The organism is Streptomyces sp. NPDC088246 (assembly GCF_044741025.1).
In the GTDB taxonomy this organism is placed as follows: domain Bacteria; phylum Actinomycetota; class Actinomycetes; order Streptomycetales; family Streptomycetaceae; genus Streptomyces.
Window position 1 is genome coordinate 162458 of the sequence record NZ_JBIURV010000004.1, and the last position, 112529, is coordinate 274986.

At 70.8% G+C, this 112529-nt stretch carries 105 protein-coding genes and 2 pseudogenes (2 of these 107 running past the window's edge); 55 read left to right on the top strand and 52 right to left on the bottom strand.

Translation table 11 applies throughout. The features are described from left to right. A protein-coding gene (locus ACIPEK_RS08295) for a helicase C-terminal domain-containing protein (protein WP_401992238.1) crosses the window boundary here: on the bottom strand, positions 1-2185 show its 5' portion. 275 nt of this gene lie to the left of the window's left edge; 2185 of the gene's 2460 nt are visible here — the first part of the coding sequence; its start codon is at positions 2183-2185; the stop codon falls past the left edge of the window. 74 nt (positions 2186-2259) lie between these two features. Here ACIPEK_RS08295 and ACIPEK_RS08300 point away from each other — a divergent pair, with 74 nt between their 5' ends. Then, positions 2260-3321 (top strand): hypothetical protein, encoded by a 1062-nt coding sequence (locus ACIPEK_RS08300; RefSeq protein WP_401992241.1) that lies wholly within the window; start codon positions 2260-2262, stop codon positions 3319-3321. Positions 3322-3534: 213 nt separating this feature from the next. On the opposite strand, the gene ACIPEK_RS08305 is transcribed toward ACIPEK_RS08300, so the two are convergent. From ACIPEK_RS08305 to ACIPEK_RS08320, 4 genes are all read right to left on the bottom strand, one after another. Then, positions 3535-4512: an ABC transporter substrate-binding protein gene (locus tag ACIPEK_RS08305; protein WP_401992244.1), complete on the bottom strand. Its 978-nt coding sequence runs from the start codon at positions 4510-4512 to the stop codon at positions 3535-3537. A 226-nt stretch (positions 4513-4738) separates the two neighbouring features. Next, on the bottom strand, positions 4739-5593 hold the full coding sequence (locus tag ACIPEK_RS08310) for an ABC transporter ATP-binding protein (protein WP_401992247.1): 855 nt from the start codon (positions 5591-5593) through the stop codon (positions 4739-4741). Continuing rightward, a complete protein-coding gene (locus ACIPEK_RS08315) occupies positions 5590-6669 on the bottom strand; it encodes a FecCD family ABC transporter permease (RefSeq protein WP_401992250.1) in 1080 nt (359 codons plus the stop codon). Before ACIPEK_RS08315 ends, ACIPEK_RS08310 begins: the two co-directional genes overlap by 4 nt. Continuing rightward, complete coding sequence (locus ACIPEK_RS08320; RefSeq protein WP_401992253.1) at positions 6666-7676, bottom strand: FecCD family ABC transporter permease; 1011 nt, start codon at positions 7674-7676, stop codon at positions 6666-6668. Before ACIPEK_RS08320 ends, ACIPEK_RS08315 begins: the two co-directional genes overlap by 4 nt. A gap of 117 nt (positions 7677-7793) precedes the next feature. Between ACIPEK_RS08320 and ACIPEK_RS08325 the strand changes: the two genes are divergently transcribed. Both ACIPEK_RS08325 and ACIPEK_RS08330 read left to right on the top strand, forming a co-directional pair. Beyond that, complete coding sequence (locus ACIPEK_RS08325; RefSeq protein WP_401992256.1) at positions 7794-8420, top strand: HAD family hydrolase; 627 nt, start codon at positions 7794-7796, stop codon at positions 8418-8420. A 229-nt stretch (positions 8421-8649) separates the two neighbouring features. Next, positions 8650-10611, top strand: coding sequence for a transglycosylase domain-containing protein (locus tag ACIPEK_RS08330; protein ID WP_401992259.1), 1962 nt, complete (start codon positions 8650-8652; stop codon positions 10609-10611). A 284-nt stretch (positions 10612-10895) separates the two neighbouring features. Here the strand turns inward: ACIPEK_RS08330 and ACIPEK_RS08335 are convergent. The 3 genes and pseudogenes from ACIPEK_RS08335 to ACIPEK_RS08345 form a co-directional block, all read right to left on the bottom strand. Next, positions 10896-11333: pseudogene (locus tag ACIPEK_RS08335) on the bottom strand (ATP-binding protein); the annotation flags it as partial. 113 nt (positions 11334-11446) lie between these two features. Further along, entirely contained in the window at positions 11447-11944 is a 498-nt protein-coding gene (locus ACIPEK_RS08340) for a hypothetical protein (RefSeq protein ID WP_401992262.1), read from the bottom strand. Between the two features lie 734 nt (positions 11945-12678). Beyond that, on the bottom strand, positions 12679-12903 hold the full coding sequence (locus ACIPEK_RS08345) for a hypothetical protein (protein ID WP_093899786.1): 225 nt from the start codon (positions 12901-12903) through the stop codon (positions 12679-12681). 210 nt (positions 12904-13113) lie between these two features. On the opposite strand from ACIPEK_RS08345, the gene ACIPEK_RS08350 reads away from it, so the two are divergent. Then, positions 13114-13497 carry a cold-shock protein gene (locus ACIPEK_RS08350; RefSeq protein ID WP_072485776.1) on the top strand — a complete coding sequence of 128 codons (384 nt, stop codon included), beginning with the start codon at positions 13114-13116 and terminating at the stop codon, positions 13495-13497. Here the strand turns inward: ACIPEK_RS08350 and ACIPEK_RS08355 are convergent. From ACIPEK_RS08355 to ACIPEK_RS08370, 4 genes are read right to left on the bottom strand one after another with little or no spacing between them, the layout of a single operon-like run. Beyond that, complete coding sequence (locus ACIPEK_RS08355) at positions 13482-14384, bottom strand: 1,4-dihydroxy-6-naphthoate synthase (protein ID WP_401992265.1); 903 nt, start codon at positions 14382-14384, stop codon at positions 13482-13484. The two genes, ACIPEK_RS08350 and ACIPEK_RS08355, sit on opposite strands and share 16 nt — an antisense overlap. Continuing rightward, entirely contained in the window at positions 14365-15087 is a 723-nt protein-coding gene (locus ACIPEK_RS08360) for a futalosine hydrolase (RefSeq protein ID WP_401992268.1), read from the bottom strand. Before ACIPEK_RS08360 ends, ACIPEK_RS08355 begins: the two co-directional genes overlap by 20 nt. 40 nt (positions 15088-15127) lie before the next feature. Beyond that, entirely contained in the window at positions 15128-15610 is a 483-nt protein-coding gene (locus tag ACIPEK_RS08365; protein ID WP_383070581.1) for a DUF2771 domain-containing protein, read from the bottom strand. A gap of 27 nt (positions 15611-15637) precedes the next feature. Then, entirely contained in the window at positions 15638-17062 is a 1425-nt protein-coding gene (locus tag ACIPEK_RS08370) for an MFS transporter (protein ID WP_401992271.1), read from the bottom strand. Positions 17063-17494: 432 nt separating this feature from the next. Between ACIPEK_RS08370 and ACIPEK_RS08375 the strand changes: the two genes are divergently transcribed. The 4 genes from ACIPEK_RS08375 to ACIPEK_RS08390 all read left to right on the top strand — a co-directional run bounded on the left by ACIPEK_RS08375 (position 17495) and on the right by ACIPEK_RS08390 (position 24285). Next, complete coding sequence (locus ACIPEK_RS08375) at positions 17495-18430, top strand: DUF3027 domain-containing protein (RefSeq protein ID WP_401992274.1); 936 nt, start codon at positions 17495-17497, stop codon at positions 18428-18430. 397 nt (positions 18431-18827) lie between these two features. Next, entirely contained in the window at positions 18828-22034 is a 3207-nt protein-coding gene (locus ACIPEK_RS08380) for a sacsin N-terminal ATP-binding-like domain-containing protein (RefSeq protein ID WP_401992717.1), read from the top strand. A gap of 190 nt (positions 22035-22224) precedes the next feature. Continuing rightward, a complete protein-coding gene (locus tag ACIPEK_RS08385; protein ID WP_401992277.1) occupies positions 22225-23154 on the top strand; it encodes a hypothetical protein in 930 nt (309 codons plus the stop codon). Positions 23155-23400: 246 nt separating this feature from the next. Then, positions 23401-24285 (top strand): DUF5707 domain-containing protein, encoded by an 885-nt coding sequence (locus ACIPEK_RS08390; RefSeq protein WP_401992280.1) that lies wholly within the window; start codon positions 23401-23403, stop codon positions 24283-24285. A gap of 24 nt (positions 24286-24309) precedes the next feature. Here the strand turns inward: ACIPEK_RS08390 and ACIPEK_RS08395 are convergent, their stop codons facing one another. Both ACIPEK_RS08395 and ACIPEK_RS08400 read right to left on the bottom strand, forming a co-directional pair. After that, a complete protein-coding gene (locus ACIPEK_RS08395; RefSeq protein WP_401992283.1) occupies positions 24310-26790 on the bottom strand; it encodes an HAD-IC family P-type ATPase in 2481 nt (826 codons plus the stop codon). Positions 26791-26944: 154 nt separating this feature from the next. Then, positions 26945-27274 (bottom strand): DUF2530 domain-containing protein, encoded by a 330-nt coding sequence (locus ACIPEK_RS08400; RefSeq protein WP_401992286.1) that lies wholly within the window; start codon positions 27272-27274, stop codon positions 26945-26947. A gap of 222 nt (positions 27275-27496) precedes the next feature. On the opposite strand from ACIPEK_RS08400, the gene ACIPEK_RS08405 reads away from it, so the two are divergent. After that, positions 27497-28951 carry an NCS2 family permease gene (locus ACIPEK_RS08405; protein WP_401992289.1) on the top strand — a complete coding sequence of 485 codons (1455 nt, stop codon included), beginning with the start codon at positions 27497-27499 and terminating at the stop codon, positions 28949-28951. Here ACIPEK_RS08405 and ACIPEK_RS08410 read toward each other — a convergent pair. Then, a complete protein-coding gene (locus ACIPEK_RS08410) occupies positions 28944-29159 on the bottom strand; it encodes a ribbon-helix-helix protein, CopG family (protein ID WP_176740457.1) in 216 nt (71 codons plus the stop codon). The two genes, ACIPEK_RS08405 and ACIPEK_RS08410, sit on opposite strands and share 8 nt — an antisense overlap. A gap of 145 nt (positions 29160-29304) precedes the next feature. Here ACIPEK_RS08410 and ACIPEK_RS08415 point away from each other — a divergent pair, with 145 nt between their 5' ends. Beyond that, entirely contained in the window at positions 29305-29745 is a 441-nt protein-coding gene (locus ACIPEK_RS08415) for a MarR family winged helix-turn-helix transcriptional regulator (protein ID WP_093899797.1), read from the top strand. 95 nt (positions 29746-29840) lie between these two features. Beyond that, positions 29841-31175 carry an MFS transporter gene (locus ACIPEK_RS08420; protein ID WP_401992294.1) on the top strand — a complete coding sequence of 445 codons (1335 nt, stop codon included), beginning with the start codon at positions 29841-29843 and terminating at the stop codon, positions 31173-31175. A 78-nt stretch (positions 31176-31253) separates the two neighbouring features. On the opposite strand, the gene ACIPEK_RS08425 is transcribed toward ACIPEK_RS08420, so the two are convergent. After that, the gene (locus tag ACIPEK_RS08425; protein WP_401992297.1) at positions 31254-31838 is read right to left on the bottom strand and encodes a Uma2 family endonuclease; all 585 of its coding nucleotides are present in this window, start codon (positions 31836-31838) and stop codon (positions 31254-31256) included. A 100-nt stretch (positions 31839-31938) separates the two neighbouring features. Here ACIPEK_RS08425 and thpR point away from each other — a divergent pair, with 100 nt between their 5' ends. After that, positions 31939-32511 carry an RNA 2',3'-cyclic phosphodiesterase gene (gene thpR / locus ACIPEK_RS08430; protein WP_401992300.1) on the top strand — a complete coding sequence of 191 codons (573 nt, stop codon included), beginning with the start codon at positions 31939-31941 and terminating at the stop codon, positions 32509-32511. 230 nt (positions 32512-32741) lie between these two features. On the opposite strand, the gene ACIPEK_RS08435 is transcribed toward thpR, so the two are convergent. Further along, a complete protein-coding gene (locus ACIPEK_RS08435) occupies positions 32742-33518 on the bottom strand; it encodes an alpha/beta fold hydrolase (protein WP_401992303.1) in 777 nt (258 codons plus the stop codon). Positions 33519-33590: 72 nt separating this feature from the next. Here ACIPEK_RS08435 and ACIPEK_RS08440 point away from each other — a divergent pair, with 72 nt between their 5' ends. Next, positions 33591-34121, top strand: a complete 531-nt coding sequence (locus ACIPEK_RS08440) for a PadR family transcriptional regulator (protein WP_401992306.1) — start codon at positions 33591-33593, stop codon at positions 34119-34121. Positions 34122-34218: 97 nt separating this feature from the next. On the opposite strand, the gene ACIPEK_RS08445 is transcribed toward ACIPEK_RS08440, so the two are convergent. The 3 genes from ACIPEK_RS08445 to pip all read right to left on the bottom strand — a co-directional run bounded on the left by ACIPEK_RS08445 (position 34219) and on the right by pip (position 38799). Next, complete coding sequence (locus ACIPEK_RS08445) at positions 34219-35214, bottom strand: aldo/keto reductase (protein WP_401992309.1); 996 nt, start codon at positions 35212-35214, stop codon at positions 34219-34221. A gap of 125 nt (positions 35215-35339) precedes the next feature. After that, positions 35340-37625 (bottom strand): N-acetylmuramoyl-L-alanine amidase, encoded by a 2286-nt coding sequence (locus ACIPEK_RS08450; RefSeq protein ID WP_401992312.1) that lies wholly within the window; start codon positions 37623-37625, stop codon positions 35340-35342. Positions 37626-37821: 196 nt separating this feature from the next. After that, positions 37822-38799: a prolyl aminopeptidase gene (gene pip / locus ACIPEK_RS08455; RefSeq protein WP_401992315.1), complete on the bottom strand. Its 978-nt coding sequence runs from the start codon at positions 38797-38799 to the stop codon at positions 37822-37824. A gap of 66 nt (positions 38800-38865) precedes the next feature. Between pip and ACIPEK_RS08460 the strand changes: the two genes are divergently transcribed. The 4 genes from ACIPEK_RS08460 (at position 38866) to ACIPEK_RS08475 (ending at position 41584) form a co-directional block, all read left to right on the top strand. After that, positions 38866-39351: a hypothetical protein gene (locus ACIPEK_RS08460; protein ID WP_401992318.1), complete on the top strand. Its 486-nt coding sequence runs from the start codon at positions 38866-38868 to the stop codon at positions 39349-39351. 76 nt (positions 39352-39427) lie between these two features. Continuing rightward, complete coding sequence (locus tag ACIPEK_RS08465; RefSeq protein ID WP_401992321.1) at positions 39428-39886, top strand: MarR family winged helix-turn-helix transcriptional regulator; 459 nt, start codon at positions 39428-39430, stop codon at positions 39884-39886. Continuing rightward, positions 39883-40761: an ABC transporter ATP-binding protein gene (locus tag ACIPEK_RS08470; protein ID WP_401992324.1), complete on the top strand. Its 879-nt coding sequence runs from the start codon at positions 39883-39885 to the stop codon at positions 40759-40761. The genes ACIPEK_RS08465 and ACIPEK_RS08470 overlap by 4 nt, the downstream gene beginning before the upstream one ends. Further along, a complete protein-coding gene (locus tag ACIPEK_RS08475) occupies positions 40721-41584 on the top strand; it encodes an ABC transporter permease (RefSeq protein ID WP_401992327.1) in 864 nt (287 codons plus the stop codon). Before ACIPEK_RS08470 ends, ACIPEK_RS08475 begins: the two co-directional genes overlap by 41 nt. A 106-nt stretch (positions 41585-41690) precedes the next feature. On the opposite strand, the gene ACIPEK_RS08480 is transcribed toward ACIPEK_RS08475, so the two are convergent. After that, positions 41691-41882: a hypothetical protein gene (locus ACIPEK_RS08480; RefSeq protein ID WP_401992330.1), complete on the bottom strand. Its 192-nt coding sequence runs from the start codon at positions 41880-41882 to the stop codon at positions 41691-41693. A gap of 12 nt (positions 41883-41894) precedes the next feature. Here ACIPEK_RS08480 and ACIPEK_RS08485 point away from each other — a divergent pair, with 12 nt between their 5' ends. Then, positions 41895-42572: a GAP family protein gene (locus ACIPEK_RS08485; protein ID WP_401992333.1), complete on the top strand. Its 678-nt coding sequence runs from the start codon at positions 41895-41897 to the stop codon at positions 42570-42572. A gap of 35 nt (positions 42573-42607) precedes the next feature. Here the strand turns inward: ACIPEK_RS08485 and ACIPEK_RS08490 are convergent, their stop codons facing one another. The 4 genes from ACIPEK_RS08490 to ACIPEK_RS08505 are packed head-to-tail and all read right to left on the bottom strand — an operon-like array spanning position 42608 to position 46032. Next, positions 42608-43675: a tetratricopeptide repeat protein gene (locus ACIPEK_RS08490; RefSeq protein ID WP_401992336.1), complete on the bottom strand. Its 1068-nt coding sequence runs from the start codon at positions 43673-43675 to the stop codon at positions 42608-42610. Continuing rightward, positions 43672-44976, bottom strand: coding sequence for an ATP-binding protein (locus ACIPEK_RS08495; RefSeq protein ID WP_401992339.1), 1305 nt, complete (start codon positions 44974-44976; stop codon positions 43672-43674). Before ACIPEK_RS08495 ends, ACIPEK_RS08490 begins: the two co-directional genes overlap by 4 nt. A gap of 43 nt (positions 44977-45019) precedes the next feature. Next, positions 45020-45259, bottom strand: coding sequence for a DUF397 domain-containing protein (locus ACIPEK_RS08500; RefSeq protein WP_401992342.1), 240 nt, complete (start codon positions 45257-45259; stop codon positions 45020-45022). Beyond that, the gene (locus tag ACIPEK_RS08505; protein ID WP_401992345.1) at positions 45256-46032 is read right to left on the bottom strand and encodes a helix-turn-helix domain-containing protein; all 777 of its coding nucleotides are present in this window, start codon (positions 46030-46032) and stop codon (positions 45256-45258) included. The genes ACIPEK_RS08500 and ACIPEK_RS08505 overlap by 4 nt, the downstream gene beginning before the upstream one ends. Before the next feature lie 118 nt (positions 46033-46150). Between ACIPEK_RS08505 and ACIPEK_RS08510 the strand changes: the two genes are divergently transcribed. Continuing rightward, positions 46151-46570 (top strand): hypothetical protein, encoded by a 420-nt coding sequence (locus ACIPEK_RS08510; RefSeq protein WP_401992348.1) that lies wholly within the window; start codon positions 46151-46153, stop codon positions 46568-46570. 167 nt (positions 46571-46737) lie between these two features. On the opposite strand, the gene ACIPEK_RS08515 is transcribed toward ACIPEK_RS08510, so the two are convergent. Then, a complete protein-coding gene (locus tag ACIPEK_RS08515) occupies positions 46738-46992 on the bottom strand; it encodes a type II toxin-antitoxin system Phd/YefM family antitoxin (protein WP_401992351.1) in 255 nt (84 codons plus the stop codon). 216 nt (positions 46993-47208) lie between these two features. Here ACIPEK_RS08515 and ACIPEK_RS08520 point away from each other — a divergent pair, with 216 nt between their 5' ends. Then, positions 47209-48213 carry a hypothetical protein gene (locus ACIPEK_RS08520; protein ID WP_401992354.1) on the top strand — a complete coding sequence of 335 codons (1005 nt, stop codon included), beginning with the start codon at positions 47209-47211 and terminating at the stop codon, positions 48211-48213. Between the two features lie 247 nt (positions 48214-48460). Here the strand turns inward: ACIPEK_RS08520 and ACIPEK_RS08525 are convergent, their stop codons facing one another. Then, positions 48461-49918 (bottom strand): MFS transporter, encoded by a 1458-nt coding sequence (locus ACIPEK_RS08525; protein ID WP_401992357.1) that lies wholly within the window; start codon positions 49916-49918, stop codon positions 48461-48463. Positions 49919-50083: 165 nt separating this feature from the next. Here ACIPEK_RS08525 and ACIPEK_RS08530 point away from each other — a divergent pair, with 165 nt between their 5' ends. Continuing rightward, on the top strand, positions 50084-50539 hold the full coding sequence (locus ACIPEK_RS08530) for a MarR family winged helix-turn-helix transcriptional regulator (RefSeq protein ID WP_401992360.1): 456 nt from the start codon (positions 50084-50086) through the stop codon (positions 50537-50539). A 34-nt stretch (positions 50540-50573) separates the two neighbouring features. On the opposite strand, the pseudogene ACIPEK_RS08535 reads toward ACIPEK_RS08530, so the two are convergent. Continuing rightward, positions 50574-50745: pseudogene (locus tag ACIPEK_RS08535) on the bottom strand (GNAT family N-acetyltransferase); the annotation flags it as partial. A gap of 88 nt (positions 50746-50833) precedes the next feature. On the opposite strand from ACIPEK_RS08535, the gene ACIPEK_RS08540 reads away from it, so the two are divergent. The 4 genes from ACIPEK_RS08540 to ACIPEK_RS08555 all read left to right on the top strand — a co-directional run bounded on the left by ACIPEK_RS08540 (position 50834) and on the right by ACIPEK_RS08555 (position 54291). Then, complete coding sequence (locus tag ACIPEK_RS08540) at positions 50834-51649, top strand: hypothetical protein (protein WP_401992363.1); 816 nt, start codon at positions 50834-50836, stop codon at positions 51647-51649. 27 nt (positions 51650-51676) lie between these two features. Continuing rightward, a complete protein-coding gene (locus ACIPEK_RS08545) occupies positions 51677-52852 on the top strand; it encodes a sensor histidine kinase (protein ID WP_401992366.1) in 1176 nt (391 codons plus the stop codon). Further along, on the top strand, positions 52849-53580 hold the full coding sequence (locus ACIPEK_RS08550) for a response regulator transcription factor (RefSeq protein WP_327273715.1): 732 nt from the start codon (positions 52849-52851) through the stop codon (positions 53578-53580). The genes ACIPEK_RS08545 and ACIPEK_RS08550 overlap by 4 nt, the downstream gene beginning before the upstream one ends. Before the next feature lie 126 nt (positions 53581-53706). Next, entirely contained in the window at positions 53707-54291 is a 585-nt protein-coding gene (locus tag ACIPEK_RS08555; RefSeq protein ID WP_401992372.1) for a cysteine hydrolase family protein, read from the top strand. Positions 54292-54325: 34 nt separating this feature from the next. Here ACIPEK_RS08555 and ACIPEK_RS08560 read toward each other — a convergent pair whose 3' ends face one another. After that, complete coding sequence (locus ACIPEK_RS08560; RefSeq protein ID WP_401992375.1) at positions 54326-55069, bottom strand: class I SAM-dependent methyltransferase; 744 nt, start codon at positions 55067-55069, stop codon at positions 54326-54328. Positions 55070-55506: 437 nt separating this feature from the next. On the opposite strand from ACIPEK_RS08560, the gene ACIPEK_RS08565 reads away from it, so the two are divergent. Both ACIPEK_RS08565 and ACIPEK_RS08570 read left to right on the top strand, forming a co-directional pair. After that, positions 55507-56145 carry a TetR/AcrR family transcriptional regulator gene (locus tag ACIPEK_RS08565; protein ID WP_383070518.1) on the top strand — a complete coding sequence of 213 codons (639 nt, stop codon included), beginning with the start codon at positions 55507-55509 and terminating at the stop codon, positions 56143-56145. A gap of 35 nt (positions 56146-56180) precedes the next feature. Then, on the top strand, positions 56181-56807 hold the full coding sequence (locus tag ACIPEK_RS08570) for a helix-turn-helix domain-containing protein (RefSeq protein ID WP_401992378.1): 627 nt from the start codon (positions 56181-56183) through the stop codon (positions 56805-56807). 167 nt (positions 56808-56974) lie between these two features. Here ACIPEK_RS08570 and ACIPEK_RS08575 read toward each other — a convergent pair whose 3' ends face one another. Then, on the bottom strand, positions 56975-57661 hold the full coding sequence (locus ACIPEK_RS08575; RefSeq protein ID WP_401992381.1) for a GDSL-type esterase/lipase family protein: 687 nt from the start codon (positions 57659-57661) through the stop codon (positions 56975-56977). A 58-nt stretch (positions 57662-57719) separates the two neighbouring features. Between ACIPEK_RS08575 and ACIPEK_RS08580 the strand changes: the two genes are divergently transcribed. Further along, positions 57720-58709, top strand: a complete 990-nt coding sequence (locus tag ACIPEK_RS08580; protein ID WP_401992384.1) for a WD40 repeat domain-containing protein — start codon at positions 57720-57722, stop codon at positions 58707-58709. 41 nt (positions 58710-58750) lie between these two features. Here ACIPEK_RS08580 and ACIPEK_RS08585 read toward each other — a convergent pair whose 3' ends face one another. Then, positions 58751-59545, bottom strand: coding sequence for a TetR/AcrR family transcriptional regulator (locus ACIPEK_RS08585; RefSeq protein WP_401992387.1), 795 nt, complete (start codon positions 59543-59545; stop codon positions 58751-58753). 94 nt (positions 59546-59639) lie between these two features. On the opposite strand from ACIPEK_RS08585, the gene ACIPEK_RS08590 reads away from it, so the two are divergent. From ACIPEK_RS08590 to ACIPEK_RS08605, 4 genes are all read left to right on the top strand, one after another. Then, positions 59640-60617 carry an ATP-binding cassette domain-containing protein gene (locus tag ACIPEK_RS08590; protein WP_401992390.1) on the top strand — a complete coding sequence of 326 codons (978 nt, stop codon included), beginning with the start codon at positions 59640-59642 and terminating at the stop codon, positions 60615-60617. After that, the gene (locus ACIPEK_RS08595; RefSeq protein ID WP_401992393.1) at positions 60614-61441 is read left to right on the top strand and encodes an ABC transporter permease; all 828 of its coding nucleotides are present in this window, start codon (positions 60614-60616) and stop codon (positions 61439-61441) included. The genes ACIPEK_RS08590 and ACIPEK_RS08595 overlap by 4 nt, the downstream gene beginning before the upstream one ends. 36 nt (positions 61442-61477) lie before the next feature. Beyond that, complete coding sequence (locus ACIPEK_RS08600; RefSeq protein WP_401992396.1) at positions 61478-61996, top strand: GNAT family N-acetyltransferase; 519 nt, start codon at positions 61478-61480, stop codon at positions 61994-61996. Positions 61997-62077: 81 nt separating this feature from the next. Continuing rightward, the gene (locus tag ACIPEK_RS08605) at positions 62078-62485 is read left to right on the top strand and encodes a DUF4259 domain-containing protein (protein WP_401992399.1); all 408 of its coding nucleotides are present in this window, start codon (positions 62078-62080) and stop codon (positions 62483-62485) included. Here ACIPEK_RS08605 and ACIPEK_RS08610 read toward each other — a convergent pair whose 3' ends face one another. The 8 genes from ACIPEK_RS08610 to ACIPEK_RS08645 form a co-directional block, all read right to left on the bottom strand. After that, positions 62486-63097: a Uma2 family endonuclease gene (locus ACIPEK_RS08610; RefSeq protein WP_401992402.1), complete on the bottom strand. Its 612-nt coding sequence runs from the start codon at positions 63095-63097 to the stop codon at positions 62486-62488. A gap of 162 nt (positions 63098-63259) precedes the next feature. Further along, positions 63260-64378, bottom strand: a complete 1119-nt coding sequence (gene serC / locus ACIPEK_RS08615; RefSeq protein WP_383070496.1) for a phosphoserine transaminase — start codon at positions 64376-64378, stop codon at positions 63260-63262. A gap of 93 nt (positions 64379-64471) precedes the next feature. After that, a complete protein-coding gene (locus tag ACIPEK_RS08620) occupies positions 64472-65680 on the bottom strand; it encodes a cytochrome P450 (protein ID WP_401992405.1) in 1209 nt (402 codons plus the stop codon). Beyond that, complete coding sequence (locus tag ACIPEK_RS08625) at positions 65677-66969, bottom strand: cytochrome P450 (RefSeq protein ID WP_401992408.1); 1293 nt, start codon at positions 66967-66969, stop codon at positions 65677-65679. The genes ACIPEK_RS08620 and ACIPEK_RS08625 overlap by 4 nt, the downstream gene beginning before the upstream one ends. Further along, the gene (locus tag ACIPEK_RS08630; protein ID WP_383070490.1) at positions 66966-67616 is read right to left on the bottom strand and encodes an ATP/GTP-binding protein; all 651 of its coding nucleotides are present in this window, start codon (positions 67614-67616) and stop codon (positions 66966-66968) included. Before ACIPEK_RS08630 ends, ACIPEK_RS08625 begins: the two co-directional genes overlap by 4 nt. Then, positions 67597-67959, bottom strand: coding sequence for a DUF742 domain-containing protein (locus tag ACIPEK_RS08635; protein ID WP_383070488.1), 363 nt, complete (start codon positions 67957-67959; stop codon positions 67597-67599). The genes ACIPEK_RS08630 and ACIPEK_RS08635 overlap by 20 nt, the downstream gene beginning before the upstream one ends. Continuing rightward, positions 67956-68402, bottom strand: a complete 447-nt coding sequence (locus ACIPEK_RS08640) for a roadblock/LC7 domain-containing protein (RefSeq protein ID WP_401992413.1) — start codon at positions 68400-68402, stop codon at positions 67956-67958. Before ACIPEK_RS08640 ends, ACIPEK_RS08635 begins: the two co-directional genes overlap by 4 nt. Continuing rightward, positions 68399-69850 (bottom strand): sensor histidine kinase, encoded by a 1452-nt coding sequence (locus tag ACIPEK_RS08645; RefSeq protein WP_401992416.1) that lies wholly within the window; start codon positions 69848-69850, stop codon positions 68399-68401. The genes ACIPEK_RS08640 and ACIPEK_RS08645 overlap by 4 nt, the downstream gene beginning before the upstream one ends. Positions 69851-70141: 291 nt before the next feature. On the opposite strand from ACIPEK_RS08645, the gene ACIPEK_RS08650 reads away from it, so the two are divergent. From ACIPEK_RS08650 to ACIPEK_RS08660, 3 genes are all read left to right on the top strand, one after another. Then, positions 70142-73066 carry an FAD-binding and (Fe-S)-binding domain-containing protein gene (locus ACIPEK_RS08650; RefSeq protein WP_401992423.1) on the top strand — a complete coding sequence of 975 codons (2925 nt, stop codon included), beginning with the start codon at positions 70142-70144 and terminating at the stop codon, positions 73064-73066. A gap of 339 nt (positions 73067-73405) precedes the next feature. After that, positions 73406-74353, top strand: a complete 948-nt coding sequence (locus tag ACIPEK_RS08655) for a MarR family transcriptional regulator (RefSeq protein WP_401992426.1) — start codon at positions 73406-73408, stop codon at positions 74351-74353. Positions 74354-74532: 179 nt separating this feature from the next. Further along, on the top strand, positions 74533-76584 hold the full coding sequence (locus ACIPEK_RS08660) for a PA14 domain-containing protein (protein WP_401992429.1): 2052 nt from the start codon (positions 74533-74535) through the stop codon (positions 76582-76584). Between the two features lie 101 nt (positions 76585-76685). Here the strand turns inward: ACIPEK_RS08660 and ACIPEK_RS08665 are convergent, their stop codons facing one another. Next, entirely contained in the window at positions 76686-77279 is a 594-nt protein-coding gene (locus tag ACIPEK_RS08665) for a hypothetical protein (RefSeq protein ID WP_401992432.1), read from the bottom strand. Positions 77280-77368: 89 nt separating this feature from the next. Then, positions 77369-78298, bottom strand: coding sequence for a LysR family transcriptional regulator (locus tag ACIPEK_RS08670; protein ID WP_401992435.1), 930 nt, complete (start codon positions 78296-78298; stop codon positions 77369-77371). Positions 78299-78448: 150 nt separating this feature from the next. Between ACIPEK_RS08670 and ACIPEK_RS08675 the strand changes: the two genes are divergently transcribed. After that, positions 78449-79426 (top strand): EamA family transporter, encoded by a 978-nt coding sequence (locus ACIPEK_RS08675; protein WP_401992438.1) that lies wholly within the window; start codon positions 78449-78451, stop codon positions 79424-79426. Between the two features lie 16 nt (positions 79427-79442). Here ACIPEK_RS08675 and ACIPEK_RS08680 read toward each other — a convergent pair whose 3' ends face one another. Beyond that, positions 79443-80318: a nuclear transport factor 2 family protein gene (locus tag ACIPEK_RS08680; RefSeq protein ID WP_401992441.1), complete on the bottom strand. Its 876-nt coding sequence runs from the start codon at positions 80316-80318 to the stop codon at positions 79443-79445. A 63-nt stretch (positions 80319-80381) separates the two neighbouring features. On the opposite strand from ACIPEK_RS08680, the gene ACIPEK_RS08685 reads away from it, so the two are divergent. From ACIPEK_RS08685 to ACIPEK_RS08725, 9 genes are all read left to right on the top strand, one after another. Then, positions 80382-81362 carry a helix-turn-helix transcriptional regulator gene (locus ACIPEK_RS08685; RefSeq protein ID WP_401992444.1) on the top strand — a complete coding sequence of 327 codons (981 nt, stop codon included), beginning with the start codon at positions 80382-80384 and terminating at the stop codon, positions 81360-81362. A gap of 216 nt (positions 81363-81578) precedes the next feature. Then, positions 81579-82373 (top strand): TIGR03084 family metal-binding protein, encoded by a 795-nt coding sequence (locus ACIPEK_RS08690; protein WP_401992447.1) that lies wholly within the window; start codon positions 81579-81581, stop codon positions 82371-82373. After that, positions 82370-84106: an acyclic terpene utilization AtuA family protein gene (locus ACIPEK_RS08695; RefSeq protein ID WP_401992450.1), complete on the top strand. Its 1737-nt coding sequence runs from the start codon at positions 82370-82372 to the stop codon at positions 84104-84106. The genes ACIPEK_RS08690 and ACIPEK_RS08695 overlap by 4 nt, the downstream gene beginning before the upstream one ends. Then, positions 84103-85719, top strand: a complete 1617-nt coding sequence (locus ACIPEK_RS08700; protein ID WP_401992453.1) for an acyl-CoA carboxylase subunit beta — start codon at positions 84103-84105, stop codon at positions 85717-85719. Before ACIPEK_RS08695 ends, ACIPEK_RS08700 begins: the two co-directional genes overlap by 4 nt. 8 nt (positions 85720-85727) lie before the next feature. Then, a complete protein-coding gene (locus tag ACIPEK_RS08705; RefSeq protein WP_401992456.1) occupies positions 85728-87680 on the top strand; it encodes an acetyl/propionyl/methylcrotonyl-CoA carboxylase subunit alpha in 1953 nt (650 codons plus the stop codon). Beyond that, entirely contained in the window at positions 87677-88840 is a 1164-nt protein-coding gene (locus ACIPEK_RS08710; RefSeq protein WP_401992459.1) for an acyl-CoA dehydrogenase family protein, read from the top strand. The genes ACIPEK_RS08705 and ACIPEK_RS08710 overlap by 4 nt, the downstream gene beginning before the upstream one ends. 86 nt (positions 88841-88926) lie before the next feature. Further along, positions 88927-89673: an enoyl-CoA hydratase family protein gene (locus ACIPEK_RS08715; RefSeq protein WP_401992462.1), complete on the top strand. Its 747-nt coding sequence runs from the start codon at positions 88927-88929 to the stop codon at positions 89671-89673. After that, complete coding sequence (locus ACIPEK_RS08720; RefSeq protein WP_383070458.1) at positions 89661-90254, top strand: TetR/AcrR family transcriptional regulator; 594 nt, start codon at positions 89661-89663, stop codon at positions 90252-90254. Before ACIPEK_RS08715 ends, ACIPEK_RS08720 begins: the two co-directional genes overlap by 13 nt. 13 nt (positions 90255-90267) lie before the next feature. Next, a complete protein-coding gene (locus ACIPEK_RS08725; protein WP_401992465.1) occupies positions 90268-90852 on the top strand; it encodes a hypothetical protein in 585 nt (194 codons plus the stop codon). Positions 90853-90942: 90 nt separating this feature from the next. On the opposite strand, the gene ACIPEK_RS08730 is transcribed toward ACIPEK_RS08725, so the two are convergent. After that, on the bottom strand, positions 90943-92052 hold the full coding sequence (locus tag ACIPEK_RS08730) for a citrate synthase 2 (protein WP_401992468.1): 1110 nt from the start codon (positions 92050-92052) through the stop codon (positions 90943-90945). Positions 92053-92274: 222 nt separating this feature from the next. Here ACIPEK_RS08730 and pdxH point away from each other — a divergent pair, with 222 nt between their 5' ends. Continuing rightward, entirely contained in the window at positions 92275-92901 is a 627-nt protein-coding gene (gene pdxH, locus ACIPEK_RS08735) for a pyridoxamine 5'-phosphate oxidase (protein ID WP_401992720.1), read from the top strand. Positions 92902-93270: 369 nt separating this feature from the next. Further along, positions 93271-94626 carry a PAS domain-containing protein gene (locus ACIPEK_RS08740; RefSeq protein WP_401992471.1) on the top strand — a complete coding sequence of 452 codons (1356 nt, stop codon included), beginning with the start codon at positions 93271-93273 and terminating at the stop codon, positions 94624-94626. A 142-nt stretch (positions 94627-94768) separates the two neighbouring features. Here the strand turns inward: ACIPEK_RS08740 and ACIPEK_RS08745 are convergent, their stop codons facing one another. From ACIPEK_RS08745 to ACIPEK_RS08760, 4 genes are read right to left on the bottom strand one after another with little or no spacing between them, the layout of a single operon-like run. Next, positions 94769-96004: an ABC transporter permease gene (locus ACIPEK_RS08745; protein WP_401992474.1), complete on the bottom strand. Its 1236-nt coding sequence runs from the start codon at positions 96002-96004 to the stop codon at positions 94769-94771. Then, a complete protein-coding gene (locus tag ACIPEK_RS08750; protein ID WP_401992477.1) occupies positions 96001-96762 on the bottom strand; it encodes an ABC transporter ATP-binding protein in 762 nt (253 codons plus the stop codon). The genes ACIPEK_RS08745 and ACIPEK_RS08750 overlap by 4 nt, the downstream gene beginning before the upstream one ends. Next, positions 96759-97799, bottom strand: a complete 1041-nt coding sequence (locus ACIPEK_RS08755; RefSeq protein WP_401992723.1) for a peptidoglycan-binding protein — start codon at positions 97797-97799, stop codon at positions 96759-96761. Before ACIPEK_RS08755 ends, ACIPEK_RS08750 begins: the two co-directional genes overlap by 4 nt. A gap of 14 nt (positions 97800-97813) precedes the next feature. Then, positions 97814-98353 (bottom strand): hypothetical protein, encoded by a 540-nt coding sequence (locus ACIPEK_RS08760; RefSeq protein ID WP_401992480.1) that lies wholly within the window; start codon positions 98351-98353, stop codon positions 97814-97816. 127 nt (positions 98354-98480) lie between these two features. On the opposite strand from ACIPEK_RS08760, the gene ACIPEK_RS08765 reads away from it, so the two are divergent. Both ACIPEK_RS08765 and ACIPEK_RS08770 read left to right on the top strand, forming a co-directional pair. Continuing rightward, positions 98481-99269, top strand: coding sequence for a response regulator transcription factor (locus ACIPEK_RS08765; protein WP_401992483.1), 789 nt, complete (start codon positions 98481-98483; stop codon positions 99267-99269). Then, positions 99266-100447, top strand: a complete 1182-nt coding sequence (locus ACIPEK_RS08770; RefSeq protein ID WP_401992486.1) for a sensor histidine kinase — start codon at positions 99266-99268, stop codon at positions 100445-100447. The genes ACIPEK_RS08765 and ACIPEK_RS08770 overlap by 4 nt, the downstream gene beginning before the upstream one ends. Before the next feature lie 25 nt (positions 100448-100472). Here the strand turns inward: ACIPEK_RS08770 and ACIPEK_RS08775 are convergent, their stop codons facing one another. Next, positions 100473-101228, bottom strand: a complete 756-nt coding sequence (locus ACIPEK_RS08775) for an SIS domain-containing protein (RefSeq protein WP_401992489.1) — start codon at positions 101226-101228, stop codon at positions 100473-100475. A 210-nt stretch (positions 101229-101438) separates the two neighbouring features. On the opposite strand from ACIPEK_RS08775, the gene ACIPEK_RS08780 reads away from it, so the two are divergent. Both ACIPEK_RS08780 and ACIPEK_RS08785 read left to right on the top strand, forming a co-directional pair. Next, positions 101439-102131 (top strand): metal-dependent transcriptional regulator, encoded by a 693-nt coding sequence (locus ACIPEK_RS08780; RefSeq protein ID WP_093899867.1) that lies wholly within the window; start codon positions 101439-101441, stop codon positions 102129-102131. Between the two features lie 674 nt (positions 102132-102805). Then, the gene (locus ACIPEK_RS08785) at positions 102806-103699 is read left to right on the top strand and encodes an alpha/beta fold hydrolase (protein ID WP_401992726.1); all 894 of its coding nucleotides are present in this window, start codon (positions 102806-102808) and stop codon (positions 103697-103699) included. Positions 103700-103740: 41 nt separating this feature from the next. On the opposite strand, the gene ACIPEK_RS08790 is transcribed toward ACIPEK_RS08785, so the two are convergent. Genes ACIPEK_RS08790 through ACIPEK_RS08800 form a run of 3 tightly spaced genes read right to left on the bottom strand, consistent with a single transcriptional unit; the run spans position 103741 to position 106930 of the window. After that, positions 103741-105393: a transporter gene (locus tag ACIPEK_RS08790; RefSeq protein ID WP_401992492.1), complete on the bottom strand. Its 1653-nt coding sequence runs from the start codon at positions 105391-105393 to the stop codon at positions 103741-103743. Further along, positions 105390-106220 carry an ABC transporter ATP-binding protein gene (locus ACIPEK_RS08795; RefSeq protein ID WP_401992495.1) on the bottom strand — a complete coding sequence of 277 codons (831 nt, stop codon included), beginning with the start codon at positions 106218-106220 and terminating at the stop codon, positions 105390-105392. Before ACIPEK_RS08795 ends, ACIPEK_RS08790 begins: the two co-directional genes overlap by 4 nt. Before the next feature lie 53 nt (positions 106221-106273). After that, positions 106274-106930, bottom strand: a complete 657-nt coding sequence (locus tag ACIPEK_RS08800) for a bifunctional DNA primase/polymerase (RefSeq protein WP_401992498.1) — start codon at positions 106928-106930, stop codon at positions 106274-106276. A 331-nt stretch (positions 106931-107261) separates the two neighbouring features. On the opposite strand from ACIPEK_RS08800, the gene ACIPEK_RS08805 reads away from it, so the two are divergent. Together ACIPEK_RS08805 and ACIPEK_RS08810 are read left to right on the top strand one after the other, a co-directional pair. Then, positions 107262-108644 (top strand): transcriptional regulator, encoded by a 1383-nt coding sequence (locus tag ACIPEK_RS08805; RefSeq protein ID WP_401992501.1) that lies wholly within the window; start codon positions 107262-107264, stop codon positions 108642-108644. A gap of 172 nt (positions 108645-108816) precedes the next feature. After that, on the top strand, positions 108817-110316 hold the full coding sequence (locus ACIPEK_RS08810) for a hypothetical protein (RefSeq protein WP_401992504.1): 1500 nt from the start codon (positions 108817-108819) through the stop codon (positions 110314-110316). A gap of 69 nt (positions 110317-110385) precedes the next feature. Here ACIPEK_RS08810 and ACIPEK_RS08815 read toward each other — a convergent pair whose 3' ends face one another. After that, positions 110386-111666, bottom strand: a complete 1281-nt coding sequence (locus tag ACIPEK_RS08815) for an ABC transporter substrate-binding protein (protein WP_401992507.1) — start codon at positions 111664-111666, stop codon at positions 110386-110388. 174 nt (positions 111667-111840) lie between these two features. On the opposite strand from ACIPEK_RS08815, the gene ACIPEK_RS08820 reads away from it, so the two are divergent. Together ACIPEK_RS08820 and purU are read left to right on the top strand one after the other, a co-directional pair. After that, the gene (locus tag ACIPEK_RS08820) at positions 111841-112287 is read left to right on the top strand and encodes a hypothetical protein (protein WP_093899874.1); all 447 of its coding nucleotides are present in this window, start codon (positions 111841-111843) and stop codon (positions 112285-112287) included. Between the two features lie 28 nt (positions 112288-112315). After that, positions 112316-112529 carry the beginning of a formyltetrahydrofolate deformylase gene (gene purU / locus ACIPEK_RS08825; protein ID WP_401992510.1) on the top strand. The gene runs 665 nt beyond the window's last position, so 214 of the gene's 879 nt are visible here — the first part of the coding sequence; its start codon is at positions 112316-112318; its stop codon lies beyond the right edge, outside the window.

Genomic DNA, 112529 nt, shown 5'->3' on the forward strand with positions numbered 1-112529 from the left:
CCTTGCGGACCACCGTGGCGGCCGTGTCCCCGGCGCGGATCGCCCTCACCGCCGCGCCGAGCAGGGTGGAGTCCGGGACCGGAGGGCCCTCGGGCACGGGGACGGGGGCCGTGCGGGGCGGGGTGCGGCGGGCGCCCGCGCGGGTGATCAGCACGTCGCCCTCGGCGGACTCGGCGGCCGGCGCGTACCCCATCTCGCGCAGCCCGTCGAGCAGGGAGGCGGGGTCGATCTGGGCGGCCAGGGCCGTCGGTGCGAGGCGGCGCAGGCGCAGGGTGGCCGAGCGCCTGTCGGCGAGGATCTCGTTCAGTACGGCCTCGTCGTCGCAGCGCACGTACGAGGAGGCGGCGCCGATCCGCAGATGGCCGTGGCGGCGGGCGACGTCGTCGATGAGGTAGCTGAGCGGCTGCGGCACCGGCGTACGGCTGTGGGCGGCGAGGAACGCGTGCAGATCGGCCGCGGACTGTCCGGCGTCCAGGGCGCGGCGTACGGACCCGGGGGTGAACCGGTAGACCGTCGCGCCGCCCTTCGACTCGATGTCCGCGAGGGCGGAGAGCATGTCGGCCAGGGGGCGCTCCAGCGGGCCGGGGGCGACGGCCGTCAGGTCGGCCTGGAGCAGGACGTGGTCCAGCGGCTCCGGGATGAGGGGCGCGAGCAGCGCGGCGGCCTCGGTCGGCCCGGAGTCGAGCAGGGCGCGGGTGTGCGCGGCGAGCGCGCCGCGGCCGGTGATGCCGAGGAGCTCGGATTCGTTGAGTGTCCACAGGGCGATCCGGGACCGCAGGTCGGTGGTGTCCCCGGCGGAGGCGGAGGCGCCGCGCAGGGGGCGTTCCCAGCGCAGCCGGGCGAGCACTGTCTCCGGGTCGGGGGCGGTGCCCGGTTGCAGGGCGGCGAGGAGGGCCAGGACCCGGTGGCGTACCTCGGGGCCGGCGGAGCGGTCGAGGTCGGGGCCGAGGGCGGACAGGGCCCGGCCCTTGGCGTCCTGGCCGCCGACCAGGCCCGGGGTACGGGTGACGGCGAGCCAGGTGGTGGCGAGGTGCACCCAGCGGTCCTGGGCCGGGAGTTCGGCCCAGTCGTCGTACGCGGGAGTCGGCGCGTACCGTTCGTCGGCCTCTCCGTCGGAGGCCAGCAGCCCGGCCGCGTAGGTGAGTTCGACCCAGAACGCGGCGACGGGTTCGGAGACGTCGAGGGCGGTGGCGGTCTTCTTCAGCTCGCGGACACTGAGCCCGCCGGCCCGCAGTATCGCGGGGCCGCCGCCGTTCCAGCTCTTCAGCAGCTCTTCGACGGTGTTCACCGCCAGGAACGCCTGGCCGGCCGCCGCGCTGTCCACAGCCTGTGGATCACGGTTCGCGACCGCCTCCACAGCGGGCGGCTGCGGTTCCGGCACGCGGTGGGCGCGCCCGGCCCGCAGATGCAGGGCGGCCTCGCGGGGCAGCACCACGGTGCGGGTCGACACGGGCAGCAGCAGCCCGCGATCGCGCAGCCATTTCACCGGCGGGGTGGGGTTCGGCGTCACTTCCCCGTACGGCGGCCCCCACACCAGCCGGTCCAGTACGGACAGGGCCTCGGCGGGAGCGGTGTCCAGCAGCTCGCCCATCCTGGCCCGGTCGGTGAAGAGCGCGGACAGGGACGTCACGGCGGAGACCGGGTCATGGGTGGCGGGCAGTCCGGCGGTCGCCAGGATGTCCTGGAGGCGGCCCGGCGACATTCCGGCGGTCGCCTCCGCGACGGTCGGGCCCAGACCGGTGGGGGAGGGGTGCTGCGGGGACGGCGCGAGGAGTTCGCGGGCGGTGCGCACCAGCCGCAGCCGGTCGTCCTCGCCCCAGATGAGGGCCTGTTCGCGCAGGGTGGTCAGGGCGGCGGGCAGCGCGTCCCCGATCGCCGCGTCCGCGTCGCCGCGGTGCTCGCCGTCGTCCCGGCCGTCGCCGGTGAGGAGGCCGAGCAGCGTCTCGTACGGGGCGGGGTCGGGGGCCACTGCGAGCGCCTCGGCGGTCTGCAGGGCGAACCGGTCGAGGTGTTCCAGGGCGCGTACGACGGAGGCGCGCGTGCCGGCTCTCGTCGCGAGCTGAGTGATGTCGCCCGGTACGGGGGTGAGGAGATCGGGGCGGGCACGCAGCAGCCCCGCCAACGACTCGTCGTCCCGGGCGCGGAGAGCTTCGGCGAGCGTCCGCGGTGGTGTGGTCATCCCCATCCGTCCCACGGTAGTCGCTCCGGACAGGCCCGAGGGCGCTACCGTCGGTGCAGGCGCCAGAGGGGAACCATCGCGTGGGGATCGAGAGCGAGCAGCTCGTCTACGACTATCTGAGCCGGGTCGGGGACCTGGCACAGCAGCAACAGCTGTCCTCGAGCGCCCGGATGAGGCTCGTTTCGACCCTCCGGGGCGAGATCGACCGGCAGCGCGGAACGCAGTCCGCGGACACCCCGGCGGCGGTCCGCCGCATCATCGGGAGGCTCGGCACACCGGACGAACTGGTCGCGGCTGCGGCCGCGTCGGCGGACGGGACGGTGGAGCTGCCCCAGCGGCCGGAACCTGCCGCGGGGGCAGCGCGCGGCATCCCCCGTCCGCGCAAGCGGATGCTCCGGAAAGACAGTTCCGGCAAGGGCGCGTCGCAGGCGCCGGACGGGGAATCGGAGTACGACGGCGATCCCGCGGACTCCGCGGCCCCGGAAGCGGCGGCCGGTCGGGTGCCTTCGCCGCCGCACATGGCCGGTACGGACGAACTGGGGCCGTCCGGGAGCGAGCCCGACTGGTGGCGGATCGAGCCGGAGCCGTTCGGTGACGGGGTCGATGTGCCGGGGTTCGTCGGCGGCGTCGAGATCCCGGACATGATGAAGCGGCCGCCGGCCCGGGACGCCGTTCCGCGCCCGCGCACGGGCGACTCGGCCGACGGCGGTCCGGCCGAGGACGTCGGCACCGACGAGGCCGCGCCGCGACGCCGACGGCTCCCGGGCCTCCGCCGCCGTGCCCCGCGCGAGTCGAGGGCCCGGGGTTTCTCCCACCCCTTTTTGCTGCTTGCCGCCGGGCTGCTGGTCGTGGGCGCGGTGATGGGCTCCTGGCTGGCCCTGGCGGGTGGCTGGCTGCTCGCGTACAGCTCGCGCAAGTTGTCCCGCGCGGAGGCGAAATGGGCCGCGATGGGGCTGCCTGGCGCGGTCGTGGCGGGCGCGCTCGTCTGGCTCTGGGGCCGGACGGAGGGCCGCTGGGGTGAGCCGATCCCGCAGGACGGGATGGCGGAGGCGCTGAGCGGGGTGTGGCCGGTGGTGGTGCGCACGGCCGCGGTGGCGTCGGCGGTGTTCCTGGTGTGGCGGGCGCGGAAGCGGGTGGGGTAGGCGGTGGGCCTGTCCGGCGGGTGTCTGGGCTCGGGCGAGAACGCGCAACGGTTCGCCCTCGAACACCGGACGGGCTGGGTTTCCGGGAAGCCGCAGATGCGGGTCTCCCCGGCTGCCCGTTCCGCCCTCAAACGCCGGACGGGTTGAAAGACGCCCTCAAACGCCGGGCGGGCTCGATTTTGCCGCCGGCCGGCGTGCCCGCCCCGCCCCGCCCTACTTCGTCAGATCCGTCTGGAACTCGTCGAGGATCTTGTCCGCGGCCGTGTAGCCGATGCCCGCGATCCACAGGCGGTCGTCGACCTTGAAGACCTTTCCGTCCTTGGACGCCGTCAGCCCCTTCCACAGGCCGCTGTTCATCGTCCTGGTCGCCCCCGCCTTCTCCGGGTCGCCGTACGTCGACGTGAAGATGACATCCGCGTCCGCGAGGTCGATCTTCTCGGGGGACACGTCGTACGAGAAGCCGTCCTTGGCCTTGTCGGTGATCGAGGGGCGGCCCATGCCGAGGTCGGCGAGGATCGAGCCGATGTAGTTCTGCTTGCCGTAGATGCGGATGTCGGCGCCCTCGACGAAGCGGACGAAGTTGACGTCCGTGGCGGCCGCCTTCTCCTTGCCGCCGATCGCCTCGGTCACGTCCGCGACATGGGCGTCGTACCCGGCGACGGCCTTCTTCGCCTCGGCCTGCTTGCCGAGCGCCTCCGCGTGCGTCCGGAAGTTCTCCTTCCAGGCGGTCCCGGTGGACTCCGTCATCACGGTGGGGGCGATCGCACTGAGCTGTTCGTAACGGTCACCGTCACGGACCTTGCTGGTGAGGATCAGGTCCGGCTTCAGCGAGGCGACGGTCTCCAGGTTGGGGTTGGCGATCTCGCCGACGTCCTTGATGTCCTTCGTCCGGTTCTCGGGCAGGTAGGAGGGGAAGCCGTCCTCCGTGGCCGAGTGCGTCGCGCCGACCGGCTGCACGCCGAGGGTGAGTGCGGAGTCCAGCTCACCGGTGTCGAGGACCACGACGCGTCGGGGGTTCACAGGGACCTCGACGTCACCCATGGCCGTCTTGACGGTGTGGGTCTTGGCGCTGCCGGCACCGGAGTTGCTGTCGCCGCCGGAGTCGGAGGAGCCACAGGCGGAGAGCGCGAGCGCGCCGGCCAGGGTGAGGGCGCCGAGGGTGACGCCGCGGCGGCGGGTGAAGGTGGTCATGGAGTGCCCTTCGTCGGGGTCGGGGTGGTTGGCCACGGGTGTGCCGGCGGCCGACCGCTGCGGGGCAACGGGTCGCCAGGGGCGATGGGGTCCCGGGCCCCGTGGGAGCTCCACCGTTCGAACGCGGCGCAGGAGCCGGGAGTCCGGGGAAGGAGCGTGGCCCGCAGCGCCGGGCGACCGTCCTGGCGGGCGCCCACCCGGGCCTGCCGGTAACCGGGGCGCGGGTTCATGACGCCGGCGTGGCCTGCCAGGGAGCCCCCGGCACCACGAGCGGCGAACCCGTCACCGGGTCCGGGACGATCACCGCGTCCAGGCCGAAGACCTCGCGCACGAGACCGGCGGTGACGATGTCGTTCGGGTGGCCCTCGGCGACGATCCGGCCCGCCTTCATGGCGACCAGGTGGTCCGCGTACCGGGCGGCCTGGTTGAGGTCGTGGAGCACGGTGACGACGGTCCGGCCGCGGGTGCCGTCCGCCGCCGGTGCGGTGAGCCGGCGCACCAGGTCCAGGACCTCCACCTGGTGCGCGATGTCGAGGTACGTGGTCGGCTCGTCGAGCAGCAGCAGATCCGTCTCCTGGGCGAGCGCCATCGCGATCCAGACCCGCTGGCGCTGCCCGCCGGACAGCTCGTCCACCGACCGGTCGCCCAGCGCGGTGACGTCCGTACGCTCCATCGCGTCCGTCACCGCCCGCTCGTCCTCGTCCGACCACTGCTGCCACCAGTGCTGATGCGGCTGCCGGCCGCGGGCGACGAGGTCACAGACGGTGATCGCCTCGGGGGCCACAGGGGTCTGCGGCAGCAGCCCGATCGACTGGGCGATCTTCCGCGTGGGGATCTTCGACAGCTCGGTGCCGTCGAGGAGCACGGCCCCGCCGCGCGGCTTGAGGAGCCGGCCGAGCGCGCGCAGCGTGGTCGACTTGCCGCAGGCGTTCGGGCCGACGATGACGGTGACCTGTCCGTCGGGAACGGCGAGGTCCAGCTCGTGGACGACGGTGCGGTCCTCGTACGCGAGAGTCAGCTCCCGCACCGTGAGCCGGCTGGTCGCGGTCGCCGTGGCGTCGGACGTACGGGTCGAGCTCATGCAGTGCCTCCACTACGGCCGCGACCGCCGCCGTGGCCGCGGATGATCAGCCAGATCAGATACGGGGCGCCGACCGCCGCCGTCAGAACGCCCACCGGCAGCTCGGTGGGCGAGAAGAGCCTGCGCGCCAGCAGATCCGCGAAGACGACGATCAGCGCGCCGAGCAGCGCCGAGCAGAACAGCGGAATCTGCGCGGTACGGGTCATCCGGCGGGCGATCTGCGGGGCGAGCAGCGCCACGAAGTCGACCGGGCCGGCCGTCCCGGTCGCCACGGATGCCAGGACCACACCGAGTGCGACGAGCCCCAGCCGTACCCGTCCCAGACGCACCCCGAGGGCAGTCGCGGTGTCGTCGTCCATCGAGACGGTGCGCTGGGCGCGGGCGGCCCACAGGACGGCCGGCAGCAGGATCAGCAGCGTCCAGCCGATCGGCGCGGCCTCGGACCAGCCGCGGCCGTTGAGTGAGCCGGTCATCCAGATCTGCGCCTGCTGGGCGACCAGATAGTCGCCCTTCGTCAGGAACAGCGTGGTGACCGACCGCAGCGCGATGGCGAAGCCGATGCCGATGAGGACGAAGCGGGTGGCGTGCAGCCCGCCGCGCCAGGCGAAGACGTACACGAGCGCCGCCGCGGCCACCCCGCCGATGACGGACAGATACGGCAGCACGGTGTACGAGGTGACGCCGAAGGTCATCGCGCCGACCGTGAGCGCGCTCGCCCCCTGGCTGATGCCGATGATGTCGGGGCTGGCCAGCGGATTGCGGGCAACGGTCTGGATCAGCGCACCGGCGATCCCGAACGCCGCACCGACCAGCAGTCCCACGACCATCCGCGGCAGCCGCAGCGTGCCGACGACCAGCTCGTCGGGGGACGGCTGCCCCAGGATCACCTTCATGACCTCGCCGGGCGCGACGAAGCTCTCGCCGACGCAGAGGTACGCGACACAGACGCAGGCCAGCAGGACGACGAGGACGGTGGCGACGACGGCCGCCCGCCGGTGCAGCAGGAACCGGCCCCGCGCCCCGATCCGTACGACGTGGTACCCGGCGGGCCGCACCCGGACAGTGGTGTCGCTCATGCGGGCACCGCCTTCCGGCGTACCAGGGTGACCAGGAAGGGAACGCCGATCAGCGCCGTCATCACGCCCGCCGGGACCTCGCTCGGCGGGAAGAGGATGCGGCCGATGACATCGGAGACGAGCAGCATGACGGGTCCGATCAGTGCCGCCATCGGCAGTACCCAGCGGTGGTCGCTGCCGATGATCGCGCGGGCGATGTGCGGGACGGCGAGTCCGATGAACGCGATCGGGCCGGCCGCCGCGACACCGACACCGGTCAGCACGGTGGCCCCGATGCCGCCGACGATCCGTACCGTCGCGACCTTCTGCCCGAGCCCCTTCGCCACGTCCTCGCCGAGCGCCAGCGCATCGAGCCCGCGGGCGACGGACAGCACGAGCACGGTCCCGACCAGCATGAACGGCCAGATCTGCTGGGCCACATCGGCCTCGCGCCCGGCGATGGAGCCGACCTGCCAGAAGCGGAACTCGTCCAGCGCGGATGCCTTGGTCGTCAGCACGCCCATGGTCACCGACACCAGCAGCGCGTTGATCGCGGCGCCGCCGAGGGCGAGCTTCACGGGGGTGGCGCCCCCGCGTCCGCTGGAGGCGATGGCGTACACGGCGACGGAGGCGATCGCCGCCCCCGCGAACGCGAACCACACGTATCCCGTCAGGGTGTGGATCCCGGCATACGCGATGGCCAGCACCACGCCCACCGAGGCGCCCTGGCTGATGCCGAGGATGCCGGGGTCGGCGATGGGGTTACGGGTGATGCCCTGGAGCACCGTGCCCGCGAGGGCCAGCGCCGCGCCGACCATCAGCCCGATCAGGGTGCGCGGCACCCGCATGTTCCGGATGACTTCGGCGGCGTCGGAGTGCCCGCCGTGCAGCAGGGCGTCGATCACCTCGGACGGGGGTATGGAGCGGGCCCCTACGGCGAGGCTGAGAAGCACCGACACCAGCAGCGCCGCGACGGCCGCCGCCGTCGCGAGTGCGCGTCTGGAGCGGCGTGGTGCGGCGGCTGACATCGGACCCAATCGAAAGCGAAGCAAAGTTAGGCTTGGCTAAGTCTAAGCACCGCCGTTCCGGCGCCCGAGGCCCGTACCGATGCCGCGGCCGCGCCCGGCCCCGCGACAATGGATTCCATGCCTTCGCACCCGCTGACGGTCGGTTTCGACCTCGATATGACGCTCATCGACTCCCGGCCCGGCATCAAGGCCGCCTACCTGGCGCTCTCCGCCGAGACGGGGACGCCGATCGACACGGATCTGGTGGTGAGCAGGCTCGGTCCGCCGGTCGACGACGAGTTGCGGAACTGGTTTCCGGCCGACGCGGTGGCCGCGACCGCCGACCGCTACCGGGAGATCTATCCCACATACGCCATCGCCCCGAGCCCCGCGCTGCCGGGTGCCCGGGAGTCGGTCGCGGCGATCCGGGAGCGGGGCGGCCGGGCGATAGTCGTCACCGCAAAGCACCTGCCGAACGCCGAGCTGCACCTGGCGCACCTCGGGATCGAGCCGGATGCGGTGATCGGCGGTCTGTGGGCGGAGGCCAAGGGCCAGGCGCTGCGCGAGCACGGGGCGGATGTGTACGTGGGCGACCACACCGGCGATGTCCGGGGCGCCCGCACGGCCGGGGCACTCTCGGTGGCGGTCACCACGGGCCCGTGCGACGCGGAGGAGCTCCGGGCGGCGGGAGCGGATGTCGTCCTGTCGACGCTGACGGACTTCCCGTCCTGGCTGGACGGGTACCTGGACGGGGACGCGGCGTAGGGCCTTCGGCAGGGGCGGATGCACTGAGCGCCGGGCGACCATGCCTCCGGACGCCCCCGCGGCGGGCTGACGACCCCAATCCACCTGGCTTCCGACGGCCGTTGTGCTTTGTCCTCGGTTCGCCACCCGTGTCGGACGGGGCTCTGAGACAACCTGATCGCGATCCGGAACATCTCCTCCCACAAGCCCGCACCACACCGGTGCGGGACGGTGAACGAGGAGCCGGAGCATGGCCCGAAGCCCCATCCGCACGATCCGCCTTCGCGGGCTCCGTGTCGACTACCCCCGCCGGGGGAGAAGCAACTGGCGCCGCTGGGTCCCTTCGTGGCGGCAGGTGCTGAGCGGGATCCTGCTCGGATCCGGAGCGCTGGCCGGGCTGTTCGCCGTGATGTACGCGTCCGTCGACATCCCGGACGAGAACGCCGAGGCGCGCAGGCAGGGCACCGTCTACTACTGGGCGGACGGCAGCCAGATGGTGAGCGTGGGCGCGGTCGATCGGCAGAACGTGACGCTCGCCGACATACCCGATTCGGTGGAGCACGCGGTCATCGCCGCTGAGAACGAGACCTTCTACTCCGACTCGGGGGTATCGGCGAAGGGGATCGCTCGCGCGGCCGTCAGCATGGTCAAAGGCGGTGAGACCCAGGGCGGCTCCACCATCACCCAGCAGTACGTGAAGAACACCTATCTCAGCCAGGAGCAGTCGGCCACCCGGAAGTTCAAGGAGTTCTTCATCTCGCTGAAGCTGAGCAACAAGCAGAGCAAGGAGGAGATCCTCCAGGGATATCTGAACACCAGCTGGTTCGGCCGCGGCGCCTACGGCATCCAGGCAGCGGCGCAGGCGTACTACGGAATTCCCGCGAAGGACCTCGACCCCAGCCAGGCGGCGCTGCTCGCGTCCCTGCTCAAGGGGGCGGAGCAGTACGACCCCGCAGGCGGCAAAGGCAACCACGAACGCGCCGTCGACCGCTGGGAGTGGATTCTCGACCGGCAGGTGGAGATCGGCACGATGACGAAGGCCGAGCGGGCCGCGTACCAGAAGTTCCCCGAGCCGAGGCCGGCCGCCAAGCCGACCAGCCTCGGCGGCCAGACCGGCTATCTCGTCGACATCGCCAACAAGTACATCAAGAAGCGCTCGGGCCTCACCGACAAGGACCTCTTCCGGGGCGGCTACCGGGTGCACACCACCTTCGACAAGGCCAGGGTGGGGCAGCTGGAACGGGCCGTGCGGAGCGTGCGCAGGCGCGACCTCGACCCCAAGAAGCGCCCCGAGGACAAGTACGTCGAGGTCGGCGCCGCATCCGTGCGGTCCGACGGGGCCGTGGTCGCGGTGTACGGCGGAGCCGACGCGATCACCCACTTCGCCAACAACGCCGACACCGCGGGCGTCCCCGTCGGCTCGGCCTTCAAGCCCTTCGTGCTGGCCGCGGCGCTTCAGCACGGCGACGGGATCACCCTGAACAGCGGCTACGACAGTGAGGGGCGTCTGATCAAGGACGGCCCGTACGCAGCGCTCCCCGCCCCGCCGGGTGCCGGTGCCGGCCAGGTGATGGTCACGGCGCCGACGCCCCTGCGCGATGCGCTGGTCAAGTCGGCCAACGCAACCTTCGTGCTGCTCGGCAAGGACATCGGGCTGAAGAAGGTGAAGGAACTGGCGGTATCGGCCGGCCTGCACGAGCAGAGCCTGGCCCGCCTGGACAAGTCCTTTCCCCTCGGCACGTCCACACCGAGCGCGGTCAGGATGGCGGACGCGTACACCGCCTTCAGTAACGACGGCATGAGGGCCGATCCCTACTCGGTGACCAAGGTGATCCGGGACGGCGAGGCGGTCGAGGGCTTTGGGAAGCCCGAGCCGCGGCGCGTGATGGACGCCTCGGTGGCGAACGATGTGAACAACACCCTGGGGATGGTGGCCTGGACGAGGCTGGGGCAGGACGGGAAGTTCGCCGCGTTCGCCAAGTCCAGGGCTGCCGACGACGACCTCTCGGCGGGCGCGACCGGCAAGGACGACCGGATGAAGTCGGCCTGGTTCATCGGCCACACCAAGGGGCTGACCACAGCCGTCACGATGTTCCGCAACAAGCCGGGCACCCCTCAACTGCTGGGAATGCAGGGCGTGGGCGGACCCGATTCGGAGCGCGGCAATGTCTTCCCGCTCCGGATCTGGAGCGCCTACGTCATGGGGACGTAAGCCCACCCCCGTACGCGATCCGCAGTCGGTTGATCGCGTGGTGCGACCAATGAGATGCCGGGACGCCTCCGGCACAGGAGGACGGCCCCGTCCGCAAAAACCACCCCGAAAGTGAAGTGCGATGGTCAGGGGAAACCCACTGCGAGCCGGTCTGGAACTTCCAGGCGATCGCGTCGATCACCCCCCGGTGATCCCGCCACCGGCTGCCCGCCGACGCAAGCGCTGGGCGTCCCCTGCGAGGCGCCCCGCGCGTCGGCCGGGCCCGTCCCCGTTTCGATTCCAGATCACTGAGAGCCGTACGGCGGAGCATCGTCCGTCTTCACCGCGCACTCCACCCAGAGCAGTTTCCCGCCCTGCCCCGGCAGTCCGCCGCGCATGGGGTAGGCGCCCCAGCTCTCCGCGTAGAGGGTGACGAGGTACAGCCCCCGCCCCCGTTCGGCCAGTTCCGCCGGGGCTTCGGCGCTCCATCGGAAGGGGGCGGGGATGTGCGGGTTGGTGTCCCAGACGCTGAGCCGGATACGGCTGCGCCCGGCGTCGCGCAGGCGCAGGGAGTACGGCCCCGAGGAGTGCAGGTATGCGTTGGTGACCAGCTCGCTCGCCAGCAGCTCGGCGATCTCCGTGAGTTCGCGCATGCCGTGCACGCGCAGGATCGTACGGAGCGTCGATCGGGCCACGCCGGGGGCGCGGGGATCCTGCGGGAGTTGGAGGGTGTACGTCCAGGGTCACGGCGGTGTCGTCCATCGCTGAGGTGGCCCTTCTCCTTCACGGGAACAGAACAGGAACGGGAGCGGGAATCGTGACGCGGGAGAGTACGGCCTGGCGCGGTGGCGGGCTCTCACAGCAGGGGCGCCAGCCAGCCTTCCAGGACGGCTTCCCGGTGTCGTGAGCGCAGGACCTCGGTCGGCCGGTTCTCCGCCCACCACTGGGTCAGGGTGATGGGTGAGGCGCTGCCGCGGACGAAGTGGGAGAGCAGACCGAGCGAGAGGTCGACTTCCCGCTGCGTGTACGCGGTGGCCGCAGCAGAAAAGACCGGTGCCTCGACGCGCTGGTCCTGGGCATGCACCACCACGGTCATCTGTGCCGGACTGCCCGGAACCCAGGCGTCCAGGGCCGCCGCGGCGACCGTCGTCACCCGGGTCGCCCATCGGACGGCAGCCGAGCGCACCGGCACGTCGAGAACCTGGAGATCTGTCACATCCTCCCAGCCCCAGACATGTTGTTCAGGGCCGGTGACTGACAGCTCGGTAGGGGAGAGGAACACGCCAGGGCCCTCTTCGGCCGGAGGCGCGCCCAGACACACCCTGGTCTCCTCTATCCAGAACAGGCCGATCATGCTTCCCGGTTGGTTGGTATCGCCGTTCTGGGTGGATGAGGTTTTCAATTTCAGCTCCGTTCCTCGATCACAGACATGGGAGGTCCGTCCCCTGAGTGCCGGACCTTCCGTCTTTCGCGCCCTGCTGCGACCTGGGTCGCACCGGTCATGCGCGCATCACCGGCGGACGACTCCAAGGTGCGGACGACTCCGAGGTCAGGGAGCTTCCCCCGCTTCTTGACGCGCGTTCGATCATGCCAGGGCGGAACCCCGCACGGTGGCCCTTCCGGCCACGTAGGGATGTGCCTTCCACGTCCGAGAACCGGCCACCGTGGTCGGCGACTGGGCAGCGGTTCCAAACTCAAGCCCCGTGCCCACGCGGCCGCGTTTGAGCCATGGAAGCCATGGGGCGTCGGTGCCGGTTCTGCCTCCGAATGAGGCAGATGCTCTGAGAGGCGCAAGGTGAGGGCGGGTGAGCAACAGTTGGCCAGCCGACTTTTTCCGCAGTCGGCAGGGGTGCGGGGAGGCCCTTTTCGCCGGGTGAGTTCACTCCCGGCGTGCTTCCATCACCGGTGCGAGAACGAACTCTCTGAAGCAGTCGGCCAGCTAGAGAGATCGCTTCGTCAAGCCCCCTGCTCAGGAAGGCCAGATCGCAGGCCACCACGGTCAGGGCGAATCCGGTCAGCCCCATGAGGAGGGCGATCCCCAGGTGGAAACCGATCGACATGACGGCGGCCCGCCGGACGACCCCGGCCCTACCGCTTCGGCGACCCCGCCCGCACCGACCGCACCACGCCCGCCGCGGCGATCAGGAACCCCACCCCCATCAGCATGCACAGCGACCACGCGATGGACGGAAGCGGATGGGTTCCGAGGAACAGCGGGGCCATCGTGGCCAGCGTGGCCAGTGCGCCGATGAAGAAGACGATCGCGCCGATCCGGACGAGCCGGTCACCTGCGCCAGAAGGAGTAGTGCTCACCCCGCCAGGGTAGTTCCCGACACGGACGACCCACCCCACGGCAGGCGGCGCGCACAAGCATGCACCGTTTCTGGACAGCAGTCCGGATGACCAGGCTTGACGAGGGGTACTTCACCTGGGGAGGCTGCTGCCAGCAGGGGAGCACCACCACTGGATAGCCTGACCTGCTGAGGCTTGTTCCGGCATACGGGTTGAGATGGGGTGCGTGCTTTGCCGACTGGCAAGGTCAAATGGTTCAACAGCGAGAAGGGCTTCGGCTTTCTCTCCCGCGACGACGGCGGTGACGTCTTCGTGCACTCCTCGGTGCTTCCTGACGGCGTCGACGCACTCAAGCCCGGCCAGCGTGTCGAATTCGGCGTCGTCGCAGGTCAGCGCGGAGACCAGGCGCTCTCGGTGGCGATCCTGGACCCGACGCCGTCCGTCGCGGCCGCACAGCGCCGCAAGCCGGACGAGCTCGCGTCCATCGTGCAGGACCTGACCACCCTGCTGGAGAACATCACGCCGATGCTGGAGCGCGGCCGCTACCCCGACAAGGCGGCCGGTAAGAAGATCGGCGGCCTGCTGCGCGCGGTCGCCGATCAGCTCGACGTCTGACTCCGGCCTCCCGGCTGGTCTCGGACGAACGACAGCGCATTCGGGCCGAGGGGCGGTACCAGCCCCTCGGCCGCGGCGCGGGTCAGCAGTCCGCGGATCGCCGCGTAGCCGTCCTCGCCGAGGTCGGCGGTGAACTCGTTGACGTACAGCCCGATGTGCTGGTCCGCCACGGCCGGGTCCATCTCCTGCGCGTGCTCCAGCACGTAGGGCCGGGACGCCGCAGGGTCGTCCCAGGCCATCCGTACCGAGGTGCGCACCGACTCGGCGAGCAGCTTCAGCGTGTCCGCGCCCAGCGACCGCTTGGCGATGATCGCGCCGAGCGGGATCGGCAGCCCGGTCGTCTCCTCCCAGTGCCGGCCCATGTCCGCGAGGTTGTGCAGCCCGTAGTTCTGGTACGTGAAACGGGCCTCGTGGATGACGAGACCGGCGTCCACCTTCCCGTCACGCACGGCGGGCATGATCTCGTCGAACGGCATGACGACGATGTCGCCGACGCCGCCCGGCACCACTTCCGCCGCCCAGAGCCGGAACAGCAGATAAGCCGTGGAGCGCTCACTCGGCACGGCGACGGTCTTTCCCGTCAGATCCGTGCCCGCCTCCTTCGTGAGGACGAGCGGTCCGCAGCCCCGCCCCAGCGCCCCGCCGCACGGCAGCAGCGCGTACTCGTCGAGCACCCAGGGCAGCACCGCGTACGAAACCTTGAGCACGTCGAGCTCACCGCGCTCGGCCATTTTGTTGGTGATGTCGATGTCGGCGAAGGTGACATCGAGTGCGGGCGCGCCGGGGACCCTTCCGTGCGCCCAGGCGTCGAAGACGAAGGTGTCGTTCGGGCACGGCGAGAAAGCGATGCGCAACGGATTCGACGGGTTACGAGTCGTTTCGTTCATGGTGGGTCCAACCTTCCAGTGCGGGGACGATCTTCCCGAACGCCCCGGTGAGTGCGGCCAGCGCGTCGCCGATGCGCCAGGCGTCCCGGTCGCGCGGGCCGACGGCGTTCGAGACCGCCCTCAGTTCCAGCACCGGTACGCCCGTCCGTTCGGCGGCCTCGGCGACACCGAAGCCCTCCATGGCCTCGGCGGCAGCCCGAGGGTGCGCGGCCAGCAGGGCGGCGGCGCGCCCGGCGCTGCCGGTCACGGTCGAGACGGTGAGGATCTCGCCGGTGAGCGCGCCGGTGGCGGCGGCCACGTCGCGTACCTGCGCGGGCGGCGGCGTGAACCGGTCGCGGCCGAAGCCCAGACCGGTGACGGGCACGAAGCCCTCGGGGGTCTCGGCGCCCAGATCGGCGGCGACGATGCCGCTCGCGACGACGAGCGAGCCGACCGGGGCGACGGGCGCGAATCCGCCGCCGATCCCGGCCGAGACGACCAGGTCGTACGGAGCGGAGGCAAGCCCGAAAGCCGTCGCGGCGGCCGCGGCGGCCGGTCCGGCGCCGCCCGCGAGGACGTCGACGACGACGGAGCCGCCGGGGGCGTCCACGCGGTGGAGCCGAGCGCCCGGCACCTTGCGCACCACCACCTCGTACACATCCCCGAACGCACGCGTGACCGCGTCCCGTTCTGCTGGGACAGCGGTCACGACGAGCACACGCACGGGGCGAATCCTCCGAGGTCAGGAGGGGGAGGAGCGGGGGTCAGGAGGTCTTCTTCAGCTCGAAGTGCCAGATGCCGATCAAGTCCTTGCCCTTGGTCTCCACGATGCTGATCTGCGTCTTGTTGCTCGTGGTCTCGCCGGTCTGGCTGGAGAAGAAGGCGCTGCCCGGGATGGACCGGTAGGTCTTCTTGTACGGCTCCTGCTCGGCCTGCTGACCGTTGATGAACAGCGTCCAGCCGTTGTTCGCGATCTCCGGGTCGACGCCGAAGCGGACCTTGTCGTCCATCGCGACCTTGACGGACTTCTCCGCCTTCTTGTTGAGGCAGCTCTGGATTTCGGACTTCTTGAGGGCCTTGCCGTCGTTGTAGCAGGACGCCTCGGTGCTCACCGTGTTGCCGCCGACCGTTACGGTCGCGAGCGGCGTCGGCTTGTCGCAGGCGGAGAGGACAAGGAGTCCCGCGGACACGGCACCAAGAGCGACGCCGATTCGACGGCCCTTACCGGAGAAGAACGCAACGGTCATGGGCCGAAGGCTATCGGTCGCTCCGGTTCACGCCACGCGGGGGTGCGGCGAGCCGCGTCGCGCGGCGCTCAGCAGCCCCCGTACGGACGTGGCGGCGCCCAGGGTGAGGATGCCCGCGGCGACCGACATGCCCAGTACGCCGTTGAGGGGGAGGGCGATGCCGATGCCGCCGCCGATCACCCACGCCATCTGGAGCACGGTCTCGGACCGGGCGAACGCGGATGTCCTCACCTCTTCGGGCACGTCGCGCTGGATCATCGCGTCCAGGGAGAGCTTCGACAGGGCCTGGGTGAAGCCCGCCGTCGCGCTCAGCGCGGCGACCATGACGGTGCTGAAGAAGAGCGCGGCGAGCAAGGCGACGCCCAGGGCCAGGGCCAGCACCGAGGCGACGATCACTTCGGGGCCGCGGGCCCGGAACCAGGAGCCGACCGCCGTACCGAGCGCGTTGCCGACACCGGCCGCCACACCGACGATGCCGAGCGAGACGGCGGCGCTCTGCCCGGCGAGCGGGTGCTCGCGCAGCAGGAACGCCAGGAAGAAGATCAGGAAGCCGGAGAGCGCGCGGTGCGCGGTGTTGGCCTGGAGCCCGTTGAGCACGGACGGCCCCACGGACCGCAGCCCGGGCCGCTTCTCGCCCCGCTTCTCCCTGCCTCTCGCCCGTCCGTCGGTCTTCCCGTTCCCATTTGTCCCGGGCCGGGGGGCCGTCATGCCGTGCGGCGGCACCAGCTGGGCCTTCCGTTCGCCCTTCGAGGAGTCGACCTTGTGCGGCAGCGTGAAGGCGAGGACGGTCCCCCCGATGAAGATCACGCACGCGCCGTACAGCGGCCAGGCGGACCCGATGGTGTGCAGCCCCGCCCCGATCGGGGCGGCGATCCCGGTCGCCAGGAGCCCGGCCAGGGTGACCCGGGAGTTCGCCTTCACCAGGGAGAAGCGGGGTGGCAGCAGACGCGGCACGACAGCGCTGCGTACGACTCCGTACGCCTTCGAGCAGACCAGGACGCCCAGCGCGGCCGGATACAGCTCCAGGCCGCCGGTGGCGATCGCGCCCGACATGGTGAGCGCGAGCACCGCACGGGCCAGCATCGCACCGGCCATCGCGGCGCGGCGGCCGTGCGGAAGACGGTCCAGGAGCGGGCCGATCACGGGCGCGAGGAGCGTGAAGGGCGCCATGGTGATGGCGAGGTAGAGGGCGACGCGGCCGCGGGCCTCGTCCGTCGGTACGGAGAAGAACACCGTCGAGGCGAGCGCGATCGTGATCATCACATCGCCCGCGCCGTTCACGGCGTGCAGTTCGATCAGCTTGCCGAGCCCGGACTCCCCGGCGCCGTGGGCGTACGTCGCCTTCCGGATTCCTCTCGCGGTGCCGGTGAACGGGGTGTGAAGGGCATGACCGATCGTCCGGCCCGTCCTGCGGAGCGGGCCGGAATCCTTGTGCGACCTGGCTGAAGTCACTTCGTCATAGTGCCCCAGTCACTGCGGTGACGAACCGGGATCGGTGCGGGGCACGGTGCACTCCGCCCTGTCGGGTCAGTGCTCCGCCCGGTCCGGGCACGGTCTGCCCGGACCGGGCCGGCCGGCAATTGTGACGGTTCCGAGGCGGACTTTGCACGGGACGCGGCGCCGGATACGGCCTTGATTGGGACGGGCAGGTGGGCGGGGGGCGGCGGAGAGGGTAGCGTGCGTAGCGCGCCACCGGCGGTTGTTCTCGGCCGCGCGCCTATCGGCGATCCCGCAGAATGGATAGCAGAAGGTGCGCCCGAGGCAGGCACAACGGGTGTGGACGTCGACGCGGCCCTCAGGTCCGCTCCGCCCGCATCCGTCATGGCCGAATCGATGGATGTGCTGGCGCGCTCGTGAGACTGGCGTAGGAGAGAAGCGAGACCTGTGAGTGCTGTGACGACGCGAAGCCGTACGGCCCGTACCCCCGTTCCCGACCGTCTGTGCGCCGAGGCGGTAGACCTCGCCCGCGCGGCGGCCGAGGAAGCAGCCGCGCCGGGGGTCGTCGGTGAGCATGTGGCCGTGGTCTCCGAGGGGGACCGGGTCGTCACGCACTTCTTCGAGTGCGAGGAGCCGGGCTATCGGGGCTGGCGCTGGGCGGTGACGGTCGCCCGGGCGTCCCGCGCGAAGAACGTCACCCTCGACGAGACGGTGCTGCTGCCCGGCAGCGACGCGCTCCTCGCTCCGGAGTGGGTGCCGTGGAGCGAGCGGCTGCGTCCCGGGGACATGGGGCCGGGCGATCTGCTGCCCACGGAGGCGGACGACATCCGCCTGGAGCCCGGCTACACCGGCGAGGACGAGCCGCCGCCGAACTCCGCGGTCTCCGAGGTGTCCCAGGAGATGGCCGACCTCGTCGACGCGGAGGACGCGGAGCTGACGACGCGCCCCGCGACGACGAGCCGGGGCTCGGTCGCGGCGGTCGCGGAGGAGCTCGGTATGCGGCGGGCGCGGGTGCTGTCGCGCTACGGGCTGCACACGGCGGCCGACCGGTGGGACGAGGCGTTCGGCGCGAAGACGCCGATGGCTCAGGCGGCTCCGGCGTCCTGTGTCACCTGCGCGTTCCTGGTGCCGTTGGCGGGTTCACTGAAGCAGGCGTTCGGGGTGTGCGCGAACGAGTTCGGTCCGGCGGACGGGCATGTGGTGTCGCTGTCCTACGGGTGCGGTGGGCATTCGGAGGCGGCGGTGATGCCGAAGCCGCCGAAGCCGGCGCCGCATGCGCTGGACACGATGCAGGTGGACGAGTATCCGTTGCGTCCGGCGCGGGACTCGGGCTCGGTCCCGGCGGAACCGGACGGCCCGACGGAGGACCTCGGTCACTCCTGAGCGGGGCGAGGTTTCGGGGGGTTCTCCGGCGCGCCCGGCCATCGAACCTGCGGGCCCGCCCCGCGAACCGGTTCCGTCCTCGATCTCCCCCACAGCCTCAAGGGGGCCTCAAGGGTATGGGGGACCCCCTCGACGGGCTTGGGACGCGCCTGCGGGCCCGCCCGGCGAACCGGTTCCGTCCTCGATCGCCGGACGGGCTTGATTTCGCGCACCCCGGCCCGTCCGGGTGTTCGAGGGCGGAACCGGAGCGGTGGTGCGCGGTGCGGCAGAATCCGGCCTTGCCGTGGGCAGCCCCGCAGACACGACACCCCGTCCGGCGAGAGGACCCGGTACCTTCAGGCGCACACTGGCGGCACGGGCAACGCGTAACCGGAAAGAGCGGAGTCAGAGCGTGAGCATGAATGCGACCGAGGGGGCCGACCCGTTCGGGACCGCACGGCTGCGACGCGGCGTGCTCGACGCCTGGGGCGCCGGCCCTGCCAGATTCCGCGAGGACGCCAACGCCGAGGAGGACCTCGCGCTCGGCGGCTACCGCGACCGCCTCGTCGTCGAGCTGGCCCAGAACGCCGCCGACGCCGCCGCCCGCGCACAGGTCCCCGGCCGGCTCCGCCTCACCCTGCACCCGGCGACCGCGGACACCCCCGCCGCACTCGCCGCCGCCAATACCGGCGCCCCCCTCGACGCCACCGGCGTGGAGTCGCTCTCCACCCTGCGCGCCTCCGCCAAGCGCGAGGGGCACGAGGGTGCCGTCGGCAGGTTCGGCGTCGGGTTCGCCGCCGTGCTCGCGGTGAGCGACGAGCCCGCCGTCGTCGGCCGGCACGGCGGTGTCCGGTGGTCCCTCGCCGAGGCCCGCGACCTCGCCGCAAGGGCGGCCTTCGCCAGCCCGGGCCTCGGCGACGAGCTCCGCCGTCGCGACGGCCACGTACCCCTGCTGCGGCTCCCGCTGCCCGCCGAGGGCACCGCACCCGACGGGTACGACACCGTCGTCGTCCTCCCACTGCGCGACGGCGGTGCAGAGGACCTCGTGGTCCGGCTGCTCGACGCGGTCGACGACGCGCTCCTGCTCACCCTGCGCGGCCTCGACGAGATCGTGATCGAAACCCCGGACACCGTACGGACGTTGCGCCGGTCGCAGCACGGCCCGTACACCCACGTCGAGGACTCCGCGCACGGTACGCACCGCTGGCGCACCGTCACCCGGCACGGCCCCGTCGAGCCCGCCCTGCTGGCCGACCGGCCCCGCGAGGAACGTCTGCGTCCGCACTGGTCGGTCACCTGGGCGGTGCCGGTGGACACGGAGGGCGCCCCGGTGCGCCCCCGCACCGTCCCCGTCGTCCACGCTCCGACCCCCACCGACGAACCCCTCGGTATCCCCGCGCTGCTCATCGCGTCGCTGCCGCTCGACACCACCCGCCGCCACTTCGCACCGGGACCGCTCAGCGACTTCCTGGTGCAGCGCGCGGCCGATGCGTACGCCGAGCTGCTCGCCGACTGGCAGCCGGTGTCCATCGACACCATCGACCTCGTCCCCGGACCGCTCGGCAAGGGCGAACTGGACGGCGCCCTGCGCGGCGCGATCCTGGAGCGGCTGCCGCGCGTCGCGTTCCTGGAGCCCGCCGCCCCGCGCGACGCCACCACCGAAACGGACCGGTGGGTCACCTGGGACGCGCGGACGGACGGCATCCGCGCGACGGCCACCACTGCGCTGCGCCCCATCGAGGCCGAGGTGCTGGAAGGCGTGGGCGCCGAGACCGTACGGGTGCTCGCCGAGGTCCTGCCGTGCCTGCTGCCCGCCGGACTGGAGCGCCGCAGCGAACTGCGCACCCTCGGCATCGCCCGCGTCCCGCTGACCGAGGCGATCGACCGTCTCGCCGGTCTGGAGCGCGACCCCGGCTGGTGGCGGCGGCTGTACGACAGCCTGTCCGGCATCGACCCGGACCGTCTCTCCGGCCTGCCCGTCCCGCTCGCCGGTACACCGGAAGCACAGGACGCCGAGACCCCGACCGCCCCCCGCACCGCCATCGGCCCCCGCCAGGTCCTTCTCCCGTTCCCCGACGCACTCACCGGTCCCGTCCTGGGCCGCCTCGCCCGGCTCGGGCTGAAGGTCGCGCACCCGGACGCCGCGCATCCGCTGCTGGAGAAGCTGGGTGCCCTGCCCGCCACGCCCCGCGCCGTGCTGACGACCCCGCAGGTGCGGGCAGCCGTCGCCGGATCGCTGGACGCGGGCGAGATCTGGGACGAGGACGCACTGGACGCCGAAGAGCTCGCGGAGACCGTCCTCACCCTTGTGCGGGACGCGGAACTGGCGCCGGGTGACGAGCCCTGGCTCGGCGCGCTCGCCCTTCCCGACGAGGACGGCGAACCCGCGCCTGCCGGTGAACTCGTGCTGCCCGGCAGCCCGTTCGCGGCCATCATGCGGGAGGGTGAACTGGCGCTCTGCGACCAGGAATTGACCGACCGTTGGGGCGATCAGCCGCTCACCGCCTGTGGGGTGCTCGCCACCTTCGCCCTCGTACGGGCCACCGATGTCGTCCTGGATCCGGACGAACTGGAGCCCCGTGAGGGCGACTTCGTCGAGCCCGACGACGCCGGGCTGCTCGACGCCGTGGACGTGTGGTGCGAGGACATCCTCGATCAACTGCCCGACACCTCCGTGCCACCGGTCGCCACCGAACTCGTCGCCGTTCGCGACCTCGACCTCGTCGACGACGACGCCTGGCCGCAGGCGCTCGCCCTGCTCGCCCAGCCGCCGTTGCGCGACGCGCTGACCCAGCCGGTGCGGGTGCTGCTGCCCGACGGCACGACGCAGTCCGTCCGCCCCTACACGGCCTGGTGGCTGCGCGACCACCCCGTGCTCGCCGGCCGCCGCCCGGCCGGTCTGCGGTCCGCGGGCGGCGACCCGCGGCTGGCCGGACTGTACGACTCCGCCGACGCGACCGGCTTCGACGATGCCCAGGTGCTGCGTGCCCTCGGCGTACGGACGTCCGTGACCGCCCTCCTCGACGAGCCGGGCGGCGCCGCCGAACTTCTCGGCCGGCTCGCGGACGGGGACCGTGTGGTCGGCCCCGTACAACTGCATTCCCTGTACACGGCCCTGGCCGATCTCGACCCGGAACAGGTCACGCTGCCCGACGAATTGCGGGCCGTGGTCGACGGCGAGGTCCGGGTCGTCGACGCGGCGGACGCCGTGATCGCGGACGCCCCGGATCTGCTGCCGCTCGCCGGAGGACTCCCGCTGCTCCCGGTCGCCCCGACACGCGCGGCCGATCTGGCGGAGCTGTTCCAGGTGCGCAGGCTCGGCGAGAGCGTCGAGGCGGAGGTGACGACGGAGGGCGAGGAGCACCAAGTGCCGGATTCGGTACGGGTCCTGCTCGGCGCCGGAACCCCGGACGCGTACATCGAGCACGGCGAACTGCGCGCGGGCGGCGTCGAACTGGACTGGCGCCACACCTCCGACGGGACCGTGCACGCCGCCACGCTGGAAGGCGTCGCTGCGGGCCTGGCCTGGGCGGCGGGGCAGTGGCCGCGCCGCTTCGAGGTCGCGGCGCTGCTGGAGGACCCGTCCCGTACGGAGGAACTGGCCCGGGACCGCTGGTTCGACTGACGGGCCGGAGCGGCGCCGAAGCACATCGGCGCCGGGGCACCGGGCGAGTGCACAAGAAATCCCCAACAGGCGCACAACCGTTCACATGTCCCGGTGGTCTCTCCCTGTGAAGCCATCAGGCTTCACAGACGATCTTGGGCCTGCGGGCGGACGACCTCCGCGGGCCCCCTTCTCCTGTTGGGGAATGAACATGCGCATTCGTGCCACCGTGGCCGCCGTGACCGGCGCCCTGGCTCTCTCCGCCCTTGTCATTCCGTCGGCGGCTCAGGCCGACGACGCCCACCGCTCGACCGTCAGCGACGTCGCGCGTGCCGCTCAGTCCACCGTTGCCGGCTCCGGCGCCAAGTCCGGCGCGCGCTCCCTCGCGGCCGAGAGCGTCCCCGGTCAGCTCGACCTCACCTTCTCCAAGTTCACGGTGAACGGCGGCAAGCCGATCGCCGTGGGCACCACCGCCACAAAGACCGTGCCGACCACGTTCACCGTGACGCACGCCGCCGATGTGAACATCTTCGCCTCGGACTTCGCGCTCGATGTCTCGCTCTACCGCGGCTCGTTCAACGATCCGACGAACGAGCTCTACGGCGATGCCGCCCCCACCTGCAAGGCCGTCTCCTCCACGGTCGCCACCTGCAAGGGGCAGATCGCCATCTCGCCGCAGTACGACCTGATCGGCAACGCCGACGCCACGACGTGGAAGGCGGGGGGCTTCGCTGTCGACTTCAACGGCCAGGACCCGGCGAACCCCGACGTCAGCAAGATCGACTTCGCGCTGCAGGAAGGCCTGGGCACCGCCCGTGTGCAGCGGCTGTCGAAGCTGACGGTCGACGCCGCTCCGGAGCCCGTGAAGAAGGGCAAGACGATCACGGTCACCGGCAAGCTGTCGCGTGCGAGCTTCGACGACCTGAAGTACCACGGCTACGCCACGCAGCCGGTGAAGCTCCAGTTCCGCAAGAAGGGCAGCTCCACGTACACCACGGTCAAGACGATCAAGTCGAGCAGCACCGGCACCCTGAAGACCACGGTCAAGGCGTCGGTCGACGGTTACTGGCGCTACAGCTTCGCGGGTACGGCCACCACCCCGGCCGTCTCGGCCGCGGGTGACTTCGTCGACGTGAAGTAATTTCCGTCGCGCCACATGCACCACCGCGGGCCGTGCCCGGGGACGGTTTCCGTCCCCGGGCACGGCCCTCCGCGTGGGTCGCCGCGTTTCTCACTGCGGGACGACACACAAGAACTCCACTTTGCGTACAACCCTTCACATGCGTAAGAGGTCTGGTCTTTCGAGTCAGCAGACTCTCAGACCCAACGAGCCCCGCCCGGGTCGCACCACGTACCCGCGGGGCCCCTTTCTCCACTGGGGAAACATATGCGCATTCGTGCCACTGTTGCTGCCGTCTCCGGCGCCCTGGCCCTGTCCGCTCTTGTCGTTCCGGCCGCCCAGGCGGGCGACCACTCTGCTGCGAACCTGCACAAGCCGACGTCGGGTGCCGAGGTCTTCGGCACCGCCGCCAAGGGATCGTCGAAGGCCGCCGCGGCCACCCGCGCGGCCACGGCGGAACCCGTCATCTCCAAGGTCGTCGTCAACGGCGGCAAGGACATCGTCCTGGGCACCACCGCCTCGAAGACGATCTCCGTCTCGGTCACCGCGTCGCACGCGTCCGGTGTCGTCGACGCCTACGCCGACCTGTGGCACGGCACGGACCCGTCCTCCCAGAACACCATCGACGGGGCCATCCTGCCGAACGAGGACGCGGCGAAGTGCACCAAGGTCAACGCGACGACCTCGACCTGCAAGCTGACCTTCACGGTCTACCCGCGCTACGACCTGTACAAGAACTCCCTGGCCGGCACCTGGCACGTCTCCGCAGGTGCGCAGGCCGGTAACGAGACCGACATCGCCTTCACCGACTTCTACAGCACCGCCCGTGTGCAGCGGCTGTCGAAGCTGACGGTGAACGCGGCTCCGGAGCCCGTGAAGAAGGGCAGGACGATCACGGTCACCGGGAAGCTCTCGCGGGCCAACTGGGAGACCTTCAAGTACCAGGGCTACACCGGCCAGCCGGTGAAGCTCCAGTTCCGCAAGAAGACGAGCTCCACGTACACCACGGTCAAGACGATCAGGACGAACAGCACGGGCAACCTGAAGACCACGGTCAAGGCGTCGGTCGACGGTTACTGGCGCTACAGCTTCGCCGGTACGTCCACCACCCCGGCCGTCACGACCGCGGGCGACTTCGTCGACGTGAAGTAGCCCCCGTACGCAGCAGCACAGGAACTACGCCGGGAAGCGGCGGCCGACCAGCCGCCAGGCGAACTCCAGGCCGGCCGCCGCCACCACCGCGATCCCCACCGCGGTCCACGGCATCGTCGCTCCCACCAGCTTCAGCGCGAAGAAGTTCTGCAGCCACGGCACCACCAGCACGATCAGGAACGCCAGCCCCATCGCCGCCACCAGGCAGATCCGCCACCAGGTGTACGGGCGGGCGATGATCGCCAGGACCCACATCGAGACCAGGAACAGCGTGAGCGTGGCCGCGCTGGTCTCGGCGTCCAGCGCGCCCGTACCGGAGTAGTAGTGCCGGGCGATCAGATACGTCACGAAGGTGGCGACGGCGGCGATGACGCCCGACGGGATCGCGTACCGCATGACGCGGCGCACGAAGTGTGGATGGGCCCGTTCCTTGTTGGGGGCGAGGGCCAGGAAGAACGCCGGGACGCCGATCGTCAGCGTCGACAGCAGGGTCAGATGGCGCGGCAGGAACGGGTAGTCGACCTGGAAGCAGACCACCAGGATCGCCAGCAGCACCGAGTAGACGGTCTTGGTCAGGAACAGGGTGGCGACCCGGGTGATGTTGCCGATCACCCGACGGCCCTCGGCGACGACGGACGGCAGCGTCGCGAAGCTGTTGTCGAGCAGCACGATCTGGGCGACGGCCCGGGTCGCCTCGGAGCCCGAACCCATGGAGACGCCGATGTCGGCGTCCTTCAGCGCCAGCACGTCGTTGACACCGTCGCCGGTCATCGCGACGGTGTGACCGCGGGACTGGAGCGCGCCGACCATGTCCCGCTTCTGCTGCGGGGTGACCCGGCCGAAGACCGCGTTCTCCTCCATGGCCGTGGCCATTTCATCCGGGTCGGTGGGCAGACGGCGCGCGTCCAGGGTGTTCTCGGCGCCCGGCAGGCCGAGCTTTCCGGCGACCGCGCCGACGGAGACCGCGTTGTCACCGGAGATGACCTTCGCGGCGACCCGCTGGTCGGCGAAGTAGGCCAGCGTCTCCCCGGCGTCCGCCCGCAGCCGCTGTTCCAGGACGACCAGTGCGCTCGGTACGGCTCCGACGGCCATGTCCGGCCCTTCGAGCTCGCCCTGCGCGCGGGCCAGCAGCAGCACCCGCAGTCCCTGTTCATTGAGCTGCTCGATCTCGGCGAGTGCCGGGTCCTGCTCGGGCAGCAGCACATCGGGCGCGCCCAGGAGCCAGGCCGACGCCCGGCCGCCGCCCTCGTCGAACGCGGCGCCGCTGTACTTGCGGGCCGAGGAGAACGGCAGTGACTGCGTGCACCGCCACACCTCCCCGTCGGGGTAGGCGTCGACGATGGCCTGCAGGCTGGCGTTGGGCCGGGGGTCGGACGCGCCGAGGGCACCCAGCACGCGCTGTATGTACGTGTCGTCCGCACCGCCCAGCGCCCTGACCTCGGTGACGTCCATGCCGCCCTCGGTGAGGGTGCCGGTCTTGTCCAGGCAGACGACGTCGACGCGGGCCAGACCCTCGATGGCGGGGAGCTCCTGCACCAGACACTGTTTGCGGCCGAGCCGTACGACACCGATCGCGAAGGCGACCGAGGTGAGCAGCACCAGGCCTTCCGGGATCATCGGGACGATGCCGCCGACGGTCCGGGCGACCGACCCCTTGATGTCGTTGTTGTTGACGACGAGCTGACTGATGACCAGGCCGATCGCGGTCGGCACCATCATCCAGGTGACGTATTTGAGGATGGTGGAGATGCCGGTGCGCAGCTCGGACTGGACGAGGGTGAAGCGGGACGCCTCCTCGGCGAGCTGTGCGGCGTAGGCCTCACGGCCGACCTTGGTGGCGGCGAACGAGCCGCCGCCCGCGACGACGAAGCTGCCGGACATCACGAGGTCGCCGGGCTGCTTCAGCACCGGGTCGGCCTCGCCGGTGAGCAGCGATTCGTCGATCTCCAGGCTGTCGGCCTCGGCGACCGTGCCGTCCACGACGACCTTGTCGCCGGGGCCCAGCTCGACGAGATCGCCGAGAACGATCTCGGAGGTGGAGATCTCGGCCGAGACCCCGTCGCGCCGCACCGTGGGTTTGGCCTCGCCGATGACCGCGAGGCTGTCGAGGGTCTTCTTGGCCCGCCACTCCTGGACGATGCCGATGCCGGTGTTGGCGACGATCACGAAGCCGAAGAGGCTGTCCTGGATCGGCGCGACGAACAGCATGATCAGCCAGAGCACGCCGATGATCAGGTTGAACCGGGTGAAGACGTTCGCGCGGACGATCTCGCGGACGGAACGGGACGAGCGGACGGGTACGTCGTTGACCTCGCCGCGGGCGATCCGCTCGGCCACCTCGGCCGCGGTCAGCCCGCGGGTGCTCACGGCCGGGGCCGGCAGTTTCATCGGGTGGACCGGGTCGAGCTCGGACCCGGCGTCGATCATGGCCGGTCCGGGGCGGCCGGAAATGCCGGATGCCCCGGGGGTCTGCTCGCCGAAGGAGTGGGGTGCCCGCTGCGTCATGGTTCCGACGGTACGGGTGGATCGTCCGATTCGGCCAACGGGGGTCCGAAGATCAGACCGGAGGAGGAGGGGAATGGTCCTGCGGTGGTACAGAGGCCCTGATGCCGGGCTGTGCCGGACGGTGCCGGGCGGCGCACCGAGGCGCCGGACGGTTTCACGCCGTGGCGCCCGACGTGCCCTCCGTGTCCGTCCCTGCGCTCGGCGCGGAAGCCCCGGAAGCCGCAGCCCCGGAAGCCGCAGCCGCGGCCGCCCGCTTGATCGCCGCGTCGCGCCCCCGTACGTACCAGATACCGATCAGGCCGAGCCCCGCACCGGCCAGGCAGGTCCACACCCACCACAGGTGCCCGTGGTCGTCGAACCAGCCGTAGAACGGCAACTGGACCAGGAAGAGGACGAACCAGAGGATCGTGCCGCCGGTGATGGTGGCGACGACGGGCCCCTCCAGGGGCTCGGGTGCCTCGTGCTTCGGTGTCCACTTCGCCATGACCTCAGTGTATGGGCCCACCTGCGACCCCCTCCCGTAGCCCGTAAAGACGGCATGCGTAAAGGCCGGCAGGCCAGCCGTCTCAAGGGTCTACGCGCGGAGATAGCGATCTTCGCCTTATGTATTCATACTGAATCTGCTTACGGCTGACTCGAATTATTCGTGTAAAAGTCCAAAGCTGACTACTTTTAGCCCCCCCTCTACGTACGACTGAGGTCATACATGTCCCCCTCGGCCACCGCTTCGGTCGACTCCAAGCAGTCTCCGGCTCCTCAGCCGCACAACGGCCTGGATCGTTTTTTCAAGATCTCCGAGCGGGGGTCGTCGGTTGCGCGCGAGATCCGCGGCGGATTCGCCACGTTCTTCGCAATGGCGTACATCATCGTGCTGAACCCGATCATTCTCGGTAGCGCGAAGGACATGTACGGGCACCAGCTCAACGGGGGGCAGCTGGTCACCGCCACCGTGCTGACCGCCGCGTTCTCCACGCTTCTGATGGGCGTCATCGGCAATGTGCCGATCGCGCTGGCCGCCGGCCTCGGCGTCAACACCGTCGTGGCCCTCCAGCTCGCTCCCAGGATGAGCTGGCCGGACGCGATGGGCATGGTCGTCCTCGCGGGCATCGTGGTCATGCTGCTGGTCGCGACCGGGCTTCGCGAACGCGTGATGCACGCCGTACCGAAGTCGCTCCGCAAGGGCATCGCGATCGGTATCGGCCTTTTCATCCTGCTGATCGGCCTGGTCGACTCGGGCTTCGTCTCCCGTATCCCGGACGCCGCGCACACCACCGTGCCGCTCCAGCTCGGCAGCGACGGCCACCTCACCGGCTGGCCGGTTCTGGTCTTCGTCCTCGGCGCGCTGCTCACCCTCGCGCTGATCGTCCGCAAGGTGTCGGGCGCGATCCTGATCTCCATCGTCGCGATGACGGTCGTCGCGATGATCATCGACGCGGTCGCCCATCTGCCGGGCGAGGCGTGGGGTCTGACCGTCCCGCAGTGGCCGGGCAACCCGGTCGCCACCCCGGACTTCGGGCTGATCGGCAAGGTCAGTCTGTTCGGCGGCTTCGACAAGGTCGGTGTGCTCACCGGCATCCTGTTCGTCTTCACCGTGCTGCTGTCCTGCTTCTTCGATGCGATGGGCACCATCCTCGGTGTCGGCGACGAGGCGAAGCTGACGGACAAGGACGGCAACTTCCCGGGCATCAACAAGGTGCTGTTCGTCGACGGCATCGCGGTCGCCGCGGGCGGTGCGAGCTCCGCCTCGGCGGGTACCTGCTTCGTGGAGTCCACGGCGGGTGTCGGCGAGGGTGCCCGCACCGGCCTCGCGAGCATCGTGACGGGTCTGCTGTTCACGGTGTCGCTGTTCCTGACGCCGTTGGCGACCATGGTTCCGTCGCAGGCGGCCACCCCGGCGCTGCTGGCGGTCGGCTTCCTGATCATCTCGGGTTCGGTGCGGGACATCGACTGGAGCGACTACACGCTCGCCATCCCGGCCTTCCTGGCCATGCTGATGATGCCGTTCACGTACTCGATCACCAACGGCATCGGCATCGGCTTCATCGCCTTCTCCGTGCTGCGGGTCGTGGCCGGGCGCTGGCGCGAGGTGCCGGCGGCCATGTACGTGGTGTCGGCGGTCTTCGTCTTCTACTACGCGATGCCGGCCCTCGGCCTCACGTGACCTCTTCCGCCCTGATCCCTGCGGTCCCTTCCGGACCGTAGAACTTCTCCGTCTCGTCGACGGCCGCCTTGAAGCGCTCGTCGAAGTCATCCCGAATGAGCGTCCGGACGACATAGTCCTGGACGCTCATTCCGCGTTTGGCGGCATGCTGCCTGAGCCGGTCGAGCAGCTCACCGTCTATCCGCAGGCTGAGCACAGTCGATCCCATGGCAAGCAGGGTTACGGCCCACGAGGTCGTCTGGCGTCACTTTCCAGATCCAACTCACTCGTTCGGGTGATCGATTGGGTGATGTGGCTCTCGCGCGTGTAACACGAATGGTCTTTAGGGTAGGTAATGAGTTACGCTAATGAACATGCCTGACCTGATCCACGACGGCGACAGTGCGGCCGCCGTGAGCTCCCTTCGCTCCGCCGTGATGCTGCTCGGCCGACGCCTGAAGCACCAGCGCGTCGACGAGTCGCTGAGCCCCACCGAGATGTCGGTGCTCGGCACGCTCGCCCGCTGCGGTTCGGCCACGCCCGGTGAGCTGGCCCGCAAGGAGCATGTGCAGCCTCCGTCGATGACTCGCATCGTCGCGCTGCTGGAAGCCAAGGGACTGGTCAGACTGGAACCGCACCCCGATGACCGTCGCCAGAAGATGGTCAGCCAGACCGAACAGGCGGAAGCCATGCTCGAAGAGAGCCGCTCCAAGCGGAACGCCTGGCTGACCACCCTCGCCGAGGGCCTGGACGAGGAAGAGTGGGAGACGCTGCGCAAGGCGGCGCCCGTGCTGGAGAAGCTCGCCCACCTGTAGCGGGGCCGGCCACGCCGGACCACGGCCGGCGCACCGCCCGCACCGCCGCATCCCGTCAGTCAGCGAAATGTATACGCCCGAGGAGGCGAACCCTTTTGAGTACGGGATCCGGAGCAGACTCCGCCCCCGCACCGACTTCCACCCACGAGAGCAAGCCCGGCGGGACCTTCTCGTCGCTGAAGATCCGTAACTACCGCCTGTTCGCCACGGGCGCCGTGATCTCCAACACCGGTACCTGGATGTCCCGCATCACGCAGGACTGGCTCGTCCTGAGCCTCACCGGATCCGCCACCGCCGTCGGCATCACCACGGCCCTCCAGTTTCTTCCGATGCTTCTCTTCGGCCTGTACGGCGGCGTCATCGCCGACCGTCTCCCGAAGCGGAAGCTTCTTCTCGTCAGCCAGGCGGCTCTCGGCCTGTGCGGGATCGCCCTCGCGGTGCTCACGCTCTCCGGTGTCGTCCAGGTGTGGCACGTCTACCTCATCGCGTTCCTGCTCGGCATGGTGACGGTCGTCGACAACCCGGCCCGCCAGTCGTTCGTCTCCGAGATGGTGGGTCCCGCCCAGCTGCGGAACGCGGTCAGTCTCAACTCGGCGAACTTCCAGTCCGCCCGGCTCATCGGCCCCGCCGTCGCGGGTGTCCTGATCACCACGGTCGGCAGCGGCTGGGCCTTCATGTTCAACGGCTTGTCCTTCGCGGCCCCGCTGGTCGGCCTGATGCTGATGCGTACGAGCGAGCTGCACAAGGCCACCGTCGTGCCGCGCGCCAAGGGGCAGCTGCGGGAGGGCCTGCGCTATGTCTCCGGCCGCCCCGAGCTGATCTGGCCGATCGTCCTGGTCGGCTTCGTCGGCACGTTCGGGTTCAACTTCCCGATCTGGCTCACGGCCTTCGCGGACGAGATCTTCCACGGCGGCGCCGGGATGTACTCGTTCTTCAACATCCTCATGGCGGCCGGCTCCCTCGTCGGCGCCCTGCTTGCCGCCCGTCGCCGCTCCTCGCGGCTGCGGATGCTGGTGGCCGCCGGCACGGTGTTCGGTCTGCTGGAGATCGTCGCGGCCCTGTCGCCGTCCGTCTGGCTCTTCGCGATCCTGCTGGTCCCGATCGGCATGATCGGCCTGACGACCAACATCAGCGCGAACACGAGCGTCCAGATGGCCGCCGACCCGGCGATGCGCGGCCGGGTCATGAGCCTGTACATGATGGTCTTCGCCGGTGGTACGCCGGTGGGCGCCCCGATCGTCGGCTGGGTCAGCGACGCCTACGGGGTCCGTACGGGCATGGTGGTCGGCGGTGCGTTCTCACTGGTGGCCGCACTGGGCGTCGGTTTCATGCTGGCTCGCGTGGGCGGCCTCCGCCTCAAGGTCGACCTCCGCCCGGGCCGCCCGCACGTGCGGTTCGTCCCGCGCGAAGAGCTGGCCACGGCGGCCTGAGGACCGGTCGCAAAGCACCTGCCACGGGCCCCGACCGGCGGACACCGGTCGGGGCCCGTGGCACGTACGGGGCCCGTGTCAGTCGCGGGGGAACCCGCCCGTCTCCAGGGTGAGACCCACAAGGGTCGCGGTGAGGTCGATCGGGGTGCCGAAGTCGAGGCTCAACACGCTGCGGTACTCGTCGTCCTTCGGGAGCGTGTGGAGATGCCACGTGCCGGTGTACGGGTCGACGATGACGTACACGGGTACGCCGGCCGTGGCGTACGCGGCCTTCTTCGCCCCGTAGTCGTTGGCGGCGGTGTCCTTGGAAATCACCTCGGCCACGAACTCGATGTCCTGGTAGCGCCAGCGGCCCTTGGAGTCCTTGGTGGCGTCCTCAGCCAGGGCGACGACATCAGAAGCGAAGCCGTTGAGACGGCCCGGGAAGTCGATGCGCACATCGGACTTCAGCCGCTGTCGCGGGTACCTGGCACGCAGTTGCTCGACGATGTCGAAGATGACCTCCCAGTGGGTGTCCCGCTGCGGCGACATGTAGATGTTCCCCTCGACGATCTCGACCTTGAATCCCTCGGGGGTGGGCTCAAGCCACTCGAACATCATGTCCAGAGTGCGCTCGTCGCTGCTGTCGGCCATCTCGATCCTGTCGGTCTCTACGACGGTCATCGTGCCGCTCCTCCCCGCTGCCGCACGGGCGCGGGCAGCCGCGTAGTACAACGATACGCACGGAGCCCGGGACACGCCGTTACGGTGCGACACTCGGTCCATGAGCCGTCTCAGACTCTTTGTCGCCGTGTCGCCGCCCGACCGCGCAATCCAGGAACTGCGCCGTGCCGTCGACCCGCTGCGCGCGCTCCCCGGTGCCGGGAAACTGCGCTGGACCGGTACGCCCAGCTGGCACTTCACGCTCGCGTTCCTCGGGTCCGTGGACGAGGAGGTGCTGCCCGAGCTGCGTGCGCGCCTCGAACGGGCGGCCCGCCGTACCGAGCCCTTCCCGTTGCACATCCACGGCGCCGGCCGGTTCGGCGGGCGGGCGCTGTGGGCGGGGGCCGCGGGTGGGATCGACACGTTGCGGTTCCTCGCCGAACGCGCGGATGCCGCCGCCCGTCGCGCCGGCATCCCGATGGAGGAGCACCGCCGCTACAGCGCGCACCTCACCCTCGCCCGCAGCCGTACCGAGGCCGACCTGCGCCCCTTCGTCGAGGCTCTCGAGGGCTTCGAGGGCACCCCGTGGGAGGTCGGTGAGCTCGCCCTCGTACGCAGCAACCTGCCGGTCGCCGGGGTGCGGGGCGAGCAGCCTCGGTACGAGGTGATCGCATCCTGGTCGCTGGGTCACTGAGACGGGCGGTTACGCTCGGAGGGTGGACCCGAAGACCAGAAACCGCATCATGGCCGCCGTACTCGTGCTGATGTTCGTCGTCGTCGCCGTGGCAGCCGCCGTCGGAGCGTGACGCGGTGCCTCGGTAGGCCTCGTTGCAGGAGGCCGGGGCCGCACTGATGGCCGTGCCCGCAATCCCGCGCCATGGGTGCGAGCCCAGGCCCGCCGCGTCCGACGCGCACCACTGGGTCTCAGGCGTTGACGGCCGACGCCGTCTCCTTGGCGAACGCCTCCGGGTTGTCCAGCATGATGTTGTGCCCGCACTCCGGGACCGCCACGACCCGTACCCCGTTCTCGATCAGCGTTTCCTCGCCGGGCAGCGGTCCGTTGTCCAGGGGGCGCAGATACGTACGCGGAATGTTCAGGTTCAGCAGTAGCTCGCGCATCGTCGGCGTCGTTCCGCGGGCGAGATGCACTGCGGTGCGGTGCAGTGCCTCGGGGCCCGCGAGGCGCATGGTCGCCCACCAGTGGGGCCCCACCCGGTCGCGCACTTCCTCCAGGCCGCCGGCCAGGAACTCCTCCTCCGTGTACCGGGCGAGGCCGCTGCTGCCCGGCCGGGCCGGGTCGGGGGCGACCGGGTCCAGATTGGCGTCGACCAGCACCAGCCGGGCCACCAGCCGCGGGTGGCGTGCCGCGAGCACGATGGCCACCGCACCGCCCATGCTGTGCGCGACCACGTCCGAGTCGTACGCGTCGGCCGCCTTCAGCGCCGCCGCCACCGCGTCGGCGTGTTCTTCCAGGGTGTAGCCGAAGTCCGTGGGGCGATCGCTGATTCCGAAGCCGAGCAGGTCCATGAGCAGCGACCGGCTGTCGGCCAGCAGGGGATGCACGGCGCTCGCGGTGAAGTACGGGCCGGACGAGGCCCCGAGCCCGTGCAGATAGACCCGGGTACGGGACGTGCCGGGGCGGCCGGGGAGCTCCACCCACCGGATGCACGCACCGTCGGCCGTCACCTGAGCGTTCTGCATGTTTCCTCCTCCTTGCCCCACAACCGATAACCTCGGCGAGACTATACATCGGCATCGATGTATAATGCTTGCATGCTGGAACTGGCCATCCTGGGATTTCTGTACGAACAGCCGCTGCACGGCTACGAGCTGAAGCGTCGGGTCGCCCACCTCACCGGACACGTCCGCCCCATCGCGGACGGCACGCTGTACCCGGCGATCAAGCGCCTGGAGCGAGCCGGATGGCTGGAGCGCCGGACGGAGCCGGGCAGCAGGGCTGCCCCCCGCCACACGCTGACCCTGACCGAGCAGGGGCGCGAGGAACTGCGGCGCCGGCTGCGGGAGGCCGACGAGACGGACATCAGTGACGAGAACCGCTGGTTCACCGTCCTCGCCTTCCTGCGCCATCTGGCGTCCCCGGCCGAGCAGGCGCAGGTGCTGCGGCGCCGGCTCGCGTTCCTGGAGGAGCCGAGCAGCTTCTTCTACGAGGGCGAGCAGCCGCTCGGCGCCGAGACGTTCGAGGACCCGTTCCGGCAGGGTCTGCTGAGGATCGCCCGCGCGACCAGCCAGGCGGAGCTGAGCTGGCTCGGGGAGACGCTCAAGGAACTCGACGCCTCGCTCTGACGCGGACACACAACGGGCCGCCGCCACCCTCGCCCCCGAACGGGGACGGGGCGGCGGCGGCCCGTACGTATCGGACGGGCAGTCCGTCAGACCGTCCTCACCAGGCGAACGCCTCCGGCGACGGCCCCGGACCCGGGAAGATCTCGTCCAGCGACGCCAGCACCTCCGCGGAGAGTTCCAGCTCCAGCGCCCGCAGCGCCGAGTCCAACTGCTCCTGGTTGCGCGGTCCGACGATCGGTCCCGTCACCCCCGGCTGCGCGAGCAGCCACGCCAGGCCGACCTCGCCCGGCTCCAGGCCGTGCTTGTCGAGCAGGTCCTCGTACGCCTGGATCTTCTCGCGCTGCGCCGAGTTCTTCAGCGCGTCCGCGCTGCGGCCGGAGGCCGAACGCCCTGCCGTGCCCTCGCGCTCCTTCTTCAGCACACCGCCCAACAGGCCGCCGTGCAGCGGGGACCACGGAATGACGCCGAGGCCGTACTCCTGGGCGGCCGGGATGACCTCCATCTCGGCGCGGCGCTCCATGAGGTTGTAGATGCACTGCTCGCTGACCAGGCCCAACAAGCCGCGCCGGGCGGCCAGTTCGTTCGCCTGGGCGATCTTGTAACCGGCGAAGTTCGACGAACCCGCGTAAAGGATCTTGCCCTGCTGGACCAGGACGTCGATCGCCTGCCAGATCTCCTCGAAGGGGGTGCTCCGGTCGACGTGGTGGAACTGGTAGAGGTCGATGTAGTCCGTCTGGAGCCGCTTCAGCGACGCGTCGACCGAGCGCCGGATGTTCACGGCGGAGAGCTTGTCGTGGTTGGGCCAGGCCTCGCCGTCGGCGGCCATGTTCCCGTACATCTTGGTGGCCAGGACCACCTTGTCGCGGCGTTCGCCGCCCTTGGCGAACCAGGTGCCGATGATCTCCTCGGTACGGCCCTTGTTCTCACCCCACCCATAGACATTGGCCGTGTCGAAGAAGTTCAAGCCCGTGTCCAGCGCCGCGTCCATGATGGCGTGGCTGTCCACCTCATTGGTCTGCGGGCCGAAGTTCATGGTGCCGAGGACGAGGCGGCTGACCTTGAGTCCGGTGCGTCCGAGCTGCGTGTACTTCATGGGCACCAAGCCAACGCCTTCGAGTCCGCTCGAAGCAAGGGTGACCCGAACGCACCCTGCCCCCGGCGGAGTGCCGGGGGCAGGGTGTCATGCGAATGTCTTACGCGGCCGAATGCCTCAGGCGGTCACTTCAGGTACACGATGCCGTCGGTGGTGACCGCCGGCCGGCCCGATGTGGCCACGACGACGATCTTGACGGTGTGCTTGGCGCTGCTCGACCAGCTCTTCGTCCACAGCGCGTCGCGGTACTTGGTGGTGCTGGACTTCAGGTCCACCGTGGACACCTTCACGCCGTCCACATAGACGTACACCTGGCCGGAGGTGGCAGCCCGCGAGGCCACCAGGGCGACCGAGCGGCCGGTGAACGTCCAGCTCAGGCTCGCGTTCTTGGACGAGCTGGAGTACGACTTGCCGCCGAGGTAGCTGGACGAGGACTTCGTCGTCCACGTGCCCGTCTTCGTCGCCGAGCTCTCCTGGACGATGACCGGTGTGCCGGAGACCGACGCGGCGGCGGTGTTGCCCGCCTGGTCGTACGCGGTCATGGCCCAGCTGGTCGCCACACCCGACTTCGCGGTGTGCGAGGCGCTGGTGGTGGTCGGGCCGTAGGTCTTGGCGAGGGGGGCGGTGAGCCTGACCTCCTTGAGCGCAGCGGCGTCGGTGGCCTTCCACTTCAGGGTGAGCGGGACGGCTGTGGTGTTCACCGTGCCGGTGCGCAGGTCCAGGCTCGGCTTGGTGGTGAAGGCGGGTGCCGTCTGGTCGGCGACCACGGTGGCCGCGGCGGACGTGGTGACCTTGCCCGACTGGTGGGTGGCGCGGACCTGGACCTGGTGGCTGCCGACGGCCAGCGTGGCCTTGGCGGAGGTGGCGGTGCCCGTCGTGGTGGCGACGACCTTGCCGTCGACCAGCAGCTCGTACGTGGAGATGAACGCGCTCGGGGTGCTCGCCGACCAGCCCACGGTGACCGCGGACTTGGTGTAGTACGTCGTGCCCGAGAGCCCGGCGCCGGTCACCGACTTGACGGCCAGTCCGGTGACGGGGCCCGCGGCGAGGCTGCGGATCGCGGGCAGCTGCCCGTACAGCTTGAGGCCGGGGCACTGGGTGTTGAAGCCGTCGCGGTGGCCGGAGATCTGGTTGAAGGTGTACTTCGTCCCGGCGGTGAAGGCCTTGCCGAAGTTGTTGCCACCCGTGGCGCCCGCGGTGAGCGTCGTGGTGCCCGCCGGGTTGCCCTTGTACTGGCCGAGCTTCCACGCGGCGATCCGGGCCACCGAGGTGGTCACCGCGCTGGGGGCGGCCGAGTCCGTGTACGTGCCGATGACCGCGACGCCGGCCGTCTGCCGGTTGAAGCCGTAGGTGTGCGCGCCGAAGACCGGCCGGTCCACCCCGCCCTTACGGCCCTCGAAGATCGTCCCGCACTTGTCGACCAGGAAGTTGTAGCCGATGTCCTTCCAGCCCTCGCTCTTGATGTGGTACGCGTACACGCTGCGCACGACGGCCGCGGAGTCGGCACACGAGTACGTGTTGGTCCCGGCGGTGTGGTGGACGAAGACCGCCTTGACGGTGTCCGTGTACTCCGGCGCCTCCGGGCTCATCGACTCGTCGGCGCCCCAGCCCGCACGCGAGGTGATGGGCGGCTTGGGCACGGTCGAGGGCGGTGCGGGCGGCAGAGTGTCGGTCGGGGACGCACTCACGGACGCCGAGGGGCTCGGGCTCACCGGGGGAGTGGGTTCCGCCGTGGCCGAGCCGGAAGCGCTCGGTGACGCCGGGTCGGACGGTATGGGCTCGGCGGGCGGTTCCGTGCTGTCGCTCGGCGCGGGCGGCTCGGTCGCGGCCGGGTCCGACGGGTCGGCGGAGGGGTCGGTCGTGGCCTCGGCCGCGGGGATGTCGGCGGCGAATGCGGCCGGGTCCGCGTTCAGGGTGCCGCTCCGGCCCGGGTCCACGGTGTCCAGCCGCAGCCCCGCGGGCAGCTTCGTGGAGACCTTGCCGCCCGCGTTGATCCGTACCTCGACACCGTTGGAGGGGCCCACCCAGCGCGGCTCGGTGCTCCCTCGTACACCGGACCGGCCGGTCTCCGTACGCCCGTCGACATCGGTTTCGAGCGACAGCCAGGACGTCCAGTTCCCGTTGGCGGCGGACCTGGTCCGTACCTCCACGGCTCCGGTGACCTTGGCCGCCGGGTCGGTCCAGGTGATGCCCAGCATGCTGAACGGCTTGGTGTCCCGCTTGCCGAGGGTGGCCGAGGTGCCGTGGTCGTCGACCTTCAGCGCGGTCGCGTGCACGTCTGCCTTGGCCGGGCCGGGCTTGGCGTCGGCGTCCACCGAGGAGTTGCCCGTCACCCCCTCGAAGACCAGGACGCCCGCCACGGCGGACGTGGCCAGGGCAGCCGTGATCCAGATTCTTCGCTTCGATCTCAAGTCGTACCCCAAGGATCGTTTTCGGACATTTGGTTCGTCAGGCGCTGCGCCAGGCGACAGCTGGTCGCGATGGGACCAGTGGGGGGTACGAGTGCTACCGCGCATGCAGCGGAGGCTTAGCTTGCCATGCCTCTCCGACAGCCGGACCCTCCCCCCTGCTCCTGCCGTCCGCGGATGGCTCAAATTCCACTTGCGTTCACTGCCGGGCAAACCGGTCCAGCGCCGCCAGCACCGCCCGGCTCGTCGCCGGACCGCCCAGATGCCCCGCACCGTCGATCACGGTCAGCTCCGCGTCCGGCCATGCCTTCGCCAGCTCCCACGCGGTGATCAGCGGTCCGCCCAGGTCGAACCGCCCGTGCACCAGCACGCCCGGAATCCCCGTCAGCCGCCCCGCTTCCCGGATCAGCTGCCCCTCATCCAGCCAGGCGCCGTGGGAGAAGTAGTGCGAGCAGATCCGCACCAGCGCCAGCCGGTCCCGGCCGGGGCGCCCGCTGTACGGCAGCGGTCCGGTGTACGTCTCCTGGGAGAGCACCGCGTCCTCCCAGGCGCACCAGTCGGCCGTCGCCTTCTCCCGCACCCCGGCGTCGGGGCTCTCCATCCGCCGGGCGTACGCGGCGAGGACGTCCGGGGTCGCGTCCCCCTCGGCCTCCGGCACCCCGGCCCGGAACAGGTCCCAGGCCTCGGGGAAGATCTGGCCCGCGCCCCGGTACAGCCAGTCGATCTCGGAGCGCCGGGTCGTCGTGACGGCCGGGATCACGATCTCGGAGACCCGCTCCGGGTACTGCTCGGCGTACGCGAGGATCAGCGTCGAGCCCCAGGACCCGCCGTACAGCAGCCAGGTATCGATCCCGAGGTGGCTGCGCAGCCGCTCCATGTCGGCGATCAGCCGGCCGGTCGTGTTGTACCGCATGTCGGCGGCCGGGTCGCTCGCGTGCGGCGTGGAGCGGCCGCAGCCCCGCTGGTCGAAGAGGACGACGCGGTAGCGGTCCGGGTCGAAGTACTGCCGGGGCCACTCCCTGCACCCCGACCCCGGACCGCCGTGCACGACGAGTGCGGGTTTGCCGTCCGGGTTGCCGCACGCCTCCCAGTACACGAGGTTGCCTTCCCCGACATCGAGCATGCCGTGCTCGTACGGTTCGATCGGCGGGTACTTCTCGTCGGGCTTGCGGTCCATGGCGCGGTGGCTCCCTCGGCTCGGCGGGCAAAGGGATCAGCGTATGGCGGGCGTAGCCTGATCGCCGTGAATTCCGAACTGGCCGTACTCGACGACCTGCTGACCGCCGCCGCCCACGAGGACCGCGGTGCGCTGTGGCAACTGGCCGAGCAGGGCCGGGAGCTGGATGCCAATCTGGTACGTCTTCCGCCGGGCGCGGAAGTAGGTGAGCATCAGGAGGACGTCCTGGACGTCCTTCTCGTCGTCGTCGCGGGCAGCGGCCGGGTCGTCGCCGGGGGCGACGCGCTGAACCTGACGCCGACCAGCGTCGTCTGGCTGCCCCGTACCTCCCGCCGCGCCCTTGCCGCAGGACCGGACGGTCTGGCCTATTTGACCGTCCACCGCCGCCGCCCAGGCCTGACCATCAAGCCCTCGGTTGCGCCCTCGGCCGGGTACGAGGGCGGCGAGGCGCCCTGCATGCTGGGCCGGGTCTGCCCCGAGTGCGGCCGGCTCTCGCAGGACCCGGAGCCGGTGTTCTGCAGCCGGTGCGGGGAGCGGTTCGCCGGTCACTGACCGCGCGGCGCCGGACTCCCCCGTACGGGCAAAAACAGTAGGGACATTAGCTCTCGTACAGAGTTAAAATGGACAGGTGGCGGCGGGTGATCTACCCGATGAGCTCGCCGGACTTCTGCCCCGCATCCAGAGGCTCGCCCGGCGGCGGCTGTGGAGCGGCCTGCCGGTGCCCCGGCTGCGCGGGGCGCACGCCGAACTGCTGCGGCTGGTGGCCGACCGACCCGGCATCCGGATCTCCACAGCCGCACACAGTCTCTGTCTCGCGCCCAACTCGGTCAGCACCCTGGTGAACCACCTCGTCGCCGAAGGACTGCTGCGACGGGAGAAGGACCCCGGAGACGGGCGGGCCGCGCTGCTGCATCCGACCCCCGCAGGGATCGGGAGGCTGAGCGACTGGCACGCCCGTCGCGAGGCGCTCTTCCGCGAACACCTGGCCGGACTCGACGCGGCCGACCGGGCGGCACTCGCCGCCGCACTCCCGGCCCTGCACAGACTCGCCGCCTCCCTGCGAAGCGAAGGGGATGAGACCGCGTGACCACGGAAACCGCCCCCGCCCTCAACTGCACCGGTCTGAGCTACAGCTTCGGCGACGCGAAGGCCGTCGACGGCCTGGACCTGCTGGTCGGCCAGGGGGAGGTGTTCGGCCTCCTGGGGCCCAACGGCGCGGGCAAGACCACGACGATGCGCGCGATCACCACGCTCCTGCCCGTACCGCCCGGCGTCATCGAGGTGTTCGGCCATGACGCGGCCCGGCAGAAGATGGCGGTACGGCGCCTGCTCGGCTACGTACCGCAGCAGCTGTCGGCCGACGCGAGCCTCACCGGCCGGGAGAACGTCCAGCTCTTCGCCCGCGTCTACGACGTGCCCCGCCGCCAGCGCGCCGCGCGGGTCTCCCAGGCGCTGGACGCGGTCGGCCTCGGCGATGTCGCGCACCGGCTCGCCGCCACGTACTCCGGCGGCATGGTCCGCCGCCTCGAACTCGCACAGGCCCTGGTCAGCGCGCCCCGGCTGATGATCCTGGACGAGCCGACCATCGGCCTGGACCCGATCGCACGGGACAGCGTCTGGGACCGCATCACCGAGATACGGGTCGGCACCGGCATGACCGTGCTGGTCACCACCCACTCCATGGACGAGGCCGACCAGCGCTGCGACCGGCTCGCGCTGATGCACCTCGGCAGACTCCGCGCGCTCGGCACCCCCGCCCAGCTCAAGAGCGAGCTCGTCGCCCACCGCCGGGAATCGGGCGAGACGGGCCGTCCGTCACCATCCCTGGAGGACGTCTTCCGCCACCACTCCGGAGCCGGACTGAACGACCCCGGCTCCGGCTCCGGCTCCGGTTCCGACGAAGCGAAAGGAGCGTTCCGAGATGTCCGCCGTACCCGTCGCACCGCATCCCGCCTCGGTTGAGTCCGTCCCGCCGGATCAGCGGTTCGCGTTGCTGCTGACCCCGCCACCGCCCCGCACCGGCTGGCGCGTCGTACCCGCGCGCGTCACCGCGATGTGCGTCGTCGAACTGCAGAAACTGCGCCACGACCGCACCGAGATCTACACCCGCGCCGTCCAGCCCGCGCTCTGGCTGCTGATCTTCGGCGTGACGTTCTCCCGTATCCACGCCATCCCGACCGGCGGCGTCCCCTATCTCGACTTCCTGGCGCCGGGCATCATCGCCCAGTCCGCCATGTTCATCGCGATCTTCTACGGAATCATGATCATTTGGGAGCGGGACTCGGGCGTCCTCACCAAACTCATGGTCACGCCGACGCCCCGGACCGCCCTGGTGACCGGCAAGGCCTTCGCCGCCGGGGTGAAGGCCGTGATCCAGGCGGCGGTCGTCATCGTGATCGCCGCGCTGATCGGTGTCGGCATGACCTGGAACCCGTTGCGGCTGCTCGGCGTGGTCGTGGTGGTCCTCCTCGCCTCGGCGTTCTTCTCCTGCCTGTCGATGTCGATCGCCGGGATCGTCCTGACCCGCGACCGGCTGATGGGCATCGGCCAGGCCATCACGATGCCGCTGTTCTTCGCCTCCAACGCGCTCTACCCGGTCGCCCTGATGCCCGGCTGGCTCCAGGCGATCAGCAAGGTGAACCCGCTGAGTTACGAGGTCGACGCCCTGCGCGGACTGCTCATCGGCACCCAGGCCCACCTGGGCCTCGACCTCGCCGTCCTCGCGTTCGCGGCACTGGTCGGCATCGTCGCCGCCGGTTCGCTGCTGGGCCGCCTGGCCCGCTGAGCACTGCAGAGCCGTCCGGCCCGCAGCTGGGTGTCGGAGCCGGGCTCAGCGGTGTCGACGTCCTGCGTGCAAGGAATGAACCGTGAGGGCATGAATCGGCCGTTTCTCATCGGCAGCTCCGCTCGGACGTGGTCGTGGCCCGCTCCTCGTCGTCGGTGTCGCGCGGCCCGCTGATGCGGTCGATGATGGCTGTTGAGGGGTTCTCCACGTGCTCGGCGAACGACGGAGAAGCCCGCGGGGGCTGGAGACAGCGACCGGGCCGGGCCCGGTCGGCCGCCGGTTCGTCCCTGACCGCCACCCGGAGGGCGCCATGGGTAAGGTTCTCGGCGATGTCCTGGGCCTGGCGGCCGGCGTCGCGATCAGTCCGCTCCCGATCATCGCGATCATCCTTGTACTGGTCACGCCCCGAGGGCGGCTCAACGGGCTGCTGTTCACCGTCGGCTGGGTCGTGGGGTTGTCGGTGCTGGGCGCGGTCATGCTGGTGATCGGCGGCCCCGGCGGCGCGTCCGCCCAGCATCATCCGGCCACCTGGGTGGGCGGCCTCAAGCTCGGGCTGGGACTGCTCCTTGTGCTGTTCGGCGCCCGGCAGTGGCACCGGCGCCCCGCCCCCACCTCGGAGGCGCAGCTTCCGAGATGGATGGCCGCGATCGACCGCTTCACGCCGGTCAAGATCTTCGGCCTCGGGCTGGCCCTGTCGGCGGCCAACGTCAAAAACGCCTCGCTGACCATTGCGGCGGCTGCCTCCATCAGCTCGGCCGGCCTCCCCGAGGGGGAGCAGATCGCCTCGCTGGCCGTCTTCGTGGTCATCGGTACCCTCGGACTGCTGACCCCGCTCGCGGTACTGCTGTTCACGGGGGAGCGGGCGACGGCCGTGCTCAGCGGCTGGAAGGACTGGACCGCCCGGCACAACGTCGCTGTGATGGCAGTCCTGTTCTTCGTACTCGGCGCGAAACTGCTCGGAGACGGCATCGGCATCCTCGTCTCCTGACCGGCGACCACGCACTGCCGGACCTCCGGTTACGCCTATCCCGTGCGCGGCCGGTCGAACCAGATCGTCAGCAGCGTGGGTACGAGCCCCACCCAGAACAGCACCTGCGGAACACCCCGGTCCGTCCACGGCACCGCCGCGATGGCCACCGCGCACAACGTCCCCAGCACCGCCTGCACCAGCACCAGCCGGGCCCAGAACATCCGCTGCAGCAACGACCGCACGCTCAGCTGCACCCCCGCGCGCAGCTTCCGGTAGCGCCACCACGTGCCGAACGCCCAGACCACCCCGATCCACGCCAGCGCGTAGAGCTGCCGGCCGAGAGGCAACGGCAGCGGATCGGGAGTTTCCCCGTCGGACGGGAACAGGTCGATCGTCACGCCCGCTATCAGCAGGCTCAGCACGGCGAGCCACCGGGTGCGGCGCAGCATCTGGAACACCGCCCGGTCCAGCCCGAGACGCAGCCCCGCCGAGCCCGGGTCGGCGGCCAGCGCCGACGCGTACACCTCGGCCCGCTGCTTCGGCTTCACCCCGGGCGCCGCGGCCTGCCTGTCCGCGTGCTCGCGCAGCGCCCACGCGTCGGTGGGGTCGATCCGCAGGGTCTCGCGCACACCCAGCTCGACGAGGTCGCTCCGGCCGTTGCACAGGGCGGCCTTCCACAGCGCGTAGTAGGCCCCGGTCTCTTCCGGACCGAGCCGGACCGCCTCCTGCGCTGCCGTCAGCGCCTCGGGCCAGCGAGGCTGCCAGGCTTCGAGTGCCTCGGAGAGCGCGACGTACGCCTGCCACATGTGCGGGGCGAGCCGCACCGCCTCCTGTGCCGCCGCGAGGGACTCGTCGGGGCGTGTCGTCCGGCGCATCCCGTAGGTTCTTACGATCAGTGCGTCGACGTACTCCGGGTCGATCGTCAGCGCCGCCCCGGTCGCCTCGATGACCTTGTCGTACTCCTTGACCCGTAGATGACAGCGGGCCAGTTTCGCCCAGGCATGGGCGTCCTCGGGGTCCTGGGCCAGCCGCTTGGCCAGCAGTGCCTTCGCTTCGTCGACGCGGTCGAGCGAGAGCAGCGCGGACGCCCGCTCGGTGAGGTCCTGCCCGGCGGCGGTCACAGTTTGCGCTTCCTCTTCAGGTAGGCCAGCAACTCGTCATACATGCCGCCCTCGTTGGCGAACATCGCCACATTGCGCGCCGAGGCGAACCACGGATCGGTGGACGGACGCACTTCCTTCGCCGCACCCAGCAGATCCTTCATGTTGATCATCCGGACCACACCGGTACGGGTCGAGTCGAGCAGCGCCCGCTCCGAAGCGGACTCGCAGACGTGGGCCAGATCGGCGCCCGACAGATCCTCGGTGACCTTGACCAGTTTGCCCAGGTCGACGGATTCGATCGGCCGGTCACGCAGGTGGTAGCGGAGGATCGCCTCGCGCGCCGGCGCGTCCGGCGGCAGCACGAGCAGCGTCCTGTCCAGCCGGCCGGGGCGCCGCAGCGCGATGTCCACGTCCCAGGGGACGTTGGTCGCGGCGAGCACGAACACCCCCTCGTTGGCCCCGCCGACCCCGTCCAGTTCGGTGAGCAGCTGATTGACGGTGTTACGCATCCCGCCGTGCTGCATACGGCTGCGCTTGGCGCCCAGCGCGTCCACCTCGTCGAGGAACAGCACGCACGGCGCCTGGCGGCGGGCTGTCTCGAAGACCTCGTGCATATTGCGCTCGGAGTTGCCCATCCACATGTCGAGCACATCGTTGATCGACACGGACATGAAGCTCGCCCCGAGCTCACCCGCGACGGCCCGCGCGATGAACGTCTTCCCGCACCCGGGCGGCCCGTACATCAACAGCCCGCCGCGCAGGCTCTTCCCGTACAGCCTGCCGAGTTCGGGGTTGCGCATGGGAGCCAGGAACGCGGCTTCGAGGCGTTCCTTGATCTCCTGCATGCCACCGACGTCGGCGAGCGTCACGGAACCGGGGGTGTCGACCTCCCAGGCGGTGGCGTCGCCCGGATCACCGCTGCCGTCGGCGGCGAGGGGCGCCTCGGGGGCGCCAACCCCCGGGCCGGCAGCGCGGGCGGGGGTCACGAAGCGCGGCGGGACGGCGCCCGCGACCTCGTTCTCGGCGGCGGCCCAGTCGAACCCGGCGGAGGGGCCGGGCGCGGCGGGTTCCTCCGGCTTCTCGGCCTTCTCCGCCTTGTCGTCGGCCGGGGTGGGCAGCCCCATCGCCCGCATCATGAGCGCCCGCGCGCCCGCGTCCCCGGGCGCGTGCTGCAACGCCACGGCGGCCTCGGCGACGGCGGCCTCGCCCAGACCCTCACCGAGCAACAACTCGGCTAGGTGCAGGCGCAGCGGTACGTCGGCGGGCGCCGCGGCGACAGCGGTCCGCATGCTCTGGATCAGGGGCGACTCGTTGGACATGCCAACACCCTACGGAGCGGGTCCGACAGCCTGGGATGCGGCCTTACTGCGCGGCGTACGGGAGGAAGTCGGCCCAGGCAGCGGGGGAGAGGGCGAGGGCGGGGACGGTCAGGTCCTTGGAGTCGCGGACGCGGACGGTGTGGGGGCAGGTGGTGACCTCTACGCAGTTGCCGCTGTCGTTGCCGCTGTAGCTGGACTTGGTCCAGGCGACGGCAACCTCGATGCAGTTGCCGCTGTTTTCGTCGCTGTAGCTGGACTTGAACCAGTTGAGGTCGCTGCTCATACTTCCTCTGCCGCCTCTTCGATCACCTTCACAGACGCTTCCGGGCTGAGCGCCTGCGCCCGCAGAATGCCATATTTCCCGAACAGGTTTCCCAGGTCGGGCTGTTCGCTGATGAAGAAGCTGCCGCCCTGGCCCTCGATGTAGGCGAGCTGGCGCCGTTCTTCCGTCTCCAGCAGGACAAATGGTCCGTCTAGGCCAACGTGAGTCTTACGGTCTGGAGACATCACCTGCATCTGCACGTGTCGCAGCTGGGCGATCTCCAGGATGTGGCGGAGTTGCTTTCTGCGCACTTGAGGGCCGCCGATAGGACGGGTGAGAGCGCTCAGCTCCAGAACGAAACCGATATCCGGAGCGGGCCTGCGAGTGAAGAGACGTTGGCGTTCCAGGCGGGCCGCGACTCGCCCCTCGACCTCTTCGTCGTCGACCGACGGGTATGTATGGCCGAGTACCGTGCGGGCATAGTCCTCGATCTGAAGCAGACCAGGCACCACGTGCGTCTCGTACTCATGCCGACTGGAAGCGCGCGCCTCCTCCTCGGCGAACTCCGTGAACCACGAGGCCAAATGGCTGACTGGCAGCTTGGCCGCGGCGGCCAGCAGTGCACCTTGTGCACCCAAAACCTGGTCTGCGCACGGTACGAATTTCCCCCTTGGCGGTCGCTTCCCCCGCTCCACCATCGCCACCTGCGACTTGGAGAAACCAATCTTCAAGCCCAGGGCCTCCTGCGACAGCCCGACTCGGTCCCGGAAGAAACGCAACAACGCCCCGAACATCTCGGCGTTACCGCTCCCTTGGCCACCGGAGTGCACAACCCCACCTCCCGAGTACACAACAGTGCACGGACGCCCTGTGTCCCTGGTCACAGTAGGTGTCGACCGGGAGGCTTTCCCCATGGAACGGAAAAGTTCACCCGCCCAGGCGCCCTCGTGGGTACCCGCGTCCGGACACGCCCTGCGTCACGTCGGCATTCACTTCGACGCGGTACGGATCCCCGGCGTACTCGGCGAGCAAGTCGCTTACGAGATCATGCAGTTCACCGACTTCCGGGCAGGCCCGATCGTGCGGTCGGGGATTGGGGAGCGCAGCATGTACTTCCTGTTGCCGCCGCGAAGCGCCCGCGCACACCGGTGGCCGTCGGGGGCGCAGATGATGGGGTGCTATGGGCAGAACGCAGCATTCGTCGGGGTGCCCGCGCTGCACGGACTGACCTGGCCGCTCGACTGGCGCTCACTGCCCACGGCCGAGGCGCCGTTCGTGGACGCAGGCCTGCTGCACGAACTGGTCCTGGAGGTGACGGCCAGGGAGGGGTAAGGGCGTGATCAGGACCCGGAGCGTGAGTTACAGGCTGCGGCATCTCCCGTGTCCAGCGCCTTCTGAGCTCGGCGAGACGGAAGAGAATGCGGAGCGCGTCCTGACGAGGAATCTTCAGCAAGTCTCGCTGTGCGCGCGAAGTGAACCGCATGACGTATCCCATGAGGTCAGAGCGCAGATCGGAGGAGTGCGGCCATCTCTTCCACGGAGACCGAACCGTTGAGGCCCTCGGACTCGGCCTCGTCGGCCAGTCGGTTGAGCCACTCTTCCTCGTGCTGCTCGGAGACCTGCTTCAGGCGTCGGTATTCGTCGATATCGACCAGCACGGCTTCGCTCTTGCCGCGGCGGGTGATGATCGTCGGGGTCCCCTCCCGTCGCGCGCGGTCGATGACATCGGCGAGGTGACGGCGGACCTCTGCCATGGACTCAACGACAGGCTCACTCATGTAGCGAATGCAGTAGGTGCACAACTGTCGTACGAGAGATGTGATCGAAAGGGGACAAGGCTCCCGCAGCCTGCGGTACGGTGATCGCGTCATGACGCTCTGTGCTGCACCTGGATACAGGGCGGCCCCCGGGGGTGCTACCAACACCACTCCGAGGGCCTTCACCACGAGTGGATACAGGAGTCCACCGGGATGCTTCGGCATGCTATCGCGCCCTCTCGGCGCTACACGAAGGCTTCGCACGACGTCGTGCGCCATCCGCGTCTGGGTAGTGACGCGAAGGTTCTCCTCCTGCACGTACAGGGGCTTCCCGAAGACCAGGCCGGGCAGGCGCTCAGTGAGCATGCGAAGAATCTCGGGATCACTGGACGGGCGTACCAGAAGGCCAAGAAACAGCTGGTGGAGAACGGTTTCGTGCATGAGCGGCGGCGGCAGGTGGGCCGGGGTCACTGGGCCACCGACCAACTCTGCTCGAACGTCCCTCTCGCGGCGGAACAGGCCCGACGGGTCCTGGGCGGGCTGGTGGTGGCGCCTGCGCCCCAGCCGAGTACGCGGGAACGGACGGTCGGTCAGCCGGGGGTTCGGGCGGCCGGTGACTCACTACCGGTGGAAGAAGAACGTGAGAAGAACTATCCCCACCCACCCTCCGAAGCCGAGCCCGAAGCCGAGCCCGAAGCCGAGCCCGAAGCCGAGCCCGGTCGCGACAGCACACCTGACCCCGAACTGAACGTGACAGAACGACTCCTGCTGTCACTTCGCCACGCAACACCCCAGCTGCACCTGGGAGTCCGCGAGGCCCGGGGGCTCGCCGAGCTCGCCGCGGAGTGGATTCGGCGCGGCATCACGACCACCGACTTACATCGGGCCCTGACCAGCGAACTGCCCCCGGAGGGCGTGCGGTCAGCGGTCGGATTCCTGCGCCATCGCCTCGTACAGAAACTCCCGGAACCCCCGGCGCCCACCACCGCCCGCCCCGCGACACCACCCCACGTCAGGGAACTCGTCCCCTGCGCCGGTCCTGGCGAGGATCACGTCTTCCGGGCGGTGGGGGACGAAACACACTGCGCCCCGTGCCGCCAGGAGGAGGCACGGGCATCCTGGGCCACCCAAGCAGCCGCGTACGCGCAGCAGCCTCCCCACATCCCTTGGCGCGAACGCGTCGCCTCCCTCGCGGCGAACCGGGCCGAGACCGCCTGAAGGGCAATCGGCGGTGCACCAGTATCGGCCGAGCCGGGGACCTGGGACCTTCTCATCGGCAAGGCGGCCTGGGGCCCCGCGGGCCGGTCGACGCTCGACCGTGCTCTGGCCTCCGGCTGAACGTTCTCCCGCCCGCCGCTCGGCCCACTGCCCGGCGTCGGCGGAGGGGTGACGCCGGGCAGCGCGGATCTGCTTCCCCGCCGGGCTCGTGGCCCGGGTTGGGGTGCCGCAACAGGTGTCGGGCCGTTCAGGCTTCGACAGCGGCCTGTTCGGGAGCGCGGGCCGCATCGTCCTTCGCGGTGCCGGACGCACTGTGGCGCACCGCCGGGATGACGAGGGCGATCGCCGCGGCGACCAGGGCGACGCCGCAGCCGATGATCAGGCCGGTGCGGAAGCCGCTCTCCGAGGTGAAGCTGTAGCCGCCCGCCGTGGTGGTCATCTGGGACAGGACCACGCCGATCACGGCCGCACCGATCGAGGTGCCGAGGGAACGCATCAACGTGTTGAAGCCGTTGGCCGCGGCCGTCTCGGAGAGCGGCACGGCGCCCATGATCAGGGCCGGCATGGAGCCGTAGGCGAGACCCACACCGCTGTTGATGACCATGAGGGACAGCATCAGCCCCCAGGCGGAGCCCATGAGGACGAGGGAGAGGCCGTACCCGGCGGCCAGGACCAGGACGCCGCAGATCAGGGTGAACTTCGGGCCCCGGGCGTCGGTGAGCTTTCCGCCGAACGGAGAGACGATCATCATCATGACGCCGCCGGGGGCCATCCAGAGGCCCGCCGCCAGCATCGACTGGCCGAGACCGTAACCGGTGGCCTCGGGGAACTGGAGCAGCTGAGGCACGATCAGCATGCTGGCGTACATGCCGAAGCCGACGAAGATCGAGGCGACGTTGGTGATCAGCACACGGGGACGGGCCGTGGTGCGCAGGTCGACCAGTGGGTCACGGGTACGCAGTTCCCACGCGCCCCAGGCCAGCAGCACGACGACGGCGGCGATGAACAGGCTGAGCGTCGTCCCGGAGGCCCATCCCCACTCGGCGCCCTTGGAGACGGCGAGCAGCAGGCAGACCAGGCCGACGCCGAGGCCGAGCGCACCGGGCGCGTCGAAACGCTGTCCCTTGGCGCTGGCCGGGACGTCCGGGATGAGGAACCAGATCAGGGTGGCGATGGCCACGGCCAGGACGGCGGAGCCCCAGAACAGCACGCGCCAGTTCGCGTACTGCGCGACGGCCGAGGCGATCGGCAGGCCGAGGCCGCCGCCGATACCCATCGACGCGCTGACCAGGGCGATGGAGGAGCTGAGCTTCTCGGCGGGGACCACGTCACGGAGCAGGGCGATGCCGAGCGGCACCATGCCCATGCCCATGCCCTGCAGACCACGCCCGACGATCATGGGTACGACGGACGACGCGAGGGCGCAGACCACCGATCCCGCGATGAGGGGCACTGAGCAGGCGAGGAGCATCCGGCGCTTGCCCAGCAGGTCACCGAGGCGTCCGGTGACGGGCACGCACACCGCCCCCACCAGCAGGGTCACCGTGATCACCCAGGCGGTGTTCGCGGAGCTGGTGTGCAGGATCTGCGGCAGTTCCGCGATGAGCGGCGTGACCAGGGTCTGCATGATCGCGGCCACGATGCCGGCGAATGCCAGCGTGGCGATCACGCCGTTCGCGCGGGTCGATGCTTGGGGGGCTCCCATGTCGGGACTCCTCGGATGGCTGTCGGGTATCGAATTGCATCGTACATGGCTTGTGTATCGCGCACATAATGTGTGCGATGCATAGTCGTGTGAGAGGATGAAGCGGGGCCGCTCCGAAATGAAACGTGCCGGCGGCCCGGCAAGGAGCGAGAGGCAGCGGTCGCAATGGTCAGGGCTACGCAAGAGGTCGAGTACGAGCAGATGCTGCTCAGCCGCCATGGACTTCTGCATCACAGGAACGGCCGCCGCGAGGACAGCCGGCTGGAGCGGAGCGCCTACATCCTGCTCAACCGCATCCGTGTCCAGGGGCCGATGTCCATCGGAGAACTGAGCGACGCGTTCGGGCTCGACGCCTCGACCCTCAACCGGCAGACCGCCGCGGCGAAGCGCGCCGGTCTCGTCGAGCGCATACCCGACCCCGAGGGCGGCATGGCCCGCAAGTTCCGCATCACCGACGAGGGTGCGCGCATGCTCGACGATGAGCGGGAGCGCAATACGAGCTCGCTGGACCAGATCATGTCCGACTGGTCCGAGGAGGACGTCTCGGCCTTCGCTGCGTACCTCAGGCGCTTCAACGCCGACATCGAGCGCCTGAGCGGACGCCGGTGGCCGCGCCCCTGAGGTCCGGACGGCCACCTCGGACGACGCGGTGTCCTCATTCTGAAACGACCAACTGGAAGTCACCCCGGATGAGGGCGTGCAGGTGCTGGTCGTGCCATCCGTCCGCGTGCGGCAGCGCGCTGCGCATGGTGCCTTCGAGGGAGTACCCCGGCCTTGTCCGCCACTCGGCAGGACGCCGGGTCGGCCACCGAGTGGCACAGCCGCAGCCACGTCGCCGGTCATACCCAGGTCTGACGCCGCAATCCAGGCCCTGGTCCGATGCCGTGGACGGGGGGCCAGGACATGGTCGGCGGTATGACCACGCTGCCACGGAACACCGCCCCCGAATCCTTGCCCGCAGCAACCGCGACGGCTGCCGCTCCCGCTCACGCCTCCACCGCCCTCGGCCGCATGCTCCCGGTGGAGGTCATGGAGGCCTTTCCGGGCCGCTGGGTGGGCGGCGTCGCCATGGTGCTGGGCCCGCTGCTCATGCTGGCCGGGGCCCTGGTGCGGGTCCGCTCCGACTTCTTTTTTCCCGCTCAACTTGCCGCGTACGAACATGATCCCGGGCTGATGGCCACCTCGTACGCCCTCTTCGACGCGGGCAATCTGCTGCTCTGGCCCGCCGTGGCCGTGCTTGCCGCCCGGATCGGAACCCGCAGTCCTGGCTGGGGTCTGTGGGGCGGAGTGCCGGCCATGTCCGGGCTGTTCGCCCGTACCTTTCACGCCGGAGCGGACCACATGGCTTTCCGGCTGACCGACGCCGAGGGCGCCGAGGCCGCCACCCGGGCCGTCTCCGAAACGTACGGTGCCTTCCAGATCTTCTCCGCGCTGAACCTCGCCATCCTGGCAGGCTGGCTGGTGCTCGCCCTCGGCGCCTGGCGCACCCGGACACTCGGCCCGGTACGCGCGTTCGCCCTCGCGCTGATGGCGGCCCTGCCGTTGGGCGTGCTCAAGGGCACCACCCCGCTGTCACTGGTGGCCCTCGTGGGGCTGACCGCCGCCCTGCTGCCGCTGGGCTTCGGACTGCTGCGGGAAGGCCCGCGGCCCAGCCGGGCCGCCGTTCTGCGCTGGGTGCCGCTGACGCTGGTCACACTGGCGCTGATGGTCTTGCTGGGACAGGCGGGCTGAGTGGGCCGGGACAGATACGGTCGTGCCATGAACCGCACGGGCGGCTGCCATCTCTACGCCGTCGACCTTGCGTCGGCTGTCGCCGTGAGCGCGATCTATGCCGGCTTTGCGGGCATGACCGCAGCCGACGGGCAGCCGGTCTACGACGGCCCGGCCTGGCTCCTGTGGCTGATCGTCGCTGCCGTCGGTCTGCCCATCGCGTTGCGCCGCCGTTGGCCGCTGCCGGTCATGGGCGTCGTACTGGCGGCCCTCACCGCCGCTTCCGTCCTGGACCTGACGCGCGAGCCGTACGCGGCGGCGGGCCTGGCCGCCTATCCGGTGGGCCTGGCGGAGCCCGCCCGCCGCTCGGTGACGGCGCTTGCGCTCGCGCTGCCGGTGGCGGCCGGCGGGGTGTACCTGGACGAGGCGGTGATCACCCCGGCCGGGGACCGGCAGGGAGCCGCGGGCCTGGCCGCCCTGGTGCTGGTGGTGATCGGCGGTGCCTGGACGGCGGGCTTCGTCGTACGCTCCCGCCGGGCCGAGGCGCAGCGGCAGGAGCAGCGACGGGCCGAGCGCGTACTCAACGAGGAACGGCTGCGCATCGCCCGCGAGTTGCACGACATCGTGTCGCACAACCTCAGCCTGATCGCCGTCAAGGCGGGCGTCGCCGCCCATGTGGCCCAGGCCGATCCGCAGGAGGCCCGGACCGCACTGAAGGTCATAGAGGAGACCAGCAGGGCCGCACTGACGGAGATGCGCCGCACTCTTGGCGTACTGCGCACGGAAGGTGCCCCGTTGAGGCCGGCGCAGGGCCTCGGTGACCTGGCCCGACTGGCCCAGGATGCGCGCCGGGCGAGGGTCGACGTGGACCTGACGGTCCGCGGAGCGGAATCCCTCGCGGAGGGTACGCAGCTGACGGTGTACCGGATCGTGCAGGAGGGTCTGACCAATGTGGTCAAGCACGCTGCACCGACTCGCTGCCTGGTCACGGTCGAGGTCGCGGTCGCGGCGGACGGCGGAGAGGCCGTCCGTATCGACGTGGTCGATGACGGGCCTTCGGACGGCACACGCCCACCAGCCCGGGAACTGCCGGGCGGACATGGGCTGATGGGCATGCGGGAGCGGGCACTCATGTACGGCGGGAGCTTCGAGGCCGGTCCTCGGACCGGGGGCGGCTTCGCCGTGTCCGTACGGCTCCCGATCGACGGAGGGAGCCCGTCATGACCGAGCCGACAGTTCCCGGGCAGGCCGGACCGGCCTCCGCCGCCCCGGATCCGGGCCCCGTCCGCGTCCTCATCGCCGACGACCAGGCCATGGTCCGCGGCAGCTTCCGCGTCCTCGTCGACCACACCCCCGGCCTGACCGCCGTCGGCGAGGCGGCGACCGGCACCGAAGCCGTCGAACTCGTCCGTCGCGAACAGCCGGACGTCGTCCTCATGGACATCCGCATGCCAGGCCTGGACGGCATCGAGGCCACCCGCCGCATCTGCGCCGATCCGTCCACAGTCGGCGCCCGCGTCCTCATCCTCACCACCTTCGACCTGGACGAGTACGTCTATGCCGCCCTTCGCGCGGGCGCGGCGGGCTTCCTCCTGAAGGACACACCGCCGTCGGAGGTCCTGAACGCCATCACCGTCATCGCCGCCGGAGACTCCCTCCTCGCCCCCTCGGTCACCCGCCGCCTGATCGCCGACTTCGCCCGCCGCCCCGAGCCGGGCCGCCCACCGGCCCGCACCCTCGACGGCGTCACGGACCGCGAGCTGGAGGTCCTGAGCCTGATCGCCCGCGGCCTCTCCAACGCGGAACTGGCGGAGCACCTGCACCTGAGCCTCGCCACGGTCAAGACCCACATCGGACGCCTGCTGTCCAAGCTCCGGGCGCGCGACCGCGCGCAGCTGGTGATCGTCGCCTACGAGACGGGCTTGGTGACCTCCGGCCGGCCGGGACTGTGACGTTGTCGTCGGCGCGGCCCGTGGGAATGCTGTCGCCCACTCCGCCGTCGGGGGAGGCGGCGCCCTCTCTTGCCATCGGGTCGAAAAAACGTAGAGGTGCACGGCGCCGGCGGACATGATGACGGCATGGACAATCGTGCGCTCCCCGCAGAGGCCCTGCTCGTTGTGGACGTTCAGAAGGCCGCCGTCCGCGGTGACAGGGCAGTACCCGAGACGGCCCGGCTCCTGGACCGGACGGCAGACCTGATCGCACGGGCGCGAAGGAGCGGGGCGCTCGTTGTCCACATTCAGAACGACGGGCCGGCCGGAGCGGGCGACGAGCCGCACACGCCCGGTTGGGAACTTCACCATCCCGTCGAGACCGGCCCCACTGAGGTCGTGATCCGTAAAACCGAGGACAACGGGTTCGACGGGACTTCGCTGGGCGGTCTCTTGACCGAATCGCAGGTACAGGCGCTCGCCATCTGCGGTGTGATGTCGGAGATGTGTGTCCAGGCGACGGCCCGCGCAGCCCTGGCGCTCGGGTATCGGGTCGTCATGCCGCACGACGCCCACGCGACGCAGGACATTCCGGCGGCCCCCGGAATCAGCGACCGCATCCCGGCCGCCACGGTCTCGCGGGTCGCCGAATGGGCTCTCGGTGACGAGCTCGAAGTCACCGCTCGGGCCGCAGACGTCATGTTCACGGCCCTGCCCTCGCGGTCCTGCTGAAACACTCGGCAGTCGGGCGGCAGGCAATCGCTCGTCAGGACTCGGTGGTTCGGCGGAACAGGGCCGTCCAGAGGAACGGCTCGCCGAAGTGCGGGGACTCGGGCGGTTCGTCGTGCATGCGGCGGAGTTCGATCTCCGTCAGGTCGGAGAAGATCCGGCGCAACGACTCCGGTGTGTAGGCGAGGCCGCCTTGCAGGCCGGCCCGGTCGTAGAAGGAGGCGTCGGGGAGTTCGGAGCCCATGCCCTTCTCGCCGGCTGCGAAGCAGGTGAGGGCGAGGTGGCCGCCGGGTGCGAGGCAGCGGTCGAGCAGGGCGAGGTAGCTGATGCGGCGGTGGGGCGGCAGGTGGTGGAAGCAGCCGGAGTCGTGGACCAGGTCGTACGGGCCGGTCAGTTCGGTCGCCGCCAGGGTGAACGCGTCACCGCAGTGGAATCGGACGTCGGCCCCCGCCTCGCGGGCGCGGTCCTCGGCCCATGCGATGGCCGCCCGGGACAGGTCCACCGCGTCGACCTCGAAGCCCAGGGAGGCGAGGTGAAGGGCGTTGCGGCCCGGGCCGCAGCCGAGGTCCAGGGCGCGGCCCGGGGTGATCAGGCCGCGGTCCAGGTACGAGACGAGGTTCTCGTCGGGCTTCGCAACGAAGAACGGGACGGGCTTCGTCCGGTCCGCGTAGAAGCTGTCCCACCAGGAGGCCCCGTCGGCCGTCCACCGGTCGGCCTCCCGCGTGAACAGGCCGTCCAGGAGCCTGAGTACGTCGTCCACCGTGCGTATGTTCCGGTCCATGCGGATCCCCTTTCCAGGAGGGAAATCGTAGATCCGTCCGGCGTCGGAGACCTGGTGGGGAAGTGTCGGCGAATGCCGTTGGTGGGCGCCTTGCGGCCCGGGGCGGGTTGGTTGGCAAACCCCCCTCGCGCGTGACCCTTTTGGGTGTGGGTGCACCCGTGGAGTGACGCGAAAGGGGGCTCTCCGGGGTCGCTGAGGGGTCTTTTGATCAGGAGCAGTTACTCGGGGACCAGGCGCCCTCGACCCAGGTGCGCGTGGCGCTCGGGGGCACCGGCCTCCGTAGATCCAAAATTCAGACGGTAGCAGCAACGATTCGATGGGCAATCGGACTTGAACGAAGCGCCGCCCTACGCGTGCCCGAGCGCGTGGCGGTGACACCACCGGCGGGGCAGAGCGTGGAGAGTGGGGGAAGCGGTACGGACGACGAAGGAGGACCAATGGTGGGTGTCGTGGCGAACCAGCGGAACAGGGCGGTCGGACAGGCCGTGGAGGGTCCGGGGGCACGGGACCGGCTCCTGTGGGCCGGACGCCAGTTGTTCGCCGCGTACGGGTACGCGCACACGAGCGTCGAGGCTCTGTGCGAGCAGGCGAAGGTGCCCGTCCACATCTTCCAGCAGGAGTTCGTCTCGCGGGAGGTGCTCCTGATGGCGATCTACGACGAGGTGGCGACCTACGGGCTGCGCTCCGCCGAGAACGCCCTGATGGCCGAGGGCATGGAGGACTGCCCGACGGCGGAACGGGTCCGGCTGCTCTTCGACGCCTATGTGAAGGCGGTCACCGAGGACCCGCGCGCGGCCCGGGTGGCGTTCGTCGAGGTGCTGGGGGTGAGCCGGGAGGTGGACAAGCACCTCGCGACATGGCGGGCGATGTGGATCGACTTCCTGACCTCCGAGGCCGAGCGTGCCGTGCGGCGGGGCGAGGCGGTGGCGAGCGACCACACCGTGACCGTCACTGTGCTGAACCACTCGGTGGACGAACTCATGGCCCATCACGGCCGCCGCCCCAGGCAGGTCGACGCCGAGTGGCTGACCGATGAGCTGACCCGTCTCTCACTGGCCATGATCCTGCCGTCCTGACACACCCCGTTGCCGGGTCGGCAAATAATGGGGAGATGGATGAACAAGGCGGAGAGCGCGCAGAGCGTACGGACGACGAGATCTCGACCGTCCTGACAGGCGTCGGGCCGCGGCTGCGCGCCCTGCGCCAGGAACGCGGCACGACCCTGGCGCAGCTCAGCGAGACGACCGGGATCTCCCTCAGCACCCTCTCGCGTCTGGAATCGGGCGGCCGCAAACCCACGCTCGAACTGCTGCTGCCACTTGCCAAGGCGTACGGGGTGCAGCTCGACGAGCTCGTCGGCGCACCCGCCACCGGCGATCCACGTATCCATTTCCGCCCCTTCACCCGGGACGGCATGACCTTCGTGCCGCTCACCCGGCACCTCGGCGGGCTGCACGCGTACAAGCAGATCCTGCCCGGCGGTCGCGGGGCGACGGGTCCGCTGGAGCAGCGGGTGCACGAGGGGTACGAGTGGGTGTACGTACTCGCGGGGCGGCTACGGCTGGTGCTGGGCGAGCACGATCTGGTGCTCACGGCCGGCGAGGTCGCAGAGTTCGACACGCGTACGCCGCATGCGTGGGCCAGTGCCGGACCCGATCCGGTCGAATTCCTCAGCCTGTTCGGGCAGCAGGGGGAGCGGATGCATGTGAGGGCCCGGCCCACGGGGTCGGAGCGCTGAGATGCCGGGAACCCGGTGACGGGCGGGTTCTCAGAGGCGGGGGCCGGGCGGGAAGCCCGTCCAGCGCAGCTCGTCGGGCAGGTGCCCCATGTCGTTGCAGACCAGGACCGACACCGGGCGGTCCGGGCTGTTCGCGGCCGGCTGCGAGTGCCGACTACGGATGCCGGCTACGGGCGGGCTGCGTACGGGCCGCCCAGGCCCCACGCCTGGTGCATCGCGTCGGCGAACGCGGCCGCCAGCTTGTGTTCGCCGGTGGGGCCGGGATGCGTTCCGTCGTACGTGTCCTTGTGGATGTCGTACCCCGGCGGGCGGGAGGCCAGCAGGATCGGGGACATCGGGTGGTCGAGGTCGGCGACGGCCTTCGCCAGGAGCTCGTTGAAACGGTCGCACTCGGCGGCGAACGGGGCGTCCGACTCGGCCCGTATGTTCGGTATCACGGGCAGGAGCACCATCTTGACGTGCGGGTTCGCGGTGCGGGCCGCCGTGATGAACGCCCTTGCGTTCAGGGCGGTCTGACCGCTGTCCGTATAGAACCCGAGGTCTATCAGGCCGAGCGAGACGAGCAGGATGTCCGTGCGGTGCTCGGTGACCGTGTCGGCGATAGCCGGGGCCATGTGCAGCCAGCCCTCACCCCAGCCGGCCAGATGGGTGCGGGCCTCGGTGGGAAAGTCCGGTGCGCCGTACTCGTGCGAGACAGGGGTGTTCGTCCCGGTGTCGTACAGCTCGCTGCGCGGGCCGACGATTGCGAACGGGGCACCGAAAGTGGAAGCGAGGTGCTGCCACATCCGGTAGCGCCAGGTGAAGTCGCCGGCGCGGCCGATCGACATGGAATCGCCGACAAACGTGAAACGCATGGCGTCATCATCGCGGATCATTCATCCGACCTGCGACGTGAGGATGGACACTTGTGTCATGCGTTCGTACCTGACTGTGTCCGGAGCCGCCGCGCTGCTCCTCCTCGCCGGGGCGGCTCCCGCCGTCGCGGCCGGGGGCGGAGCCGATCGGAGCTTCACGATCGAAGACCCCCGGATCACCGAGTCCAGCGGCCTCGCCGCCAGCCGCGCCCACCCCGGCATCTACTGGACGCACAACGACAGCGACGACGGCCCGTACATCTACGCCGTCGACTCCCGCACCGGGAAGACCGTCGCGACGATCACCCTGCGGGGGGTGGGGCAGCCGCGCGATGTGGAGGCCATCTCGCTCGGACCCGACGGCAATCTGTACGTCGGTGACATCGGCGACAACCTGAACGGCAGCTGGGACCACGTCTGGATCTACCGCTTGCCGGAGCCGAAGGAGCTGAAGGACGCGACGGTCCGCGCCACACAGTTCGATGTGAAGTACGCGGACGGACCGCGCAACGCCGAGGCGCTGATGGTCCACCCCACGACCGGGCGCGTCTACATCGCGTCGAAGAACGAGGACGGCGGCGGACTGTACGAGGGCCCGGCCGAGCTCACCACCGGCGCCACCAATGTCTTCCGACGGGTGGGTGAGGTGCCGTGGGTGACGGACGGGGCGTTCTCGCCGGACGGCAAGGAGCTGGTGCTGCGCTCGTACTTCAGCGCCCGTGGCTACGCCTTCAAGGACGGCAGGCTCGGCACCGACCACGCGGTCCAGGCACCGCTGCAGCGGCAGGCCGAGTCGGTGACGTACACGGCGGACGGCTCGGCGCTGATGTTCGGCACGGAGGGGGAGCAGAGCGATGTGGTGCGGGTGGACATCGCCGGCGGCAGCGGCGGCGGTGACAGCAAGTCGCCATCGAAGGATGGCGGTGGTGCATCGTCCTCCGCCGGTGACGGGAGCGGCGAGATGAAGGGCAGCACTCTGGTCGGGGTATTGGTGCTCGCCGCCGTGGGCGCACTCGTCTTCACGAACCGGCGTCGTAACCGCGGCTGACCGTCGGCCGGCTTCCACCGGTGCACGGCCCCGGCTCCGCGTCACCCCTTGGCGCGCCGCTCGACGAGCACTTCGAAGCCGTCGATCAGCCGTTGCAGGCCGAACGCGAAGTGGTCGATGCCGTAGCTGAACGCGTCCTCGGAGAGCGCCGCCATCAGCGGATAGTCGCCGCTCCTCATGGCCCGCTCCAGATAAGGGCGCTGGTCCTCCCAGAAGGCGTCATTGCTCAACCCGGTCTGCTGCACGGCCTCGGTGGCCTGGAGCCGGGTGCGGGCGATGCCCTCCACGAAGCTGTTGACCGTAATGATCGTCGAGATCAGCTCCGGGTCGGTCAGACCCATGCCCCTGATACCGGCGAGGGCCCGTTCGAGACCCCGGAGGGCGCTGGGGCCGAGGACCGTACGCGCCTGGTTGATCTTGAGGAGCCAGGGGTGGCGGCTCAGCTGCTCCAGGTAGGTGCGGGCCATGGCGTCGAGGGCGGCGCGCCAGTCCGCCGGTCCGTTGGCCGGTCCGTCGGCCGGGGTGGCGTCCAGGGGTTCGCCCAGGACGTGGTCGAGCATCAGGTCGAGCAGTTCGGCCTTGCCGGGGACGTACCGGTAGAGCGACATCGTGCCGGTGCCCAGATCGGTGGAGAGCCGGCGCATCGAGAGGGCGGCCAGGCCCTCCGTATCGGCGATCGTCACGGCGGTGGTGACGATCCGGCCGAGCGTGAGAGCCGGTTTGGGGCCGCGGCTGGGGCGGTCGCCGGTGCCCCAGAGGAGTTCCAGGCTGCGCGCGATATCGCCGCTGCCAGTCGTCGTTCCGTCTGTCCCACCCACTGAATCGCTCTTCGTCATGGGCTCAGCGTAAGCCTCTGGACAAGAATTGGGTACGCTGTACTCTTATGTGGGTACAGTGTACTCAGTTCATTGGGATGAAGGGGGCTCTGCCATGGGCACGAGCGGATATGCCGTACTTGCCGAAGGGGTCATGAAGCGGTACGGGGAGAAGAGAGCTCTCGACGGGTTCGATCTGGCCGTCCGGCCCGGCATCGTGCACGGGCTGCTCGGGCCCAACGGGGCCAGCAAGACCACCGCCGTACGCGCCCTGGCGACGCTGCTGCGGTTCGACAGCGGGCGGGCCGAGGTCGCCGGGCTGGACGTGGCGCGCGAACCCCGTCGCGTACGCACAAGGATCGGGCTCACCGGGCAGTACGCCGCCGTCGACGAGATCCTGACCGGACGGCAGAACCTGGAGATGTTCGGGCGCCTCTTCCATCTGGGCGCCGCGCGTGCCCGGCGGCGGGCCGCGGAACTGCTGGAACAGTTCGACCTGTGCGACGCCGCCGACAGGGGGGTCAAGGGATACAGCGGCGGCATGCGGCGCCGCCTCGACCTGGCGGCATCGGTGATCCTCGCGCCCCAGGTGCTGTTCCTGGACGAGCCGACGACAGGGCTCGATCCACGTGGGCGGGGTGAAGTCTGGGACAGCGTAAGGACGTTGGTGGCGGACGGTACGACGGTGCTGCTCACCACCCAGTATCTGGAGGAAGCCGACCGGATCGCCTCGCGCATCACCGTCATCGACCGGGGCCGGGCCATCGCCGACGACACCCCGGACGGGCTGAAAAACCGGGTGGGGGGCGACCGCATCGAGGTCGTCGCGGGCGAGACGGCCGACCTGCCCGCGGTCGTCAAGGCCGTGGAACGGGTCGCCGGCGCCGGCCCTGTCGTCTCCGACGAGGTGGCCCGCCGCGTCCACACCCAGGTCGCCGACCGGGTCGCCGCGCTCACCGAGGTCGCGCGCACCCTCCAGGACGAACGCATCGGGGTCGAGGACATCGGGCTGCGCAGACCGAGCCTCGACGACGTGTTCCTCAGCCTGACCGGACACCGTACGGAAACGCTCGATGAGGAGGTGACGGTGTGACCACCGTCGAACCGCACACGGCCGGCCCCGCACGCGGCCGACTCCACTGGGTGCTCGCCGACAGCTGGAACGTCACCCGGCGCAGCCTCACCCACTACCGGCGCCAACCAGCGGCCATCATCTGGCAGTTGGGCTTCCCGATCCTCTCCGTGCTGCTGTACGGGTATGTCTTCGGCAGCGCCATGAAGGTGCCCGGAGGCGGCGACTACCGGGAGTTTCTGATGCCGGGCATGTTCGCGACGACCATGGCCATGGGCTTCATGAACACCGCGATGGCCATGGTGACCGACGTCGGCAAGGGCGTCGTCGACCGGTTCCGCTCCATGCCGATGGCACCGTCCGCGGTCTCCGGCGGACGCGGCCTCGCCGATCTGCTGGTTGCGGGCGCCGAGCTGACGATCCTCGCGGCGACGGCCCTCGCGATCGGCTGGCGCGCGGACGGCGACCCGGCCGCCGCCGTCGGTGCGTTCGGACTGCTTCTGCTGCTCCGGTTCAGCCTGATCTGGGTCGGGGTCTGGCTGGGACTCCTGGTCCCGAACGCGGAGGCGGCGGGCGGTCTGTACGCGATCGCGTTCCCGGTCACGATGATCTCCAGCGCCCTGGTCGCGCCCTCCCTGATGCTGGGATGGCTGGGCACCGTAGCCGCCTGGAACCCGATCTCGTCCACGGTCACGGCGACCCGCGAACTCTTCGGCAACCCGGTGGCGAGCGGCGGCACCTGGGTCGAGGAACACGCCCTTCTGATGGCGGTGGTCTGGCCGCTGGCACTGACCGCGGTGTTCCTGCCGCTGGCGGTGCGGCGGTTCCAGCGACTGAGCCGCTGAGTCGTCGGGCGACCGGCGCACATAGGGTCGGGCGGTGTGATCAACCATGGACCCGAGCCCTTCGCCACCGCCCGGCTGGACGCGCTGCCGCTGCGGGTCGCGTACGCGGACGAGATGGCGGCGGTGCTGGACGATCCGGCCCTGCACACCTACACCGGAGGCGCCCCGGAGACCGCCGACGAGCTGCGGGCCCGCTACGCACGCCAGTCCGCCGGTTCGCCGGACCCGGGGACGGGCTGGTGGAACTGGGTACTGCGGGTACGGGACGAGGGCCGCCTGGCCGGTTACGTACAGGCGACGGTGAACGCGCAGGACGCGGAGGCGGAGATCGCCTGGGTGGTGGGGACGCGGTGGCAGGGGAGGGGGTTTGCGAAAGAGGCTGCGGTGGGGCTGGTTGCCCATCTGACGGGGGTGGGGGTGGTGCGTACCGTCGTCGCCCATATCCATCCGGACCATGACGCGTCCGCCGCCGTGGCCGCCGCGGCGGGGCTGGTGCCGACGGAGAGGTGGTGCGACGGTGAACGGCGCTGGCAGCGAGACGCAGAAGAGCTCTGACACGCCGTTGTCAGTGGTGGTTGCGAGGATGACATCCGTCGGTGGAGAGCACCGGCGGACGCCACTTGCGGAGGGGACCTCATGGGCACCTGGGACACCGGTCATTTCGACAACGACACCGCTGCGGACTTCTCGGGAGACCTGGACGACGCTCCCGAGGCCGAGCGGGCAGCGGTGATCCGTAACGCCCTGAACCTCGTGATCGCGACGACGGACTACCTGGACAGCGACGAGGGGGCGGTCGCGGTCGCGGCGGCCGCGCTGGTCGGCTCCCAGTGCCCGGGCGGGGAGGCCGTAACGACCTCGTACGGCCCCGACAAGCCGCTGCCCGTGCTCCCGGCGGACCTGCGCCCCCTTGCGGTGAAGGCCCTCGACCGTGTGCTGGGCGAATCATCGGAGCTGCGCGAGCTGTGGGACGACGCGGGGGACGAGGAGTGGGCGCAGGGCATAGCCCGGCTCCGGGAGGTGCTGGTGGCGGCGGCCAGCTGATCAGGCCCGGGGGCGGCCGGCCCGGATGAGCTCGGCGACGTCGAGAGTCACCGGGGCGCCGATCGCATCGGGCAGCGTGACCGTCTGCCCGGGGGCGTACACCTCGTGACTGTCGTAACCGCCGCCCATGGGGTCGGTCAGGACATGCACCCGGCCGTGCTTGCGGTCGACGATCACGTACACCGGGATCTTGGCCTCGGCGTAGGCGACGACCTTGTTGCGCAGGTCGTTGTTGTAGTTGCTGGAGGTGACTTCCAGGACGAGGCGGAAGACGGCGGGGTCGTAGCAGTTGTTCTCGACGAGATGGTCGTCGAGATCGGCGTCGACGACGGCCAGGTCGGGGATGGCGTAGTCCTCGGGGCCGCCTGGGAGCCACAGGCCGATGCCTTGCAGCACCTCCGCCTCGCCGTCGTCGAGACCGGCCGTGATGAAGGGGCGCATGGTCTTGGTCAGCACTCGGGCGTGCGTGGCATCCGGGGATGGGGCCACGGTGATGACGCCTCCGATGATCTCGACGCGGTAACCCGGATGCTGCTCCATGAGGCTGTTGGCCGTTTCGAGCAGCGATTCCGGCTCACCGTCACAGGGGTGCTCGACTGCTGCTGCAGACATTGCGGGCCTCCTGAGGGGGTGATGTCGAGAAGGGGCGATGTCGAGGCCATCATCGTAGGGCGGTCCGACCGCAATTGCCCGGAAGCCGTTCCGCCACCCGGTCGAGTGAACGAGAAGGGCCCCGCGCGCCGGTGCGGGGCCCTTCTCGTGTGTGCGTCCTCGTTACAGCTTCTCGATCACGTAGTCGATGCAGGCCGTCAGCGCCTGGATGTCCGACGGGTCGATCGCCGGGAACATCGCCACGCGCAGCTGGTTGCGGCCCAGCTTGCGGTACGGCTCGGTGTCGACGATGCCGTTGGCGCGCAGCACCTTGGCGACGGCGGAGGCGTCGATCTCGTCCGCGAAGTCGATCGTGCCGATGACCTGCGAGCGCTTCGCCGGGTCGGTGACGAACGGGGTCGCGTACTTGGACTCCTCCGCCCAGCCGTACAGGTTCCGTGCCGAGGTGGCCGTGCGGCGGACCGTGAAGTCCAGGCCGCCCTGGGTGTTCATCCACTTCAGCTGCTCGTTGAGGAGGAAGAGCGTGGCCAGGGCCGGGGTGTTGTACGTCTGGTTCTTGAGGGAGTTGTCGATCGCCGTCGGCAGCGAGAAGAACTCCGGGATGTGCCGGCCCGACGCGTGGATGCGCGCGGCGCGCTCCAGGGCCGCCGGGGAGAACACGCCGATCCAGAGGCCGCCGTCGGAGGCGAACGACTTCTGCGGGGCGAAGTAGTAGACGTCCGACTCGGTGATGTCGACCGGCAGGCCGCCCGCACCGGAGGTGGCGTCCACCAGGACCAGGGAGCCCTCGTCGGCGCCCGCGACGCGCTTGACCGGCATGGCGACACCGGTCGACGTCTCGTTGTGCGTGAACGCGTAGACGTCGACGCCCGCCTCGGCCTGCGGGTCCGGGTGGGTGCCGGGGTCGGAGGCGATGACGCTCGGGTCGGCGAGCCACGGGGCGAGCTTGGCGGCCTTCGCGAACTTCGACGAGAACTCGCCGAAGTTGAGGTGCTGGGACTTCGTCTCGATCAGGCCGTGCGTCGCGATGTCCCAGAAGGCGGTGGAGCCGCCGTTGCCCAGGATCACCTCGTAGCCCTCGGGGAGGGAGAAGAGGTCGCGCACGCCCTGACGCACCGCGCCGACCAGGTTCTTGACCGGGGCCTGGCGGTGGGACGTACCGAGAAGAGACGTACCGGTGGCGGCCAGCGCGTCGAGCGCCTCCGTCCGCACCTTGGAAGGACCGGCGCCGAAACGTCCGTCGGCGGGCTTGATGTCAGCGGGAATCTGGATATCGGCCACGAACCGGAGCGTAGTACCTCACGGACACGGTCGAGGACCGTGTCCGTCGGATGAGACACCCGCTCCGGCTCGTGGACCACATCGAACGGCGGATCAGCCCAGCTCGACCGGCAGGTCGTACAGGTCGTTCTGAGTGACGATCGGCTTGTTCCGCAGCTCGGACGCCGGGACGGCGAGCTCCAGATCCGGGAACCGCTCGTACAGCGCGGGCAGCGCCACCCCCGCCTCCAGCCGGGACAGTGCCGCACCCGGACAGACGTGCGGGCCGTGGCCGAACGCGATGTGGCGGTTGGGGGAGCGGGTGATGTCGAAGTCACCGGCCGTCGGCCCGTGCTGCGCCTCGTCGCGGCCCAGCGCACCGAAGGAGACGATCAGCGCCTCGCCCTTCGGCAGGACCTTGTCGCCCACCTCGACGTCCTCCGTGGCGAACCGGATCAGGACATGGGACGTGGGGGTGTTCCAGCGCAGGGTCTCCTCGATCACGTTCTCCCACGGCACCTGACCGTTCAGCACCTGCTTGCGCTGCTCGGGGTGCGTCTGGAGCGCGACGACCGCGTTCACGATCAGGCTGATCGTGGTCTCGTGACCGGCCGCGATGATCAGCTGGAGGGTGTTGACGATCTCCTCGTCGGTGAGGTGGTCACCGTCCTCGGAGGCCGCAATCAGGGCGCTGGTGAGGTCGTCGCCCGGATTCTCCCGCTTGGAGTCGACGATCTTCGTGAAGAGCGCGCCGAGGTCCGCCATCATCTGCGGGACCTCCTGGGGCGGCGTCTGCGTGGAGAAGAACTTCTCGAACAGCTCCTTCAGCCGCGGGTGGTCCGCGCTGTCCACGCCCATCAGCTCGCTGATCACGTTCATCGGCAGCGGGTACGCGAACTCCGCCTTCAGGTCGACCTTTCCGCCCCTGGGCAGTGCGGCCAGCCGGTCCAGGCTCGCCGTGGTCAGCGCCTCGATGCCGGCCCGCAGCCGCTCCACCCGCTTCACGGTCAGCGCCTGCGCGACCAGGGTGCGCAGTCGGCGGTGGTCCGCGCCGTCGACCGTGAGCATGGAGCGGCCCGGGTTGGCGAGGCCGATCAGCGGCCAGTCCATCGGTATCTCGCCGCGCTGCCAGGCGCCCCAGACGTTGATGTCCTTCACGATCCGGCTGTCGGTGAGCAGCTGCCGCGCCTCGGCGTGGTGGGTGACCGCGTAGCAGTGCACTCCGCCCGGCAGTTCCACCTCGGCGAGTGGGCCCGCCGCCCGCAGCCGGGCACTCTCGCCGTCGAGATCGGCGACGAAGGGGTCGAGGGCGATCCGGGTCATCTCTGGCCTCCGATGGCGATTCCGACGGTGGTTCCGACGGGGGTTGCGATGGCAGGGGTGGGTGTGAAGGTCACCGGCAGGTCCGTCAGGCCCCGCAGCCACGGGGACGGGCGCCGGGTGAGCTGTTCGGCGGGGACGGCGAGGTCGATGTCCGGGAGCCGGTCCAGCAGCACCTCGATGCCGGTACGGGCGATGACCTCGGCGGTCTCCTGGGCCGGGAACGGGCAGCGGTGCTCGCCGTGGCCGAAGGAGAGGAACGCGTTGTTGCCGCCGGTCAGCGCGGAACCGTCGGTGCGGACCTGCGGGTCCGAGTTGGCGGCGGCGATGCCCAGCAGCAGCAGGTCGCCCGCCCGGATGTGGCGCCCGCCGAGATGGGTGTCGCGCGAGGCCCAGCGGCCCGCGACGTTCTGCGTCGGGGTGTCCTCCCAGAGCACCTCGTTCATGGCCTCGGCGACACTGTGCCTGCCGCCCGAGAGGGAGGCGGCGAACCGGTCGTCGGTGAGCATCAGCCGCAGCGAGTTGCCGATCCAGTCGGCGGTCGGCTGGTGGCCCGCGGCCATCATGACCATCAGGTCCTGCGCGACCTCCTCGTCGGTGAAGCCGCCGCGGTCGGCGAGCATCCGCGAGGCGACGTCGTCGCCGGGCTCGGCGTGCTTGTCGGCCAGCAGCTGGAACATGGACGAGGCGAGGTGCTGCTGACCGGCCAGCGCACGCTCCCGGCCGTCGATCATGTCGTTGAGCGAGCCGACCAGTGCGTGGCCGATGGTGTCGCTGAAGCCGTAGATCTTCGCCAGTACGAGGGCGGGGAGCAGCATCGCGTACTCGGCGATGATCTCGGTCCCGCCCGTGGAGCAGAACCGGTCGACGAGACCGTCGGCGAACTCCTCCGCGTACCGCTTCAGCGCGAACGGGTCGACGGCCTCCAGCGCATTGCTGATCATTCCGGCGCGCTCGGTGTGGCGCGGGCCGACCGTGTAGAGGATCGACGGCTGCTTGCGGCCGATCATCGGCAGCAGCGGCCAGTCGTCGGGGATGCGGTCCCACTGGTTCCACAGGTCGGAGTCGCGGCTGAAGAGCACCGGGTCGCTGGTCAGCTGGTGCAGTTCGCGGTAGCCGAGCACGAGCCAGGCGGGGATGTCGCCGTCGAGAACGACGGGCGCCACGGCCCCGTGGTCGCGGCGCATCTCCCGGTACAGCCGGGTCGGTTCGGTCTGGAACCGGGGGCCGGAGAGCGGCGCGCGGCCCTGGGACACGGGGCAGCCGGAGGCCGGCGCCGGGGGCTGGGTCACGAGGTGGGCTCCGGGGTCTTCTCCGGCGCGATCTCCGGACGGTCGGCGGACGTGGCGGAGGCATTGCCCTGAGACAGGGCATGCAGGTACTCGACCAGCGTGATCAGTACGTACTTGCTGGACGAACGGTCCCGGGCGTCGCACTCCACCAGGGGTACGTCGTCCGAGAGGTCGAGCGCCTCCCGTATCTGCTGTTCGGTGTGGAGCGGGCCGCCGAAGTCGTTGCACGCCACGATGAACGGCGTGCCGTGGTGCTCCAGGCGGTCGATCGCGTACCAGGAGTCGGCGAGCCTGCGGGTGTCGACGAGGACGACGGCGCCGAGCGTGCCCGAGAACAGCCGGTCCCACAGGAACCAGAACCGTTCCTGACCGGGGGCGCCGAAGAGGTACAGCACCGAGCGTTCGTCGAGCGAGATCCGGCCGAAGTCGAAGGCGACGGTCGTGGACGTCTTCGACTGCACGCCGTCGAGATGGTCGACGGCCTCGCCCGCGCTGGTCATGGTCTCTTCCGTGTTCAGCGGACGGATCTCGCTGACGGATCGGACCATGGTGGTCTTGCCGACACCGAAGCCGCCGACGACGACGATCTTCAGTCCGTTGTCGGCCGTCGCCTGCAGGGCGGCACGGTCAGAGGTTGCGGAGTCCAACGAGCACCTGTTCCAGGATGTCGGGGTCGGGGAGCCGGTCCGCGACACGGGCGGTACGGGGGTGACGGGCGCTGATCCGGCCGGTGTCCAGCAGATCGGACAGCATGATCCGGACGATGCTGACAGGCAGGCCGAGGCTCGCCGCGATCTCCACGACCGCGGTGGGCCGCGTGCACATCCGCAGGATCGTGACGTGCTCCGACTGCATGCCGGGGGTCGGCTCGCACTCGGAGACGACCAGCGTCACCAGGTCGAAAGCGTCCGAATCGGACCGGCTGCGGCCCCCGGTGAGGGTGTACAGCCGGTCCGGGGCGTCGTCCCGGCCGGGACGGGGGCGGGTCATACGTCCGCTGTCGCGTCGACGACCGCGGCGGCCTCGGAGGCCGAGGGGGAACGCGGCGGGGCGCTCAGGTGCTCGCCGAGCTGCTCGACGAGTTCGCTCATGTTGTGGCCGATGAGGCCGACGTCGGCGTCCTCCGAGGCGACGACCGCGAGATGGGCGCCCGCACCCGCCTCGACTATGAACAGCACACCGCCGTAGAACTCGGCCATCGCGGACCGTACACCGCCGGTGCCGTCACCGAACTCGACGGACGCGCCGTGCGACAGGCTCTGGATACCGGCCGAGATCGCGGCCAATTGGTCGGCCTGGTCGACGGAGAGCTCGGGAGTACGGCACAGCTTGAGTCCGTCCCTGGACAGGACAAGGGCGTGGCGGGCGCCGGGGGTGCGCTCCAGGAGCCCCTCCAGCAGCCAGTTGAGCTTCTCGTCGGTGGTCGCGGTCATCGGGTGTTGCCTTCTTCCGGGTGCGGGGAGTTGGCCCGAACAGCCTGGCGGAAGCTGCTGAAGCGGGCTGCCTGTTCCTTGGGGTCGGCGGTGCGGGGCCGGGGGGTTTCGGTGGCACCGTTGGCGTTGGTACGGGCCTCGGCGGCGGCGAGGGTGCGGCCGCGGGGGCGCTTGGGGAGCCCGCTCTCGCCGAACCGGGGGAGGTGGCCGGTGGTCTCGGACGCGGGGGAGTCCGAGGAGGCGGGGCCGGCTTCCGCCCCCGTCGGGGCAGCCGTTTCGTGCGTGGGTTCCGGTTCGGGCCTCGACTCGGACGTCGGCTCGAATGCCGGCCGGGGCGTCGGCTCAAGGACCGGGACCGGGGCCCGGGTGAGGAGCTCCTGCGGAAGCATCAACAGGGCGCCCGTGCCACCGCGCGCGGACGGCCGGAACGACACGGTCAGACCGTGCTTACGGGCCAGCCGGCCGACGACGGCGAGGCCGAGCCGGGTGCCGGAAAGACTCGTCAGGTCCTGGTCGGTGGCCGACACCGCGCGCTCGGCGCGGCGCAGCTGCACATCGCTCATGACCAGGCCGCTGTCCTCGACGGTCAGGACGATGCCGGCCGGCACATCCTCGACGTACACATGGACCTCCGCCGTGGGCGGCGAGAAGTTGGCGGCGTTGTCGAGGAGTTCGGCGAGGGCGTGCATGACGCCCTCGGCGGCGTGGCCGGCGACCGCGACATCGCTGGTCGAGTGGAGACGTACCCGCTGATAGCCGCTGATGCGGCCCATCGCGCCGCGCAGGATCGACTCCATCACGATCGGCTTCGCCCAGCGCCGTCCGGAGCGGGCGCCGGTCAGTACGGCGATGGAGTCGGCGAGCCGGCCCGCCTGGGCGGTGCGGTGGTCCAGATGGAGCAGATCGCCGAGCACGTCCTCGGCGGCGTGCCGGTGCTCCATCTCGCGCAGGTCGGCGAGCATGCTGGTGGCCAGGGCCTGCATCCGGCCCGCGGCGTTGGCGCAGGCGGCGACCGCGGCGGAACGCTCGGTGTCGCTGCGGGCCGCGCGGGCGCCGAGCCGCTGGACATCGGCGGTGAGCCGTTCGGTATCGGCGGCGGCCTGCGAGGCGATCCTCGCGGTCTCGGCCTCGGCGGCGGCCTTGATCCGGGCGGTCTCGGCGGTGAACCGCTGGCCCTCGACCGCGGAGGCGGAGACGAGCCGGCTGATCTCGCCCGTGAACCGCTGGGTCTCCGTCGCGAGACGGGCGCGCAACCGGTTCGCGGTGGCGCGGGCATGGACGGCGGTGGCCACGGCGGCGGACAGCAGTGCGGCGGAGGCGCCCGCCCCCCAGGCCAGCGTGGTCCGTACCGAGTCGGGGGCGGCGACGACCGCCCACAGGCACAGGGATCCGGTGACGGCCAGTGAGATCAGCAGGGCCAGTGCGGTCGGCCGGGATGAGGGGCTCAAGTGCAGTCCTTGGGGCGGACGGGGTAAACGGGACGGGCAGGGCAGGCAGGTCCAACAGGTCTGATCGGGACAGTTCGGTACGGCAGGGGCGAACGCGACAACTGGAGCTGATAATTCCAAGGCAAGTCAAGGTCACTATATGAGAATTGACGCTCCACTTGGGAAGTGCTTGTGGCGTTCTCTGTCACGTATGTGACTACGCGTCCGACGTATTCCGACGTATTGACGTATTCGGGGGAGTCGCGAGGGCGCGGGGCCGCCGAGTGACCGGATCAACGGCATCCTGGGCCCATGGCCGCACATCGCAAACCGTCGGAATCCGCCGCACTCGCGCAGGCGCTGAGCGCCGCGGTCCGCGGAGAGGTCGACTTCGGCCCCACCGCAAGGGCGTTGACGACGATGGACGCGTCCAACTACCGCCGCGTACCGCTCGGCGTCGTCACCCCGCGTGACGCCGACGACGTGGCCGCCGCGCTCGCCGTCTGCCGTTCACACGCCGTGCCCGTGGTCCCGCGCGGAGGCGGCACCTCCATCGCCGGTCAGGCCACCGGCACCGGTGTCGTCCTCGACCTCACCCGCCATATGCGGAAGATCGTCGAGCTGGACGCCGAATCCCGTACAGCGGTCGTCCAGCCGGGCGTGATCCTGGACGACCTGCGCACCGCCGCCGCCCCGCACGGCCTCACCTTCGGTCCCGACCCCTCCACGCACAGCCGCTGCACGCTGGGCGGCATGATCGGCAACAACTCCTGCGGCGCGCACTCGGTCGCGTGGGGCACCACGGCCGACAATGTGCGCGCCCTGACCGTGGCCCGCTACGGCGGCGACACGCTGCGTCTGGGCCGGGCAGGGGAGGCCGAACCCACCACCGGACCCACCGGACCCACCGGACCCACCGGACTCTCCGGACCCACTGGACCCACCGGACCCACCGGACCCACCGGACTCTCCGGACTCTCCGGACTCATCGGCGAGAACCTCGCCCTCCTGCGCACCGGTTTCCCCGAGCTCCCGCGCCGTATCTCCGGATACGCCCTGGACGCACTCCTGCCCGAGCGCGGAACCGACCTCGTCCGCGCCTTCTGCGGCAGCGAGGGCACGCTCGGTGTGGTGACGGAGGCGACCGTACGACTGGTCGAGGCACCGGCGGCCCGCGCGCTCGCCGTACTCGCATACGCCGACGAGTCCGCGGCCGCCGAAGCCGCCTGCGGCCTGCTCCCGTTCCACCCCCTGACTGTCGAGGGCATGGCCGCCGATCTCGTGCGGGAACCGGCCGGGCTGCCGCGCGGAGGTGCCTGGCTCTTCGTCGAGACCGGCGGCGCCACCCCGGCCGAGGCGCGGGCGCACGCCGGGCGCATCCTCCGTGCCGCCGACGCGCCGGCCGGCATGGTCGTCACCGACCCGGCCGGACAGCGGGCCCTGTGGCGCATCCGCGAGGACGCCGCCGGCACCGCCACGCGGATGCCGGACGGCACGGAGGCATGGCCCGGCTGGGAGGACTGCGCCGTACCGCCCGCCCGCCTCGGTCCGTACCTCCGCGACTTCCGGGCCCTGCTCGCCGCCCACGGGCTGCGCGGCAGCCCGTACGGGCACTTCGGCGAGGGCTGCATCCACGTCCGGATCGACTTCGACCTGCTGGGCCCCGAGGGAGTGGTCCGCTTCCGCCGCTTCTCCGAGGAACTGGCGGACCTGGTCGTCGCGCACGGTGGATCACTGAGCGGGGAACACGGCGACGGCCAGGCCCGGGCAGAACTGCTCCCACGCATGTACGGAGACGAACTGGTCGCCCTCTTCTCCCGGTTCAAGAACATCTGGGACCCGTACGGCGGCATGAACCCCGGCATCCTCACCCACCCCGCCCGGCTCGACGAGAACCTCCGCTTCGAGGTGCTGCCGAAACGCCCGGTGGACGTCACGTTCGGCTACCCGCACGACGGCGGAGACTTCTCCGCGGCGGTACGCAGATGCGTGGGCGTCGCCAAATGCCGTACGGCGGAACCGGCGGGCGCGGGCGTGATGTGCCCGTCGTTCCGGGCGACCGGCGAGGAGGCCCACTCCACCCGCGGCCGGGCCCGCCTGCTGCACGAGATGCTGGCGGGTGAGGTGATCACGGACGGCTGGCGGTCGACGGAGGTGCGCGACGCGCTCGATCTCTGCCTGTCCTGCAAGGGCTGCCGCAGCGACTGCCCGGTGGGCGTCGACATGGCCACGTACAAGGCGGAGTTCCTGCACCACCACTACCGGGGGCGGCTGCGCCCGGCCGCCCACTACGTGATGGGACGGCTGCCGGCCTGGCTGCGTGCGGCGGCCCCGCTCGCACCCGCCCTGAACGCCCTGGCCCGGGTCCGCCCGCTGGCGGCCCTGGCCAAACGACTGGCGGGCATCGCTCCCGAGCGAACGCTCCCGGTACTGGCGCGGGAGACGTTCACCCGGTGGGTCCGCAAGGGCCAGGACGGGAAGGCAAGAATCCTGTCGGGCGGCCGGTGGAGGGTCCGGACGGTGACCGTCTGGCCGGACACCTTCACGACGTACCTGTCCCCGGAGGTCGGAAAAGCGGCGGTCCGGGTCCTCGATGCGGCGGGCCGCACAGCCGTGTACCCCGGCCGGGGTGTGTGCTGCGGCCTCACGTACGTGTCCACGGGCCAGCTCGACAAGGCCCGCAAGGTCATGCGCCGGACCCTGGACCGGATGGGGGTCTGTCTCGGCGACCCGCTCGTCGTCCTGGAACCGAGCTGCGCCGCGACTCTCCGCACGGACCTTCCCGAACTCCTCCCCGGCGATCCGCGCGCCACCGAACTCGCGCGTTCGGTACGGACGTTGGCGCAGTACCTGGAGGAGTACGCCCCCGACTGGCAACCACCCCGCCTGGACCGCCCGGCCACCGGCCAGACCCACTGCCACCAGCACGCGGTCCTGGGCGACGCGGCAGACCGCCGCCTGCGCGAACGGGCCGGACTGACCGGTGAGTTGAACGGCGGCTGCTGCGGACTGGCCGGAAACTTCGGCTTCGAACGGGGCCACTGGGCGGTATCGGCGGCCTGCGCGGAGGAGGCCCTGTTGCCATCGGTACGGGCCGCGGAGCCCGGTACGGAGTTCCTGGCTGACGGCTTCTCCTGCCGTACGCAGCTGGAGCAACTGGGCGGTGTGAGGGCCCGGCACCTGGCGGAGGTGCTGGCGGAGGGGCTGCCTCCCGAATCGGGCACTTCCTGCGGCTGAGGCGCGGGGCGGCCGGAGCCCGAGCTTCGGGAGCCGGGAGCCGGGAGCCGGGTTTCGAGCTTCGGGGAGGGGGCCGGGGCCGGGTCTTGAGCTTCGGGCTTCGGGGGTCGGGTTTCGGGTGCCGGGATTCGAGCGGTGTTGTGCAACCGGTAGGTGAAAGAAGGGGGTTGGGGAAACCTCCCCGCCCTCCCCGACCCCGTCACGGCCAGCAAGTATGACTAATCGTGACCGAATTGCGGCGCGGAGTCGCAGCTGTTTACGGTGCCGAACGTAACGACCCCGACGCGGTGTTCTCACCACCGGCCGGGGTCTGACCCCAAGATCGAAGTAGGCGACCCCGTGGCTGGTTCAAACCTTAGCGCTGCCCCGCGCGCGTCCGCATCCTCGCGCTCCCATCCGAAGGCCAAGCCCGGTTACGGAAAGCGATCCGTGCCGGATCAACGCTCGCCTTGCGAGGGCGATTTCGCGCTATTGCCCGAGCGCGAGCGGCACATCGCCGGTTACGTCGACGCGCTGACCGAGGGTGCGGCGATGGACATCAAGTCGCTGGCCAGGAGTCAGCCGCTGTATGGGCAAATGGCTGTCGGCAGCGCCTTGCGGGCCCTGGGCGTGGCCGGTCATCTGCGGCATGTCCGGTGCCTGAGCGGCGAGGGTGGCCAGGTCCGCTGGGTCACCCGCACCTTCTGGTCCCGGGTCGCCCGTGACAACGAGTGGTGGGACGCCTTCCTCACCGCCGAGGAGCGACGCTCCACGCCGCAGGAGGTCGCCGCGCCACTGCCCCCGTGGGTTCCTGACGGCCCCGCTGCGTCCGAAGCATCCGCATCCGTACCGGCGCAGCCGCCCGTCACGACAGTGCCGCAGCAGCGCACCGCAGAGCCGGAGCCCGAGCCGCAGCCGGGGCTCAAGGCGACCGTGGACCGGCCCTCTCCCGCTTTCCTCGTCCTGGCCCGTCTCGGCCGTACCGACTCCCGCCTGGCCCTCTCGGCATCGGACTGTGCGGCGCTGGAGCAGGCGGCTGCCGAGTGGTTCGCGCGCGGTGTGGACGCCGACTATCTGACGCACGCCCTCACCGCCGGGCTTCCCGCGTCTGTCGACTCGCCCTTCGGGTTCGTCCGCCGCCGCCTCCGCGACAAGGTCCCGCCCCGCCTGCCCGCCGCGGCCCCGGCCGCGCAGGGAACCCCCGCACGCCGCCTGATGGTCGAGTGCACCGAGTGCGGCGTCCCAGGAAGGCTCGAAGCGTTCCGCGACGGCCTGTGCAGGCCCTGCCGCCAACTCGACCCGGCCTGACCGGCCCGACCGGTCGGGCCGCGCAGCGAGGGCCGGGCATGCCACGGGCAGCGCCACCGTGGCGAACGTCCGTGAAAGAGGCGAGGGGCGGGGCAACCCTGCCCCCGCCTCATGGGTCACACAGGCGTCACCTGTTTCGCCTGTTTCCCATTGGTCCGGAAAGGGCCCCACTCTCTGTGATGACTCGTACCCGGCTGACCGCGCTGGCCGCGACGGCCGCCCTCGCCGCCACCGGCGGCCTGATCACCGCCGCCCCGGCATCCGCGGCCGTCACCTGCACCTCTCCCGTCTGGAAGGCGCAGTACTTCGCCAACTCCACCTTCAGCGGCACGCCGAAGCTGACCGCCTGCGACTCCGCCATCGGCGAGAACTACGGGTACGGCGACCCGCCCGGCGTCACGCTGCCCAAGGACAACTTCTCCGTCCGCTGGTCCCTCACCCGGGACTTCGGCTCCGGCGGCCCCTTCCGGCTCTCCGCAGCCACGCAGGACGGCATGCGCGTCTACGTCGACGGCGTGCGGAAGATCGACCTGTGGAAGAACGTCTCCACCACCGCCCGCAAGACCGTCGACCTGACCATCCCGGCCGGCAAGCACGCGATCCGCGTGGACTACGTTGCCTGGACCGGCCTCGCCCACGCCGGGTTCACGTACGCCCCGCGCACCGAGGCCGCCGTCGACACGGTCAAGCCGGTCGCCCCGACCGGCCTCACCGCCGCGTACAACCGGGACACCACGAAGACCACCCTGCGCTGGGCCGCGAACAAGGAGATGGACCTCGCCGGTTACCGCGTGTACCGCCGGCTGAGCACCACCCAGTGGGCGAAGGCCAGTGGCTCGTCGCTGCTCACCTCCCCGTCCTTCGTGGACGCGACGCCCGCCACGGGCCAGACCTTCCTGTACGAGGTCCGTGCCGTCGACAAGGCGGGCCGCGAGTCCGTCGGCAGCCTCGACGCCTCCGCTGTGACCGTGGACCGCACGGGCCCGGCGGCGCCGACTGGTCTCACGGTCACTGGCGACGCGTGGTGGGCCACCCTGGCCTGGCAGGGGGTCGCCGACGCCGCGAAGTACGAGGTGTACGCCGCCTCCGCGGCCACCGGCCCGTTCGAGCTGCTGGGAACGACGACCACGACGTCGTACCGCACCGACGCACCCGTGAACACCGCCCGGTACTACCGGGTGCGCGCCCTCGACGCGCTCGGCAACCCGTCGGCGTACGCCGCCGTCACCGGCGACGGCGTCGACCGGACGCCGCCGAAGTCCCCGACCTCCCTCGGCTCCGTCGTCCGCGTCGGCTACACCGAGGTGTACTGGAAGCAGCCCGACGGGTTCTATGAGGACTTCGACAACGGCGGGACCTACCGCGTCTACCGCTCGCCCGGCAAGACCCTCGACCCGGCCGCGCTCGCCCGCGTGACCTGCGCCGAGGAGAGCGACGAGACCAGCACCGGCGGCATCTGCCACGACCTGGAGATGCCCGCGGGCACGTACGTGACGTACGCGGTCGCGGCGGTGGACCCGGACGGCAACGAGTCGGCGCTGTCCGCCCCGCTCGTCGTCCGCACCGGCGACCGCGTCGCGCCCGGCCCCGTCACCGGCGTGAAGGCCACCCCGCGCGCCGACGGCGTGCTGATCAGCTGGGCGGCCTCGACCGAGGACGACGTCGAACACTACGACGCCTGGACCGGAGCCCGGCAGGCCGACGGCACGGTCAAGTGGCTCAGCTCCACCTCCTGCGCGGAGGGCACAAGCGACCCGCTCGCGGTCCTCTGCGGCGACCTGCCGGACGGCGAGACGTACATGTACGCGGTCGTCGCCAGGGACCGCTGGGACAACGCGCTGCCCCCGAGCGACCCGAAGGTCACGGTCGTCGAGGTCACCGAGCTGGACGTCCGGCCGTCCGTGACGGTCACTGGGGACTGGGACCTCGGCAGCATGGGCTGGGGCACCGTGATCGGCGGACCCAACGCGCACGGGCCGTCCATCAGCTGGCGGTGCGACAAGACGGCTGAGTGCGACACCGTCGCGGGCTACCGGGTCAGCAGGTGGAATGCGGCCACAAAGGCGTACCAGCCGCTGCACGCCGGACTGCTGTCGGCGGAGACCCGCGCCTATACGGACACCAGGGCCGCGCGGGGGACCACGCACTTCTACACGCTGGAGGCGGTGCGCGCCGACGGCAGCGTCGCGGGCACGCACGTGTGGAGCTGCGTCTTCCAGGACCGCGTCTAGCCAGGGCCCATACTTCGCAGGTCGCTGATTCAGATGGTCTGGCCGCCACACCACAACAGAGAGAGCCCGGAGAGCATTCTCTCCGGGCTCCCGGCACACGATCAGATGACCAGCGCCACCAGCCCCACCGCCACGAGCGCGACACCGGCCAGCAGGACACCGCCCGGCAGCAGGATGAGCACCGTGCCGAGCACGAGCTGTCCCGTCGTACGGCGACCGATCTTGGTGGTCTCGGGGTCCGCAGGGTCGTAGGTGATCTCCGCCCGCTCGGCACCCCCGTCCGAGCCCGTGCGCTCACGCCGTACGCCGTGGTTGTCGACGTACGCGTAGGTGTGCTCGACGTTGTTGTACCAGTGGGACCGCTGCAGCTGTCCCTCCACGGTGATCCCCCGGGTACGCAGCACCCAGGCCTCCCGGAACAGTTGCCATCCGCCGTACACGCCCAGCCCCCCGGCGGCGATCGGGCCGGGGGCCACCGTCCAGAAGACCGCCAGGACGACCCCGGCGCCCTTCACCAGCAGCAGGGCGAGCACCAGCACGTACCCGCCCCCGAGGCCCCACCAGAGCAGATGGACCCGGTTCGGCGCCGCCCGCTCCAGCGGCTCCCCGGTCACCCGCCCCGCCCCGTCCGGCCGCGGCTCGTTGGCGTCCCGCACGGGCAGTGCACGGCGGACGGCGTGCGCGAACTCGTGCACGGCAGGCGCACTGCGGCACCTGAGGGGGTACGCCAGCTGAGACGGGCGGGGGCGCTCACCCCGGCCATCCGGCCCCGTGCGGGAGTTCCTCAGCCGTCGGTGGCGTCCCGCCCCACGATCTCGCGGGCGAGGGCGGCGAGTTCCGGCAGTGCGGGATGGCCGGGGGCGTCGCGCCGGGCGAGCAGGACCGGGACGGCCGGGGCGTCGACGAGCGGGCGGTAGGCGACCCCCGAGTGCGGGTGCATTCCGGCGGTGGACGCGGCGGAGACCCCGGCGCCGCGCCCCGCCGCGATGGCGGTCAGCCAGTCGTCGGTGTTGGCGACGGTGAGCGTCGCGGCGGGCCTGGCGTCCGGCGGCCACAGATCGACGGTGGTGGTGCCGGAGACGGTGTTGAGGACGACGGTGCCGCCCGCCAGATCGGCGAGACGGAGCGTGGCGCGGGCGGCGAGCGGCCCGTCCGCGGCCACCGCCGCCACCCGGTCCTCCTCGAACAGCACCTCGGTGACGAGCCCGGGCGTCTCGACGGGTCCCCGCAGCAACGCCGCATCGACCTCGCCGCGGGTGAGCCCGGCGGTGCGGTCGTCGATCCGCAGCAGTTCGAGCGGGGTCTGCGGATACCGCTCCTGCCAGCGCCGGAGCAGGGGAGTGGTGTACGGGCCGAACGCCGACCAGGCGTGCCCGAGCCGCAGCGGCCAGTGGCGCAGCCCGCCGGAGTCGAGCGCCTCGTCGAACGCGGCGACCGCGGCGGCGGCCCTGTCCCGGAAGGCGACGCCTTCGGGGGTGAGGACGAGATGGTGGGTGGACCGGTCGACGAGCCGGATGCCGAGGTGCTGCTCCAGGGCGGCGAGGGTGCGGGAGACCGCGGGCTGGGTGAGGCGGAGGCGGGCGGCGGCGCGGGTGACGTTGCCCTCGTCGGCGATCGCGAGGAAGGCGCGCAGATGGCGGACCTCGATACCGCGGCCGGAGCTCCGGCCCGCAGGGCTCCCGGTACGGCCGTCACCGCTGCGTCCAAGGCTCATGCGCGGGAAGCATAACGGGAGACCAATGGGCATTTCACGTGCCACGCGGAGGTACCTACCGTAAGGGGAGGTAGTGCACGGCGAGAGTGCAGTATCTTCAATCAGGTAGTGCATTGAAATGCACTGTTGGATTCGGGAGGAACACCGCAGGTGAACGACCAGCGCAGTGCAGCAGGGGCAGCGGCCGCGGAGCAGGCCGCGGCCGTCGCCGTACCGGAGGCGGTGTCCGCCCTGGGCGGGGCGGCAGGTCCTGCACGTCCCAAGGGCCGAAGGGCAGCACTCGCCCCGGTCGCGCTGGTGGTCGCGGGCGGCCTCTCCGTCCAGTTCGGCTCCGCCGTCGCGGTCCTGCTGATGCCGCGGGCCGGCGCGCTCGGGGTCGTCACCCTGCGCCTGGCCGTCGCCGCGCTCGTGCTGCTGATCGTCTGCCGCCCGAAGCTGCGCGGCCACTCGCGCGCCGACTGGGGCACGGTCCTCGCGTTCGGGGTGGCCATGGGCGGCATGAACATACTCTTCTACCAGGCTGCCGACCGCATCCCGCTGGGCGCGGCCGTCACTCTGGAGGTGCTGGGCCCGCTGGCCCTCTCGGTGGTCGCCTCGCGCCGCCTGGTCAACGTGGTGTGGGCGGGCCTAGCGCTGGGCGGCGTCGTGCTGCTGAGCGGGGGTGGCTTCGACCGCCTCGATCCGGTGGGCGCCGCGTACGCACTGGGCGCGGGTGCCATGTGGGCCACGTACATCGTCTTCAGTGCCCGCACCGGCCGCCGCTTCCCCCAGGCGGACGGCCTGGCCCTGGCCATGGTGGTCGCCGCGATCCTCTCTCTGCCCCTCGGCATCCTGGAGTCGGGCTCGAAACTGCTGGTCCCGTCCACGCTGGGACTGGGTGCGGCGGTGGCGCTGCTGAGCTCCGTCCTTCCGTACACCCTCGAACTCATGGCGCTGCGCCGCCTGCCCGCGCCCACCTTCGCGATCCTGATGAGCCTCGAACCCGCGATCGCGGCCACGGCCGGCTTCCTCATCCTCGATCAGGCCCTCTCCACGACGGACGCCCTGGCCATGGCCCTGGTCATCGGGGCGAGCATGGGCGCGGTACGGAGTCAGGTGCGGGGCGTGCGGAGCCGCAGCCACACCTGACGCCCGGCCCGGCTGCTCAGCGCCGTATCGGCCGGGCCGCGAGGGCCTCGGCGACGGAGAGGCTGTCCTCGTAGACGACGTAGCGGGTGATCAGGCCGTCCACCACGGTGAGGTGGAGCGCGCACAGGGCTGTGTAGGGCGTGCCCGTCGCCCGTACCGTCTGGCGGATGTCGCCGAGCACGACCGCCTCCGCGCCGTCGACCAGGACGGACGACGCCGTTCCGGCCGACTTCTCGGGAACGTGGTGGGCGGCCACTTCGCGGAAGTGGTCGGCGACATCCGCACGGGTCGAGCGGGGACGGATCCACGGAACCGCCGGATGACCGCCGTCCGGCCAGTCCAGCCGCCAGTCGACGTGCGCGGCGAACAGTTCGGCGATCCGGTCCGGATCGCCTTCGCCGAGGCGACGGAGGAAGTCCTCGGCGGTGGCCCGCGTGCCCGCCGCCGTCCCGGACGGTACGGCCACGGTGAACTGGTACTCGTCCCGGATGAGCCCATCCTCTCCGAGGGTGGCGACGATGCGGCCGGTCCAGGCGATGGCGCCACCGGCGGCGGGGAACATGTGGATCGTGAAGGTGACCGTGTCGTGGTGGCCGGTCGCGTCGCCCGCGGAACGGAAGACGTATCCACTGTCCCGCACCAGATTGTTGTACGCCTCGGTGACGCGGACTTCGAGGGCATCGTGGCCGTGGTACCGCGCGGCCTCGGTGGTCTCGGTGGCGTTCACGTCCCAGAGCCGGGCGATGGCGGCGCGGCGTGCGTCCGGGTCGGGTTCGTGCCACACGGCTATGTACCTGGCGACGAACCGGTCGATGTCCATGGCGCCGTCCGTATCGTTGCCCAGGTCGCTGCTCACGTCATTGCTCACGTCATTGCTCACGTCGTTGCTCATGCGGGGAAGCTATTTCCGCTCCACTGACACCTTGTGTCAGTGATCTGCGGCAGACTTCACGGCATGCGAGCGAGCCGGCTGGTCTCCATCCTGTTGCTCCTGCAGACCCGCGATCGGATGACGGCGCAGGAGCTGGCCGACACGCTGGAGGTGTCCGTACGCACCGTCTACCGCGACATGGAGTCCCTGAGTTCGGCAGGCGTGCCCCTGTACGGCGAATCCGGCCACGACGGCGGGTACCGGCTGCTCGGTGGCTTCCGCACCCGGCTGACCGGGCTCACCGAGGACGAGGCCGGCTCGCTGTTCCTGACCGGGCTGCCGACGGCCGCCGCCGACCTTGGCCTGGGCGCCGTCGTGACCGCCGTACAGCTCAAGCTGATGGCCGCGCTCCCCGCCGAACTGCGCTACCGGGCGGGCCGGTTCGCCGAACGCTTCCACCTCGACGCCCCCGCCTGGTACCGCGACGGCGACCCCGCGCCGTACCTGAACGCGGTCGCGGACGCTGTGTGGAACAACCGCACCGTACGGATGCGGTACCTGCGGTGGGCCGAACCCCACGAGGTCACCCGGACCGTGGAACCGTACGGGCTCGTACTCAAGGCCGGAGCCTGGTACCTGGTGGCCGGCGGCGCCGAGCAGCTCCGTACCTACCGCATATCGAGAATCCTGGACATCCACGTCCTCGGCGAGCGGTTCGACCGCCCCGAAGGCTTCGACCTGGCCGAACACTGGCGGACCTACCTGGAGTTCTTCGAGTCCCGCCGCCACCGGGGCGAGGCGGTCGTGCGCCTGTCCCCGAACGCCTTGTCCCGACTGCCCCATGTGTGGGACGCGGCCATGGCCGCCGCCGCACAGCGGACCGCCACGCCCCCGGACGCCGAAGGCTGGTCCCGTGTGACGATCCCGGTCGAGTCGGTCGAACACGCCCTGCCGGAACTGCTCAAACTCGGCGCCGAAGCGGAAGTCCTCGCCCCGCCCGCACTACGCGACCACCTGACCCGGACACTCGACGCGCTGACCTGTCTCTACCGGGCCGCCCCGTGAGCAGCGGCTGTACGGAGCTCCGCTCTCCCGACCGGACGGACGGATCACCGGATCACGGAGGGCTGCCCGACCGGACCGACGGCGGCCATGTCGCCGTCGAGGCGGTGCCTGCCGACGTCCCGGCGGCAGGCAGAAAATAATGCAAGCGCGCTTGCTTGTTTATGGGTCCGCTGCCATGCTCCTGGGCACACCGCCTTGCCCCGAGGGGAGCGCACCGTGCCCGATGTGGCAGCCGTGATCGACGACATGCGCGATGAGAGCCAGGAACTCGACGGACTCGTAAAGGGGTTGAGCGCCGGGCAATGGGCCGCTGCGACCCCCGCTCCCGGCTGGAGCATCGCGCACCAGATCGCCCATCTCACCTGGACCGACGAGGTCGCGCTGCTCGCCGCCACCGATGCCGGTGCCTTCGCCGCGGAGGTGGCCGAGGCCATGGAGGCGCCCGAATCCTTTGTCGACCGGGGCGCGGAGGAGCTGGCCGTGCTCGCCCCGGACGTGCTGCTCGCGCGGTGGCGGGACGGGCGGGGGCGGCTCGAAGCGGCGCTGCGGGACGCGCCCGCCGGAACCCGTATTCCCTGGTACGGGCCGCCGATGAGTGTCGCTTCCATGGCGACCGCCCGGATCATGGAGACCTGGGCGCACGGCCAGGACATCGCCGACACCCTCGGGGTCACCAGGGCCCCCACCGCCCGGCTGCGGCACGTCGCCCGGATCGGGGTACGGGCCAGGGACTACGCCTACCTGGTGCGGGGGATCGCGGCACCCGAGGAGGAGTTCCGGGTCGAACTGAAAGCACCCGGCGGCGAGTTGATCGCGTTCGGGGCGCAGGACGCGCCGCAGCGCGTCACCGGGCCGCTGCTCGATTTCTGCCTTCTGGTCACCCAGCGCGCCCACCGTGACGACCTCGCCGTCCGGGCCACCGGGCCCGACGCCGACCGGTGGCTCGACATCGCCCAGGCGTTCGCCGGGCCCGCCGGACCCGGCCGCGCGCCCCGGGCAGGCGGCAAGTGACCCCGACCGGGCCCCGGCGGACCGGACCGCTGCGGATCGGCAACGCCTCCGGGTTCTACGGCGACCGCTTCGACGCCGTACGCGAGATGCTCACCGGCGGCCCCCTCGACGTCCTCACCGGGGACTATCTCGCCGAGCTGACCATGCTCATCCTCGGCCGGAGCCGGCTCAAGGACCCCAGGCACGGGTACGCCACCACCTTCCTGCGCCAGCTCGAAGAGGGCCTCGGGCTCGCCCACGAGCGCGGCGTGAAGATCGTCACCAATGCCGGAGGGCTCAATCCGGCCGGACTGGCCGACGCCGTGAGGGAGTTGGCGCAGAAAGCGGGAGTGCCCGTACGGGTCGCCCATGTGGAGGGCGACAGCCTCCCCGTACCCGAGGGCTTCCTCACCGCCAACGCCTACCTCGGCGGCGCGGGGATCGCCGCCTGCCTCACCGCGGGCGCCGATGTCGTCGTCACCGGACGGGTCACCGACGCCGCCCTCGTCACCGGGCCCGCCGCCGCGCACTTCGGCTGGGGCCCCGACGACCACGACGCCCTCGCCGGGGCCGTCGTCGCCGGACACGTACTGGAGTGCGGAACCCAGGCCACCGGGGGGAATTACTCGTTCTTCCGGGGCCATGACCTGCGCCGGCCCGGCTTCCCCGTCGCCGAGATCCATGCCGACGGGTCGTCCGTCATCACCAAGCACGACGGCACGGGCGGCGTCGTCGACATCGGCACCGTCACGGCCCAGTTGCTGTACGAGACCGGCGGGCCCCGGTACGCCGGACCGGACGTCACCGCCCGGCTCGACACCGTACGGCTGACCCAGGAAGGCCCCGACCGGGTACGGATCTCCGGCGTGCGCGGCGAGGCCCCGCCGCCCACACTCAAAGTCGGCCTCAACCGGCTCGGCGGCTGGCGCAACGAGGTCGTCTTCGTACTCACCGGGCTCGACATCGAGGCCAAGGCGCAGCTCGTCAAGGACCAGTTCACGGAAGCACTCGACCGGTCCCGTACCCGCCCCGCGGAGGTTCGTTGGGAGTTGGCCCGGACCGACCGGGCCGACGCCGACACCGAGGAGAGGGCCTGCGCCCTGCTCCGGCTCGTCGTCCGCGACCAGGACCCGGAGGCCGTCGGACGCGCGGTCTCCGGCGCGGCGATCGAGCTCGCCCTCGGCAGCTATCCGGGCTTCCATGTCACCGCCCCGCCCGGAAAGGGCGCACCGTACGGGGTGTTCGAGGCAAAGTACGTACCGGCCGGCGAGGTCCCGCACGTCGCCGTCCTGCCGGACGGGCGGCGGGAGAACCAGGAACATCCCGTACGGACGCGGCCCTTGCGGGAAGCCGGGGAGCCGCCGCTGCCCGAGCCCCTGCCGTTCTCCGGACCCACCCGGACCGCCCCGCTCGGCCGGGTCGCGGGCGCCCGCAGCGGTGACAAGGGCGGGGACGCCAACGTGGGGGTGTGGGCCGTCGGCGACGACGCCTGGCGTTGGCTGGCCCATGAGCTGACCGTCGAACGGTTCCAGGAGCTGCTTCCGGAGACCGCCGGCCTCACCGTCGTACGCCATGTCCTGCCGAACCTCCGTGCCCTGAACTTCGTCGTGCGCGGGCTGCTCGGTGAGGGCGTCGCCGGCCGGCACCGGTTCGATCCCCAGGCCAAGGCGGTGGGGGAGTGGCTGCGCTCCCGGCACCTCCCCATTCCCGTACCGCTGCTGGAAGCCGCCCACGCACCGGAGGTGAACGCATGACCGTCCTTCCCACCGGGCTCGACACCGCGAGCCCCGAATACGCCGCGAACCGCGCGGCCATGCTCGCCAAACTCGACGAGCTGGCCGGCGAGCACACCAAGGCGCAGGCGGGCGGCGGTGAGAAGTACGTCGAGCGGCACCGCTCGCGCGGAAAGCTCCTGGCCCGGGAGCGGATCGAGCTGCTGATCGACGAGGACACCCCGTTCCTGGAGCTGTCGCCGCTCGCCGCCTGGGGGAGCGAGGCCCCCGAGTACACAGTCGGCGCCTCGCTCGTCACCGGGATCGGAGTGGTGTCGGGCGTGGAGTGCCTGATCACCGCCAACGACCCGACCGTACGCGGCGGCGCCTCCAACCCCTGGACCCTGAAGAAGGCCCTGCGGGCGAACGAGATCGCCTTCGCCAACCGGCTGCCCTGCATCAGCCTCGTCGAGTCCGGGGGCGCCGATCTCCCGTCGCAGAAGGAGATCTTCATCCCGGGCGGGGCGCTGTTCCGCGACCTCACCCGGCTGTCGGCGGCCGGCATCCCGACCGTGGCCGTCGTCTTCGGGAACTCGACCGCCGGTGGGGCGTACGTCCCCGGCATGTCCGACCACACCGTCATGATCAAGGAACGGTCCAAGGTGTTCCTCGGCGGACCGCCCCTGGTGAAGATGGCGACCGGCGAGGAGAGCGACGACGAATCGCTCGGCGGCGCCGAGATGCACGCCCGCATCTCCGGGCTCGCCGACCACTTCGCCGTCGACGAGCAGGACGCGCTGCGCCAGGCCCGCCGGATCGTCGCCCGCCTCAACTGGCGCAAGGCACATGCGGATCCGGGACCGGCCGAACCGCCGAAGTACGACGAGGACGAGCTGATCGGCATCGTGCCCGGCGATCTGAAGGTGCCCTTCGACCCGCGCGAGGTCATCGCCCGGCTCGTCGACGGCTCCGACTTCGACGCGTTCAAGCCGCTGTACGGGACCAGCCTGGTGACCGGATGGGCCACGCTTCACGGCTATCCCGTCGGCATCCTCGCCAATGCGCAAGGTGTGCTGTTCAGCGAGGAGTCGCAGAAGGCCGCCCAGTTCATCCAGCTCGCCAACCAGCGCGACATCCCCCTGCTCTTCCTGCACAACACCACCGGCTACATGGTCGGCAAGGAGTACGAGCAGGGCGGCATCATCAAACACGGCGCGATGATGATCAACGCCGTGTCGAACTCCAGGGTCCCGCATCTGTCCGTGCTGATGGGCGCCTCGTACGGGGCCGGGCACTACGGCATGTGCGGACGGGCGTACGACCCGCGCTTCCTCTTCGCCTGGCCCAGCAGCAAGTCCGCCGTCATGGGGCCGCAGCAGCTCGCCGGGGTGCTGTCCATCGTCGCCCGCGCCTCCGCCGCCGCGAAGGGGCTGCCGTACGACGACAAGGCCGCCGAGGCCGACGCCGGGCTGCGCGCCATGGTCGAGCAGCAGATCGAGTCCGAGTCGCTGCCGATGTTCCTCTCCGGGCGGCTGTACGACGACGGGGTCATCGACCCGCGCGACACCAGGACCGTCCTCGGGATGTGTCTGTCCGCGATCCACACCGCCCCGGTCGAAGGTGCCCGCGGCGGCTTCGGAATCTTCCGGATGTGAGGCCACAGATGATCTCCACACTGCTCGTCGCCAACCGGGGCGAGATCGCCTGCCGGATCTTCCGCACGTGCCGCGCGCTGGGCATCGCCACCGTCGCCGTGTACTCCGACGCGGACGCCGACGCATTGCACGTACGGGAGGCGGACACCGCCGTACGGCTGCCGGGTGCCGCCCCGTCCGACACCTATCTGCGCGGTGATCTCGTCGTACGCGCCGCGCTCGCGGCGGGCGCCGACGCCGTCCACCCCGGGTACGGCTTCCTCTCCGAGAACGCCGGATTCGCCCGTGCCGTGCAGGACGCCGGTCTCGTCTGGGTGGGGCCGCCGGTCGAGGCCATCGAGCTGATGGCGTCCAAGACCCGCGCCAAGGAGCTGATGGCCGCCGCCGGGGTGCCACTGCTCGCGCCCGTCGACACGGAGAAGGCCACCGCCGACGACCTTCCGCTGTTGCTGAAGGCGGCGGCGGGCGGGGGCGGACGCGGAATGCGGATCGTACGTGAACTCACCGATCTATTTTGTGAGTTAACGGCCGCATCCGCCGAGGCCGCTGCCGCCTTCGGGGACGGCGAGGTCTTCGCGGAGCCGTACGTGGAGCGCGGCCGGCACGTCGAGGTCCAGGTCATGGCCGACGAGTACGGTGGGGTCTGGGCGCTCGGCACCCGGGACTGCTCGCTCCAGCGACGCCACCAGAAGGTCGTCGAGGAGGCCCCCGCACCCGGTCTCGACGACGCGCTGCGGACCCGGCTGCACGATGCCGCCGTGGCCGCCGCCCACGCCGTCGGCTACCGGGGCGCGGGCACCGTCGAGTTCCTCCTCGCGGCCGACGGACGGCCGTACTTCCTGGAGATGAACACCCGCCTCCAGGTCGAACACCCAGTCACCGAAGCCGTCTTCGGGCTCGACCTCGTCGCCCTGCAACTGCGCATCGCGGAAGGCGAACCGCTGCCCGCCACCGCACCTCCCGAGCCGCACGGCCACGCCGTCGAGGCCCGCCTCTACGCCGAGGACCCCGCCCGCGACTGGCAGCCGCAGACCGGAGCACTGCTCACGCTGGATGTGCCGGACGAACCCGGACTGCGCCTCGACACCGGGTACACCGGCGGCGACACCATCGGCGTGCACTACGACCCGATGCTCGCCAAGGTCATCGCCCACGCACCCACCCGGGGCGAAGCCGTACGCCTCCTCGCCCGCGCCCTGGAACGCGCCCGCATCCACGGCCCGGTCACCAACCGCGACCTGCTCGTACGGTCCCTGCGCCACCCCGACTTCCGCGCCGCCCGCCTCGACACCGGCTTCTACGACCGCCACCTGGACACCCTCACCCCCGCCCCGGACGAAGCGGACCGCCGCACCGCCGCCCTGGCCGCAGCCCTAGCCGACGCCGCCATCCGCCACCACGGCCCCGGTCCCGGCCCCGCCCGCTTCGGCGCCTGGCGCAACATCTCCTCGCAACCCCAGGTCAAGCGCTACCGCAGCGAACCCGACGGCACCGAACACCAGGCCGCCTACCGCACCACACGTACCGGCCCCGTCCCCGAAACCGGAGAGCGGGTCATCGCCGCCCGCCCCGACCACGTCACCCTCGAAGTGGGCTCGGTCACCCGCCACTTCGCCATCACCTTCCACCGGGACAAGGCGTACGTGGACACCGCCACCGGCTCGTACACCTTCACCGCCCTGCCCCGCTTCACCGACCCCACCGACCGGACCGAACCCGGCTCACTGCTCGCCCCCATGCCCGGCACCGTCGTCCGCATCGCGGACGGTCTCGGGGCCGGGGCGGCGGTCGAAGTCGGGCAGCCACTGATCTGGCTGGAGGCGATGAAGATGGAACACCGCATCCTCGCCCCCGCCTCCGGCACCCTCACCGCACTGCACGCCGCCCCCGGCCTCCAGGTGGAGGTCGGCGCCCTGCTCGCCGTCGTGACCGAACCCGCAGACCCTGAGGAGAACGCATGAGCACTGTCCTCGAAACCGAAGAGCACCAGGCCCTGCGCGCAGCCGTCGCCGCCCTCGGAAAGCGCTACGGGCGGGACTACATGACCTCAGTCGTACGCGACGGAGCCCACCCGCGCGAACTGTGGACCGAAGCCGCCAAACTCGGCTACCTCGGCGTGAACCTCCCCGAGGAGTACGGCGGCGGTGGCAGCGGAATAACCGAACTCTCCATCGTCCTGGAGGAGTTGGGCGCAGCCGGCAGTCCACTCCTCATGATGGTCGTCTCCCCGGCCATCTGCGGCACCGTCATCGCCCGCTTCGGCACCGACACCCAGAAACGGCAGTGGCTCCCCGGTCTCGCCGACGGCAGCCTCACCATGGCCTTCGGCATCACCGAACCCGACGCGGGCTCCAACTCCCACCGCATCACCACCACCGCCCGCAAGGACGGCGAGGACTGGCTGCTCACCGGACGCAAGGTCTTCGTCTCCGGCGTCGACATCGCCGACGCCACCCTCGTCGTCGGCCGCACCGAGGACGCCAGGTCCGGCAGGCTCAAGCCCTGCCTCTTCATCGTCCCGCGCGACGCCCCCGGCTTCCGGCGCTCGCAGATCGACATGGAACTCCAGGCCCCGGAGAAGCAGTTCGAGCTGGTCCTCGACGAGGTACGGCTGCCCGCCGACGCCCTCGTCGGAGGGGGAGAGGACGCCGGACTGCTCCAGCTCTTCGCCGGGCTCAACCCGGAACGCATCATGACCGCCGCATTCGGCATCGGCATGGGCCGCTACGCACTGGCCCGCGCCGTCGAGTACGCGAAGACCCGCCAGGTGTGGAAGGAACCCATCGGCTCCCACCAGGCCATCGCCCACCCCCTCGCCCAGGCCCACATCGAACTGGAACTGGCCCGGTTGATGATGCAGAAAGCCGCCCGGCTGTACGACGAGGGCGACGACATCGGTGCCGGCGAGGCCGCCAACATGGCGAAGTACGCGGCCGGCGAAGCCTGCGTCAAAGCCGTCGACCAGGCCGTGCACACCCTCGGCGGCAACGGCCTCACCCGCGAATACGGCCTCGCGTCCCTGATCACGGCGGCCCGCGTCGCCCGGATCGCACCCGTCAGCCGGGAAATGATCCTGAACTACGTGTCCCACCAGTCCCTGGGTCTCCCCAAGTCGTACTGACGCAGGACATTTTGTCTTTCCACGCCGCAGCTGCCCACCGCAGCTCCCGCCGCGTTCGAGAAGTCCCGCGAGAAGGAGACCGACACATGACGCCGCTCGCCGCCCCCGCCCACGACCGGGGCATCACCACCCTCACCCTCGACTCGCCGGCCAACCGCAACGCACTCTCCGCGCAGCTGGTGGGCGAGCTCTCCACCGCCCTGGACGCGTGCGCGGCCGACGACACCGTACGAGCCGTCGTCCTCACCCACACCGGCAACACGTTCTGCGCGGGCGCCGACCTCACCGGACCGCCCGATCCGGCAGCCTTCGTCGCCCTGATGCGGCAGATCGTCGCACTGCCCAAGCCCGTCGTCGCACGGGTCACGGGGCACGTCCGGGCGGGCGGCCTCGGACTGCTCGGCGCCTGCGACATCTCCGCGGCCGGGCCCGGCGCCTCGTTCGCCCTCACCGAATCCCGGCTCGGCCTCGCCCCTGCCGTCATCTCCCTGCCGCTGCTGCCCCGCATCGACCCACGAGCCGCCGCCCGCTACTACCTCACCGGCGAACGCTTCGACGCGACCGAAGCGGCCCGCATCTCCCTGATCACGATCGCCGTCGGGTCCGCCGAGGACATCGACAAGGCACTCGTACCCGTACTGGACGGACTGCGAAAGGCCTCACCACAGGGGCTGGCAGCATCGAAGGAGCTGGTCACAGCTACTGTGCGGAAGAGTTTCGACCAGTACGCCGAAGACCTCATCGCCCGCTCGGCAGCACTCTTCGCCTCCGCCGAGGCACGGGAAGGGATGACGGCCTTCCTCGAACGACGGGACCCAGTATGGGTGTTGTGACGCCCTCCACCGACAGGACCCCCAAGCAGGACCGCAGCCGCGCCACCCGCCGGCGACTCCTCGAAGCCGCGGTCGCCTGCCTTGCCGAACACGGCTGGGCAGGCTCCACCGTCTCCGTCGTCGCCGAACGCGCAGGCGTCTCGCGCGGCGCCGCCCAGCACCACTTCCCGACCCGCGAGGACCTGTTCACCGCAGCCGTCGAATACGTCGCCGAGGAACGCTCCGCCGCCCTGCGCGCCCTGCCCGTCCAGGGCCGCACGGCCGTCGTCGCCGCCCTCGTCGACCTCTACACGGGCCCGCTCTTCCGCGCCGCACTCCAGCTCTGGGTCGCCGCGTCCAACGAGGAACAACTCCGCCCCCGCGTCACCGAACTCGAAGCCCGCGTCGGCCGCGAGACCCACCGCATCGCCGTCGAACTCCTCACCGCCGACGAAACCAGGCCCGGCGTACGCGAAACCGTCCAGGGCCTCCTCGACATGGCCCGCGGCCTGGGCCTGGCCAACGTACTCACCGACGACACCGCCCGGCGTCAGAGGGTCGTGGCACAGTGGGCGGCGCTGCTGGACGACGCACTCGACTGACCTTGGGGGACCTGTGGGCGACCACTTCCAGACGATCGTCGACCTCGACGCCACCGAGCAGGACGCCGCACAACTCGGCGCCGGGCTCCTCGACTGGCTGATCGCCGACGGAATCGTCAGCGCCGAGCGCACCGACTGCGTCCTCGACAAAGACGGCTACGGCAACGCACCTGGCCCGAACTACGCCGAGGCCGTCGACGACCCGGAGCCGGTCGAGCTGTGGAGCAACGGCCTCCACATTGCGACCGGACGCACTGTCTTCGACAGCGGCCAGGGCGACGCGGGAGCTGCCACCTGCCCGCTCTGCGCCACCGAGTTCCGCCTCGTCGACGACACCTGGTGCCCCGTCGACAGCGCCTGGGCCCCGTTCGCGGGCCGGCTCGGTGCCTGGGCGGACGGCGGCGAAGGCGTCGTGCAGTGCCCCTCCTGCCGTCGGCCCTCCGGCATCGACCGCTGGAGCTGGGAGGACGACTACTACGCCTGCGGGCAGCTCGGCCTCACCTTCTGGAACTGGGCGGAGCTGACCTACGGCTTCGAACAGGAGGTGCGGCGCCGCCTCGGCGGACACCGCACCGTCACCCTCCGCGGCAAGCTCTAGACGTATGGACACGCAGGCCGGGTGAGACTCCGCGGACCTGTCCGGGGCCGTACTTCCGGATCACGCCGGGCCGGCGGGGTACCGGGACCGTCAGTTCCCCAGATCCGTGATCTGCTCGTATCCCTCGATCTCCCGGGGATCACGCGGCCCCGGCCCGACATACCTCGCCGACGGCCGCACCAGCCGCCCCGTCCGCTTCTGCTCCAGAATGTGCGCCGACCAGCCCGCCGTACGCGCACACGTGAACATCGACGTGAACATGTGCGCCGGAACCTCCGCGAAGTCCAGCATGATCGCCGCCCAGAACTCCACGTTCGTCGCCAGCACCCGGTCCGGGCGACGCGCGTGCAACTCCTCCAACGCGGCCTTCTCCAGCGCCTGCGCCACCTCGAAGCGCGGCGCACCCAACTCCTCGGCCGTACGCCGCAGAACACGCGCCCGCGGGTCCTCCGCCCGGTAGACCCGGTGCCCGAAGCCCATCAGCCGCTCACCCTTGTCCAGGGCCTTCTTCACATACGCGGTGGCATCCCCGGTCCGCTCGATCTCCTCGATCATGCCGAGGACCCGGGACGGCGCACCACCGTGCAGTGGCCCCGACATCGCACCCACCGCGCCCGAAAGCGCCGCCGCCACATCGGCGCCGGTCGACGCGATGACTCGGGCGGTGAACGTGGAGGCGTTCATGCCGTGCTCGGCGGCCGACGTCCAGTACGCGTCGACGGCCTTGACGTGCTTGGGGTCCGGCTCACCGCGCCAGCGGATCATGAACCGCTCGACCACGGACTGCGCCTTGTCGATCTCGCTCTGCGGAACCATCGGCAGACCCTGCCCGCGCGCCGACTGGGCCACGTACGACAACGCCATCACCGCGGCCCGCGCCAGATCGTTGCGCGCCGTCTCCTCGTCGATGTCGAGCAGCGGCTTCAGGCCCCACACGGGAGCGAGCATCGCCAGCGCGGACTGCACATCGACCCGGATGTCCCCGGAGTGCACCGGGATCGGGAACGGCTCGGCCGGCGGCAGCCCCGGGTTGAACGCCCCGTCGACCAGCAGGCCCCAGACATTTCCGAACGACACATGGCCGACGAGATCCTCGATGTCGACACCGCGGTAACGGAGCGAACCGCCTTCCTTGTCCGGTTCGGCGATCTCCGTCTCGAACGCGATGACTCCCTCTAGTCCCGGTACGAAGTCGGACATGGCGGCTCCCTCAGGTCGGTGGCTGTACGGAGGCCACAGTGGCCTGCCCCAAGATATTGGCGGGTTCCCACGATGCGGGGAAGCGTGACATCCGGCACAGCGCCCCGATTCACCGGTGCCGGTTTGGCGCCCCTCCTTGCCGGGCAGGCCTGGCCGCTGCGGCAGGATGACCCCGTGCCCACCGCAGACTCCCCCTCCGATTCCACCACCGATCCGGCCGCGATGCGCGAGCAGTACCGCTCCAAGGCCTTCACCGAGGACACGCTGGCCGCCGACCCGATGCAGCAGTTCGCCCACTGGTTCAGGCAGGTAGCCGTGGGCGGGGTGCTTCACGAGCCCAACGCCATGGTGGTCTCCACCGCCACTCCCGAGGGCCGGCCGTCCTCCCGCACGGTACTGCTGAAGAAGTACGACGAACGCGGCTTCGTCTTCTTCACCAACTACGAATCCCGCAAGGGCCGTGAACTGACCGCCAACCCGTACGTCTCGCTGCTCTTCCCCTGGCACCCGATGGCCCGCCAGGTCGTCGTCACCGGCACGGCGGCCCGCGTCGGCCGCGAAGAGACGGTCGCCTACTTCCGCACCCGCCCGCACGGCTCCCAGCTGGGTGCCTGGGCGAGCGCCCAGTCGACGGTGATCGGCTCCCGTGACGAGCTGATCGAACGCTACGAGGAACTGGCCGCCCGCTACCCGGAGGGCGAACATGTCCCCGCGCCCCCTCAGTGGGGCGGTTTCCGTGTGGTCCCCGACACGATCGAGTTCTGGCAGGGCCACGAGAACCGGCTGCACGACCGGCTGAGGTACGTACGTGAGGGCGAGAAGTGGCGCGTCGAGCGCCTGTGTCCGTAACCCGCCCCATTCCCCTCCGGACATGCAGAAACCCGCAGGCTCTGGTTCCTCCGTGCACGAAGGAGCCGGCCGGACTTACCGGCGAGCCTGCGGGTCGGTGACTGCTTGGGTTTCGGCAGACAGCCTGCCGAGGTGCACTGTGTGCGACGACGGGCTGTCAGCCCGCAGCCACCTCACGAATCCGATAAGACTGCACTTTTCGGATCACCTCCTTTCAACGTGTAAGGCACACACTAGGAACCCCTCCGGGCCCGCACAACCGAATTAATGAACCGGCCTATTTCAGAGAAGTCGGTGTGCACTGGGTCACGTTCGAGTTCAATGGTCTGACGTGCGGTAATGCCGGATACGTCCTGCGGGGGGTACGGGATGAGTGCGTCCACGAGCAGTGGGACGACCGACGCGCTCGGGCCCGAAGAGGGTCCGAGGGCGGGGCCCGGGGCCGAGCTGCTCGCGGCGCTGCTCGACGGGATGGACGCGGCGCTCTGCGCGTTCGACGCGGGCGGCACCATCACCCACTGGAACCGTGAGGCCGAGCGGATTCTGGGCTGGTCCGCCGGGGAGGCCGTGGGCCGGCCCGGGTTTGCCGGGTGGGCGGTGCGGCGGGCGGATGCGGGGGAGGTGCAGGGGCGGCTGATGGCGGCCATGGACGGTACCGGTCGCCGGGTGCATGAGTTCGCGCTGCTGCGCAAGGACGGTGGGCGGGTGCTCGTGCGGATGCAGTCGGCGGGGGTCCGGGGTGCGGACGGGAAGCCGGCCGGGGTGTACTGCGCGTTCGGGGAGGTGCATGCGCAGATCGATCTGGAGCGGTCGATCGCGCTGAGCGAGGCGCTGTTCGAGGACGCGTCGTGGGGTGTGGTGCTCGTGGATGCCGATCTGCGTCCGACGGTCGTCAACGCGCACGCGGCACGGGCGCTGGGTGGCGGTCGTACGACGCTGCTGGGGCGCCCGCTGGGGGAGTTGATCGTGCAGGGCGTCGAGGATCTGGAGGGGGCGCTGCAGCACGTACTCGCCGAGGGCGCGCCACCGGCGCCCGCCGAGCTGTGGGTGACGTTGCGGACGGCGGAGGGGGATCGGCGGCGCTGCTGGCGCAGTGGCTTTCTGCGGCTCGCGTCGCCGCTCGCGGAGGAGCCGGTTCCGTTGGGGGTCGGCTGGCTGTTCCAGGACGTGACCGCGGAGAAGCTGGCGGCGCAGGAGACGGACCGGGTGCGGTTCCGCTCGAACCAGTTGCACCGGGCTTCGCTGTCGGCGTCCGAGTGCGAGGACCCGATGGAGGCGGCGACGTCATATCTGGACTATGCGCTCGCGGGCTTCGCCGACCACGCGCTGGTCGACCTGGTGGCGGGGGAGCGGCTGGTGCGGGTGGCGGCGACCCCGTCCGGTGAGCCGGGTCCGTGCCTGCCGGTGGCCGGCGGCGGTATTCCGCTGAGGTACGCGCCGGGGCACCCGGCTCTTCAGGCGGTGGACCGTACGGGTTCGGTACGGTCCACCGCGGGCCCGGGGCCCGGGGCCGGGGTGTGGGCGGCCGAACGGCAGTGGCCGGGGGATTCGGTGCACGCGCTGTGCGCGGTGCTGCGGAGCAGGGGGCGGACGCTGGGCGTGGTGACGTTTCTGCGCTCCGCCCATCGCACGGCCTTCGAGCGCCCCGACGCGGCGTACGCGGAGACGGTGGCGGCCCGGGTCGCGGGGGCGGTCGACCTGGCGCAGGTGACGAAGCGGCCGTAGGCGGCGCGGTCCGGCCAGGGGCGGTGCCGGGCCCCGTCGCGGAGCCCGGCACCGCCCCCGGCCGGGGCCCGTCCTCACGCCGCGTGCAGCGCCAGCGTCGGTGAGAACGGAGCCCGGCACCGCCCCCGGCCGGGGCCCGTCCTCATGCCGCGTGCAGCGCCAGCGTCGGTGAGAGACGGGACGCCCGCACTGCCGGGTAGAGGCCCGCGATCGTGCCGATCACCAGCGTCGCGCCGAAGCCGCCGCCGACCGCCCACGGCGGCACCACCCAGGGCAGCCCGCCGGAGTACGCGTACACCCCGGTCGCCGCCGCGCCGAGCGCCACGCCCGCCAGGCCGCCGAGGCCGGAGAGCATCAGCGACTCCGTGACGAACTGGATGCGGATCTGGCCCCGGGTCGCGCCGAGCGAGCGGCGCAGCCCGATCTCGTACCGCCGCTCCAGCACCGAGATGATCATGGTGTTGGCGACCCCGACGCCGCCGACGAGCAGCGCGATGCCGCCCAGGCCCAGCAGCATGCTGCTGAACGCCCCTTCGGTCGCCGCCTTGGCCTGGAGCGCCGACGACGGGTCGGTGACCTTCACGTTCTGGGGGTTCTGCGGGTCGACCGTCGCCGCCATGACCTTGCGCACGTCCTGCACCGCCGCGTCGGCCGAGCGCTCGTACACCGATGTCGGGTGGCCCTCGAAGCCCAGCAGGCGCTTCGCGCCCTCCCAGCCGACCAGTGCGGAGCGTTCGATCTCCGGGGCGAGCGGCAGCGGGGCGAGGATGCCGACCACGGTGAAGTACCGGTTGCCGATCCACACCTGCCGGCCCGGAGCAGTGATGCCGAGACGTTCCGCGGAGACATGGCCGAGCACGACGGAGGGGTAGCGTCCGGTCGCGTTGTTGAGCCAGCTGCCGCTGCGGACCTCGCCGCGCAGCACCCGCAGCAGGTCGCCGGTGGTCGCCTTGACGGTGATCCCGCCCGTATCGTCCTTGTCGATCTTCTCGTTGCGGCGTGCGGTCGCGTCGAGGTCGGCGGTCGCGCCCACCTCCTGGACGCCCTTGATGCGGCCCACCATCCCGACCGCGTCCTCGGGCAGCTCGACGTCCTGCCCGGCGAACATCGAATCGCCGGGGGAGGCCACGAGCAGGTTGGTGCCCAGCTTGTCGAGTTCCCGGAGCAGCTGGGCCTGGCTGGAGGCGGAGATGCCCACCACCGAGATCATCGTCGCGATACCGATGGCGATGCCCAGGGCGGAGAGCACGACCCGCATCGGCCGGCTGCGCAGCCCCGCCGAGCCGACGTGCAGCACGTCCCGGGGGCCGAGCCGGGCCGCTTTCAGCCGCCCCCGGCCCCGGCCGTCGGCGTCGCGGTCCGCGCGCCGCGCCCTCACTGGTTCGCTCCCGTCGCGGCGGGGGAGCGGCCGTTGCCGGAGCCGTCGCGCACATCCGTGGACGGATCGCGCATGCCCGTGGACGGATTGCGTACGTCCGCGACCACCCGGCCGTCCCGGATGCGCACCTCGCGCGGCAGGTCCCGGGCGATCTCGGTGTCGTGCGTGATGACCGCGATGGTGGCGCCCTCCCGGTTGAGGTCGCGCAGCAGCTTCATCACCGCTTCCCCGGACACCGAGTCGAGCGCCCCGGTCGGTTCGTCGGCCAGCAGCAGCGCGGGTTCCCCCACGACGGCCCGCGCGATGGCGACCCGCTGTTTCTGTCCGCCGGAGAGCTGGTGCGGCTTGTGGTCGAGGCGGTCGGCGAGCCCGACCCGCTCCAGCGCGTCGGCTGCCCTGCGGCGGCGTGCGGCACGGGACAGGCCCGAGTACAGCAGGCCCTCCGCGACGTTGTCGCGGGCGCTGACGCCCGGCACCAGGTGGAACGCCTGGAAGACGAAGCCGACGTGCTGGGCACGCAGCGCGGAGAGCCTGCGGTCGGAGAGCGCCGCCACGTCGTGCCCCGCGATGTGGACGGACCCGGCGGTGGGGCGGTCCAGGGTGCCGATGATGTGCAGCAGCGTGGACTTGCCGGAGCCGGACGGGCCGACGATGCCGAGGAGTTCGCCCTCCTCGACGGTGAGGTCCACCCCGCGCAGGGCGGCGACCGGGCCCGGGTACTCCTTGGTGACGCCCCTGAGGCCGACGACCGTGTTCATATCTTCGGCACCCCGACCTTCATGCCCTCGCGCAGCCCGCCGCCGGACACCTCGACCCGGCCCTCGGCGAACATGCCGAGCTCGACCTTCACGTCGCGCGCCGTGCCGTCCTGGACGACCTGGAGGCCGAAGCCGCCGCCGGGCAGTGCGAGCAGCGCGTTCACCGGGACGCTGAGGACGTCCTTGTGCAGCTCGCCGGTCAGGTTCACCGTGACCGGCGCCTGGTCGAAGCCGCCGACCTTGTCCGGCTTGTCGAAGGAGACGGTCAGGGTGACCTTGGGGCTGTTGTCCTGCGGGTCCTTGCCGGGCTTCGCCGTCCGGCCGACCGAGGAGACCGACCCGGCCGCGCTGCTGCCGTCCGGCAGCTCGACGGTGACCTTGGTGCCCGCCTTGGCGAGCTGGCTCTCGGCGACGTCGAGCTCGAACGTCACGATGCGCTCGGAGCCGGTCGTGGTGAGGACCGGAGCGCCGGGCTGGGCCAGTTCGCCGACGGCCGCCTCGACGCTCTTGATCCGGACCTTCCCCGGGGCGAAGGCGATGTCCTGCGGCCCCACCGTTCCGGTCCGCTTGCTGTCGTGGGACTTCTGCCAGCGTTTGACGGCGGCCGCGGTCAGCTCGGTGTACTCGTCGTCCGGGGTGAAGCCGGTGTAGCCGAGTTCCGCGAGATTGCGTTCCAGCTGCTCCACGTCCCGGCCCCGGTCGCCCGGCTTCAGCGTCCGGTACATCGGTCCCGAGCCGTACATCAGCCACACCGCCCGGCCGTCGACCTCGTACAGCCGCTCGTTCCGCTTGACGGTCGAGCCGGTGCGCGGGGTCCAGGTCATGGTGCCCGCTGCGCCCGCGTTGACCTTGCGCTGCTTGTCGTAGCCGAGCGTCCCGTCCGCCTGGGCGCTGTCGCGCAGGTCGCCGCGCTCGACCGCGGCGGTGGCCGGGGGCAGCCCGGTGTTCTTCGGGCCGCCCGTCTCCTCTGCGGAGCCGAACTGGGTGAGAGCCAGTGACCCGGCCGCCACGGCGAGCACCGCCGCAGCGGCCACCATGGCCCGTCCGCGCCTCACCGCCCGGCGCTTTCGCACGCCGCGTTGGCCTTCTCGAACTTCTTCATGTCTTTCTGCTGCATCGCGGGCGCCTGCGCCATCCCGCCGTCGAACTTCGGGTCGGGCATGTCGATGCCGTTCTTGCGCATGCACCGGGCGAAGGCGAGCATCTTGTCCTTCTGGGCCTGGGTGATCTCCTTGGCCCCGCCGCCGACCGCCTTGTCCTGGCAGGCCTTGAACGCCTTCTCCATCTCCTGCTTGCTCTTGCCGCCGCCGTCGATGGTCATTCCGCGGACGTCGTCGCCCGGCTTCGGCTCCGCGACGTTCAGGCCCTGCTCCCGCAGGCACTTGCGGTGCTCCAGGGCCTGGTCCTCGTCCGTCTTCTTGGTGTCCGAAGCGGATCCGCCGCTCTTGGTTCCGCTTCCGTTTCCGTTTCCGCCGCCGTCGCCCGAGCAGGCGGTGGCCGACAGGACGACGGCAGCGGCGATCAGGCAGGCGGCGACGACGCCGCGGCTTTGTGTGCGGGAGGTGGTCCGGCGGAAAATGGTCGGGTTCATGAGGGCTCCTCGTCCGTTGCTGACAGGCCGGGTACGAACGGCTTGAGCGTGCGCGAGGACGCGGTTTCGTTTCTCTCAGCCCGGATGTTTACACCGACGAAACATCGCTTTGGGTTACACAGGACCCATGCGTGTGCTGGTGGTGGAGGACGAGGAATTCCTGGCCGGGATGATCGCCGAGGGGCTGCGCCGCGACGCCGTCGCGGTGGACATCGCCCCCGACGGCCGGGCGGCGCTGGACCGGCTTCGGTTCGGCGCGTACGACGTGATGATCCTCGACCGCGATCTGCCGGGGCTGCACGGCGACGAGGTGTGCCGGCGGGTCGTCGGTATGCGCCTGCTGACCCGGATCCTGATGCTCACCGCTTCCGGGACGGTACGGGACCGGGTGGCCGGCCTCGGGCTCGGCGCCGACGACTACCTGACCAAGCCGTTCGCGTACGACGAACTCCTCGCCCGGGTCCTGGCGCTCGGCCGCCGTGCCCGCCCCGCTCTCCCGCCGGTCCTTCAACGGGCCGGGCTGACGCTGGACACCGCCCGCCGCCAGGTCTGCCGCGACGGCCGCTACCTCTCGCTCTCCCGCAAGGAGTTCGCCGTGCTGGAGACCCTGCTGCGGGCCGAGGGCGCGGTCGTCAGCGGCGACGACCTGATCGAGGAGGTGTGGGAGGAGGACACCAGCTACCGCACCAACGCGGTCCGGGTCACTCTGTCCAAGCTCCGCGCCAAACTGGGCGCGCCTCCGGTGATCGAGACGGTCCCGGGGGCCGGCTACCGCATCGGGGACGGCCTCGCCGACGGGCCGGGGAACCACGGCCCCGCGAGCGGACCGGTGGGTGGCGACGCGACCGGACCGGTCCACGGGTCGGCGGATCAGCCGGACGGCGGCTCCGCGGACCGGCCGGGGGAGAGCCGGTGAGGAGCGAGCGCGCCCGGCTCACCGCGCTGTACGGCGGACTGCTGGTGCTGGCCGGCGCCCTGCTGATGGGGCTGGTCTACCTGCTGGTCAGCGAGCGCCTCTACGCCACTGTGCTCACTGCGGTGGCACCGGCGGTCCCCCACGGGGCCACCCCCGCCATTCAGTCGGGCGTGGCCTCCGTGCCCCAGCCGCCGTCGTCGGACTGGGCGCAGACCGTGGTCATGGAACCCGGGCAGTACGCGGTGGCGAAGAGGGTCACCACCGCGGCCGGGGACGCCGCGCTCAACCAGCTGCTGACGATCTCCGGGGTCTCCCTCGCCGTCTACTCAGCGCTCTCCGTCGCGCTCGCCTGGTGGATGGCGGGCCGGGTGCTGCGGCCGGTCGGCGTCATCGCCGCCCGCGCCCGCCGACTCTCCGCCAGCAACCTGCACGAACGCCTCGCGCTGAAGGCCCCGCCCGGCGAGCTCAAGGAACTGGCCGACACCTTCGACGGGATGCTCGACCGGATCGAGGAGCTGGTCGCCGCCCGCCAGCGGTTCGCCGCCAACGCCGCCCATGAGCTGCGCACCCCGCTCGCCGTGCAGCGGGCCGCAGCCGAGATCGGCCTCGCCGACGACCCGCCGCCCGAGAAGGTCGCCTGGATCCGGGACAAACTCATCGACACCGCCGCCGACAGCGAGCAGCTGATCGAGGGACTGCTGCTCCTCGCGGTCTGTGACGAGGGCCTGCGGCGGCGCGAACGGGTCGAACTGGACGCGATCGCGGCCACGGTGACCGAGGCGCTGGAGCCGGAGGCGAAGAACCGTTCCATCACCGTCGAGGCAGAGGCCCGGCCACTGCCGGCCGAGGGCGACCCGGTCCTGCTGGGCCATCTCGTGCACAACCTGGTCGCCAACGCGCTGCGCCACAACCACCCCGGCGGGACGGTACGGGTCCGGGTGGGGCCGGGCGGTCTGGAGGTCGACAACACCGGGCCGGTGGTGGACCCGGCGACCGTGCCGCTGCTGTTCGAGCCGTTCCGCCGGGCGCAGGCCCGCCGCCATGCTCCCGGTGAAGGGGCCGGTCTGGGGCTCTCCATCGTGGCGTCGATCGCGAGGGCGCACGGCGGCGAGGCGAGTGCGACGGCGAACCCGGGCGGCGGACTGACGGTCCGGGTCGTGCTGCCGACGTGCCCGTAGCGGGGCGGCCGGCGGCCCGGCGCGATCAGTGGCGGTAGAAGATCCGGTCCCGGTACTCCGTCATGACGCGCCCGTTCCACTCGTGACCGCCGTCGACGTTCCCCGACCGCAGCATCGGCGGCTCGACCCCCCGCGTCACGAGCTGCTCCACCGCGGCGGCCATCATCGCCTGCATCACCGCACTGGTGACGACCGTCGACGCGGGTGCGAACGGCGCCGCGACCCCCTCGGCGGTCAGCTCCGCGTCGCCGATGGAGATCTTGCTGTCGAGCACGATGTCGCAGTGGTCCCGCAGGAAGCCGCCCGAGCTGTGCCGGGACCGGGTGCCGTCCGCGTACGCCACCGAAGTGACGCCGATGACCTTCAGGCCGAGCGCCCGCGCATTCATCGCCATCTCCACCGGAAGCGCGTTGCGCCCGGAGAGCGAGATGATCACGAGGACGTCGCCCGCCTTGGCGGGGCTGGAGTCGAGCACCGCGCCCGCCAGCCCGTTGACCCGCTCCAGTGCCGAGCCGAGGGGCGCCGGCATGACGTCGACGCCGACGCTCCCGGGCACGGCCAGCAGGTTCATCAGGGCGAGTCCGCCCGCCCGGTAGACGACGTCCTGCGCGGCGAGCGAGGAGTGCCCGGCGCCGAAGGCGAAGAGCCTGCCGCCGGCGGCGACGGTGTCGGCGATCGCGGCACCGGCGGCCGCGATGTTGCCGGACTCCTCGTCGCGTACGCGCTCCAGCAGGCCGATCGCTGCATCGAAGAACTGACCGGCCAGCTTGCTGTCGCTCATCGAGGAGGCCCTTTCCGGCGGGGAGAATTGTCCGTGGGGTGTCCGTGCCGCGGATCACGTTGCGGTCTGGACCAGTGGCCTGTCAATAGCGCCCACGCCGCTCCGCCGCACAGCGTTCGGTCGGCACGGCACGGTTGTCAGCGGTATGCGTCAGAATTGGGTCAGGGCCAGCGCACGACGTTTTTCATGTCACAGCATCGAGGGGCACGAATGTCCGGACTGATCGACACCACGGAGATGTATCTCCGCACCATCCTCGAACTCGAAGAGGAAGGCGTGGTCCCCATGCGCGCCCGGATTGCGGAACGGCTGGACCAGAGCGGTCCGACGGTCAGCCAGACGGTGGCGCGCATGGAGCGCGACGGCCTGGTGCAGGTCGCGGGCGACCGCCACCTGGAGCTGACCGACGAGGGGCGCCGCCTCGCGACCCGCGTCATGCGCAAGCACCGGCTCGCCGAGTGCCTGCTCGTCGACGTGATCGGCCTGGAGTGGGAGCAGGTCCACGCCGAGGCGTGCCGCTGGGAGCATGTGATGAGCGAGGCCGTGGAGCGGCGGGTGCTGGAGCTGCTGCGCCACCCGACGGAGTCCCCGTACGGGAATCCGATCCCGGGCCTGGAGGAGCTGGGCGAGAAGGCCGAGGCCGACCCGTTCCTCGACGAGGGCATGGTGAGCCTGTCGGAGCTCGACCCGGGCGCCGAGGGCAAGACGGTGGTCGTGCGCCGGATCGGTGAGCCGATCCAGACGGACGCCCAGCTGATGTACACGCTGCGGCGGGCGGGTGTTCAGCCCGGTTCCGTGGTCAGCGTGACCCAGTCGCCCGGCGGGGTGCTGGTCGGCAGCAGTGGCGAGGCGGCGGAGCTGGACGCCGAGATCGCCTCGCATGTGTTCGTGGCCAAGCGCTGACGAGCGCCGCGACGAGCGCCGCGACGGGCGCCGCCGACCGGGTGCCGGCAGGGCGCTGAAGCGCAACGTCCGCATTCCGTTTTTCCGCCCGGAATTGCAGCGCCCGGACGGATCGCGTGCCAGGCTGTGGCTGACGCATACCTGAGAGTGCCGGCCACCTGGTCGCGCGGTCGGGGAGGGAGCAGGCGCATGCGCCCGTCGTACTGGCATGCCCGGCATGTCTGGCACGCACACCGGAAGGTCGCTGCCGCGGTCCCGGCCGCCCACGATCCGCGCCCGGCCGCCTGCGGATCGCGCCCGGCCACCCATGAAGCCCGTGCCACCGCCCGCGAAGGCGTTTCGACGCCGGCCGCTCCCGGAACGACCGCTCCCCGAACGGCAGAGGGCCCCGGCGCCTTACGGCGCCGGGGCCTGCCCTCCCCTGTTTCGACCTGGAGCCCCGAGCTCTCGAGGTCGATCCCCACGAGCCCTCATCCCCGAGTGGCCCGCCTCCCGGAGAAGGTCTCCCCTCCACGGACGCCGTCAATCCTTGGAGCCGGTCACTCGAACGAGGGGTGTTGGATGCCGGAACCCGGTTTTCGAATAAAGGTTCGATAGTCTGGCGTGACGCGACCACACGGTGATCGAGCGGTGATCAAGCGGTGATCGAGGACCAGAAGGGGGTGCCAGAACATATGGTGCGGCGCATCGATGTGACCGGGACCGACGGCGTACGCCTCGCGGCCTGGGAGTTCGCCGACCCGCCCAAAGGGCGCACGGAGGGCGAACGCGCCTCCGGGGTCTTATTGCTCCACGGTTTGATGGGCCGGGCCTCCCACTGGGCCTCGACCACCCGCTGGCTCGCCGAGCGGCACCGCGCCGTCGGCCTCGACCAGCGAGGGCACGGCCGCAGCGAGAAGTCGGCCGAAGGCCCGTACACCCGTGATGCGTACGTCGCCGACGCCGAGGCGGCGATCGAACAGCTCGGCCTCGCCCCCGTCACCCTCGTCGGGCATGCGATGGGAGCGCTCACCGCCTGGCAGCTCGCCGCGAAGCGCCCCGATCTCGTCCGGGCCCTGGTCGTCTGCGACATGCGGGCCTCCGCGCTCGGGGCGGCCTCGCAGCGGGAGTGGGAGGACTGGTTCAAGTCCTGGCCGGTGCCGTTCGCGACGCTCTCCGACGTACGGAAGTGGTTCGGCGAGGACGACCCCTGGGTGGAGCGGCCCAACCCCGCCCGCGGCGAATTCTTCGCCGAGGTGATGGCCGAGCGGGCCGACGGCTGGCGCCCCGTCTTCTCCCGTCGCCAGATGCTCCAGTCCCGCGCGACGTGGGTGTTCGACGCGCACTGGGAGGAGCTGGCACAGGTCAGGTGCCCGACCCTGGTGCTCCGCGGCCTGGACGGCGAGCTGGGCCGGGCGGAGGCCCAGGAGATGGTCCGCGTACTGCCGCGCGGGCAGTACGCGGAGGTGGCCGACGCCGGCCATCTCGTCCACTACGACCAGCCGGAGGGCTGGCGGGCGGCGGTCGAACCCTTCCTGGAGCAGTTCGCCGAGGACCCTCAGAACGACCGCGAGCCTGTCTCCCCTTGAGATCGGCCGGTAAAGAGAGACAGGCCCTGCGGAGGCGGCTCTCAGCCCTTGCTGACCGCCGCCAGGATCTCCGGGAGCCGGTTGGCCGTTCGGGGAGCGGCGAGCCGTAGCCCCGCCCAGGAGATCAGCGCCCCGTACGCGGCCCCCGCGGGCAGCAGCAGCCACAGCCACTGCTCCATGTCGGCGACATGGAGCCAGATCGTCACCGCGATCACGGGTGCGCAGAGCAGCGCCGCCGAGATCATGCCGCCGAAGATCGAGATCCAGGCGAGCCCGGCCTGCCCCGGTGCCACGTTCTTGAACGCCCCGTCCTGCGGGATCGAGTACGGGAAGTTCGCCGACGCCACCGCACCCGTCGACAGCATCGCGCCCAGCAGGGCGAACGACAGCCCCATGGCCTCCGGCAGCGCGCCCCAGTCGCCGAGGACCGCCGCCGTCAACACCGTCACCAGAGTCGTGTACGGCAGGGTGATCAGCAGCAACGCCAGTGCCCGCGCCCGCAGTTCGATGTACGCGTCCCGGGTGGAGGAGAGGGTCAGCGCCACCATCCAGAACGCGGACGTGTCCTGCCCGAACTGGTTGTACATCTGGATGCCGAGCATTCCGGCGGCGAAGCAGGCGAAGTAGATCGAGCCGGTGCCCTGCACGGCGTTGAGCATCGGCACGATCAGCCCGATCGCCAGCGCCGTGACCCAGGCGGCCTTGGTCTTCGGATCGCGCGCGATGTACCGCAGGCTGCGCTCCATCACCGGGCCGGTACGCCCCGCGGGCAGCAGTGCGGAGAGCCGGGAGCCACCCTTGCCGGCCTTCTCGCGGTTCGGCTCGGCAGCCGCCAGGGTCGAACCGTCCGGGGCCGTCATCAGCTTCACCAGGCTCCGCTGCCACAGCCACAACAGCGCGAACAGCGCCGCCACGGACAGCAGCAGCTGTACGGCGGCCTGCCCGTACGAGCCTCGCGACGCCGAGTCGACCGCCCCGATCGCCGAGGCGGGCGGCAGCCAGCGCACCACGTCCGCGGCCGGTTCGAGCGCGGAGAGGCCGCCCGCCTGCCCCAGCCGCTGTGCACCGAAGTTGACGACCTGGAAGCCCACCGCGATCACGAGCCCGCTGAGCACCGCGAGATCGCGGCCCTTGCGTGATGTCAGCAGCCGGGTGTTGGCCGTGGCCACGGCCCGCGTCAGCGCCACGCACACCAGCAGCGTGAGCGGTGCGGCCACCACGGCGAACACCGCACCGGCCACCCCCTGCGCCACCGCGAACACCGAGCCGGCCGCCAGGCAGAGCGTGAACAGCGGACCGATCCCGACCAGTGACGCCGTCAGCAGCGCCGCGATCAGCGGGCGCGGCCGCAACGGCAGCATCACCAGACGGCTCGGGTCGAGGGTTTCGTCACCGCTGGGGAAGAACAGCGGCATCACCGTCCAGCCGACCGCCAGCACCCCGGTCATCAGGATGACGAGGGCACCGACATGGGCGTGCCCGCGCAGCGCGATCAGCCCGATCAGCTGGCTCGCGGCGATCAGCAGGGTGAAGACGACGGAGGTGATGTACGCGGCCCGTCGGCCGGCCGACTGCCGCAGCCCGTTGCGCAGCAGGGTCAGCTTGAGCCGTACGAAGACGGGGACGAGCCCCTCGCCGCCGCTCGTGCCGTTCCGGCCGGGGGCGGTTCCCGCGGGGGCGTCGAGCACGCTCATCGGTCGCCGCCCAGCCAGTCCAGGGACTCGCCGGTGGTCCGGGAGCCCGCGCCGACGAGTTCGAGGAAGGCGTTCTGCAGCGAGGACGCCTCGCCGCGCACCTGGGCCAGGGTGCCCTGAGCCCGGATCGTGCCGGCGGTCATGACGGCCACCCAGTCGCAGAGGGACTCCACGAGCTCCATCACATGGCTGGAGAAGACGACGGTCGCCCCCGACCGGGTGTACCGCTCCAGAACCTCGCGGATGGTCTGCGCCGACACCGGGTCGACGCCCTCGAACGGCTCGTCCAGGAAGAGCACTTCGGGGTTGTGCAGCAGCGCGGCGGCCAGCCCGATCTTCTTCCGCATACCGGTCGAGTAGTCGACGACCAGCTTGTGCTGGGAGCCCGCCAGATCGAGTACATCGAGCAGCTGGGTGGCACGTTTGTCGACCTCGGCGCCCGGCAGCCCGCGCAGTCTTCCGGTGTACGCGAGGAGTTCGCGCCCCGAGAGGCGTTCGAAGAGCCGCAGCCCCTCCGGGAGCACACCGATCCTGGACTTCACCTCGACCGGGTCGCGCCACACGTCATGGCCGCCGACCTCGATCAGTCCCTGGTCGGGGCGGAGCAGTCCGGTGACCATCGACAAAGTGGTGGTCTTGCCCGCTCCGTTGGGCCCCACCAGGCCGATGAACTTGCCCGCGGGCAGCTCCAGATCGATCCCGGCGACCGCGGTCTGTTCGCCGAACCGCTTCCACAGCCCCTGTACGCGAACGGCGGGCGGCGCTCCGCCCGCCTCTCCCGCTTCCCCTGCCCGCACTGCTCTGTCGGTCTCTGTCCGGTCCTGCATGATGTAAGCCTTTCGGTGTCCCCGTGTATGGGGACAGCCTACGAAAGGGCACCTCAGGAAAGGCGTGCTCGTGCGTCGGCTGCTTCCCTCGCGCAGGCGTAGGCGAGCGGGCTGATGAGCTCCTCGGCGCCCGGCAGCCACCGGTTGGCGGATGTGGGACGGCGGGCCCACTGCACCGCCCCGCGTCCGCCGATCCGGGTCGGCGGCCCCGTCACGTAGTGGCCGTCGCCGCGGCCGACGAGGCCGATCGCCGCTGCTTGCCAGTCCAACTTCCGTACCAGGGAGTCCACTTCGCTCGTCGTGCCCGGCAGGACGAAGAAGAACATCCGCCGGTCGGGGGTGCGGGTGACGGGCCCGATCGGCACGTCCATCCGCTCCATCCGGGCCAGGGCGAGGAAGCCGGCGGACTCCGGTACGTCGATCGCGTCGAAGGTGTGACCGGTGGGCAACAGGATCGACGCCCCGGGGTGCTTGGACCACATCCGGCGGGCTGCGGCACCGCTGCCGGTGGCCCGGCCCGCCCAGTCGGGTCCGGTGGGGTGGGCACCGGGGGAGGCGCAGCCGGGGTCACCGCACGAGCACCGCTCGGCTCCCTCGACCGCCTCCAGCCAGGTGCCGGGGCACACGGCCCAGTGCCGCTCCTGCGCGTACCGCACCGCGGCGTCGAGCAGTTGCTCGCCCCGTTGCCGGAAGATCTTCGTGACTTCCATGACTCCGATGGGCTCTTCGACTCCGATGGGCTCTTCCACGAACAGCACAACTACCGCCACCACATGGGGTTACGGGCGTGGCGGGCGTGGTCACGGCTCATCGATCCGGCACGCGGGGCGCATGGATGCATGGGTGGGGGCGCGCGTGAGGCGGTGCCCGGTCGGGCGGGTAGCCGTTCAGGGGCAACTCCGGAACGGTCGGCCTCTGTCATATGCCGACACGAATGGCAAGGAACACGACGGACGTGATGAACACGATGAATGTGTGCATTTTCCGTGTATTTGCCGGGCAGTGATCCGCTCATGGATCACTGCGGCCTCAGGGGGAAACATGGCAGCCAGGCCTCTCGTCGCCCGCCAGCCGAACGAACGGCTCCAGGCGCTCATTCAGGAAGCCGGATGCTCCAATGCCGGCCTCGCCCGCCGCGTCAACATGGTCGGCGCGGAGCGCGGGCTCGATCTGCGTTACGACAAGACCTCCGTGGCCCGTTGGCTGCGTGGACAGCAACCACGCGGCAGGGCACCGGGAATCATCGCGGAGGCGCTCGGTCGCAAGCTCGGCCGTACGGTCACGATCGACGAGATCGGCATGGCCAACGGCAAGAATCTGGCGTCCGGCGTCGGCCTGCAGTTCGCCCCGACCGTGATCGGGGCGATCGAGCAGGTCTGTGAGCTGTGGCGCAGCGATGTCGGCCGCCGCGACTTCCTGTCCGGTTCGACGATCGCGTCGTCGGCGCTGGTCGAACCCAGCCGCGACTGGCTGATCACCGGCGCCGACCCGCAGGTGGCCCGGGCCGCCGGGGCCCGCGTCGGGATGTCGGACGTGGAGGCGGTACGGGCGATGACGGCCGCGCTCGTCGACCTCGACCACCGGTTCGGCAGCGGACATGTGCGGCCGGTCCTGGTGCACTACCTGAACAGCGTGGTCTCCGGGCTGCTCTCGGGGGCGTACCGCGAATCGGTCGGGCGGCAGCTGTTCGCGGCGGTCGCGCGGCTCACCGAACTCGCCGGGTACATGGCGGTCGACACGGGCCAGCCGGGGCTCGCCCAGCGCTACTACATCCAGGCGCTGCGCCTGGCCCAGGCGGCGGGCGACCGGGCGTACGGGGGTTACGTCCTGGCCGCGTCGATGAGCCACCTCGCCGCGCAGCTCGGCAATCCGCGGGAGATCGCCCAGCTGGCACGGGCCGCACAGGAGGGCGCGCGCGGGCGTGTCACCCCGAGGGCGGAGGCGATGTTCTACGCGGCGGAGGCGCGCGGACACGCCCTGCTGGGTGACGCCCGCACCTGCCAGGCGGTGACGGGCCGGGCGCTGACGGCCCTGGACAACGCCGAACCGGACACCGGGGACGACCCCGACTGGATCGCCCACTTCGACCACGCCTATCTCGCCGACGAGCTGGCGCACTGCCACCGCGACCTCGGGCAGGCGGAGGCGGCCGCGCGCCGTGCGAAGGAGTCCCTGGACGGCCATCCGGAGTCCCGGGCCCGCCGTCGCGGCATCGGCCTGGTGCTCCTCGCCACGGCCCAGGTCCAGCTGCGCGAGGTGGAGCAGGCCTGCCACACGGGCACGCGGGCGATGGAACTGCTGGGGTCGGTGCGCTCCAGCCGGGGAACGGAGTATCTGGACGATCTGCAGCAGCGACTGATGCCCTACGGGGACGAGTCGGCGGTACGGGAGTTCGGGGCGCGGCTGGAGCTCCAGGCGGCGTGACCGGGGCCCGACCGGCGGAGTGTGACCGGGCGCCCCTTAACTGCGTCTTGGGAGCGCTTGGTGTTACAGCGCTTGTGAAGGGGTGGTGAGTGACATCACGCGCTTGGCGAAGGGCGGCAACCACCCGATAGCGTGAGCCGACGATTCCGTAGGTTTACACGTAGGAGTCCCGGTGACGCAGAGCGGACAGGGTGACGAGCAGCAGCTCCCTGCTGTACGGCCCGCGCACGAAGGTGTCGTGCTGCCCGCGGGTGGCGGCGAGCCCTGGATACCGGGAGGGCCCGCGGATCAGGGCGCCCCGGCGGGCGGCCAGCCGTGGGGGCAGCCCTGGGGGCCGCAGGCGGCGCACCAGGACGTCTCGTCGCAGCCACAGCCACAGCCACAGCCACAGGTACATGCTCAGGGGCACGGGGCGTACGGGCAGGGACAGGGGCAGTACGGACAGGGGCAGCAGGCGCAGTCGTACGGCCAGGGACAGGCGCAGCCGTACGGCCAGGCGCAGCCGGCGCAGGCGTACGGACAGCCGCAGGCCCAGCCGCTGCCTCCCGTACAGCCTCAGCAGCCCCAGCAGCCGTACGCACAGCCGTTGCCGCCCGAGGCCGTGCCCGGCATGGGCATGAGCGGGGACGCGGATGCCACGCAGTACATCGCGCCGGTGCCCGCCGGGCCCGCGCCGGGCGGGCTGCCGCCGGAGAGCCCGGCGGAGGCCACCCAGTTCCTCGACCACGGAGCGCCGCAGCCGCAGACGTACCAGCAGCCCCACGCGCCTGCGCACGGCGGCGAGGCCGAAGCGACCCAGTTCATCCCGCCGGTTCCCGGTGGCGCCCCGTACGGCATCAGGCCCGGGACCCCCGGCGAGCGGCAGCCTCCCGCCGAGTTCGACAACCTGTTCCGCAACGACGGGCCCGCAGGCGCCACCCAGCAGATGCCCGTGCTCGATCCCACGCAGCAGCACCAGGGCACCCATCAGCCCCCGCAGGCCCCGCAGCCCCAGTACCAGCCCGTGGACGAGGGTCCGCAGGGGCGGGCCGGGCAGCCCAAGAAGCGGGCGCACGTCACGCTCATCGCCGCGGTCGTCGCCGGCTGCGCCGTCGTCGGCCTCGGCGCGGGCGCGTTGATGAGCGGTGGCGACGACAAGGGCGCGGACAACAAGCAGCCGGTGGCCGCCGCCAGTTCATCCGCCGACCAGCCCTCCACGCAGGCCGCGGCCGACCCGGCGAAGCCGCAGGCCGAGGCGCTCGACAAGCTCCTGGCGGACAGCAACAACAGCCGTGCCGCGGTCATCGGGGCCGTCGAGAAGACCAAGAACTGCACCGACCTGGACCAGGCCGTGACCGATCTGAAGGGCGCTGCCCAGCAGCGCCGTGACCTGGTGACCCGGCTCCAGGGGCTGACCGTCGACAAGCTGCCGGGCCACGAGCGGCTGACCGCCTCCCTCACCAAGGCCTGGCAGGCGTCCGCCGCCGCCGACGAGCACTACGCCGCGTGGGCGGGCCAGGCCAAGGGCGGCAAGAAGGTCTGCAAGCACGGCAAGGCCCGGACTACCTCCGAGTTCCAGCAGGCCAACGTGAAGAGCAGCGAGGCGAGCAAGGCGAAGCAGGAGGCGTCGGGGCTGTGGAACTCGATCGCGTCGAAGTACGGGCTGACCCGGCATGCGTCGACCGAGCTCTGACCCGAGGCTCGGTATCAGGCCCTTCCGGCGATTGAGGGGTGGGGGTCCGGGGGCATGGCCCCCGGTACCTCACCCCATCGCGCTGGCATCCGACAGGGTCTTCGTCACGTCCACGAACCCCTTCTTGTCCGCGACGAGCCGCCCGTCACGCACCACCTGAAACGTCACCCTGGTGTTCACGATGCGCGGATACGCGGACGAGCCGAGCATGTCCTCGAAGCGCCAGCGCAGCACCGGCGTGAGACCGCCGGTGTCGACGGGGGTGCCGTGGCTGAGGGCGGAGGCGAGTTTCCCGGCGGTGATCTTCGGGGCGTCGATCGACTTCACGAGTTCGTTCAGCGCGGTGTACGCGATCCACGTGGTCTGGACGCCCGTGTCGTCCGGGTCGATCCGGTTGTCGCCGAAGGCGTGCTTACGGATCACCTCCCGCATCCGGTCCCAGCGGGCGTCGCCCGATTCCGGGTACCAGCCGGTGATGTACGCCCCCTCGAACGGGCTGTTCCGGCCGCCGGTGCTGTTGATCAGCGGCTGCCCGACACTGCCGAGGACGGACGAGATCCGTACGCTCCCGTACGACGGTTCGAGCCGGCGGAAGGAGTCGAAGAACGTCTCCGTACCCTCCCCGAGCACGCTCGTCACGCAGCCACCGCTCTTCCCCGCCGCCTGGAGCGCCCGCCCGGCGGCCGCGTCGTACGAAGTGGCCGATTCCGCCGCCCGGATGTCGGCAGGCTCGGGCCGACGGGCCTCGGTGAGTCCGGTCTTGAGGAGCCAGGCCTGGCCGTCGCCGGTCAGGGTGTCGGGCCGTACCACGGACACCCGCTCGCAACTGCGGGCGAGCTGCTGGGCGTTGCCCGCGAGCAGCGCCGGCTGGCCGCCGTTGACGGGGTAGGAGACGTAGCTGCTGAACTCTTCGGTGGAGGCCCCGTAGCCGCCGATGTAGGGGATTCCGGCGGTCTCCAGCGGCGCCATGAACGAGGACCCGTGCCGGCTGTACGAGCCGACGACCGCCACCGCCTGCTCCTTGACGGCCAGCCGGGCGCAGTTTGCCGCGCCGCTCGAGGTGTCCTGCTCGTCGCAGGTGACGACGCGCAGCTTGTGTCCGTCGAGCCCGCCACTGTTGTCGACCCAGCGGGCGTACGTGCGCGCCATGGCGGTCATGCCCGCCATGCTCACCGTTTTCGGTTCCGTGGCGCCGCCCGGGGCCCACGTCACGACGGTGAGGGGCTCCCTGGAGTCCCCCGAGGCCCCAGGGAGCGCACCGCAGCCGGTGATCAGCAACGCCCCGACCGCCGCCGTACTTGTGAGGAGCTTGTAGGGGCGGGGGGAGGTGAGGCGGCGCCGTCCGGTCATGGGCATGAACATTTCCGCCCGTGGGGTAACGCCGCTGTGTGCTCCGCGTAACGCTCGGTGACATCCAGGTGAATTACGGGGGCCTGTGCGGGGAGCCGGGAACGGAACGTACGATCGACAACCGTGCAGCAAGGTTCGGAGAACACTTCCCGTCGCGGCCGTCGCTCCTCCACCATGGGCGGCATGCCGCTGAATGACATGCCTTGGTGGCGCTGGCGCAGCAACGTGCGCTCGGCGCTGCACATGCTCTCCGACCCCGTCTTCCACCACGAGTGCTGGCTGGCCGGCCAGGAAGGGTACGGCGACGTCACCGACGCCGTGTACCGCCTGGTCGAGGACACCTGGCTGGACAACTGGTCCGCCGAGAAATACGTCGGGACGATCTTCCGCGACTCCGGCGAGTCCGCCCTCGTCGACGTCGCCGTGCTCCGGGTGCTGCGCATCATGCACCAGGTCGGCGCGGACGCCCCCGTGTCGGCGTATCTGGAGCACCACGGCTGGCCGGAGGCCGTACGGGCCGCCCGCGAGGCCCATGTGCTGCTCGCCACCAACGACGGCGACGACCCGGACGCCCCGCCGCGCTCCCTGGATGTGCTCCGCATCATGACCAGGACGGCCTGACAGGGGTCCGGTGTGGCACGCTACGAGGATGACCGCGCCGCAGCCTGCTGAGACCACCCCGGACCAGTACGTCCTCACACTCTCCTGCCCGGACAAACAGGGCATCGTGCACGCCGTGTCGAGCTATCTCTTCATGACCGGCTGCAATATCGAGGACAGTCAGCAGTTCGGCGACCACGACACGGGTCTGTTCTTCATGCGTGTCCACTTCTCGGCGCACAGCCCGGTGACCGTGGAGAAGC

Coding starts and splice junctions, on each gene's coding strand:
- ACIPEK_RS08605 (WP_401992399.1), top strand. CDS start 62,078: ATGGGCACCTGGGACACCGGTCATTTCGACAACGACACCGCTGCGGAC.
- ACIPEK_RS08405 (WP_401992289.1), top strand. CDS start 27,497: ATGTCCCCCTCGGCCACCGCTTCGGTCGACTCCAAGCAGTCTCCGGCT.
- ACIPEK_RS08485 (WP_401992333.1), top strand. CDS start 41,895: ATGGGTAAGGTTCTCGGCGATGTCCTGGGCCTGGCGGCCGGCGTCGCG.
- ACIPEK_RS08510 (WP_401992348.1), top strand. CDS start 46,151: ATGGAACGGAAAAGTTCACCCGCCCAGGCGCCCTCGTGGGTACCCGCG.
- ACIPEK_RS08355 (WP_401992265.1), bottom strand. CDS start 14,384: ATGAACGAAACGACTCGTAACCCGTCGAATCCGTTGCGCATCGCTTTC.
- ACIPEK_RS08530 (WP_401992360.1), top strand. CDS start 50,084: ATGGTCAGGGCTACGCAAGAGGTCGAGTACGAGCAGATGCTGCTCAGC.
- ACIPEK_RS08755 (WP_401992723.1), bottom strand. CDS start 97,799: ATGGTGGCCGCTGCGGCGGTGCTCGCCGTGGCGGCCGGGTCACTGGCT.
- ACIPEK_RS08790 (WP_401992492.1), bottom strand. CDS start 105,393: ATGAGCGTGCTCGACGCCCCCGCGGGAACCGCCCCCGGCCGGAACGGC.
- ACIPEK_RS08425 (WP_401992297.1), bottom strand. CDS start 31,838: ATGACCGTCGTAGAGACCGACAGGATCGAGATGGCCGACAGCAGCGAC.
- ACIPEK_RS08305 (WP_401992244.1), bottom strand. CDS start 4,512: ATGACCACCTTCACCCGCCGCCGCGGCGTCACCCTCGGCGCCCTCACC.
- ACIPEK_RS08315 (WP_401992250.1), bottom strand. CDS start 6,669: ATGAGCGACACCACTGTCCGGGTGCGGCCCGCCGGGTACCACGTCGTA.
- ACIPEK_RS08680 (WP_401992441.1), bottom strand. CDS start 80,318: ATGAGCAACGACGTGAGCAATGACGTGAGCAATGACGTGAGCAGCGAC.
- ACIPEK_RS08565 (WP_383070518.1), top strand. CDS start 55,507: ATGGTGGGTGTCGTGGCGAACCAGCGGAACAGGGCGGTCGGACAGGCC.
- ACIPEK_RS08390 (WP_401992280.1), top strand. CDS start 23,401: ATGCGCATTCGTGCCACTGTTGCTGCCGTCTCCGGCGCCCTGGCCCTG.
- ACIPEK_RS08475 (WP_401992327.1), top strand. CDS start 40,721: ATGTCCGCCGTACCCGTCGCACCGCATCCCGCCTCGGTTGAGTCCGTC.
- pip (WP_401992315.1), bottom strand. CDS start 38,799: ATGGACCGCAAGCCCGACGAGAAGTACCCGCCGATCGAACCGTACGAG.
- ACIPEK_RS08385 (WP_401992277.1), top strand. CDS start 22,225: ATGCGCATTCGTGCCACCGTGGCCGCCGTGACCGGCGCCCTGGCTCTC.
- ACIPEK_RS08685 (WP_401992444.1), top strand. CDS start 80,382: ATGCGAGCGAGCCGGCTGGTCTCCATCCTGTTGCTCCTGCAGACCCGC.
- ACIPEK_RS08710 (WP_401992459.1), top strand. CDS start 87,677: ATGAGCACTGTCCTCGAAACCGAAGAGCACCAGGCCCTGCGCGCAGCC.
- ACIPEK_RS08310 (WP_401992247.1), bottom strand. CDS start 5,593: ATGAGCTCGACCCGTACGTCCGACGCCACGGCGACCGCGACCAGCCGG.
- ACIPEK_RS08550 (WP_327273715.1), top strand. CDS start 52,849: ATGACCGAGCCGACAGTTCCCGGGCAGGCCGGACCGGCCTCCGCCGCC.
- ACIPEK_RS08445 (WP_401992309.1), bottom strand. CDS start 35,214: ATGAAGTACACGCAGCTCGGACGCACCGGACTCAAGGTCAGCCGCCTC.
- ACIPEK_RS08740 (WP_401992471.1), top strand. CDS start 93,271: ATGAGTGCGTCCACGAGCAGTGGGACGACCGACGCGCTCGGGCCCGAA.
- ACIPEK_RS08410 (WP_176740457.1), bottom strand. CDS start 29,159: ATGGGATCGACTGTGCTCAGCCTGCGGATAGACGGTGAGCTGCTCGAC.
- ACIPEK_RS08325 (WP_401992256.1), top strand. CDS start 7,794: ATGCCTTCGCACCCGCTGACGGTCGGTTTCGACCTCGATATGACGCTC.
- ACIPEK_RS08775 (WP_401992489.1), bottom strand. CDS start 101,228: ATGAGCGACAGCAAGCTGGCCGGTCAGTTCTTCGATGCAGCGATCGGC.
- ACIPEK_RS08555 (WP_401992372.1), top strand. CDS start 53,707: ATGGACAATCGTGCGCTCCCCGCAGAGGCCCTGCTCGTTGTGGACGTT.
- ACIPEK_RS08620 (WP_401992405.1), bottom strand. CDS start 65,680: ATGACCCGGATCGCCCTCGACCCCTTCGTCGCCGATCTCGACGGCGAG.
- ACIPEK_RS08365 (WP_383070581.1), bottom strand. CDS start 15,610: ATGACCGTTGCGTTCTTCTCCGGTAAGGGCCGTCGAATCGGCGTCGCT.
- ACIPEK_RS08670 (WP_401992435.1), bottom strand. CDS start 78,298: ATGAGCCTTGGACGCAGCGGTGACGGCCGTACCGGGAGCCCTGCGGGC.
- ACIPEK_RS08495 (WP_401992339.1), bottom strand. CDS start 44,976: ATGTCCAACGAGTCGCCCCTGATCCAGAGCATGCGGACCGCTGTCGCC.
- ACIPEK_RS08395 (WP_401992283.1), bottom strand. CDS start 26,790: ATGACGCAGCGGGCACCCCACTCCTTCGGCGAGCAGACCCCCGGGGCA.
- ACIPEK_RS08820 (WP_093899874.1), top strand. CDS start 111,841: ATGGGCGGCATGCCGCTGAATGACATGCCTTGGTGGCGCTGGCGCAGC.
- ACIPEK_RS08700 (WP_401992453.1), top strand. CDS start 84,103: ATGACCGTCCTTCCCACCGGGCTCGACACCGCGAGCCCCGAATACGCC.
- ACIPEK_RS08590 (WP_401992390.1), top strand. CDS start 59,640: ATGGGCACGAGCGGATATGCCGTACTTGCCGAAGGGGTCATGAAGCGG.
- ACIPEK_RS08515 (WP_401992351.1), bottom strand. CDS start 46,992: ATGGCAGAGGTCCGCCGTCACCTCGCCGATGTCATCGACCGCGCGCGA.
- ACIPEK_RS08415 (WP_093899797.1), top strand. CDS start 29,305: ATGCCTGACCTGATCCACGACGGCGACAGTGCGGCCGCCGTGAGCTCC.
- ACIPEK_RS08570 (WP_401992378.1), top strand. CDS start 56,181: ATGGATGAACAAGGCGGAGAGCGCGCAGAGCGTACGGACGACGAGATC.
- ACIPEK_RS08765 (WP_401992483.1), top strand. CDS start 98,481: ATGCGTGTGCTGGTGGTGGAGGACGAGGAATTCCTGGCCGGGATGATC.
- ACIPEK_RS08720 (WP_383070458.1), top strand. CDS start 89,661: ATGGGTGTTGTGACGCCCTCCACCGACAGGACCCCCAAGCAGGACCGC.
- ACIPEK_RS08635 (WP_383070488.1), bottom strand. CDS start 67,959: ATGACCCGCCCCCGTCCCGGCCGGGACGACGCCCCGGACCGGCTGTAC.
- ACIPEK_RS08585 (WP_401992387.1), bottom strand. CDS start 59,545: ATGACGAAGAGCGATTCAGTGGGTGGGACAGACGGAACGACGACTGGC.
- ACIPEK_RS08525 (WP_401992357.1), bottom strand. CDS start 49,918: ATGGGAGCCCCCCAAGCATCGACCCGCGCGAACGGCGTGATCGCCACG.
- ACIPEK_RS08540 (WP_401992363.1), top strand. CDS start 50,834: ATGACCACGCTGCCACGGAACACCGCCCCCGAATCCTTGCCCGCAGCA.
- ACIPEK_RS08715 (WP_401992462.1), top strand. CDS start 88,927: ATGACGCCGCTCGCCGCCCCCGCCCACGACCGGGGCATCACCACCCTC.
- ACIPEK_RS08760 (WP_401992480.1), bottom strand. CDS start 98,353: ATGAACCCGACCATTTTCCGCCGGACCACCTCCCGCACACAAAGCCGC.
- ACIPEK_RS08440 (WP_401992306.1), top strand. CDS start 33,591: ATGCTGGAACTGGCCATCCTGGGATTTCTGTACGAACAGCCGCTGCAC.
- thpR (WP_401992300.1), top strand. CDS start 31,939: ATGAGCCGTCTCAGACTCTTTGTCGCCGTGTCGCCGCCCGACCGCGCA.
- ACIPEK_RS08795 (WP_401992495.1), bottom strand. CDS start 106,220: ATGCAGGACCGGACAGAGACCGACAGAGCAGTGCGGGCAGGGGAAGCG.
- ACIPEK_RS08520 (WP_401992354.1), top strand. CDS start 47,209: ATGCTTCGGCATGCTATCGCGCCCTCTCGGCGCTACACGAAGGCTTCG.
- ACIPEK_RS08330 (WP_401992259.1), top strand. CDS start 8,650: ATGGCCCGAAGCCCCATCCGCACGATCCGCCTTCGCGGGCTCCGTGTC.
- pdxH (WP_401992720.1), top strand. CDS start 92,275: ATGCGCGAGCAGTACCGCTCCAAGGCCTTCACCGAGGACACGCTGGCC.
- ACIPEK_RS08660 (WP_401992429.1), top strand. CDS start 74,533: ATGACTCGTACCCGGCTGACCGCGCTGGCCGCGACGGCCGCCCTCGCC.
- ACIPEK_RS08575 (WP_401992381.1), bottom strand. CDS start 57,661: ATGCGTTTCACGTTTGTCGGCGATTCCATGTCGATCGGCCGCGCCGGC.
- ACIPEK_RS08785 (WP_401992726.1), top strand. CDS start 102,806: ATGGTGCGGCGCATCGATGTGACCGGGACCGACGGCGTACGCCTCGCG.
- ACIPEK_RS08640 (WP_401992413.1), bottom strand. CDS start 68,402: ATGACCGCGACCACCGACGAGAAGCTCAACTGGCTGCTGGAGGGGCTC.
- ACIPEK_RS08805 (WP_401992501.1), top strand. CDS start 107,262: ATGGCAGCCAGGCCTCTCGTCGCCCGCCAGCCGAACGAACGGCTCCAG.
- ACIPEK_RS08815 (WP_401992507.1), bottom strand. CDS start 111,666: ATGACCGGACGGCGCCGCCTCACCTCCCCCCGCCCCTACAAGCTCCTC.
- ACIPEK_RS08560 (WP_401992375.1), bottom strand. CDS start 55,069: ATGGACCGGAACATACGCACGGTGGACGACGTACTCAGGCTCCTGGAC.
- ACIPEK_RS08500 (WP_401992342.1), bottom strand. CDS start 45,259: ATGAGCAGCGACCTCAACTGGTTCAAGTCCAGCTACAGCGACGAAAAC.
- ACIPEK_RS08650 (WP_401992423.1), top strand. CDS start 70,142: ATGGCCGCACATCGCAAACCGTCGGAATCCGCCGCACTCGCGCAGGCG.
- ACIPEK_RS08505 (WP_401992345.1), bottom strand. CDS start 46,032: ATGTTCGGGGCGTTGTTGCGTTTCTTCCGGGACCGAGTCGGGCTGTCG.
- ACIPEK_RS08705 (WP_401992456.1), top strand. CDS start 85,728: ATGATCTCCACACTGCTCGTCGCCAACCGGGGCGAGATCGCCTGCCGG.
- ACIPEK_RS08580 (WP_401992384.1), top strand. CDS start 57,720: ATGCGTTCGTACCTGACTGTGTCCGGAGCCGCCGCGCTGCTCCTCCTC.
- ACIPEK_RS08320 (WP_401992253.1), bottom strand. CDS start 7,676: ATGTCAGCCGCCGCACCACGCCGCTCCAGACGCGCACTCGCGACGGCG.
- ACIPEK_RS08780 (WP_093899867.1), top strand. CDS start 101,439: ATGTCCGGACTGATCGACACCACGGAGATGTATCTCCGCACCATCCTC.
- ACIPEK_RS08750 (WP_401992477.1), bottom strand. CDS start 96,762: ATGAACACGGTCGTCGGCCTCAGGGGCGTCACCAAGGAGTACCCGGGC.
- ACIPEK_RS08400 (WP_401992286.1), bottom strand. CDS start 27,274: ATGGCGAAGTGGACACCGAAGCACGAGGCACCCGAGCCCCTGGAGGGG.
- ACIPEK_RS08340 (WP_401992262.1), bottom strand. CDS start 11,944: ATGATCGGCCTGTTCTGGATAGAGGAGACCAGGGTGTGTCTGGGCGCG.
- ACIPEK_RS08435 (WP_401992303.1), bottom strand. CDS start 33,518: ATGCAGAACGCTCAGGTGACGGCCGACGGTGCGTGCATCCGGTGGGTG.
- ACIPEK_RS08610 (WP_401992402.1), bottom strand. CDS start 63,097: ATGTCTGCAGCAGCAGTCGAGCACCCCTGTGACGGTGAGCCGGAATCG.
- ACIPEK_RS08800 (WP_401992498.1), bottom strand. CDS start 106,930: ATGGAAGTCACGAAGATCTTCCGGCAACGGGGCGAGCAACTGCTCGAC.
- ACIPEK_RS08380 (WP_401992717.1), top strand. CDS start 18,828: ATGAATGCGACCGAGGGGGCCGACCCGTTCGGGACCGCACGGCTGCGA.
- ACIPEK_RS08730 (WP_401992468.1), bottom strand. CDS start 92,052: ATGTCCGACTTCGTACCGGGACTAGAGGGAGTCATCGCGTTCGAGACG.
- ACIPEK_RS08545 (WP_401992366.1), top strand. CDS start 51,677: ATGAACCGCACGGGCGGCTGCCATCTCTACGCCGTCGACCTTGCGTCG.